Here is a 114501-nt window from a genome sequence, read left to right as displayed (position 1 = left end):
ACGAGCGCGGTATTCACGTGCCCGATTTCGAGCTGGTCTGCAGGCTGGCAAAGATACTCGGCGTGCCGTCGTGCTTTTTCTACACGCTGGAAGATGAGCTGGCCGTGCTGGTGGTGGCGTGGTATCAGCAGAAGCCTGATTAATATGGCCGGGTGGCTGTTCAGGATGGGAGCCGACTCCATCCGATTGGGCCACAGGTTTTACTCTTTTTTGATCGGGCAACTGGCTTACTCTGAGAACCCGGCTTTCTTCAGGTAAGTGACCTGCGCGACAGGTCATGCAGCCTGATTATATCTTGTTCCTTTTTATCATAAGCCTGCACGATTGACTCCGCCTGCCTTTCGCGGATAGTGATGCGTTTTCTGCTTCTGAATGAAAGGATTAACCCGTGAAATACTCCACTCTCCCCCTCGTTGCCGGTGCGCTGGCGCTGGGCCTGCTGCTGGCAGGCTGCGATAACAAAAAACAGGATACTCACCACATCAAGGTCGGTGTAATTAACGGTGCCGAACAGGACGTTGCCGGGGTGGCGAAGCAGGTGGCCAAAGAGAAGTACGGCCTGGAGGTCGAGCTGGTCGGCTTTAGCGGATCGCTGCTGCCTAACGACCCGACCGCCAGCGGCGATCTCGATGCCAACGTATTCCAGCACCGCCCGTTCCTCGAGCAGGATAACAAAGCCAAAGGCACCACGCTGGTGGCGGTGGGCAACACCTTCGTCTTCCCGATGGCCGGCTACTCGAAGAAAATTAAGCAGGTCAGCGAGCTGAAGGACGGCGACACCATCGCCATGCCCAACGATCCGACCAACCTTGGCCGCGCGCTGCTGCTGCTGCAGAAAGAGAAGCTGATTACCCTGAAGGCCGACACCGGGCTGCTGCCGACCGCGGTGGATATCACCAGCAACCCGCTGCACCTGAAGATTATGGAGATCGAAGGGGCCCAGCTGCCGCGCGTGCTGGATGACAAACAGGTGACCGTGGCGATTATCAGCACCACCTACCTGCAGCAGACCGGCCTTAACCCGGTGCGCGACAACGTGTTTATCGAAGATAAAGAGTCGCCTTACGTCAATATCATCGTCACCCGTGAAGACAATAAGGACGCCGCCAACGTGCGCGACTTTATAAAATCCTACCAGTCGCCGGAAGTGGCGGCGGCGGCAGAGAAGATCTTTAACGGCGGTGCGGTGCCGGGCTGGTAAGCCCCGCTAAAAACGCCACCGCCCCCGGCAGACGGGCTGGCGGGGGCGGTGGACGATAGCTGACGGACGGTGGCCGGTAGCCTGACGGCTTAGTGAAGCTGCCACTTCTCCGCCAATTTCAGCGCCGCGGCGCGAATAACGGCGACGCTCTCTTCATAATCTTCCGCCGTCAGCGTCTCCAGCTGCGCGGCGTTCTGCTCCGGCTGGCCGTGCAGCGCGATGGTCGCCAGCGCCGGCTTCATGGCTTCCGGCAGCGTCGACCAGTCGCCGAGCGCCACGCCCTTCATGTAGCCGACGCACCAGTCTTCCACCACGGTGAACTCCTGGCCTTCCATCTCATTGGTGCCGAACAGCGGATCGAACTGATCCGGGTAGTCGCGCAGGCGATCGACGATATCGTTGGTCTGCTGCGCCACCAGGTTCATAAAGGTCTGGAACTGCTCTTCCGACTCCCAGTCCGGGAAGTCGCCGCCCCAGATCGTCGGCAGCCACAGCTCTACTGCGACCGGCTGCGGCGGGGTCACCACCGCGGTCAGCAGGCCGTCCAGCTCTGAGGCGTCCAGCACCGAGTCATCGTTGCCATATTCTGCCAGCACATCGTCCAGCCATTCCAGTTGTTCAGCGCTCAGTGGGCCCTGGGTCATTGTTCTCTCCTCAGCGTTCGGTTGCCCGCGGCGGTGCCGGCGGGATAACAGTGCAATGGCGGGTATTCTCCCGGTCGCGGCGGCAAAAAGCTACCTTTGCCGCATGTTGTGCGGTTACAGCCGGATTATCACCCCCCGGCCGGACTGCTACAGCGAAGGCAGCGATATCAGCCTGACCGGCACCCTGCTGCGCATCACCTGGCCCGGCCCGCCAAACTACGAGAGCGTGGAACAGGGCGACGAACCGGAGACCTACTGGGCGCTAAAGAGCGATAAGCCGGTCTGTGCTAACGATGCACCGGACTGGGGGGATGAGAAGCTGCTGCAACTGACGGTAGATCCGGCGATGTATAAGACGCACCGTAACCTGATTGACCAGCACGTGCGCGTCAGCGGCACGCTGCTGTATGCCGAGACCGGGCACCACCATACGCCGATGATGATTGGGGTGGGGACGCTGGCGGCCGAGCCTGAGTAAAGCAGTGCCGGGCGCGGCATGTGCCCGGTTCTTATGCCCCTTAAAAAAGGCATAACAGCGTTAATGCATTATTTCAGGTGCATTCACCCGGATGCGCTGCGCAGCCAAAAAAACGCCCGGCCATCCCGGCCAGGCGTTTTCCTTATCGGCTGACGAACGTGCAACTTACCCTCGCGCCACCCGCGGCGCACGAAACACCAGCATAATACCGCCGATAATCGCCGCCATCCCGGCGATACCGGACCACGGCAGCGCGTTGCCGAGCAGCAGATAGTCGAGCAGCGCGGTGATCACCGGCACCAGGTAGAACAGGCTGGTGACGTTAACGATACTGCCGGCGTTGAGCAGCCGGTACAGCAGCAGCTGCGCCACCACCGAGATCAGCACGCCGAGGAACAGCACCGCGACGATAAACTGCCCGCTCAGGTCGGTGTGAAAGCCGCCGACGGGCGCCAGCAGCACGCAGAGCAGCAGGCTGACGGCGTACTGCAGCGGCAGCACGTCGGCGGGCGGCTGGCGGATCTGCTTCTGCATAATCGAACCGAAGGTCATCAGCAGCAGCGCCGCCAGCGCAAACAAAATGCCGGAGAGCGCGAGGTGCGAAGCGGCCAGGCTACGCCACACCAGCAGCACCAGCCCGGACAGCGCCACCAGCAGCCCGAGCAGCCGCAGCCCCTGCATCCGCCGCTCGACCAGCGCCAGCGTCAGGATCGGCTGGATGCCCATAATGGTGGCGATCAGCCCCGGCGTCACCCCGCGATCCATCGCCTCAAAGTAGCAGACCGCGTAGCCGCCAATGATCATCAGCCCGGTCAGAGCCACCTGGCGGGCGCTACCGCGCTGCGGCAGCAGGCGACGGCGCAGCAGGCCAATCGCCAGCAACGCCAGTAGCGCAATGGCAAAACGGCAGATCAGCAGCGCCATCGGCGAGGCGTGATCGAGCCCGAGGCGGGTAAAAATCGCGGCGCTGCCCCACAGCAGCACAAAGCCTGCGGTCGCACCCTGAGATGCGAGGTGGGAAGTATTAAAACGCATGAAAAACTCCGGTTACCTGGTTTTGTAGTCGTTGGCGCAGTCAGCCGGCGGCAGACAGGTGCAGGGCGTGAACTGGCCGTTAGCGTTCTGGGCGCTTACACCCCGGCAACAACAGCAACAACGCGAGGTGGCGGACAGGTAACGGAGTACAGGTGATGACGCCATGCCACAGCGACAGCCGCCGCAGGCGCGGTGCGGGCAGAAACGGGCTGTGGTCGTGGGGTTGAGAGGGTCATCACTGTTTTGTCGGTTTGATTTGATTGGGAATTAACTTAGCATGTGAATTGAGCGTAAACAACCGCTGGGGAATGCCCTGTGCGGTCATTGCACGATTCGGCATTAAGCGGTGGGGTATGCAAATTGATCAGCCCGAGCCGGGAACAGCATAATTTGCAAGCAGGAACCGTGGTGTTGATTTCAGTTCCTGCCGATGAGCCTGCTGGTTTAGTATTGAACCCTGAGATACAAGAAAAGCCCGTAATCAAGGTGTTTCTGTGGGTACAGTTAACGGGTAATAGCTTTTAAAATAATCCTTATTACCCCACTTGTACGGTTTTTTCTCATTCTCGCGTTTCATCTCAGCAATAAGTTCTCCCATAATCTCCAGGCACGATCGACCCGCCTCACCAGCCCGAGGTAACACCGCCTTTGCCCTTGAGTAATACTCTTTGACTGACTGTTTGCTGTAAATGTGCGGGTCCGGTACATACACACAAATGGAATCGGACCCAAATTTATCACGCTGCGCTGAATGCCCTTCTCTGGCGATAACATTATCCACGCCTGCCAGCGTATTAAGCGTATCAGGTGCAGAGCGGATCAGTGACGCAGCCATCGCATTCATCAGTGCATGATTCTGCGACTGGGGAAGGCTGTCGATAATGTCGGGAACCACCGCCAACCATATCGGTTGCGATGACTTTACGCCACGGATTAACTGCTTACTGTTAGCTGGGTTTTGCAAAAGCAGATATTTTTGATGTTCATCCGCTGAGGTCAAATCCTTGGGCTGTATCGCACTGGCAAACAGTGGAACTATCAGTATAAAGATTGCTAATCCTTTCATGGTACTACCACCAGCGTGGTATCAGAGGAGTTAGCGATCAATCTGCGTGTGTCAGCACCCACAACAATGCATCCTTCAGAAGCCCATCCAGGGGGGCCTTTGATGCGCTCACCATGTATTCTGAATGCCGTACGTCCAAAACTCTCTCCTGAAATTTGCGTTAAAATAATTGTAAAAGGCCCTTTAGAACTAGTTCGTCCTCCTATCCTGTAAGTCCCCTGCGGAATTGGCCCTAACCCCTTTACCTGCTGACGAGAAGGATTGTTTTTATTCGTCATCCTTCCAGAATATCCTGTCTCAACATGCCGTCCGTTATAGGAAAGCTCACCGGTGCTTTGGCTGTAAACCCACACGAGAAGGATTGTTTTTATTCGTCATCCTTCCAGAATATCCTGTCTCAACATGCCGTCCGTTATAGGAAAGCTCACCGGTGCTTTGGCTGTAAACCCACATAAATCTGTCTCCTGGTGTCAGATAGCAACGGTGTTACGCTCATTCCAGCTATCCGAATGAACGATATTGCCTTTCAGGTAATGCCACTTGATTTTTTCATACTTCAATTCAATACACTCAAGATGATTACATTTCTCACCGTAGTCACTCTTGATGTCATACATCAGTGAGGAGATGGCCTCTACTTTTACATTCTCCATAACAATGGAAAAGTAATGCTCTTCCATACCAGCATCATTTATATTGTAGAACCTTAGCTCAGCAAGCCTGAGGGTTTTCCCCGTCGTTAACGCCTGATATAAATACCGTTATAGGAAAGCTCACCGGTGCTTTGGCTGTAAACCCACATAAATCTGTCTCCTGGTGTCAGATAGCAACGGTGTTACGCTCATTCCAGCTATCCGCATGAATGATATTACCTTTCAGGTAATGCCACTTGATTTTTTCATATTTCAATTCAATACACTCAAGATGGTTACATCTTTCACCATAGTCACTCTTAATGTCATACATCAGTGAGGAGATGGCTTCTACTTTTACACTCTCCATAACTACGGAAAAGTAATGCTCTTCCATACCAGCATCATTTATATTGTAGAACCTTAGCTCAGCAAGCCTGAGGGTTTTCCCCGTCGTTAACGCCTGATATAAATATGGAAAAGTAATGCTCTTCCATACCAGCATCATTTATATTGTAGAACCTTAGCTCAGCAAGCCTGAGGGTTTTCCCCGTCGTTAACGCCTGATATAAATACGGGCTTGACGAGTCAACCTCCTTATCAACACAAAATGCTGAATGAATACGCGTTCCTGTAACTTTTCCGTTGGCATTGTCTGTCGGAATTTCAAYGCAGTGATTTAAGCATATGATTTCGATGCTRCTTTCACGATCCYGAACATCGACACTTCCTTTAATGAGGTTCCCGGCATCGTCATAGAGCCAWAGATAAACGGGTATTGCCATGATCAAATCCTGTGATGAGTTCAAAGAAGATTCTAATCTACTCAGAATGTGCGCTACGGATTTTGTCTTTACGTGGCATTGAAGAAGAGTAAATCGAAAATCAATTTTCATATGATATGAAGCAAGCAAGACAGAAAAAANCTCAGAATGTGCGCTACGGATTTTGTCTTTACGTGGCATTGAAGAAGAGTAAATCGAAAATCAATTTTCATATGATATGAAGCAAGCAAGACAGAAAAAAAGCAAAAACAGACTTGAGTCATGAGAGAAAGCAGAATCTTACTGAGCGGCTTAAATGCAGTGGTTGTAAATTAAATCGCCATGCTCATTACCGATTATACACGGCCAGACATTGCCGATTATCTGATACTCCGCTGAACGTCTTCAAGCCTGGTATACCAGCCCTGCCGTGCAGGTTGGTTGATAAGCTGGCACCCTAAAAACCGCCCTTGCACCCCGGAATGTAACTATTGCATTTTTATTCGAGCCACACTGCACATATTGAATTTAAATTAAATTAATCAGGATTTAGCAAGGCATGAAGAATATAATTACCGGGTACTCAGACGCGGGGCGAATGTGTGTCACCACATTCGCCCCGCTAACCACAAAAACTATACGAGGTAGTGATCATGGCTAAGCAGGAGTGTAATGCAGCAGAAGACAGATCAGAAGTTGCCGTTTCATCGATTCGGCATTTAACGGTGGGATATGCGAGCACGCTTCCGGATTATCAGCACGTTGCGGCGCTGAACATGAAGGGCAAGTGGCTGGAGGCGGCAGGTTTTACCACCGGTACCGAAGTGGATGTGCGGGTGATGGCCGGTTGCCTGGTGATCACCGCGCGGGAACCGGAGCCCCAGCTGATGAAATCGCTGCGTAAGGTATGCAAATTTTCCGGGCGTAAACAGCAGCAGGTAGAGGCGTTTATAGGTGCGATGGCAGGTAAGTAACTGGCAGCCACCGTTCAACCGCACTACCCCCGAAAACAGCCGTGTAAACCGGCATATCTGCCGATTAATTGTTCAGCTATTGAATGCTAAGCAGGCAGCCCACATACTATCAGCCACACTAAACTGAACGGGATGACACGGCGTGAGCAAGGCAAATATCAATCCGGCAATGCTGACCTGGGCGCGCGAGCGTTCAGGTATTGCCGTGGAACGATTTGCCCGGCTGTGCGGCGTTGATGAGCAGCGGCTGAGAGAGTGGGAAGCCGGAAACCACAGTATCACCTTCAACCAGGCGATGACCTTTGCGCACAAGGCCCATATCCCGTTTGGTTATCTGTTCCTGGCCCTGCCGCCGGTTGAACAACTGCCGGTGCCGGACCTGCGCACGGTGCAGGGCAAAGCCGTTAGCCGCCCCAGCGCCGAGCTGTTGGATCTGCTGAAAATTATGCTGCAGCGGCAGGAGTGGTACAGAGAGTATCTGCAGCAGCAGATGATACCACCGGGCCGGCTTTCCGGCCGCTTTTCACGCTACGATGCGGCAGACGCTATCGTCCGGGATATGCGTCAGACGCTGAACGTTGACCCCCATCCCTCCCGCGGAAGCTGGGAAGAGTATTATCGCGAGCTGGTGAATAAAATTGAGCAGGCGGGCGTGCTGGTAATGCGCTCCGCCAGCCTCGGCCACCACAGCCGCCCCTTCAACGTGGAAGAGTTCCGGGGTTTTGCCATCGCCGATGACTATGCGCCGATTATTTTCGTGAATTATGCCGACGCCCCCGGCGCGCGGTTATTTACCTTAATCCATGAGCTTTGCCATATCTGGATTGGACTGTCTGGCGTCTCCGATGGTGGTGTTACAGCTCACCTGCAACAGGAAGCCCTGTGTAACCACGTAGCGGCAGAGTTCCTGGTGCCCGCAGCCGAGTTTATGACCCACTGGCGAACGGACTATCCCGACTGGCAGAGCAACCTCGCTCCGCTGGAGAGCCATTTCCATGTCAGCCGCTGGGTACTGGCCCGGCGGGCGTTAACGCTCGGCCTGATCGACAAAACGGCTCACGATGACTATATCCGCTCATTACAGGCGGCTTATGCCGCCCGGGAAAAAGAGCCCGGTGGCCCGAACTATTACCGGACCAAAAAAGCGCAGATTAGCCCTTCTTTCTCCCGGGCGGTGGTGAGCCAGGCGTTGAGCGGGCAGCTGCTGTTACGTGAAGCGAGCGATCTGCTCGATGGGATTAAACCTGGAAAGATTGCCCGATTTGCCGGAGAACTGGGACTATGAAATATCTTCTGGATGCCAATACTTACATTGAGGCCAAAAACTTCTATTACGGCATGGATATTTGCCCGGCCTACTGGCAGTGGCTCGACTGGCAATTTGAGCTGGGCACGGTGGCAAGCGTAGATATGATTGGCAGAGAGTTGAGAGACGGTGACGACGAGCTGGCGCAGTGGGCCAGACAGCGCCCGGCGCACTTTGTTGCTAATGATGACGAAGCAACACAGCAGATATTTCAGCAGATCCTGTCTGATGTTATGGCTGGCGATTACAACGTACGTGAGCGTGATAATTTTCTGGCAAAAGCCGATCCGTGGATCATTGCGAAAAGTAAAGCCATTGGCGCGACACTCATCACCCATGAGTCGCTGCTGCCTGTCACATCCCGCAAAATCCGCATCCCCAATATCTGCCAAAATATCGAGGTTCCGTGGATGAACACTTTCCAGTTTTTACGGCAGTTAAATGCACGCTTTGTGCTGGAAGCCCGCTAATCAAGAAGTGGAATTGGACAATCTTCAGTGGTTCTGGCCGGGTATAAACCTCGCTCGAAAAAATGAAACTATCAACGTTAGCAGGTTGAAGATAACGGGTTACTCCAGAATTAGTCTCATCCCTGACACCCTCAGTTGCTCTGCATACTCCTCCCCCAGCCCCGTATCACTGACAATATGCGTAAACGCTGCCAGCGGCACCACGCCGAACAGCGCGTGCTGGCCGTACTTGCTGCTGTCGGCGATCAGCACCTTCTTTCCGGCGTTAGCCATCGCCGCCTGCTTTATCGCCGCTTTCTCCTCCGTTGGCGCGGTCACGCCCTGCGCCAGGCTCCACGCGTTGCAGCTTATAAAGGCCACGTCCGGGTGGATGCCGCGCAGCAGGCTGCGGCCGGGATCGCCGATGCAGGACTGGCTGCTGTTATCAATACGCCCGCCGATCACCGTCACGTCGATCTGGCGGAACGCCGATAAGAACAGCGCGACGGGCAGATCGCCGGTAAACACCCGCAGCGGCAGATGCACCAGGCAGCGCGCCAGCTCCAGCGCGGTGGTGCCGGCGTCCAGCACTACCGCATCGCCCGGCTGCACCAGCGCGGCGGCGGCGCGGGCGATGGCCTGCTTCTGCTTAAGATTGCGCTGCTGCTTCTCCGGCGTGGTCGGCTGCAGCGGCACAAACTGCTTCAGCGCCACGCCGCCGTGGCTGCGAACGATCGCGCCGCGATCGTCCAGCTTGATCAGATCGCGACGGATCGTCGCCGGGGAGGCGCGGGTGGCCGCTACCAGCTGATCAACGGTGACCAGGTTGTGGCTTTTCAGCACCGCCATAATCTGCTCAATACGCTGCTGCGTGCTCATGCCGGCCTGCCTGCCATGCTTTCCTGATCCGTACCCGCGCCCGGCTGATTCTCCCCCACCAGCCGCAGCGCCAGCTTAATCGCCGCCACCATGCTGGCCGGATTCGCCTTGCCCTGCCAGGCAATATCAAACGCCGTACCGTGATCGACGGAGGTGCGGATAAACGGCAGCCCGGCGGTAATATTCACTCCGTCGTAGAAGCCCAGCAGCTTCAGCGGGATATGCCCCTGATCGTGATACATCGCCACCACCATATCGTACTGGCCCTCACTCGCCTGCAGGAACACCGTATCCGGCGGGCACGGGCCGGTCACCTGCCAGCCCTGCGCCCGCGCGGCGGCGATGGCCGGCGCAACGATGGCGATCTCCTCATCGCCAAACAGCCCGTTCTCCCCGGCGTGGGGGTTGACCCCGGCCACGGCGATACGGGGTGCCGCATAGCCCACCAGCTGCAAAAACCGCCCGGCGAGTGCAATTACCGAGGTAATCCGCGCTGCGCTGAGCGTATCTAAAAACTGCCGCAGCGCGATATGGGTGGAGACATGGATAACCTTCAGCCGGTCGGTATACAACAGCATCGCGACATCGCGGCTGCCGGTCAGCTCTGCCAGCAGCTCGGTGTGGCCGGGATAAGGGTGCCCGGCCAGATGCAGCGCTGCTTTGTTCAGCGGGGCGGTGGCGATGGCCTGCACCTGTCCCGCCATCGCCAGTTCGGCCGCCCGCTTCACGCAGCGGTAAGCCAGATCCCCAGCCTGCGACTGTACCCGGCCCGGCCGCAGTGCGCCGGGATCGGCCAGCGGCTCGTCCAGCACGTGGACAACACCTGGCATAAAGCGTGCCTGGGCAACCTGTGAGATGGCCCGCAGTTCGACCGCCGGAGCCAGCCCCGCCGCATATACCCGTTGCAGGGTTGCCAGGCACCCGACCACCAGCACCGGTGCGCCGCTCAGCTCACCGCCCAGCGCGTTGAGAATGATTTCCGGGCCGATGCCGGCCGCATCGCCCATCGTTACCGCAATTGTGTTCATCAGTACCTCTCCTCAATAAAGGTCAGCGCGTCGCACAGCGCACTCTCTGCGCCAAAACCGCCCGCTTTGGTGATCACCGGGATATCGTCGATTTCACTGCCCGTCAGCGTGCCGAAGGGAATACAGGCGGCAACCTCACCGGCAATCCGGTAGCCCTGCGCCCCCAGCGCGACGGCCACCGCGGCGGCGGTATCGCCCCCGGTGAGGATCAGCCCGCCGATGCGGGTCAGCCCGGTCACCCTATGCGCCAGCCTGCCGAGCTGCTGGCTAATCTGCCCGGCCACCTGGCGACGGGTCAGCAGATGCTGCTGGCAGTAGCGGCTGACCGTCGTGCGCTCCCGCGCCTGCTGGCGGGTGCAGAGAATGCAGTGCCGCCCGTGGGCCAGGTGACGCGCCACCTGCTCCGCCAGCTGTTGCAGTTCGCTACCGGAGGCGCTGCCGAGCAGCACGGCCATCGCCACTTCAACCACCTCAGCGTGACCGCGTTGCCTGGCCGCCTCCACCTGACGGCGGGTGACCTCATTCATCGATCCGGCCACCACCAGCACCGGCAGGGCGTGATGACGATAGGCCGCCACCGGCAGCGCGTGCGCCAGCCCGGCCGCCCCGACCAGCAGCGGCACCTGCGGCATCGCCAGCGCCGCGCGGGCAATCTGCTGCAGATCGTCGTCCGTTACCGCATCCACCACCACCATCGCGCGGCCACCCGTGCAGAGCCGGGCTAACGCACTCCCCAGCTGGTGATACCTGACCTGATGCAGGCCAATCTCATACACCGGCAGACGGCTCTGCGCGGCGATCAGCGTGCGGATGCGGGAAGAGGCCAGCGGCGTAACCGCATCGCGGGCAAACGCCGTCTCCAGCAGCGGCACCTGATGCACCCGGCACTCGCCCTGCTCGGTGGTGCGCCCGGCGGCGGGGATGGCCGCCGCGATCACCGCCAGCCGCTTGCCCGCCGCAAGCATCGCAGCTTCCACCTCGGCCCCGACGTTGCCACGAAAGGTCGAATCAATTTTTTTAAACACCAGCGGCGGATCCTGACCGGGCGTGCACCACGGATGCAGCACCTGAGCTACGGTGCGTGCCGCCGCCGCCGCCGCGCTGGCACGACTTTCGGTATTGACCACCAGCACATCGCTGCACGGTGACGGTTTCTGCTGCGGGGTGAGCAGCACCTCGGTACGTACGCCGTTTTTTGCCAGCTGCGCGCCGGTATCGCAGGCACCGGTAAAATCATCGGCTATCACAATCAGCTTCATGTGGCCTCCTTCAGCGGATGGCGTGCGCTGCCTGTTTCTCTCCACGGGGCCAGTAACGGTGTAAGGTTCGCATTGGTGATTTCCCTTAGCTCCATATTGCCTCCTTTAATTGGCTGTGCGCGCTGCCTGTTTCTCTCCACGAGGTTAGTAAAGGCATCAGGTTCGCAGTGGTGATTTCCCTCAGCTTCATACTGCCTCCTTCAACGCCCTGCGTGCGTTGCGCTTTGCCACCCACGAAGTCAGCAGCGGCGTCAGAATGGCGGTGGTAATCACCGAGGCGGCAATCAGCGGTGCGGCCGCCGCTGCCACCTGCGCCAGCGACGGGTCGGCCTGCGCGATCGCCAACGGCGTGGCAACAGCATTACCGGCGGTGCTGGACGCCGCCGCTCCGGCCACCCCGGAGCCACCCACCAGACGATCGGCTGCCATATTAAACAGGCCACCAACCAGCGTGGTCAGCACGCCGAGTACAATACCGGCCAGCCCGCCCTGCAGCAGCATCTCCAGGTTGATGCCCGCCCCCAGCGCAAAGGCAAACAGCGGGATCAGCACCGGCCCACCACGGGTTAAAAACTCGCGCATCTGCGGGTCAAGATTGCCGAGCAGCATCCCCAGCGCTAACGGCACCAGCACCGCCACCAGCGACATCAGCGGAATGCTCGCCATCCCGGCCGCGCCCAGCGCGATCATGGTAAAAAACGGCCCGTCGTTCAGCGACAGAATCGAAATCGCCCCCACGTCCCGCTGGTTGCCGAACTCGCCGACCAGCGCGGCATACAGCCCGCCGTTGGAGTTGCTCATCGCCGCGATAATCGCCAGCCCGCTAAGGCCAAACAGCCCTTCTGTTCCGAACGCGCGGTCAACGGCCAGCCCGAGCACAACGGCGACCAGCAGCTTGGTCAGGGTGATGGTGCTGCCTGCCAGCAAGGCTTTGGGGGCGGTTCTGAGGGTGATGCCGGCACCCATGCACAGCAGGAAAGCGGCGATCAGGGGGGCGGCACCGTTTTTGAAGAGAGCGGTGGTGAAGCCGCCGATCTCGAGTGCCTGGGGGTGGAAAGTATTAAGGAGTGCGCCGAGGGCTAAGGGGACAACCATCATGCCGCCGGGGATGGATTCTATTCGTTGCTTAAGGTTCATAGGGGGTGGAGTCCTTTCTGGGTGATTGGGATTGATCAGGGTGACTGTAAATAATCAGGTCGCGGGGAGATTTGAAGGGGGTCACAGGGTGGGGAGTTTGGATGAAGTGCTATCGTGAGAGCAGAAGACAATAAATTCCATTTTTATCATTGAATTACTATATATATTCGATAGTGAAATGAGATAGCGTCCTGGTTTAGCTTTGCAACACTACAAGGAGTTCTGCAATGGCAATCCCCTCTTATCTGTGGTTAAAAGACGATGGCGGCGCTGATATAAAAGGTTCCGTCGATGTCAGAGACCGCGAAGGCAGTATCGAAATACTCTCATTCACTCACGGGCTTCACCTTCCCACGGACGGTAATACGGGCAAGATTACCGGCACAAGGATTCATGCTCCGCTTTGCTTCGAAAAAGAGTTCGACAGTTCATCGCCCTACTTCTATAAAGCCGTTGCTCAGGGGCAAACGCTAAAGTCAGGAGAGTTCCGATGGTATCAGATTAATCATGCCGGACAAGAAGCTGAATACTTTAATATATTACTTGAAAACATCAGGGTCGTAGCCGTAACGCCAGTGATGTACAACATCAAGACCTGTGAAAAATGCAATCATATGGAGCGTATCGAAATGCGTTATGAAAGAATCACATGGAAGTACTGCGATGGCAACATCCTGTTCTCTGATGCATGGAATGAACGGGTAACAGCTTAGCGTTACAGGGCTGTTTCGGCAGCCCTGTCAGTCATAGAGCCAGTAACCTGCTTCGGCAGACAACATCAGCATCTCTACGGTTAATAGTTTTGGTTCGATATACTTTTTCCTGCCTAAAAAAGGCAATGGACGGAACACTTCGTCATTTGGCCAATATTTTATAAAGGCGAAGTCTTTTTGCTCTACACTGAATTTCTCAAAGTATTCAACTAACAGGTCTTCCGCATCCTCCCAGGCTAGCTGGTACTTTCCCGAGGAAAGGCTGGTGTCTTTAGATATTTTAACTTTTTTAAAAAAAGGAAATACAGGAACATCCCAGTAATCCTGATACCAGCTTAAAACTTTCTGTGCTATAGACTCATCTTTTCCTTTATCCATTTCAAACCTACCAAATACGATCTGCTGGATTTGCTATCATATTGTATTTATTGACGGATTTATAGCTGATCATCGCTACGTCACTGGCCAGGATCACCCAACCGATAACGGGTATAGTTCTTCCTACAAACGTACCTAATTTTCTGGTCATAATGAGTTTAGCTTTCGGTGGTAACCCTACCCAGGTAGGTAGCTTGAAAGGTAACATCCTTCCCCTCAGCAATCGTCTTGAGTAGGTTGATGCTACAGATGTCCCGGGCGTCGCCCCGGCTAATTTACCTGCAACGGTGAGGTTGTTGCTGCCAAGGTACATCGCCAGGACTCCGGCGATCTCTTTAACCCCAAAGTGATCGGCCGTTTCATCAACCATGATCCAAAAAAATAGCTCACCTGCAGTTAGATTAGAGGTTCCGTCGTAAAAGTAGGTGCCGTTTAGCTGCTCGACTGTATCCATAGTCTGGAGTCCTGTCCATTGGTTGAACCAAGGATGATAAGGTTTAATTATCAAGAAATTTATACATAAAAAGGCACTTACCTCAAAAAGACTAGTTGTGCGAGCATTGAAGTAAAAACTGCAGATTCGTTCGCCATAAATTTTGTGTGGATGTAACAAATCTCATTACTGCGACAGCAAATACATCGTTTGAAATTAAGGACTCTAAGCGAGAACTCACGTTGCTATGATAAGTAAAAAGATAGTTGCACAAGCATAAATGCAATAGGGAAGTTAATTTTGAAAAGAATTAACTGATGCTATATCATGCATAAGACAAGTAAGACTTATCTTAATTAGGGAAAGTTATAATGAGCTTTATGTACGTGATCGGATTTGATGGCAATCAACTTAATTCAAAGTGCATAATCGCAGAACTTGATGGACTCAATGGCTTGATTCTTGAGTCATGGGGGCAAAAAAACAACCCACATTACAATGAAGCCTTGAAAGTCATCATTCACAGAATCAAGTCAATCGGAATACAAAAAATCAATGTTTTCCTTGCATCAAAACCTGTTATGAAAAATTTCCCTGACAGTAATTCTCGAAAGTTATATAACTCGAAAGATGGCTTCTTTCATTTAGAAGGCCAACAAGCAGAAAATCTCCGACTTGATCTTTGCAGAAAACAAAAATTTTTTAGTAGCACTGAAATAAAAACTCAAGCACGAGGAAATGGCAGTAAAAGAATTTTTCTTCATACAGATGAAATAAAATCATCTAATGAATGGAGAAAAATAGCCCTTGGAGATTTAAGTCTTAATTTTGGCTCTACCACTGATGTTGATGAACTTTCCAAGCGAGTCGGAAATATTTTCGAAATGGAATTACTAAAACCTGAAGGAGTATCTAACCCACATAAACTTACAACTCAAGCGATAGTCTACTCCAGGTCACCTGATGTAGTAGCATATATCATTAAACTCAGCGATGGAAATTGTGAAGCATGTGAGAAACCGGCACCATTTAAAAATAAGTATGGTGTGCCATACCTTGAGGTGCATCATGTTATACCACTATCAAAAGGAGGTGCGGATACTCCTGAAAATTGTGTAGCCTTGTGCCCTAACTGCCACAGAGCGATACATTTTTCAGAAAACAATAAAAAAATAACAGCAAGCCTTTATCAAAAAACTTCAAGATTATCTCGTTAGAATAAAAAATCGAGCGTTTTTCTAGAAACCATCTGATATTAAAGGTTTTTTATCCATGAACTGACACTTTAGCTCTTCCCTGATTGAGCTCTTCCCTTTGTTCAATCGCATTTTTCTTCACGGAAATTTAGCTCCATAAGAGATTTAAAAGGAGCGCATAAAAGCGCTCTAATCTCTTCATGACTTCACAGATTGATTACAATATGGATGAGTAAGTTGAACATTTTCAGCACTACCATTTCCACCTTCTCTAACTCTTACAATATGATCATATGATACTGATTTTTCGGTATCAAGGTACCCATTGCATATAGGACACTTAATAGCATATTGTAAAGCAGCATCAATAAAAACTTTACTTTTTTGCTCGTCATTTATTTTAAAAGATGTTCTTTTGAAGTCTCCTAAAATTATTCTCCCCTCCAATTCAGCAAGCTCAACCAACTTACCTTCATTGATGTCAACCCCATTTTTTAGAGCAACAATCAGACAATTTAGAAAATCTGCGTATTTTGGAACTCGATAATTGCTCCCAGCTTTCTGAATTATGATTGCAATTAGATCTTTATATTCGATCATTGTCTTTTCAAGCTTTTCTCTAACAACTGTTATATCTTTGAAAAATTGCGAGTTATTATTTGAAAGATGCTTAGCTACAAGCTGTGCTGTACCCAAAAACATTGGTGTTGAATGTATCCCCGTTGGTCCATAAAAATAAATTGCGGGATGCAATCCCAAACTGCCATCACCATTCCCTGTCACTCTGTTGATGAGATATGTTGCCTTCGTTAATAAACGTAAAGAATCTTGACCATGAACATCATCTGGATAATCTTCAATACGTTTGAGAACGCCATTCTGCGTACAGTCAGTAATAATAAGGAAGTCTTTCAAAACTTGGATTGCGGTCCTTACACCGCGAGATCCTCCTAATGGAAGATCTAATGTTTTGATCGGTTTTTCCACTTCAGGTTCAAATAACATTCTATGGAGCTTTGCAGAATTCTCTTCAAGCTTTTGAGTGATTTCTTCATCAAAGTCTGACCAATAGCGATGCCCTCTACCAGCTCTGATAATAGCCCTTGTTGTGATAGGAACACTTTTTTTTCGGTTCTTCAAAAGCATTTCTTCTATAGGATCTAAAGGCGTCCCTTTCATATTTATATTAAAAAATGAAGTTTCGGCCTTATCTACATCACCCACTACCCACTGAACAGAAATGCCACGAGAAGTTAGTACAGCAATTCTCCGCTCTTGCTCGTCAGTCAAAGACGAGTTATCAACAAGCAATTTTTGATAGTAATCCCAACTTCCGACTCGATCTTTAACTAATTTCCGAGTTCTCTCGGCAGCCTTTCGCTGTTCGCGAGGAATATCATGGCCAAATAATTGATGAGAGATATGACCATCTCCATAATCGTCTTCAACCCATGCTCTAAGAGCACTTAATCTGTGGCCGCCATCTATAACAAATAAACTCGTAGCCGAACGCCAGAGAATAACTGAAGGTATTAGGTCTCCATTAATATAGCATTCAAGTAAAGAGACAACTTGTTCAGGACTCCAGTGATTGGTTTCTCTTTGAAAGTCAGGTTTTTTCAATAACGCCGCTATTCCGTTACCACTTTTTAATTCTCTTGCAGGTATACTGGCAAAGGTTTCATATGAGCTTTTATTAACATCTTTCAAAGCCAGATCAGCACGTTTTATTAATGCATCTAAATTTACAAGGTTAGAGCGGGCACCCATGATTTTTTCCTTATTGCATGGTTTTGCTCATTATAACGCCATTTTAGGTGATCTCAATACAGCTTCGACAAGCTACGCTTATGTTTTGTATGAATATGCTTAATATTTGCCAATAGAAGCCATAAAGCTCCGTTGGTGGTCCGAACAACAAGCGGTGCGTAGTGAGTTCATCGAATTTCCAGAGTGATTCCAACTTATTAGGATAACCGTGTACCCTTGCGGTAGCGTGGCTGAATCGCTGGCAGAACCTGCATATCATGTGTGGGTACGTTACCACCATAAACCTGTTTTGGGGCTGTACTACGCCATACATCGGGCTTAAATGCGTGCGATTAAGCTGTTTTGGAATGGTTCAGAGACGTGGGCTGCGTCATAGCTTTCAAGTTAAAACTATACGTATTTGAAGCTTGGAACTACACGCCGCTATGAGATAGTATTCCCTGATCTGCCACTACTAACTACAGCGGCAATTTCTGGTGAGAATTTAGATCATTTCTTACATGCGAAAGAAATTGAATTTTTTTCTCTAACTCATTGAAAAATAAGAAAATTAGGTAATGAATGCCGAAGGCCGGAATCGAACCGGCACGTATCTCTACGGTTGATTTTGAATCAACTGCGTCTACCGATTTCGCCACTTCGGCACTGAAGGGTATGCGGAAAACGTTGTGGATTATACCGTTACCCCCTGCATACGCAACCGGATTCCGCATCCTTTGCGCTGAGTGTCCAAAAAACGTGCATTACTGAACCAGGCTCCGCTGATAGCTCCTATCGTGCCTTGGCTCCAATCCTCCTCTTGATGCATCCCCGACGTTGCTCCAGCCCTGCCCAGCCTTAGCGGCAGCTACATCCCAGCTCGATCTTTGTCACAGCCCTCCCTTGCGGACCGCGCAGGCCTTACACACCTTAACGGCTTATCGCCTTCATGCCTCATGGGTTTACATCCCCATCATTTTGTTATCAGATCCGCTTACCCGATTCACTTAAGAATCTTCGTAGCTTACGGATACCGCATGCACTTCTATCAGGTCGATTCCACGCTTGAGAACTACTGGCGCGGCATCATTCTGTTTGGCCGTAACGTGGCCTCTTACAAGTTTGCGCTGGCGAAGGCGCTGTATGAGCTGCGCGATGCGCAGAGTGAAGTGATTACGCTGGATGACCTGGCGCTGCCGTTTGCCCGGCATATCTGCGAACACCTGCAGCAGGCACCAAAGCAGAACACCTCGAAGCAGAGCCAGTTCCTGAGCGCCTGTAACGCCTTTAATCGCGGCGAGCTGGATCAGGCTGCGCTGCAGGCGGCAACGGTAAGGCTGGGCTTTGGTGCGGTGATCGAGGCTTTCCATAACGTGAATAACGGTGAGATCGACAAGCGTTTCTTTCTCGACGAACGCCGCAGCCATAAGGGCATCCGTCTGACCGATAACTTCTTCCGGCTGACCGAGAGCGAGCAGTTTGCAAACCTGCTGCCGGAAACCGAAGCGCGCTGGCGGCTGGTCGAGCAGGCGTGGGCGCTGGGCGTGTCGCGCAATATGATTGCGGTGGAGTACGACGCCGCGGACCAGATGCTGTTCAGCAGGCAGGGGCTGCGGCGCACAACCATAACCAGCTGCCGCGACAGCCTGAACGGCTACCAGAAGGGTAAATGCTTTTACTGCTATCGCAGCATCAGCATCGTGTCGGGGGATGATGCGCTGGCGCAGGTCGATCACTTTCTGCCGTGGAGCCTGATGCCGCAGGGCATTCTGCGCAACCTCGACGGGGTGTGGAACCTGGTGCTGGCCTGCCGGGCGTGCAACGGCAGCAAGTCGGCGCGGATTCCCTCCGTGCCGCTGCTGAGCCGCTTGCATACGCGTAACGAATACTTTATCAACAGTCATCTGCCGCTGCGTGAAACGCTGCTGGAGCAGACCGGCAAAAGTGAGAAGGTACGCAGACAGTACCTCAACGACCGCTGGAACACCGCCCGGCAAAGCTTACTGCATACCTGGGAACCCGAAGCACAGGGAGAGGCCACCTTCTGATGAGCATTGATTACTACCAGCGCCACGCACAGCGCTTTTTTGACGATACGGTAAACGTTGATATGTCTGCGCTGTATCAGCCGTTCCTGGCGCTGTTGCCGGCGGGCGGGCGCATCCTCGATGCCGGCTGCGGTTCGGGACGCGATGCGCAGGCGTTCCACCAGCTCGGCTATCAGGTCGATGCCTTTGACGCCTCCAGCGAGATGGTGGCGCGGGCCACGGCGATGAGCGGGCTGCCGGTACAGTGCCTGCGCTTCGAGCAGCTGACGGCGGTGGAGCAGTATGACGGTATCTGGTGCTGCGCCTCGCTGTTGCACGTACCTGCCAGTGAACTGCCGGGGGTGATGGCGATTCTGGCGCGGGCGCTGAAGCCCGGCGGCATATGGTATCTGTCGTTTAAGCTGGGCAGCGAAGAGCGGGAAGTCGATGGGCGGACCTTTACCGATTTAGATAAAACGCGGATTGAAATGCTGCTGGCTGAACTGCCACAGTTGTCGCTGGACTCGTGCTGGCAGACGACGGATAACCGGCCGGTTAATGCAACGCAGTGGCTTAACGCCATCGTTACCCGGCAACGTTAAGGAGAACATGTTATGAGCCTTCCCGGTTCGGGAATCGTTGCTGAAGTTACGCAATCGCTGGAGCAACATCCCTTGTGGACCCTGCTGGCAGTCTTGCTGCTTGTGGTTATTCCGTTGCTGATGAAATGGTTCTGTAGCGAACTGAAGCTGGAGCACCTGCTGCAGTACACGCTGAATAACCGCATCAAGTTTATCAAGGGCGAGCTGAAGGATAACCTGATGAGCGAAGAGCAGCGGGCCGACTATCAGGCGCACTATCACCGGCTGCTTAATCAGAAAACCTACGGCATCAAAAACCCGCAGTTGCAGGCTGAGCTAGCCGGGGTGATCCGCAGCTCCTCCGATATCCTCGACGTGAAGTACTTCCGCCCACATCAGTATATTCTTAGCCTGAACGAGAATAAGCGGGTGTTTGTCGACGGCAAAAAGGTCTCGCAGCGCAGGATTGAAGCCTGCGTGCTGATTGCGATGGGGATTACACTTATCGTATTAGGGTTGGCTGTCATTCAACTTTATGCGCCAATGGGTATTTTCATTATGGCACTGGGGTTACTGCTCTATTTCGCCACGCTGGGGCATTTTCCGGCTAACTTCCGCGTTCGTAAACATTTGCAGGCTCAGTTTGACACGCATTACTCCCAACAAACATGAGTATTAAAACACCTTCTCACGTAATATTATAAAAGACAACCAACCCATGGGGATATATTAGCATGAGCATTACTGAAGCAGTCATTAAATGTTTTTTAATTTCAGTTGCTGCACCTATTGTAAGATGGATAATCGGTGGAATAAATCCATTTGAAATTTCAGACATCAGATTGAACTTCAAGTTAAAATTCATTAAACATAGACTGGAAGATGTTTTTTTAACTGATAATTTGAAACAAACCTTACTTGAAGAACGGAAAAGACTCGTCATGCAAAAAATTACAAAATTTGAGAATCCAGTTTTACAAGAAGCGGCATTAATGATTGCAAGTAAATCACCAGATGTACCGAGCCCAACTTATCTTTCAAAGTTCAAAAATTTACTAACCGTAAATGAATATGGCGCTCTTTGTTTCAGCAAGGACAGAATAAAAGATTACTTCAGTAATTTTCTGGTTATTTATATTACTGGGTGCGCGATATTAATCTTAGGTTTTTATTATGGAAGGGAAGATGACATCTTCTTAAAAACTTGTATAATATCAACCGTTGCGCTTCATTTTTTCAGCATTCGCTATGCAACTCCTGGAAAAAAGATGATGGCGGATTTAGAGAAAAGAATTAATAGAGCATACAATAGCTAACACGCCAATATAAACTTAATAGAGCCGGTATTTTTTCATATAAAATCCAGCTCTTTTTTTTAAGAAACCACACCATGACGTTAACTTAAAAATCATGATTGATTTATATAAAGCACAAGTAGCATCCGATAATTCAACAGCTTTAATCTGATTTATTTTTTCTAAACAATTTCCCTCAAACTCCCCCCTACTTCCCCCCTCACCCAATCCCGAAACACCCCCGCGTCAGACCCAGCCGTAATCTCCTCCTTCGCCAGCAGCCAGTACCCACTCCCGTCCTGCATAAATCCCCACGGGGCCACCAGCTGGCCGCTGTTGAGTTCGTCCTGCACCATCAGAAACGACATCATCGCCACGCCCAGCCCGGCCAGCGCCGCCTGGGCGCAGAGGTAGAAGTGTTCATACTCCGCCCGGCTGCTGCCCGCCGTGGAGATGCCGCTGACCTGCTGCCATTGCTGCCACGCGCCTGGGCGGGTAGCGCTGTGCAGTAACCGCTGCCCGTGCAGGCTCAAATCCCCCTTCAGCCCCCCTACATCCCGACAAACCGGCCCCATCCACTCGTCGCAGATCTTCTCCGCGTGCTGGCCGTGAAAGCTGAAGTCGTCGCGGCGCAGCGCGAGGTCGATGCCGCTGCGGGCGAAGTCCACCGGGCCGCCGGCGGCCACCAGCTGCAGGGTGATGTCAGGGTGCTGCTGCTGGAATGAAGGTAAGCGCGGGATCAGCCAGCGCATGGCAATGGTTGGCTCGCAGGAGACGGTCAGCGCCTGCGGGCGCGTGCCCTGCTGTAGCTGCTGCACGGTGTGTTCCAGCTGTTCAAACAGCGGGGCGGTGGTGTTAAGCAGGGTGCGCCCGGCGGCGGTGAGAAATACCGCGCGGTTGCGGCGTTCAAACAGGGTAACGCCCAGCGCCTCTTCCAGCTGGCGCACCTGGCGGCTGACCGCGCCGTGGGTGACGTGCAGTTCGGCGGCGGCCTGCACAAAGCTGCCGCAGCGGGCGGCGGCGTTGAAGAAGCGAAATGAGGCGAGCGGCGGCAGTGGCATAATAGTCGATGAATTCTCACAGGTTGGCATCACGATAAATCGTTTTTGCCGGGCGGGCAAGCGGCTGATAATCCGGACACTTCCCCAATCTTTGATGAGAGTTTAATTATGTTGAGCGAGCTGTTAGCCGTCGCCTTTATCACCGTTCTGGCGGTGATCAGCCCCGGCCCGGATTTTGCCATGATTACCCGCAACAGCTACGCGTACGGCGCGCGCAGCGGGCTGATGTCGGCGTTTGGTATCGCCTGCGGCGTGCAGGTGCATGTGATTTATACGCTGTTCGGTATTGCGCTGCTGATCGTGCAGTCGCCGCTGCTGTTTACGCTGATGAAGCTGGCCGGTGCGGGCTATCTGGTGTATCTCGGCTGGCGCTCGCTGCGCAGCCACGGCGCGCTGCCGGTGAGTGAGGCACGGGGTGCGGCCCCCTCGCCGTTCGCCGCCTGGCGCAGCGGATTTTTAACCAACGCGCTGAACCCGAAAACCATGCTGTTTGTGGTCGCCACCTATACCCAACTAGTGCAGCCGGGCAGCCCGCTAAGCCACGGCATCGGCTACGGGCTGTTTATTTCGGCGGCGCACTGGCTGTGGTTCAGCCTGGTGGCGCTGTTCTTCAGCGCGCCGCCGGTGCGCCACAGGCTGCTGGCGTATCAGCGCCACGTGGATCGGCTGCTGGGCGTGGCGCTGATCGGGCTGGGGGCCGCGCTGGCGATGACCGGTATTACGACGTAACTCCGCGATATGTCCCGGCACGGGGCGACCGCGCAGAGAGCAACGCTGGTGATGGCGCTGGCGATGGCGATGGCGATGGCAGGTATCACGGCCTGAATCTGCGATATGCCCCGCTGTTGAAGGTGGCGATACCTGGACTGGGATTCACATTGGCACCGCCCGCCATGCTCCGCGCCGGCAATATCGCGCATCGCGGCCCCACTTCCCTTAATCCCCTTAACCCCCCTTTACAGAACACTCTGAATTCCATTACCTTGCGTGCCGCTTGCAGGATGGCTGCGGAACCTCCGCGTTTCGCGGCAGTCTGAGGAACAGGTCGCCGCGTGCCCCTTCGGGTGGCAGCGGCAAAGCACAGCAGGTTGATATAAGGCATAACAATGAAAGCAGCAGGTAAACTCTTAATCGCCGCGATGGCCGCTTCCGCCCTGTTCTCAGGGGTGGCGAACGCTGCCAGCTGGCAGGATCAGCTGAGCTCCGCGGCCAGCGCGCTGGGCCAGAACAACGGCGGCAGCTCCACCACCGCTGAAAACGGCGCGACCAGCGCCCAGAGCGGCACCTCGCTGACCGCGCTGGCCGGGCTGCTGAACGGCGGCAGCCAGTCGCTGAGCGCCGGCACCATGAGCAACGCGGCGGGTATTTTGTCGTACTGCGTGAAGAACAATCTGGTGGATAACAACGTCGACGCGCTGAAAAATCAGGTGCTCGGCAAGCTCGGGCTGGAAGATACGCAGAAGCAGCAGGAAACCACCGACTATCAGCAGGGGCTGCTCGGCCTGCTGAATACCGGCAGCAACCAGCAGGTGAACCTGAAGTCGCTGGGCGAAACCCCGCTCGGCAAGCAGGTGAAAACCAAAGCCTGCGATCTGGTGCTGAAACAGGGTATGCACTTTATCTCTTAATTGACTACGCTTAACCAGCGGCGGGGCTGTCCCCCTGCCGCCCCGACTTTACCCGGCCACCCTGCGTGGCCTTTTTTATGTCGGGATAAATCAGGTTAATCCCGGCAGCAGGGCGATGACTGCCCCTGCCACCGCAGGATAGCGCGGCAAAGCGCCCGCTCCTTACTTCACGATCAGCCGGATGCCCAGCGCCGCCATCACCGTGCCGCCCAGCCGATCCAGCGGGGCCTTAAAGCGCAGGTAGGTGTTGCGCGGCCCGCGCGATGAGAGAGCGTAAGCCACAAACAGATACCACAGGCCGTCAATCATCATCGCCACCAGCGGGATGGCGATAAACATGCCGGTGCTGACCTGCTGCGGCAGCAGCGCGGCAAATACGCCGCTGAATACCAGCGCGGTTTTTGGGTTGCTGATCTGGGTGGTGAAGGCGGTGAGAAACGCCCGCTGCATGGTTTTGCCGTTGCTGCCCGGCAGTTCAAGAGCCAGCGGTTCGCGGGCGCCACGAAACATCTTATATGCCATCCACAGCAGGTAGAGGCCACCGAGGGTCTTCATTACCAGCCACAGCACCGGCACGGCGGTAAGCAGCGTATGCAGGCCGAGCAGCGCGATGGTGGCAAACACCAGGCTGCCCGCGCCCATCCCCAGTGCGGCACCGATGCCCGCCCGCCGCGATGAGGCCACCGCCGTGCGCGCGACCAGAATAAAGCTCGGCCCCGGGCTGATCGCCCCTAAGCCAAGCGCCGCCCCAATTGAAACCACCGACAGTACCGCTGCGTCCATTTCATACCCCGCTCAGTTGATGAATGATTAACATAACGGCTAAGCGTTAATGTGGGCAAGCACCGTCACGCACAGTCTGCTGCGGGTACGGTCAGTAAAGCCGGCTTTCCGCACAGTTCCCCGCTACCACAGGCTGCGCCGGGCATACCGGCAACGCATCTTCCCCGCCCGCACAGCACAATGCGCGGAGCATTCGCGGGATCGGTAAACTCGCCTTCAGCCGATGCTGCCGCCAGGGATATGATCCGCATCGCCTTTTTCCCGCCCGCCCTGCAGCCAACGTGCTCAGAGCCGCGCAGCGCCTGCTATGCTTACAGGCATCTTCCCCTGCCACGCCACCGACGGATGCCGCCATGACCGAGCCGCTGCTGATTGCCCAGACCCCTGAACTCCAGCTCCACCTGCTGCCCGCGATGGCCAACCGCCACGGGCTGATTACCGGTGCCACCGGCACCGGCAAAACCGTCACCCTGCAGAAGCTGGCGGAGAGCCTTTCCGCCGCCGGGGTGCCGGTGTTTATGGCCGACGTGAAGGGCGACCTCACCGGCGTGGCGAAGCCGGGCGTTGCCAGCGATAAGCTGAACGAGCGGCTGGCGAAGATCGGCGTCAGCGACTGGTCACCGCAGCAGAGCCCGGTGGTGCTGTGGGACGTGTTCGGCCAGCGCGGCCATCCGCTGCGCGCCACGGTGAGCGATCTGGGTCCGCTGCTGCTGGCGCGGCTGCTGGATCTGAACGAGGTGCAGAGCGGCGTGCTGCAGATCGTGTTCCGCATCGCCGACGATCAGGGGCTGCTGCTGCTCGATTTTAAGGATCTGCGGGCGATCGTGCGTTACGTCGGTGATAACGCCAAAGCCTTCCAGAACCAGTACGGCAATATCAGCAGCGCCTCGGTGGGGGCGATCCAGCGCGGGCTGCTGACGCTGGAGCAGCAGGGGGCGGAGCACTTCTTCGGCGAGCCGATGCTGGAGATCCGCGACTGGATGCGCACCGACGATGCCGGGCGCGGCACCATCAATATCCTCGCCGCCGAGCAGCTTTACCAGCAGCCGAAACTGTACGCCACCACCCTGCTGTGGCTGCTCTCTGAGTTGTACGAGCAGCTGCCGGAGGCGGGCGACCTCGACAAGCCGAAGCTGGTGTTCTTCTTCGACGAGGCGCACCTGCTGTTCAGCGAGGCGCCGGCGGTGCTGCTGCAGAAGATCGAGCAGGTGATGCGGCTGATCCGCTCCAAAGGGGTCGGCGTGTGGTTCGTATCGCAGAACCCGGCGGATATCCCCGATGCGGTGCTCGGCCAGCTGGGCAACCGCGTGCAGCACGCGCTGCGCGCCTTTACGCCGCGGGACCAGAAGGCGGTGAAGGTGGCGGCGCAGACCCTGCGTGCCAACCCGGCCTTTGATACGGAGCAGGCGCTGCAGCAGCTGGCGACCGGCGAGGCGCTGGTGTCGTTCCTTGATGCCAAAGGCAGCCCGTCGGTGGTCGAGCGCAGCTGGGTGATCGCCCCCGGCTCACGCATGGGCCCGGTGACGGACGACGAGCGTAACGGCCTGCTTAACCACTCGCCGCTGGCCGGCAAGTATGACGAGGAGATCGACCGCGAGTCCACTTACGAACGGCTGCAGCAGGGCGTGCAGGCGGCGGGCGACAGGAGCGGTGCCCCGCCGGTGGCCGGAGAACAGGCGGCAGCGGATGGCGGCCTGCTCGGCGGGCTGAAGGATATTTTGTTCGGCAGCACCGGGCCGCGCGGCGGCAAGCGCGACGGCGTGGTGCAGAGCGTGGCGAAAAGCGCCGCACGCCAGGTAACGAATCAGATTATTCGCGGCGTGCTGGGCAGTATTATGGGTGGCCGCAAAAAATAACCCGCATCTTTCACGCCGCAGGTGCGTTGGCTGCCCGCGACAACCCCGGTCACTGACTAATGTCAGCTCCCGGGGATTGCCACGGTTGCCGCCTTCCTGCGACACGAAATCTGCCGGTTATTTATAGATTAAACTGGGAAAATATGGATAAAGAACTCGAACTCAAACGCGCCAAACGCCTGCCGCTTTTACTGCTGCTGGCGGCAATGCTGGTGTTTACCGGCACCGTGCTGTGGCCGGTGTGGTATGCGCCGAACCCGTGGATCGCCGGGCTGAAGGCGGTGTCGGAGGCGGCGATGGTCGGCGCGCTGGCCGACTGGTTCGCGGTCAGCGCGCTGTTTCGCCGGGTGCCGATCCCGCTGGTTGGCCGCCATACGGCGATTATCCCGCGCAATAAAGACCGTATCGCCGTCAACCTGGCGGCCTTTGTGCAGGACAAGTTTCTCAGCACGGCGTCGCTGCTGGAGCTGATCCGCCGCCACAATCCGGCACAGATGCTGGCCGGCTGGCTGGCGGCACCGGATAATGCCGCACGAGCAAGCGGCTGGCTGCTGAAGATGGTGCGCGGTTTCCTCGACCTCGCCGACGACCAGCGTATTCAGGCGTTTATGCGCCGCGCCGTTCACCAGGCGATCGATAAGGTCGATCTCAGCCGGTCGGCGGCGCTGGTGCTGGAGAGCCTGACCAGGAACAACCGCCACCAGCAGCTGCTGGACGACGCGCTGGCGCAGGTGCTGCAGCTGGTCAACCGCCCCGCCACCCACGAGTTTATCGCCCTGCAGGTGGTGCACTGGCTGAAGCGCGAGCATCCGCTGAAGGAGAAGATGCTGCCGAGCGAGTGGCTGGGCGAGAAGAGCGCCGGACTGGCGGCCAGCGCGGTGCAGTCGATTCTGAACGAGATTGAGAACGATCCTGACCACCAGCTGCGCCAGGGCTTTAACCGCGCGGTGCAGCGGCTGATCGTCCGCCTGCGCAGCGATCCGGAGATGGCGCAGAAGGCGGAAGAGATTAAGCAGTACCTGAAGGAAGACGAAACGCTGAACCGCTATATCGGCCAGCTGTGGGGCGATCTGCGCGGCTGGCTGAAAGAGGATATCGCGCGTGAGGACTCAAAACTGCACGCGAAAATCAGCGCCGCCGGGCAGTGGTTTGGCGAAGCGCTGCTGAATGACGCCACCCTGCGCGCCTCGCTGAACCAGCATCTGGAAGAGGCGGCCAGCAGCGCCGCGCCGGAGTTCGCCGAGTTCCTCAGCGTGCATATCCGCGACACGGTGAAAAACTGGGACGCCGCCGATATGTCGCACCAGGTCGAACTGAACATCGGCGCCGATCTGCAGCGCATCCGCATCAACGGTACGCTGGTCGGCGGCGTCATCGGGCTGATCCTCTATCTGCTGTCGCTGCTGCCGCAGGTGATATAAAAAAACAGGGGCCGGTATCAATCCGGCCCCTGCTCTTATCGTCCCTGCCCGGCTTCGCGCCGGCGGGTGCCCTTAAAATGGCCCCGCGCCAGCGGATAACCCCCGCCTCTATCGACGCTTCAGCAACATATACAAACTCAGCGCAAAGAACGCCGCGCTCGGCAGCAGCGCACCGAGCACCGGCGGGATGCTGTACACCAGGCTCAGCGGGCCGAAGATCTGATCCAGCACGTAGAACAGGAAGCCGAAGCTGATGCCGGTGATCATCCGCATGCCCATCGACACGCTGCGCAGCGGGCCGAAGATAAACGACAGCGCCATCAGCATCATCACCGCCACCGACAGCGGCTGGAAGATTTTGCTCCACATATTCAGCTGGTAGCGGCCGGAAACCTGGCCACTCTGCTTGAGGTATTTGGTGTAGGCATACAGCCCGCTGATCGACAGCGCTTCCGGATCCAGCGCCACCACGCCAAGCTTGTCCGGCGTCAGGGTGGTTTTCCACTCGCCGGTCAGCGTCTGGCTGCCGCGCACCTGTTTCGGGTCGGTGAGGTCGGACTGATCCACCTGCGACAGCTGCCAGATCGCCCGTCCTGCATCGTATTTCGCGCTTGCCGCGTAGCGCACCGACTGCAGGCGGCGCTCGTGGTTAAAGCTGTAGATGCTGATGCCGGCCAGTTCGCTGTTGTCGCGGATACGTTCGATAAAGATAAAGTTATCGCCGTCCTTCGCCCACAGCCCGTTCTGGGTGGAGAGCAGCGAGCCGCCCACCAGCTGCTGCGCACGGTAGTTACGCGCCATCTGCTCGCCTTTTGGCGCAACAAACTCGCCGATGGCCATGGTGAGGATCACCAGCGGAATGGCGGTTTTCATCACCGAGGCGGCAATCTGCAGGCGGGTATAGCCCGAGGCCTGCATCACCACCAGTTCGCTGCGCTGCGCCAGCATGCCGAGGCCCAGCAGCGCGCCAAGCAGCGCGGCCATCGGGAAGAAGATCTCCACGTCCTTCGGCACGCTGAGCAGGGTGTAGATGCCGGCACCGAGCGCGGTGTACTCGCCCTGCCCGGTTTTGCGCAGCTGGTCAACAAACTTGATGATGCCGGAGAGCGACACCAGCATAAACAGCGTCGCCATGATGGTGTTAAAGATGGTTTTACCGATATAACGGTCAAGTACGCCAAACATCAGACCGACCCTCCGCGGGTAAAGCGCGCACGCAGGCGGCGCATCGGCACCGTATCCCACAGGTTAAGCAGCACCGCCAGCGCCAGGTAGCTGAGGTTAACCAGCCACATCCAGACCGCCGGATCGAGCCGGCCCTTGTTGCCGCTGGAGCGCAGCGAGCTCTGCAGCAGGAAGAACACCAGGTAGAGCAGCATCGCCGGCAGCATCGACAGCACGCGGCCCTGGCGTGGGTTGACCACGCTGAGCGGCACCACCATCAGCGCCATCACCAGCACCGAGAACACCAGCGTCAGCCGCCAGTGCAGCTCGCTTCTGAACTCGGTTTTGTCTGACCGCCACAGCGCCAGCAGCGACATCTGTTCGGCGTCATTCGGGTCGAGCGTCACCGTCTGGTGGCCGACAATCGCCTGGTAGTTCTCAAAATCGGTGATGCGGAAGTCACGCAGCAGCGCGGTGCCCTCAAAGCGGGTACCGTGATCGAGGGTCACCACCTGCGAGCCGTCGGCGCGCTGGTTCATATGCCCCTGATCGGCCACCACCACCGACGGGCGGGCGTTGCCGTTCGGCCGCAGCTGGGCTAAGAACACCTTGCCAAAGTTGTTGCCTTTAACGTTCTCGATAAACAGCACCGACTGGCCGTCACCGGACTGCTGGAACTGGCCGGCGGCCAGCGCCGCCGCGCCCGGGTTGGCTTTGGCGTTCTGCGTCACTTCGCTCTGATAACGCGACGACCACGGGCCAAGCCAGCCGACGTTGACCGCCGCCAGCAGCGCGGTGAACAGCATCAGCAGCATCGCCGCTTTGACCAGCACGCTCTTACCGAGGCCGCAGGCGTGCATCACGGTGATTTCACTCTCGGTGTATAACCGGCCGAGCGTCATCAGAATGGCTAAAAAGAGGCTTAACGGCAGGATCAGCTGCGCCATTTCGGGCACGCCGAGGCCGAGTAAGGTGAGGACTAAGTTTGTTGGAATCTCGCCATCCACCGCGGCTCCCAGTATCCTGACTAACTTCTGACAAAAGAAGATCAGCAGCAGGATGAACAGGATAGCCAGCTGGCTTTTGAGCGTTTCCTTAACCAGATATCTAATGATGATCACGCTGAATACGCCTGTGAAAACTTGTCTTTTTGCAGGAAAATCGCTAGTTTCATCGCTTATACGCCATTTTTTCTCATCAATGGCCCATGTCATAGCTAAAATAGTATGACAATAATCGCGTTCCGGTGGGGTTAAAACTTAAAAACTTCCCCGGAACTGACTCTGACGTTCGTGACTAAACGACGTTTACGCAACGGCACTTTTCGTTACGGAAGCGCTACATTCTAGCCGCAGCAGCCGCCGTTGTCTTTAAGATTCAGGAGAATGCATGGAGTTCAGTGTAAAGAGCGGTAGCCCGGAAAAACAGCGCAGTGCCTGTATTGTAGTGGGTGTTTTCGAACCGCGCCGGTTATCACCGATTGCTGAACAGCTGGATAAAATCAGCGATGGCTATATCAGCGCCCTGCTGCGCCGCGGCGAGCTGGAAGGCAAAGTGGGGCAAACCCTGCTGCTGCATCATGTGCCGAACATTCTCTCTGAGCGCATCCTGTTGATCGGTTGCGGCAAGGAACGCGAACTGGACGAGCGCCAGTACAAGCAGGTGATCCAGAAAACCATCAACACCCTGAACGACACCGGGTCGATGGAAGCGGTCTGCTTCCTGACCGAGCTGCACGTGAAAGGGCGTAACACCTACTGGAAAGTGCGCCAGGCGGTGGAGACCTCGAAAGAGACGCTCTACAGCTTCGATCAGCTGAAGAGCAACAAGGTCGAGCCGCGCCGCCCGCTGCGCAAGCTGGTGTTTAACGTGCCGACCCGCCGCGAGCTGACCAGCGGCGAGCGCGCTATCCAGCACGGCCTGGCCGTGGCCTCCGGCGTTAAGGCGGCGAAAGACCTCGGCAATATGCCGCCAAATATTTGTAACGCGGCGTATCTGGCCTCGCAGGCGCGCCAGCTGGCGGACGCCTACAGCAGGAACATCACCACCCGGGTGATCGGCGAGCAGCAGATGAAAGAGCTGGGCATGAACGCCTACCTCGCCGTCGGCCAAGGCTCGCAGAATGAGTCGCTGATGTCGGTGATCGACTACAAGGGCAACCCGGACGCGGATGCGCGGCCGATCGTGCTGGTCGGTAAAGGCGTCACCTTCGATACCGGCGGCATCTCGCTCAAGCCGGGCGAAGCGATGGACGAGATGAAGTATGATATGTGCGGCGCGGCGGCGGTGTACGGCGTGATGCGTATGGTCGCCGAGCTGAACCTGCCGCTGAACGTGGTTGGCGTGCTGGCGGGCTGTGAAAACATGCCCGGCGGCCGCGCCTACCGTCCGGGCGACGTGCTGACCACCATGTCCGGTCAGACCGTCGAGGTGCTGAACACCGACGCCGAAGGCCGCCTGGTGCTGTGCGACGCGCTGACCTACGTTGAGCGCTTCGATCCGGAAGTGGTGATTGACGTGGCGACGCTGACCGGGGCCTGCGTCATCGCGCTTGGCCACCATATCAGCGGCCTGCTGTCGAACCACAATCCGCTGGCGCACGAGCTGATCGGTGCCTCCGAGCAGGCCGGCGACCGCGCCTGGCGTCTGCCGATGGCCGACGAGTATCAGGAGCAGCTGGACTCGAACTTTGCCGATATGGCCAATATCGGCGGCCGCCCCGGCGGTGCCATTACCGCCGCCTGCTTCCTGGCGCGCTTTGCCCGTAAGTATAACTGGGCGCACCTCGACGTGGCCGGTACCGCCTGGCGCTCCGGCAAGGCCAAAGGCGCCACCGGCCGCCCGGTCGCCCTGCTGTCGCAGTTCCTGCTGAACCGCGCGGGCCTGAACGGCGACGATTAACGCCGCCACCGCCGTACAGGGCCGGTTCACCGGCCCTGTACGCTTACCCGATTAAACGAGCACCCTGATGAAAAACGCCACCTTCTATCTGCTGGAAACCGACACCCCGGTTGACGGGCTGAGCGCGCAGGAAGCGCTGGTCTGCGATCTGGCCGGTGCCCGCTGGCGTGAAGGCAAGCGGGTGCTGATCGCCTGCGCCGATGAAGCCCAGGCGATCCGGCTGGATGAGGCGCTGTGGCAGCGCCCGGCCGACGCCTTTGTGCCGCATAATCTGGCGGGGGAAGGCCCGAAATACGGTGCGCCGGTCGAGCTGGCCTGGCCGCAGCGCCGCGGCAACGCCCCGCGCGACCTGCTGATCAGCCTGCTGCCGCAGTTTGCAGATTTTGCCACCGCTTTCTATGAAGTGATAGACTTCGTTCCCTACGAAGAATCTTTGAAACAGCTGGCGCGCGACCGCTATAAAGCGTACCGCAGCGTTGGATTCCACTTGAATACGGCAACGCCGCCCATTGCCTAAGACATAGCAGATATGGAAAAGACATATAACCCGCAAGATATCGAGCAGCCGCTTTACGAGCACTGGGAACAGCAGGGCTACTTTAAACCGCATGGCGATACCAGCCAGGAAAGCTTCTGCATCATGATCCCGCCGCCGAACGTCACCGGCAGCTTGCATATGGGTCACGCCTTCCAGCAGACCATCATGGACACCATGATCCGCTACCAGCGCATGCAGGGGAAAAACACCCTGTGGCAGGCGGGCACCGACCACGCGGGCATCGCCACGCAGATGGTGGTGGAGCGTAAGATCGCCGCTGAAGAGGGGAAAACCCGTCAGGACTACGGCCGCGACGCCTTTATCGAAAAAATCTGGCAGTGGAAAGCGGAGTCCGGCGGCACCATCACCCGCCAGATGCGCCGCCTCGGCAACTCCGTGGACTGGGAGCGCGAGCGCTTCACCATGGACGACGGCCTGTCTAACGCGGTGAAAGAGGTGTTCGTTCGCCTGCATAAAGAGAACCTGATCTACCGCGGCAAGCGCCTGGTGAACTGGGATCCGAAGCTGCGCACCGCCATCTCCGACCTGGAAGTGGAGAACCGCGAGTCAAAAGGCTCAATGTGGCACCTGCGCTACCCGCTGGCCGACGGCGTGAAGACCGCCGACGGTAAAGATTACCTGGTGGTCGCCACCACCCGCCCGGAAACCATCCTTGGTGATACCGGCGTGGCGGTCAATCCGGAAGATCCGCGCTATAAAGACCTGATCGGCAAGTTCCTCGTGCTGCCGCTGGTTAACCGCAGCATCCCGATCGTCGGCGACGAACACGCCGATATGGAGAAAGGCACCGGCTGCGTGAAGATCACCCCGGCGCACGACTTTAACGACTACGAAGTGGGTCGTCGTCATAAGCTGCCGATGATCAACATCCTGACCTTCGACGGCGATATCCGCGATGCGGCACAGGTTTACGACACCAACGGCGAAGAGTGCGATGCGCACGACGATTCTATCCCGGCGGAGTTCCGTGGCCTGGAGCGCTTTGCAGCGCGTAAAGCCATCGTTGCCGCCATCGACGCGCTCGGCCTGCTCGACGAGATCAAACCGCACGATCTGACCGTTCCTTACGGCGATCGCGGCGGCGTGGTGATCGAGCCGATGCTGACCGATCAGTGGTACGTGCGCACCGCCCCGCTGGCGAAAGTGGCGGTGGAAGCGGTAGAGAACGGTGATATTCAGTTCGTGCCGAAGCAGTATGAGAACATGTACTTCTCGTGGATGCGCGATATCCAGGACTGGTGCATCTCCCGTCAGCTGTGGTGGGGCCACCGTATCCCGGCCTGGTACGACGACGCCGGTAACGTCTACGTTGCCCGCAGCGAAGAAGAAGTGCGCGCCGAGAACAACCTCGGCCCGGACGTGGCGCTGCGCCAGGACGAAGACGTGCTGGATACCTGGTTCTCCTCCGGGCTGTGGACCTTCTCCACCCTCGGCTGGCCGGAAAACACCGAAGCGCTACGTACCTTCCACCCGACCAGCGTGCTGGTCAGCGGCTTTGACATCATCTTCTTCTGGATTGCGCGCATGATCATGCTGACCATGCACTTTATCAAGGATGAAGACGGCAAGCCGCAGGTGCCGTTTAACACCGTCTATATGACCGGGCTGATCCGCGACGACGAAGGGCAGAAGATGTCCAAGTCGAAGGGTAACGTGATCGATCCGCTGGATATGGTCGACGGCATCTCGCTGGAAGACCTGCTGGAGAAACGCACCGGCAACATGATGCAGCCGCAGCTGGCGGAGAAGATCCGCAAGCGCACCGAGAAGCAGTTCCCGAACGGCATCGAGCCGCACGGCACCGACGCCCTGCGCTTTACCCTGGCGGCGCTGGCCTCTACCGGCCGCGACATCAACTGGGATATGAAGCGCCTGGAAGGCTACCGCAACTTCTGTAACAAGCTGTGGAACGCCAGCCGCTTTGTGCTGATGAACACCGAAGGCCACGACTGCGGCTTTAACGGCGGCGAACTGGAGCTGTCGCTGGCCGACCGCTGGATCCTCGCCGAGTTTAATCAGACGGTGAAAGCCTACCGCGAAGCGCTGGACAGCTACCGCTTCGATCTGGCGGCCGGTATTCTCTACGAGTTTACCTGGAACCAGTTCTGCGACTGGTACCTGGAGCTGGCCAAGCCGGTGATGAACGGCGGCAGCGAGAACCAGCTGCGCGGCACCCGCAACACGCTGGTGACGGTGCTGGAAGCGCTGCTGCGCCTGGCACACCCGATTATCCCGTTCATTACCGAAACCATCTGGCAGCAGGTGAAAGTGCTGAAGAACATCAGCGACGACACCATTATGCTGCAGCCGATGCCGGAGTTTGACGCCGCGCGCGTTGACGAGGCGGCGATGGCCGATACCGAGTGGCTGAAGCAGGCGATCGTTGCGGTGCGTAACATCCGTAACGAGATGAACATCTCCCCTGCCAAGCCGCTGGACGTGCTGCTGCGCGGCGCCAGCGACGACGCGGCCCGCCGCGTGCAGCAGAACCACACCTTCCTGCGCACCCTGGCGCGCCTGGAGAAGCTGGAGCTGCTGCCGGCCGGTGACAAAGGCCCGGTTTCCGTCACCAAGCTGGTCGACGGTGCCGAGCTGCTGATCCCGATGGCCGAGCTGATCGACAAAACCGTCGAGCTGGAGCGTCTGGCGAAGGAAGTGGGCAAAGTGGAAGCGGAGATGGAAAAAATCACCGCCAAGCTGGGCAACGAAGGCTTTGTGGCACGCGCCCCGGAAGCGGTAGTCGCCAAAGAGCGCGAGCGTCTGGCCGACTTCGAACAGGCGAAAATCAAGCTGATCGAGCAGCAGGGCGTGATTGCTGCGCTGTAAGGCTTAGGTAATGCCAGCCGGTTAAAGGGCGATGCGGGTGAGTACCTGCATCGCCTTTTTTATTGGTGGCCGATGATGGCGCGATTAAAAGAGGTCTTAGCTTCGGGCTGGTTAAAAACCCTGTACAGGATCCCTTTTATCGCTGAATTTATCGCTGCCTTAGGCGACTACACGATGGTTCCATGCATCGCGGTACAAAATATTACCTCCCGTGTGCTTCCAGGTGATGGCTTCGTAGCGTAATTCGATGGTTTCCATATGTGTACTTGTCATTCCTCCCGGGAGTAAACAAGGGGCAATATTTGTCACCTTCACATTTTCGAGGAGGATATTAAAGTATTCCTCCTCAATTCCAGCATCAATAATCTGATATAATTTTATCGTGGCAGACTTTAGTGTTCTCCCTTCGCACAGGGCACGAAAAAGGACCGGTGTTGTTCTGTCGAACTCTTTCTGTATAACGATCGGCGCATGTACTCTCGTGCTGGTCAGCTTACCCCAACTGGGATCGACAGGTATGGAGACATTATGCGTAAGCGATTTTATTTCTATTGAACCAAGTCTTGCAGGCATTAAACACCCACCGACAATGGGTGAACCATTTTCATCAGTTAACCAGATATGAGCTGGATTTGACATTATAAGTATCCTTTTAAAGTTTCCGGGTAAGAAAGCACATAACAACTAAAACTGTAATAAAAAAAACCGCAATCGACTGCATCGCAATATCAGGAAAATAATGAGCCATGAAAACACCAAAAATAACGGTTAGAACTATAGGGATGTACATCAAAAAAAAATGAAAAAGCTGATATTTCAAAAATCCGAGTAAGCATTTAAACATGATTTTCACCTCACCATGCTCGCTATTGCATTAGCAATATCTTCTAATGATTTAAGGTTAACTATGAAGGAGTGTGCCTTCATAAACTGTGACTCAACAAGAAAATACATCATTTCCAACCCCCTCATATATAGCGCATAATAATAAGCAGGGCACATAACCTTTAATCGTTGAGCGCTATCAGCTGCTTTCTGTATATAACCATAAGTACTTATCCCAGCCATGCCCCAACCCGAAAATTTACCCAGCGTTTTTGCCATCCCGATGCTTACATTTGACCCAAGACAAATGGCCATTGTGATCCCCATCGTTAATGACTGGGATTGGGCATAACTCGTTGATATGTTGACTCCCATTTTAATTAGCAGGCGTTTTATTCTATTCAGTTCTTGATCTGTTTTGTTTTTTAAAATTAATTCAACATAAACTCTTATGAGTTCATATATTATCTTTCGATCTTTGTACAACTGATGGAGTCCTTCAAAAAAACGCACATCTTCGGTTTTTAGCCTGGAACATACGTCCTGATAATTATCAGTAAAGCATGACAGGTGCCAGGCTATCCGGGTAGCCCCACCCTGAAGTCGACCAAGTTGATCTGTGGCCTGATCTTTGACTCCTGAAATTGCATCTTCCAGCTTTCTGGCGAGAATTTTATCACTCGCCATTTTAGTAAGAATTGCATTGCTATAGTACATAGCAAAACTCCTTAGTTAATTATCCATTTATCCTTTAACCACTTGCGTAAAAAACTGCATCATAAGGCCCTTCCCGTCTCAGGACGACACAGAAAAAACAACGATCAACACGACAGCAACAGCCAATACCAGCATGGCAACATTCGCCAGCATATAAGCCATACTGATACCAAAGATGATCAACAATATGAGTGGCAGATAAATCAAACAGGATAAAACAATCCTGTTCTTCAACCACTTCCTCAGAAATGTCATCATACCTTCGCCCTCTCCCTGTGCCGTTGCGTTTGTAATCCCACGATCTGAAGAGGTTAACAATGAAGCATTGATATTTCATCAACATGGGGTCAACGGAAGGGAACACGCTATTAGTAAACAATCCATTTTTATTATTATTTGTAGTACATCGCGCGACAAATTTAAAACCCGTTATTCGCCAGTACCCGAACGAATCTGCCTGACACTATTCCAGCCGCGACGCGATAAACTGCCTGTTGTTTTCGTGAGGCAAAAAAACGCCCGACGAATTTCGTCAGGCGTGGATGATTATGCAGAGGTGTAAAGCGTTACGGTTTCGGCTGCGCGTCCTGAATGGCCTTAATACGCTCCGGCATATCCGGGTGGCTGCTGATCCACTCCGGCAGCTGCAGGCCGTGGCTCTGCCTGTCGCCTTCCTGCTGCAGGCGGGTGTAGATCGCCTGCATCTCGGCCAGCGAGCGGCCCTGCGCCTGCATCTGCGCAATGGCGTACTCGTCCGCCTCGCGCTCCATGCCGCGTGAGAACTGCATCTGGTCGACAAACGCCGCCGACTGCAGAATCGTGTCGCCGATGCCGCTGACGTCGCCGGTCAGCCACATATAGCCCAGCGTTACCAGCGACGAGCGCACCAGCATCTGCAGCGGATGGCGGTGATGATGGTGGCCCATCTCGTGCAGCATCACCGCCACCAGCGCATCGTCACTTTTTGCCAGCTTCAGCAGATCGTCGCTGACGATTAGCGTGCCGTCGGCCAGCATAAAGGCGTTAGCGCCGCCGTCGAAGTGCATCACCTTCAGCTGCAGCGGCAGCGTGCCGTCGCGCAGCTCGGGGGGGATCGCCCTGCTGAACAGCTGCTGCAGCCGCTGCCGTTCGGCGGGCGGCAGCGTCACCTCGCTGAATCCACCGTGCCGCAGCAGGGTCTGCGTCTGCTGCCCTACCTGGCGGGCGACCACGTCCGGCAGGTTACGCGCCAGCAGGTCGCTGGCGGCGGGCAGGATCACCCACAGCCATAAAGCAATGCTGGCCAGCGTCGCCAGCAGGGTCAGCGCCACGCCGCGGCGGTAGCGTTCCAGCCGGTGCACCAGCCCCGGCCGGTGGCGCTGCTGCCACCACTGGCGGAACTGTGCGTCACTCTGCGGTACAAAGCGGCCGCCGTCCGGGAAGGTCAGAGTCAGCGGAATGGTGCCCAGTGCGTCAGAGACCTGCACCTCTTTCAGCAGCAGCACCTGCTGATGACCGTCCTGCATCAGGGTCAGATGGCGATCGTTAAGCGTCAGGCGGGCCAACTCACGGGCGGCCCGTCCGGGATACTGGTAGAAGCCATCCAGCTGCAGCATCAGATCCCCACGTTGAGATCGAACGCCGCCGCCACCTCTTCGGCTACCGCCGTTCCGGCGCTGTCATGGTGCGCCTGTACGGTCACCAGCGAGATATCACCAGTCAGCGCGGTGCTGCTGGCCATATAGCGCGCCAGGCGCACTTCGGCGATCGGCGTACCGAGCCCCAGCGTGAACAGAACGATCAGGCTGTTGGTCAGCACCAGGCCGAGGAAGGCACCGGTAGAGAGGGTCGATTTAAGCTGTAACGCCTCGCCGAGTTTAGTCTGGCCGAAGGCGTAGTTGCGCTGCGCCACCACCAGGTAAGCGGAGGAGAACAGGCCGCCGACGATCAGCACAACTATGGCAAGGAACAGGCTGAACAGGTGTTCGGCCATCAGCGCGCCCATCATCTGCGGATCGGTGACGCCCATTGCGGCAGCGTACACCAGGCCAACCATCAGCGAACCGATCAGCAGCCCGGTGACCACCAGGAACGGCAGGAAGATCAGGAAGCTGACCAGCACGATTTTAATAAACGCTTTTTTGCTCAGCTGCGCCTTAAACGGCAGCGTGCCGAACGACATATTATTGATATACAGGTCGTGGTTCAGCGCGCTGACCACCCCCTGAACTACCGCACCGCCGACCAGCAGCAGCACCAGCGCGATGACGCCAATGGCTAATGAGGCGCTGACGCTGCCGAGGTTGATCGCCGACAGCGCCACCATGCTGACCAGCAGATACAGGCCAATCACCATCAGCAGCGGGCAGAGGTACATCACCCAGTAGGCGCGGCCGATGCGGCACAGGTAGTTAAAACGCACGCCGCGGAAGCTGCTCATCAGCGCGTTATAGCGCCAGCTGCGGATCACAATCCACGGGATCAGCGCGAAGAACGCCAGCACAAACAAGAGCGACAGCGTCGGCAGCAGTGAAGAGAGGATAAAGAACAGCACCAGGCCCACAAAGACGATAATCCGCCCTTTAAGGATGTCCATCGGCCGCGCATGGTAGTCAAAACGGTCGCCGGCGATTTCGGTGTTGCCGTAGAAATAGCGGCGGCGGCGCACGGTGGCCCACGCGGAGTAGATGCCCAGCGTGATCATGGTGAGTAAGGCATTCACCAGCCAGATCGAGAAGTACTCGCCGGCCCGGCCGTGGAACAGCACCGGGTGCTGCTGATTGGGAGAAGTTTGGTTTTCCATTAAATTTTCTTCCTGAAAATAGAGGGGGAGAGATGATGATGAGAATAAGAAGTATCTAACTTAACCGCGTATTTTTACCACAAGGTTAAAGATGCGACAATAAATGTTTCCGGTTGTGTCATTTAAGGTTAAATAGCAGACAGGCTGGGCGTAATGTCACGGATTCAGGTCATTAAAGAGAGAAGAGCCCTTAATGTCCCCTTTGCGGGACACTATGCTGACCCTGACGATTGCCTGAGGGCGGTAAACCCGGTTCGGTGAACGGTTGAGAAGCGGCTGTGAGCTGACCTCAACCGGCCTGCTGAACAAAGCCAGGGCCGCTAACGTTGCATCTTTACGTCAGCAATGTTATTACACGTTTCTTCCTGACCCTGACCCAGAGCGAGACGTATGACCACCGCTTTACACGCCACCCTGCGGGTACGCCCGATTACCGCTGCTGATAATCCGCTGATTGCACAGGTGATCCGCACCGTCTCTGCCGAATTCGGGCTGACCGCAGATAAAGGCTATACCGTTTCCGACCCTAATCTTGACCGGCTGTTTGAGCTCTACAGCGAGCCGGACAGCGCCTACTGGGTGGTCGAGGTGAATGGTCAGGTGGTCGGCGGCGGCGGCGTGGCACCGCTGCAGGGCGGTGAGGCGGACGTCTGCGAGCTGCAGAAGATGTATTTCCTCAGCGAGGCGCGCGGCCTCGGCGTGGCGCGCGATCTGGCTATCCAGGCGTTGGAGTACGCCCGCACGCTGGGCTTTAAGCGCTGCTATCTGGAAACCACCGCCTCGCTGACCCGCGCGATCCGCCTGTATGAGCACCTCGGCTTTGCGCATATCGACGGGCCGCTGGGCTACACCGGCCACGTTGACTGTGAAGTGACGATGCTGAAGACGCTGTAACACCGCTGACCGCCCTGCCACTGCGGCAGGGCGGGGTCACGATCCCCGCAGCAGCAGCATCATCCGCCCGGCCAGGAAACCGCCGCGCTAAGATCGCGCGGGCCACCCGCAGCTTTCCCGCCAGTGGCTGACGGCTATGCCGGATTAGCAGGCAAACGCCGACACACCGACAGTGGCTGACGACTATCCCCGGCTAGCAGGCAAACGCCGGTACGCCGCTGTGAAAACGCAGCCTGTCGTCCGGTTCGCTAATCAGTTTCGCCTCGGTCTCGCCGATCTTCTGTACCCGCGCGCTGATATCCTTCGGTGAGATCAGCTGCGCCAGCTCAAGATAATCCTGATAGTGGCGCGCTTCCGAGCGCAGCAGCGAGACGTAAAACGCCGACAGGCGATCGTCCAGATGCGGGGCCAGGCTGGCGAAGCGTTCGCAGGATCGCGCTTCGATATAGGCACCGCAGATCAGCTTATCCACCAGCGCCTGCGGCTCATGGGTGGTGATTTCACGTATCAGGCCTTTGGCATAGCGGCTGGCGGTGATCTTCATATAGGGGATATCGCGCGCCTGCATGATCTCCAGCACCTGATAGAAGTGGTGCAGCTCCTCTTTGATCAGCAGCACCATCTTATCCACCAGCGCGTCGCCGTAGGGCAGCTCTTCACGGCTGATGATGGTTTTGGACAGCGCCTTATGCTGTTCCAGAAACCCGAGGTCGGCCTGGTCGTTATGGACAAAATCTTCCCAGGGCCTCAGCCACGCCAGCAGCGCGTCGCCGCTGGCTTTATCCGCCACGTATTTGCGGATCAGCCACATCGCGGTCTGGGCGGCTTTCAGCTCGCATACCAGGTGGTCGGTGAGTAACAGCGGCAGGTTTTCCGGCTTGCGCGCTTCGTCGATCCACGCCTGCGGAGTACGGCAGTGCAGAAAGCCGTGGATCGGGGCTAACAGAGTGTCAAACTGGGTCATAGTCATCAGAAAGGTCAGTGAAAGCGGTTAGTGGCACAGATTTGGGTTCAGAGGGCGCTGAACGCAAAGCACGGTTGCTGACGAACCCGGCAGCCGGTCTTTGCGTTAACGCGGGTCAGCGTTTCTGACACGGGCAGCAACACTGGCGTCAGTAAACAGGCCGTGATAACCCGCAACGCGCGGGCCACTGTGACCTGTTCAGAACAGCGGCCAGGGGATTACGGCGACAGCAGCCATCAGGCAGGCCGCCGCTTTTCTCCCGGCCGGCCAGATCAGTGACGGACGCCGTTGTCGTCGCCGTCTTCCTGCTCGTCGTCCTCTTCGCCTTCGTCGTCTTCGTCCTGCGCATCCGGATCTTCGAAGTAGGTGCCCCAGCCGTCGTAGTCAACGTTGAACTGCGCCACCAGATTCACCAGCTGCTCGACCTGCTTGTCGATCAGCTCGGCGTTCAGCGCGCCTTCGCTGAGGATGTCACAGCACATCACCGTGGTACCGTCGTCCAGCTCCAGCTCTTCCGGCTCGGTCACTTCGTAGCCCAGCTTGAAGGCCTCAACCGCCGCTTTCTCCAGCGCATCAAAGCTGCTGCAGGAGAAGTGGTGCTCGATGGTATAGAGCGCATCCGGATCGCTGCCGTCTTCCAGCAGTTCTTCAATAATCAGCCGTGTCTCTTCGCGCTGCTCTTCCAGTAATGCTTCGTTAGCCATAATCCATTCCTCAAGTCAAAGGTACCCTGCGTCTGTAGTGACGGCACCGGCAATTTTTAGTATTTTCCCACAGCGCCCGTCGCGCCACTACCTTTATAAAAAAGTTTCTGCATGCCGGGGTTGAAAATGAATATTCATACGGTTAAATTGAATTTTAATTCATTAATAAGTTACCGGAGTGCGTTATGAGTCAACTGTACAAACGGCATTTTCTCAGGCTGCTGGATTTTACCCCCGCCGAAATCAACGGCTTGCTGGCGCTGGCCTCGACACTGAAGACCGACAAGAAAAATGGTGAAGAAATTCAGCACCTGAAGGGCAAGAATATTGCGCTCATCTTCGAAAAAGACTCGACCCGTACCCGATGCTCTTTCGAAGTTGCCGCTTACGACCAGGGGGCTAACGTCACCTATCTCGGCCCAAGCGGCAGCCAGATCGGCCATAAGGAGTCGATGAAGGACACCGCACGCGTGCTCGGCCGCATGTATGACGGTATTCAGTATCGCGGCCATGGCCAGGCGCTGGTCGAGTCGCTGGCCGAACACGCCGGCGTGCCGGTGTGGAACGGGCTGACCAACGAGTTCCATCCGACCCAGCTGCTGGCCGACCTGCTGACCATGCAGGAGCACCTGCCGGAGAAGGCCTTCAGCCAGATGACCTTCGTCTATGTCGGCGACGCACGCAACAATATGGGTAATACCATGCTGGAAGCGGCAGCGCTGACCGGGCTGGATCTGCGGCTGGTAGCACCGAAGGCGTGCTGGCCGGATGCGCAGCTGGTGGAAGAGTGCCGGGCAGCGGCGGCGAAAACCGGTGGCAAAATCACCCTGACCGAGGATATCGCCGCCGGGGTGGCCGGTGCCGACTTTATCTATACCGACGTCTGGGTGTCGATGGGCGAGCCGAAAGAGGTGTGGGCAGAGCGGATTGCCTTACTGCGCGCCTATCAGGTCAATAAAGCGATGCTGGATCTGACCGGCAATCCGCAGGTGAAGTTCCTGCACTGCCTGCCCGCCTTCCACGACGATCAGACCACGCTGGGCCAGCAGATGGCGCAGCAGTACGATCTGCACGGCGGTATGGAAGTGACCGACGAGGTGTTTGAGTCGGCGCACAGCGTGGTGTTCGACCAGGCAGAAAACCGCCTGCACACCATTAAGGCGGTGATGGTCGCCACCCTGGCGCAGCTGGGGTAAACCGGGGCCGGGCAACCGATTACGTGGCAGGTGATTTCCGCTTGCCGTGCCATGCCGAATGCGTATAATGCCCCCCGTTTGCCGGGAGGAACCATGCCACAGAACGTTACTTATCGCTTCGTTCAACCACGTCTGCACGCAGGCGGGCAGCCGCGTTTTTCCGTTAATGGCATCACCGATCGCGTAAGAAAAGCCCCTCGCTGAGGGGCTTTTTTTTGCCCAAATTTTCACCCCCGCGACAGCGGCCCGGGTACAGCCGGGGCAACCAGGAGAGTGAGCATGGCGAATCCGTTGTATCACAAACATATTATTTCCATTAACGATCTCAACCGTGACGAGCTGGAGCTGGTGCTGAAAACCGCGGCAAGCCTGAAGGCCACGCCGCAGCCGGAGCTGCTGAAACATAAAGTCGTCGCCAGCTGCTTTTTTGAAGCCTCCACCCGCACCCGCCTGTCGTTCGAAACCGCCATTCACCGGCTGGGTGCCTCGGTGGTCGGCTTTGCCGACGGCGGCAGTACCTCGCTGGGCAAGAAAGGTGAAACGCTGGCCGATACCATTTCGGTGATTGGCACCTACGTCGACGCCATCGTGATGCGTCACCCGCAGGAGGGCGCGGCGCGCCTGGCCACCGAGTTTTCCGGCGGTATCCCGGTGCTGAACGCCGGTGACGGAGCCAATCAGCACCCGACTCAGACGCTGCTGGACCTGTTTACCCTGCAGGAGACCCAGGGCCGGCTGAACAACCTTAACGTGGCGATGGTCGGCGACCTGAAGTATGGCCGTACCGTGCATTCACTGACCCAGGCGCTGGCCAAGTTTGACGGCAACCGCTTCTACTTTATCGCGCCGGACGCGCTGGCGATGCCGTCCTACATTACCGATATGCTCGACGAGAAGGGCATCGCCTGGAGCCGCCACGACAGCATTGAAGAGGTAGTGCCCGAGCTGGATATTCTGTATATGACCCGCGTGCAGAAAGAGCGGCTGGATCCGTCCGAGTACGCCAACGTCAAGGCGCAGTTTATTCTGCGCGCCGCCGACCTGGCCGGCGCCCGCGACAATATGAAGGTGCTGCACCCGCTGCCGCGCATTGACGAAATCGACACCGATGTCGACAGCACGCCGCACGCCTGGTACTTCCAGCAGGCCGGCAACGGCATCTACGCACGCCAGGCCTTGCTGGCGCTGGTACTGAACAGTGAACTGGATCTGTAAGGGGAACCACGATGACACAGGATAATAAGTTACAGGTTGAAGCGATCAAACGCGGTACGGTGATTGACCATATCCCGGCGCAGGTCGGGTTTAAGCTGCTGTCGCTGTTCCGCCTGACCGAAACCGATCAGCGCATCACCATCGGCCTGAACCTGCCGTCCGGCGAGCTGGGGCGTAAAGATCTGATCAAGATCGAGAACACCTTCCTCACCGACGATCAGATCAACCAGCTGGCGTTCTACGCGCCGCACGCCACCGTTAACCGCATTGACGAGTACGACGTGGTGGCCAAGCTGTCGCCGGTGCTGCCGGAGCGCATCGAGCGCGTGCTGACCTGCCCGAACGGTAACTGCATCAGCCGCAGCGAACCGGTGTTCTCCAGCTTTACCGTTAAGCAGCGCGCCGACGATCTGCACCTGAAGTGCAAATACTGTGAGAAAGAGTTCGCCCACCACGTGGTGATGGCGGCGGATTAAGTCGCCGCCCGCACGCTGGCGTGAAGGCCGTCGGTCAGGCGGCAGCAGCCCGATCGCCTGAACGCTGGCGTAAAGGTCTACGGTTAAGCGGCAGCGGCCTTACGCCCGCGTAACAGCCGCCGCTGCAAGATGGCTGGCGCTAAGCGCGATTGCATTCCGCCGTTAAGGCGGGCAAGCTGTCAGCGACGCCGGGCGGGCACCATCCCGCCCGCATCCTATACACCTTAAGGAGAGAGTATGTCCCGCGAAATCAGTACTGAACACGCCCCTGCTGCCATCGGCCCTTACGTGCAGGGCGTCGATCTCGGCAGCCTGATCTTCACCTCCGGCCAGATCCCGGTGGACCCGAAAACCGGCAACGTGCCGGAAGATATCACCGCGCAGACGCAGCAGTCGCTGGCCAACGTGCAGGCGATCGTTGAAGCCGCCGGCCTGAAGGTAGGCGACATCGTGAAGATGACGGTATTTGTGAAGGATCTGAATGACTTCACCACGGTAAACGCCGCCTATGAAGCCTTCTTTACCGCGCACCAGGCGAGCTTCCCGGCGCGCTCCTGCGTGGAAGTGGCGCGTCTGCCAAAAGACGTGAAGATTGAGATTGAAGCGATCGCAGTACGCCGCTAAGCGCCTGCTTTATCCGGCAGGGGCCCCAGGCCCCCTGCCTTTACTGTGAGAACAGCAGCGTCAGATCGTCCGCGCTAAAGCTGGACGGCTCGCTCAGTTCGTCGGCCAGGATATCCCCCGCCAGCTCCGCCTTCTGCTGCTGCAGCGCCACCACCTTCTCTTCGATGGTATCCGCCGCGATCAGCTTGTAGACAAACACCGGTTTATCCTGGCCCAGTCGGTAGGCGCGGTCGGTGGCCTGGTTCTCTGCCGCCGGGTTCCACCAGGGATCGTAGTGGATCACCGTGTCCGCCGCCGTCAGGTTGAGACCGACACCGCCGGCCTTCAGGCTGATCAGAAACACCGGCACCTCGCCGCGCTGGAAGCGCGCGACCGGCGTTTCGCGATCGCGGGTGCTGCCGGTCAGGGTGACAAAAGCGATACGCGCCTTCTGCAGCTCTTCGGCGATGATCGCCAGCATGCTGGTGAACTGCGAGAAGATCAGGATGCGCCTGTCTTCCGCCAGCAGATCGCTCAGCATCTCGCGCAGCAGCGCCAGCTTGGCGGAGTGTCTGACCTTCTCCGCGCGGGCGTCGGCCACCAGCCGCGGATCGCAGCAGATCTGCCGCAGCTTGAGCAGCGCGTCCAGCACCAGCAGATGGCTGCGCCCCGCCCCCTGCTGCTGCACCGCCAGCTGTACGCGATCCTGCATCGCACTGCGCAGCTGGTCGTACAGCTCGCGCTGGCCCCCCTCCAGCGCCACGCTGCGCACGATGGTGTTCTTTGGCGGCAGCTCTTTCGCCACCTCCTGCTTACGGCGGCGCAGCATAAACGGCCGCACCCGCTTTGCCAGCAGTTCGCGCCGCACCCGATCGCCGTCGCGCTCCACCGGTATGCGCCACTGCTGGGTGAAGTCGCGTTCGCTGCCGAGGAAGCCCGGCAGCAGAAAGTCAAACTGCGACCACAGCTCGCCGAGGTGGTTCTCCAGCGGCGTGCCGGTCAGGCACAGGCGGTGGCGGGTTTTCAGCGCGCGGATCACCGCCGCCGCCCGCGAGGCGCTGTTTTTCACGTACTGCGCTTCGTCGAGGATCAGCAGATGGTAATGGTGCGCCACCAGCTGCGGCTGATCGCGCCACAGCAGCGAATAGGTGGTGATCACCACGTCGTACTGCGTCAGCCGGTCATAGAAGGCTTTGCGCTGCGGTCCGGTCAGCGCCAGCACCTTCAGGCCGGGCGCGAAGCGTGCCGCCTCGCAGCACCAGTTGTGCACCAGCGTCGTTGGCACCACGATCAGCGCCGGGCGATCGAGGCGGCCGGCCTCTTTCTCCAGCAGCAGGTGGGCAAGAGTCTGGATGGTTTTGCCCAGCCCCATATCGTCGGCCAGCACCCCGGCCAGCTGATGCTGGCGCAGGAACTGCATCCAGTTCACACCCTGCAGCTGGTAGTCGCGCAGCTGCGCCTTCAGACCGCGCGGCGGGCTGACCGGCTGCACGCCCGCGTTGCCGCTCAGGCGCTGCGCCAGCTGGTGTACCGGGTTTTCACCATCGAAGATCCAGCGGCTGCGTTCGTCGCTGCTGCTCAGGCGGCCGACGTCCCAGGCCGCCAGCCGCAGCGGCCGATCCGGGGTAGCAAACAGGTCGATCAGGTTGGCCACCAGCGGTTTCAGCTGCGCGGCGCGAAACAGCAGCCGCTGCTGGCGATCGTCACGCAGCTCGATCGCTTCGTCGTCGGCGATCAGGCTGAGGTTGCCGGCGGTCCAGCGGCGATCTTCGCTGAACAGCTTTGCCAGCAGCGGCTCCAGCCGCAGGCGGCGGCGGCCAACCTTCATCGCCAGTTCAAGGTCAAACCAGCCGTCGGCCGCCTGGATCGCCCGCCCCTCAATGGCGCTCACTTCGGTGAAGTTGCCGCTGAACTCCCGATCAATGCTCACCCGCCAGCCGCGCCTGCGCAGCGCCGGGACGCTTTTTTTGATAAAGGCGTGCCACCGCTCGGGGGCCTCCGGCGCGAAGATCGCCGCCGGCAACGGCGTCGGGGTGTAGATATGTCCGGCGGGGATCGGGCTCAGGCCGAGCGCGTGGATCTCCGCCAGCCAGGCGTTCTCGGCGGCGGGCTGGCGCTGTACCTGATAGCGGCGACCGTCGGCGGCGGCGAAGCTCTCCGCCTGGCTGGCGGCCTCAACCGCCACGCCGTCGTAGTCAAAGCTGACCGTGGCGAAGTCCAGCCGCTTCTGGCGATGGCCGTAGTGGCCGTAGCCGCTGACAAAATTGGCCCGCGACTCCAGCTGCAGCAGCGGCTGCGGGTCGCCACCCACCGTTGTCAGCGCTATGGTCGCCTGCTCCTCGCGCGGCTGCAGGTTGGCCAGCATCACCGCCGCCACGTGCTTGCAGTTGTTTTTCACCGCGCAGCTGCACTCGCCGCTGGCGGAGAGCCGCCCCTGCGGCCGGCTGAAGTGGACAATCACGCTGAACGGCTCGGCTTTGCGCCCCGGCACTTCGCCGGTCAACAGGGTGTTCTGCCACCGGATGTTCTGCACGCTGGCCACCAGTTCGCGCGCGCGGGCGACGGTACGCGTCCCCAGCCAGCGCATGACCTGATTTTGGTTATAGGTGACAGATGACATCGGGCACAATTCCTGATCAAACGAAGCGGTAAGGTTTCGCTTCACGGCAACCGGCAATAGTAGTGACTCCGGCGGGTTGAATGCAACCGCCGCCGCACGGGATGATGGCAAAATGTGCCTAAGCGTTCAGCTAACGCGCAGCCGGAGGATAAAACCACGGCGGCGGCGGGGCACTTCTCAGCAACTGTCCGCCCCTCCCGCTTCTTTGCGATAAATCAACAAAGCGCCGATTTCTTCGGCAAAAACGCTACATATAGCGCTTACTATAGCCACCATCAACAATATGTAGTGTTTCCACAGGAGGATCCCGGTGGCAATTCAGGTCATTAAACGCGACGGCTGTCTGGCAGCCTTTGACAGCAACCGTATTCTGACGGCGATCCGCGCCGCCGCCCGCGCCGCGCAGGTCGAGGATGAGGCGTACTGCCGCCGCGTTGCCGCCGCGGTCACCCGGCAGCTGGCCGGGTCGGGTAAAAAGGCACCGACGGGCAACCCGGCACAACGGAGTGAAAAGCTGCCACCAGGGGAACCCGCACAGACCGGCGAACCGCTGCAGCAGAGTGAGCAACGGCAGGCGGATGAACAGCTGCCGCTCGCTGAGCCACGACGGCTGGATATTGCGCTGATCCAGCGGGCGGTGGAGGACCGGCTGATGGCCGGGCGCTACCCGCAGCTGGCGCGGGCCTATATCGAGTACCGCCACGATCGTGACGTGGCGCGCGAGCAGCGCGGGCGGCTCGGCAGCGAGATCCGCGGGCTGGTGGAGCAGACCAATTCGGCGCTGCTGCATGAAAACGCCAATAAGGACAGCAAGGTGATCCCCACCCAGCGCGATCTGCTGGCCGGGATCGTGGCGAAACACTACGCCATGCAGCAGCAGCTGCCGCGCGAGGTGGTCAACGCCCACCGGCGCGGTGAGATCCACTATCACGACCTCGACTACGCGCCCTTCTTCCCGATGTTTAACTGCATGCTGGTGGACCTGCGCGGCATGCTGACCCACGGCTTTAAAATGGGCAACGCCGATATCGAGCCGCCGAAGTCGATCGCCACCGCCACCGCCGTCACCGCGCAGATTGTTGCCCAGGTGGCCAGCCATATCTACGGCGGCACCACCATCAACCGCATTGACGAAGTGCTGGCTCCTTACGTGGAAGCCAGCCTGGCAAAGCACCGGGCGGTGGCCCGCGAGTGGCAGGTCAGCGACGTCGAGGCGTATGCCCAGGCGCGCACCGAGAAAGAGTGTTACGACGCCTTCCAGTCGCTGGAGTATGAGGTCAACACCCTGCACACCGCCAACGGCCAGACGCCGTTCGTCACCTTTGGCTTTGGACTCGGCACCAGCGCGGCGGCGCGGATGATCCAGCGCGCCATTCTGCAGAACCGCATCGCGGGACTGGGGAAAAACCATAAAACGGCGGTGTTCCCCAAGCTGGTGTTTGCCATTAAAGCCGGGCTGAACCGCCGCCCCGGTGAGCCAAACTATGATATCAAGCAGCTGGCGCTGGCCTGCGCCAGTAAACGTATGTACCCCGATATCCTCAACTACGACCAGGTGGTGCAGGTCACCGGCTCGTTTAAAACGCCGATGGGCTGTCGCAGCTTCCTCGGGGTGTACGAGGAGCAGGGCCAGGCGGTGCACGAGGGACGCAATAATCTCGGGGTGGTCAGCCTCAATCTGCCGCGAATTGCGCTGGAGTCGGCTGGCGATCGCGACCGTTTCTGGGCGCTGCTCGACGCGCGGCTGCAGCTGGCCAGAACTGCGCTGATGACCCGTATCACCCGGCTGGAGAACGTCAGGGCGCGGGTGGCGCCGATCCTCTATATGGAAGGCGCCTGCGGTGTGCGCCTGGCGGCTGACGACCCGATCGCGCCGATCTTCCGCAACGGTCGTGCCTCGATCTCGCTGGGCTATATCGGCCTGCATGAGACGCTGAACGCCCTCAGCGGCGGAGAGGTGCATCCGTATGACGATCCGAAGCTGCAGGCGCTGGGCGTGGCGATTATCAGCCGGCTGCGCGCTGCGGTGGAGGCGTGGAAAAGCGAGACCGGCTACGGTTTCAGCCTCTACAGCACGCCGAGTGAGAACCTGTGTGACCGCTTCTGCCGTCTGGATGCAGCTGAATTTGGCCTTATCCCCGGCGTGACCGACAAAGGCTACTACACCAACAGCTTCCACCTCGACGTCGAGAAGAAGGTCAATCCCTATGACAAGATCGACTTCGAAGCCGCTTACCCGCCGTTAGCCAGCGGCGGCTTTATCTGTTACGGCGAGTACCCCAGCCTGCAGCATAACCTGCAGGCGCTGGAGGACGTCTGGGATTACAGCTACGACCGGGTGCCCTACTACGGTACCAATACGCCGATTGACCAGTGCTACGACTGCGGCTTCAGCGGCGAGTTTGACTGCACCAGCAAGGGCTTTACCTGTCCGGCCTGCGGCAACCACGACAGCCGCCGCGTGTCGGTGACGCGCCGGGTGTGCGGCTATCTCGGCAGCCCTGACGCGCGGCCGTTTAACGCCGGCAAGCAGGAGGAGGTGAAGCGGCGGGTGAAACATCTGGGCAACGGGGAGCTGGGGTGAATATTCATCAGTACTATCCGGTGGACGTGGTCAACGGCCCCGGCACGCGCTGTACGCTGTTTGTGGCGGGCTGCGAGCATCAGTGCCCGGGCTGCTATAACCGCAGCACCTGGCGGCTGAACTCCGGCGTGCCGCTGACCATCGCGCTGGAGGAGCGGCTGATTGCCGATCTGAACGATACGCGTATTCCGCGCCAGGGGCTGTCGCTCACCGGCGGCGATCCGCTGCACCCGGCCAACGTGGCGGAGGTCGGGCGGCTGGTGCGCCGGGTTAAGCGCGAGTGTGCGGGCAAGGATATCTGGCTGTGGACCGGTTACCGCCTGGCGGAGCTGAGCGCCGCGCAGCGGCGGGTGGTCGCCGGGGTGAACGTGCTGATCGACGGCCGCTTTGAGCAGGCGCTGAAGGACCCGACGCTGCTGTGGCGGGGCAGCAGCAACCAGGTGATCCACAGGCTGCGCTGAGACTTAACAGACCTGGGGATCCACCGGCTGCGCTAAGAGTTAACAGATCTGAGGATCCAGCGGCTGCGTGAAGGCTTAACAGACCCGGGGATTCACCGGCTTCGCAAGGGTTCAACGCACTCTGCATGCATCGAGTGTGCCGCCGTCGCGCGGTGGCGCACTTTGCGTTACAGTAGCGCCATGTTAACTGAAGCGAAAGAACCGCTGCCGGCTGCCCCGTCCGCCGACTGGCGTCTGTACATTCTGCGCACCGCCAGCGGCGTGCTGTATACCGGCATCACTAACGATGTGCTGCGGCGTCTGGCACAGCATCAGAGCGGCAGGGGGGCGAAAGCGCTGCGCGGCAAAGGTCCGCTGACGCTGGTTTTTCACTGCGCGGCGGGCGACCGATCGCAGGCATCAAAGCTGGAGTATCAGGTAAAGCAGCTGACCCGCCAGCAAAAGCTCGGACTGGTCAGCCACCCGCCGGCCTCACTGGCCGACTGGCTGGGGGCGCTTAAAAGCGGCTGAACGGCGCGGCAAACTCGACTTCACCGGCCACGCCGTCAAACACGCCGTCGCTCAGCGGATGGATCTGGAAGCTGCTGGCGCTGTCCGGCCAGCGGCAGGTCAGCTGCTGGCTGGCCGCGACGGTAAAGCCGACGCGCCCGTACCAGGCGGGATCGCCCAGCACCACCACCGCCGCGTAACCAAACTCGTTCAGCGTATCCAGCCCTTCACGGACCAGCTGCTGACCCAGCCCCTGGCCGCGTACGCTGGCATCCACCGCCACCGGGGCCAGCGCCACCCAGTGCAGGTCTTCACCGCTCAGAGTGACCGGGCTGAAGGCCGCATAGCCCAGCACCTGGCCCTCATCGTCGGTGGCCACCACGCCCAGCGTCAGCAGGCCATCTTCCCGCAGCTGCTGCACCAGTTCGGCTTCCGCCACGGTGGCGAAGCTGCGGCGCAGCAGGCCGTCTATGCTGGCGGCATCAACGCCAATTTCAGTACGAATTAACATGCTATACCTGCGCGTGCCTCCGGGGGAGCCGCGTCCTGTTTCATTCCGGCCTCAACAAAATCAGCCAGTTGCATAAGACCGATGCGCAATGGCGTCGGCATAGATTCGGGGTCGAGCGCGTCCATCAGGTTTTTCACCTGCAGGCCCAGCTCGGTATCCCCTTCAATGGTCAGACGACGCTGGAAAAACAGCGTGTCCGGATCCCGCCGGCGTGCCGCAATCAACAGCAGATCGCCAGCCGTGGCACGAAACCAGACGTCACACGCGTCGCGATCGGCCACCCGCAGCTGTCCGTCGGCCAGGGTGACCGACCAGCGCAGATCCAGATCGCTAATCTCAATGCCTAACCAGCGTTCAGCCAGGAAGTCCACCTCCCCTTCCACCAGCGCCTGCTGCAGATGCCCGCGCAGCAGCGCTTCGATCAGCGGCTTTTTCAGCGCGAAAGGCGTAACGCCGAGCGGAAGACGCAGCAGCTGCGGGGCCTGTTGCACAACGTAATGACGTAGCCGATCCAGTCTCATTATGACTCCTTACCGATAAATTTCGGCTATTTTGCCACAATCGCCAACGGCGGCAGGCGGCTGGATCAACAAACGGGCAGAACCTCGTCGGTTTTATCAGGGAATCCGTGCCTCATCAATACGCCATTAGCTGCCTTAAATCAAAATTTGTCGCCGCCATCCTCACTACACTCATCGACTTTGCTAACCCGTGAGACTCAGTTATGGAACTGCTCTGCCCGGCCGGCAATCTGCCGGCGCTAAAAGCCGCCATCGCCAGCGGCGCGGACGCCGTCTATATCGGCCTGAAGGATGACACCAACGCCCGCCATTTTGCCGGGCTGAACTTCAACGATAAACGCCTGCAGGAGGCGGCAAACTACGTGCACCAGCGCGGGCGCAAGCTGCACGTGGCGATTAACACCTTTGCCCACCCGGACGGCTTCAGCCGCTGGCAGCGGGCGGTGGATATGGCCGCCGGTGCCGGTGCCGATGCGCTGATCCTCGCCGATCCGGCGATCCTCGACTACGCCGCCCGGCGCTATCCGCAGATTGAACGCCACGTCTCGGTACAGGCCTCGGCCACCAACGCCGCCGCGATCCGTTTTTATCAGCGTAACTTTGATGTGGCCCGGGTGGTATTGCCGCGCGTGCTCTCGATCCATCAGGTGCGGCAACTGGCCCGTGATACCACGGTGCCGCTGGAGGTGTTTGCCTTCGGCAGCCTGTGCATTATGGCCGAGGGGCGCTGCTACCTCTCCTCTTACCTGACCGGCGAATCACCAAATACCGCCGGGGCCTGCTCCCCGGCCCGTTTTGTGCGCTGGCAGCAGACCGCCGCCGGGCTCGAGTCACGGCTTAACGAGGTGCTGATTGACCGTTACGACGACGGTGAGAACGCCGGTTACCCGACGCTGTGCAAAGGCCGTTATCAGGTCGACGGGCCGCGCTACCACGCGCTGGAGGAGCCCACCAGCCTGAATACCCTGGCGCTGCTGCCGGAGCTGATGGCGGCGAAGATCGTTTCGGTCAAAATCGAAGGCCGCCAGCGCAGCCCGGCTTACGTTGCCGAGGTGGCGCGCATCTGGCGCCAGGCGATCGATCGCTGCCAGCAGGACCCGCAGCAGTTTATTCCGCGAGCCGAGTGGATGGCGGCGCTGGGCGCGCTGAGTGAAGGCACGCAAACCACCCTTGGCGCGTATCATCGCGACTGGCAGTAGGACATTATCATGAACTATTCACTCGGACCGGTGCTGTGGTACTGGCCCAAAGAGACGCTGGCCGACTTTTATCAGGCGGCCGCAGAGAGCGAGGCGCAGATCGTTTACCTCGGCGAGACGGTGTGCAGCAGGCGGCGGGCGATTAAAGTCGCCGACTGGCTGGAGATGGCCCGTCAGCTCGCCGCGGCGGGGAAACAGGTGGCGATCGGCACGCTGGCGCTGCTGCAGTCGCCGTCCGAACTCAGCGAGCTGAAACGCTACGTCGATAACGGCGAGTTTATGATCGAGGCCAGCGATCTCGGCACGGTGATGCTGGCCAGCGAGGCACGACTGCCGTTTGTCGCCGGCCCGGCGCTGAACGTCTATAACGCGCAGACCCTGCAGCAGTTGCTCAACCTCGGCATGACCCGCTGGTGTATGCCGGTGGAGCTGTCGCGTGACTGGCTGGTGGCGCTGCTGCAGCAGTGCGAGACGCTGGGCATCCGTCACCAGTTTGAGGTGGAGGTGCTGAGCTACGGCCACCTGCCGCTGGCGTATTCGGCGCGCTGCTTTACCGCCCGCTCGGAGAACCGCAGCAAAGACGCCTGCCAGACCTGCTGTATTAACTACCCGCTCGGGCGGCCGCTGCGCAGCCAGGAGGATCGTCAGGTGTTTGTGCTCAACGGCATCCAGACGCTGAGCGGCTACTGCTATAACCTCGGTAACGATCTGATCTCCATGCAGGGGCTGGTGGACGTGGTGCGCCTGTCGCCGCAGGGGAAAGAGACGCTGGACATGCTTGCCCGCTTCCGCGCTAACGAAACCGGCAAACAGCCGCTGATGCTGGCGCGGCAGGCGGACTGCAACGGCTACTGGCGGCGGGTGGCCGGGCTGGAGCTGGTCAGCTAACGGCGGTTTTACGCCGCCTGCGCGGATCGCGCAGGCGGGCGATAAGCAGCCCGAGCAGTGCATACCCCGCACCGAGCAGCAGCAGCATCATGACATCGCCGCTCACTTCCCGGAGCGGCAGCCCCATCTGGTTGACCCCGGCAATCATCCGCGTGCCCCAGGTCGACGGCAGCATCATCGCGAAACCACGTACCCAGTCCGGCATCGACTGCACCGGCCACAGCGTGCCGGAGAGGTAGTAGACCGGCGTGGTAATAAACGACAGCGACAGATAGATGTGCTCAATGCGGTGCAGGCATTCGGTGACCAGCTTGCCGAGACCGAGCACCGCCAGCTGAAACGGCAGCGTCAGCAGCAGCAGTTCCGGCAGGGTGGCGGTCTGGCGGTAGCCAAGCAGCCACGGCCACAGGCCGAACAGCACCAGCGACAGAAACAGCCATACCGGGATCAGCGCCGACAGCGCCCCGAGCGTCACCGCCAGCGGGGGCTGCCCCTGGCTGCGCAGGGTGATATTCACCCGCACGCTGGCAATCAGCAGCGTATGCTGCATCATCATCACCAGCAGGCCGGGGAATACGATGGCGGCAAAGCTGATCCCCGGATTGAACAGATCCTGCGTCTGGCCGATAAACGGCGTCAGCACCACCGCCGCCTGGCGGGCGCTGAACCCCTGCTGCTGCATCAGCGCGCGGTTGTAGTGGCCGAGCACCTGCTGCCAGGCCGCCAGCACGTCGACCTGAATCTGCCCGTTGGCCATGCGGTTGGTGGCATCGCCGAACACCGGCAGCGATACCGCATTGCCCGCCAGCATCTTTTTCTCCAGGTCCTGCGGCAGTACCAGCACCGCAAACACCTTACGCAGCCCGAGGTCGCGCTGCGCCTCGGGAAGGCCAGGGTAGATCACCGCGGTCATTTTCGGCGTGGCGTTCAGCTGACGGATCAGCATGCGGCTGGCCGGGCTGTGATCCTGGTCAACCACCGCCACCGGCAGGTCCCAGACCGTACCGTGCATATAGACCACGCTCATCAGGCACAGCGAGCCGATCAGCATCATCCACATCGGCTTCTGCAGCATGCCGCTCAGCGTATTAGTCAGGGTCTGCCACCACAGCTTCAATGCGCCTCCTCCGGCTGGCACAGCCGCCGGAACAGGCGGCGGCGCACCAGCAGCGCCACCGCCAGCGGATAGAGCAGCAGCACGCCGCAGACGCTGGCCACCGGCGTGCCCGGTACGTCACGCAGGAACAGGTCAAACATCGCGTTCAGCGCGTGGGTCAGCGGCTCCAGGTTGGCCACCAGCTGCGCCGGCCACGGCATCGACAGCACCGGAATGGCGGTGCCGGAGAAGGTCAGCGCGATGCTGACCAGGATCCCCATCAGGGTGTAGGCGGTGATGGCGCTGGCGGTGAAGGTAAACAGCAGCACGCCGAGGCTCTGCGCCGCCATCACGTAGAAAAACGCCACGCAGACCATATACAGCGGATTGCCGACCACCCGCGCGCTGAACACGCCGATCAGCAGCGCCAGCTCGACCATCAGCAGCACGGTGTAACAGAGCGTATACGGGGCCAGCTTGCCCAGCAGGGCCATGGCAAAGTGGCGCTGATGGATCAGCGGCCGGGCGCGCGCCAGCATATAGATAGTGCAGGTGACGGTGAACAGCTGCAGCAGGTGGATGCAGGCGGCAAACTGCTGAAAGTAGATGTAGCTGCCGCTGGCGTTAAACAGGCTGTCATACTCCAGCGTGGCCCTGGGCAGCGGGGCCATCGCCCGGCCGCTGGCGGCCGCCAGCACCGTCTGGTACGGGGCACTGAGCGTGCTGACCAGGCCGCTGAAGTCCTGGGTGGAGTAGAACCCGGCACCGTAGAACAGCGCGTTGTAGTAGAGGGTCAGCTGCGGCTGGCGGCCGGCCAGCGTGTCGGCTTCAAAAAACGGTGGGATCAGCAGCACCGCGTAGGCGCGGGCGCTCTGCAACGCCTCCAGCGCCTGGCTGCTGTTGCCGGCCAGCGTCACCTGCGCGTGCGAACCGGCATTCAGATCGCGGATCAGCGTGCGCGACAGCGTGCTGTGATCCTGGTCGACCGCCACCACCGGCAGGTTCAGCAGGGTGCCTTCAGAGAAGTCGCTGGCGATCAGCGCAAACAGCAGCAGCGGAAAGCACCAGCCGAGCCAGTGCACCACCGGCTTGCGCCAGCCGTTGAACACCTCATGGCGGAAGGCGTGCAGAAAACTCAGCAACGCCGGAACTACTTTTGCCACAGCCATAAGGCACTCATCCCCTGACGCAGGTCGGCGACCGGCCGGTCGGGATAGAGGCGCACCTCGAAGGTTTTCAGATCGAAGTCGCCGGTGGCGCGGGTGGCGCGTTTGGTGGCGTAGTCGCCCAGCGGGGCGATGTAACGCACTTCGGCGGCAATCATGCGGTTATTCAGGGCTGGCACCCGCAGCTGCACCTTATCGCCTTTGTGCACGTTCGCCAGGATATCCTCACGCAGGTCGAAGACAAACCACGCCGACGGCAGTTCCACCAGCGTCACCAGCGGGCTGCCGGCGTTCATCAGTTCACCCTGCTCCGCCGGGATTGGGCCGACCTCCCCCGCCACCGGTGCCCGCACCAGCAGCTCGTCAGTCTGTGCCTTGATCTGCAGCAGGTCCTGCTCCGCCTGGCGCAGCTGGGCGGAAAAGGCCTGCCGCTGCTCAGTACGATCGCCATGCAGCCCCTGGTCGAGGTTCGCCAGAGCCGCCTGCACCTGCTGCTGCGCGCTGTCGCGCGCCTGGCGGGCGTTATCCAGCTCCTGCGCTGAGATAAAGCCCTTCGCCGCCACCGCCACGTCACGCCGCCAGGCGGCCTGCGCATTGACCAGCCCGGTCCGCGCCTGGTCCAGCAGCGCCTGCAGGTTGCGGATGGTCTCTTCACGGGTGCCGTTCAGCGACTGGTCGAGAACCGCCTGCGCCCGATCGCGGGCGGCCTCACTGGATTTTAGCTGGGCAATCAGCTCCGGCGCGTCCAGCCGGAGCAGCGGCTGCCCGGCGCGCACGTCATCGCCTCTGCGCACCAGTTTCGCCACCACCCGCCCCCGCGCCTTAGAGGAGACAATCACCTCGCGGGCATCGACCTCCCCCTGCAGCAGCAGGTCGCGGCTGTGGGCGCGGAACAGCACGGTCAGCGCCACCGCCAGCACCATAACCAGCAGGGTAATAAAGACGTTTTTTTTCACTAACGGGCCCCTGAGACAACGGGCAGGCGGGAACGGGAGAGGCAGAACATTGCAGTATCCTTCGCAATCGACAAATCCGGAGGCGCTTACTATAAATGCAGCAGTGATGCGTTTATTGACGTTAAACCACTTTGCCGCGCCGGTGTTTGTCTTTTAACAGTGCTCGAAACGGACAATCGCCGCGCAACAGGATCGCGTAGCCTTGAGGTTTTCGTGTTTTGCCTACAGGACATTAACTGAGTGAGCCACTATGTCTGAGATCAACCCCGTTCCGCTGTCCCTGCTCGACCTGGCCCCGATCCCGCAGGGCGCCACCGCGCGTGACGCCTTTCATACCTCGCTGGCGCTGGCTCAGCAGGCGGAGAAGCTCGGCTTCCACCGCTACTGGCTGGCGGAGCACCACAATATGACCGGCATCGCCAGCGCCGCCACTTCGGTACTGATCGGCTATCTGGCGGCCAATACCCGCACGCTGCGCCTCGGGTCTGGCGGCATCATGCTGCCGAACCACGCGCCGCTGGTAATTGCCGAACAGTTTGGCACGCTGGAGTCGCTCTATCCGGGGCGGATCGATCTGGGCCTTGGCCGCGCGCCGGGCTCCGACCAGCGCACCATGATGGCATTACGCCGCCATATTAACGGCCAGGGCGATACCTTTGCGGAGGACGTCTCGCGGATGGTGAGCTGGTTTGACGCCCCACAGGGCGAGGCCCCGGCGGTGCAGCCGGTGCCGGGCCTTGGACTGAAGATCCCGATGTGGCTGCTCGGCTCCAGCCTGTACAGCGCCCAACTGGCCGCAAAACTCGGCCTGCCGTTTGCCTTTGCCTCGCACTTTGCGCCGGAGCTGCTGCTGCAGGCGCTGCACCAGTACCGCGAGAACTTTACGCCGTCCGCGCGGCTGCAGAAGCCTTACGCCATGGTGTGCATCAACGTGGTGGCCGCCGACAGCGATAACGACGCGAACTTCCTGTTCACTTCGATGCAGCAGCAGTTTATCAACCTGCGCCGCGGGCAGCCGGGGCCGCTGCCGGCACCGGTAACCAACCTGCATCAGCTGTGGAGCGCCGGTGAGCAGTACGGCGTGCAGCAGGCGCTGAGCATGTCGGTGGTCGGCGGTAAAGAGAAGGTGCGCCACGGACTGGCCGCGCTGCTGCGCGAAACCCAGGCAGATGAGATTATGATTAACGGCCAGATCTTCGATCCCCAGGCGCGGCTGCACTCGTTCGCGCTGGCGATGGAGGCGTACCGGTCGCTGTGAGACGGCCCTTAATACAATACAGAACATTAAGCGATGGGAGCCGGTACACGGCATCACTGATGGCCCGTGCTGAGCTGTTACGGATGACGCTTCTGGCGTCTTTACGGAGTGTAGATGCTTCGTAAGCCGGGCACGATGCCAGCAGGCGAGGCGACCTGAAACGGGCGCAGTGTTCGCAGACAACCGGTGCCCGGCACGGTATCAGCCGCAAAAAAAAACCAGCCCGCAGGCTGGTTTTTTCTGTGCATCAGCGGCTATGCCGCCTGCGACAGGTGATTATGCATCACGACGACGGGCAGGTGCTGCACCGGCTTCTTCGCGACGCGGGCCACGGGAAGCGCCACCGTCACGGCTGAAACCGCCGCTGCGACGCTCACCGCTGCGCTCGTTGCTGAAGCGACGACCGCCTTCAGAAGGACCACGTGCGCCATCAGCAGGACCACGACGCTCACCGCCGCCGAAACCACGGCCCGGGCCGCCTGGACGACGTTCGCCGCCACGGTCAGCGCTGCGTTCAGGACGCGGCTGCGCGTCACCGATCAGCTGCATGTTCATCGGCTTGTTCAGGATGCGCGTGCGGGTGAAGTGCTGCAGAACTTCGCCCGGCATGCCTTTCGGCAGCTCGATGGTGGAGTGGGTACCGAACAGCTTGATGTTACCGATGTAACGGCTGCTGATGTCGCCTTCGTTAGCGATAGCGCCAACGATGTGACGCACTTCAACGCCGTCATCACGGCCCACTTCAATGCGGTAAACTTCCATATCGCCAACTTCGCGACGCTCGCGACGTGGACGGTCGCCTTCTGCACGGGCTTCACGCGGGCCACGGTCCGGACGATCGCCACGACGGTCATCACGACGATCGTCACGCTCACGGAATTCACGGCGCGGACGCTGTGGTGCATCAGCAGCCACGATCAGTGGACGTTCGCCCTGGGCCATTTTCAGCAGTGCTGCGGCCAGCGTTTCGATGTCCAGCTCGTCTTCCGGCTGCATTTTAGCCAGCAGCGCACGGTACTGGTCCAGATCGCTGCTTTCCAGCTGCTGCTGAACTTTAGCCGCGAACTTCTCGAGGCGACGCTGGCCCAGCAGTTCTGCGTTTGGCAGATCCACTTCAGGAATGGTCAGCTTCATGGTGCGTTCAATGTTGCGCAGCAGACGACGCTCGCGGTTCTCAACGAACAGCAGCGCACGGCCAGCACGGCCCGCACGACCGGTACGGCCGATACGGTGAACGTAAGACTCGGCATCCATAGGGATGTCGTAGTTTACTACCAGGCTGATACGCTCAACGTCCAGGCCACGGGCCGCAACGTCGGTGGCGATCAGGATGTCCAGACGACCGTCTTTCAGACGCTCCAGCGTCTGCTCACGCAGTGCCTGGTTCATGTCACCGTTCAGCGCGGCGCTGTTGTAACCGCTGCGCTCCAGCGCTTCGGCCACTTCCAGCGTGGCGTTTTTGGTACGCACGAAGATGATCGCAGCATCAAAGTCTTCAGCTTCCAGGAAGCGGGTCAGCGCGTCAGTTTTACGGCCGAATGCAGTCCAGTAGCTCTGGCTGATGTCCGGACGGGTAGTCATGCTTGACTGGATGCGCACTTCCTGCGGATCTTTCATGAAACGCTTGGTGATGCGACGGATCGCTTCCGGCATGGTGGCAGAGAACAGCGCGGTCTGGTGACCGTCCGGGATCTGCGCCATGATGGTTTCAACGTCTTCGATGAAGCCCATACGCAGCATTTCATCGGCTTCGTCCAGCACCAGGCCACGCAGGTTAGACAGGTCAAGGGTACCGCGCTTCAGGTGATCCAGCAGACGACCCGGGGTGCCCACAACAACCTGTGGACCCTGGCGCAGAGCGCGCAGCTGAACGTCATAACGCTGGCCGCCGTACAGGGCCACCACGTTCAGGCCTTTCATGTGTTTAGCGAATTCGGTCATTGCCTCAGCAACCTGCACCGCCAGTTCGCGGGTCGGTGCCAGCACCAGAATCTGTGGTGCTTTAACGGTTGGATCAATGTTGTGTAACAGCGGCAGAGAGAAGGCCGCGGTTTTACCGCTCCCGGTCTGCGCCATGCCTAACACGTCACGGCCCGCCAGCAGGTGAGGAATACACTCAGCCTGGATTGGGGATGGCTTCACGTAGCCCATGCCGTTCAGTGATTCAAGGATGTCGGCGTTCAGGCCAAGGTCGGAAAAAGTGGTTTGGATATCAGTCATGTAGTACACGTGCCTCTTAGATTGCGGCGGCCAGTCTACATAACTCGTCGTGAAAATTTTCAGTCATTTTCATCAAAAAGTGTGAACCGGCTCAAATTAGTGGTTTCGACGAACAAAAAGGCCCTCATCCGTTAAGATGATGACTTTTCGAAAATTGGGCAAAAAAAGTTCGTCAGCTATTGCTGGTCAGATTCTGATAGATCGTCTTGTGTCTGGCCAAGTAGCGCCAGCTCCAACAATGCATATCGGTGCTCAACGAAGTTGTGTACGTTGTTAGCGACCGTCAGCTTGAACAACGCTTCTGCGTTGTCCTTCTCCCCCAGACTTAGGTAGTACTTACCTAAATAGAAGTTGGTTTCACTGAGATGTTCAGCGAGCGAGGTGTTATCCGTTGCGTCCGCCTGGAGTCGTTCTGTCAGCGTTTTATTGCTGATGTCGCCCAGGTAGAACTCGACAATATTCCATCCCCATTGCTCCTTAACCGCTTTGTCGTAGCGCTGCTTTAGCGCGACTTTGGCCTGGTCTGCGTCGATCTCGCGTTCTGCGAGATACAGCCACAGGCTGCGGAAGGGATCGTTGGGATCGTCTTGATAAAACGCCAGCAGATCATCTTGCGCCAGCTTAAATCTACCGCCGTAATACAGGGCGATGCCTCGATTTAAATGCGCATAATTGTAAGTTGGATCAAGCTCAAGTACAGAATCGAACGCTTCATAGGCAGCATCATAGTTGCCTGCCTGCGTTAAATATATGCCTAAGTAATTGAATACTTCCGGCATATCTGGTCGGATGGATAGCGCTTGCGAAAAGTCATTCCGCGCCAGTGCCCTCAGACCAAGACTATCATACAACACTCCGCGCTCATATAACAGCTGTGCGCGTTCATCATCGGTCAATGACCGACTGGCAAGTATTTGTTCCATGCGAGCAAGAATGACTTCCTGTTGCAGCGTAGGCTGCAGAGGAACGGCCAGTACTTCGTTCTCACGCCATGCGGTGTTGCTGCATCCTGCCAGCGTTAAAGCTGTCGCAACAAAACACCAGCGCAAAAATGGCTTCATTACCTACTCCCGAAAACAAACATAAGGGATAATCCTGTCACCCGCCTGCCGTCCACAAGGTATCCAGCCCTCGCGATGAAACGACGTGACCTGAAAGACGGCGGGCTTTGCCCGCCGTCATCCGGGTCACGCGTAAAGGTCGTGGTACTTATTCTGCTGCAGGTGCTTCAGAAGCTGCGGCTTCAGGCTGTGCCTGCTCGCTGGCTTCTTTGATGCTCAGGCGCACGCGGCCCTGACGGTCAACTTCCAGTACCTTAACCGGTACTTCCTGACCCATCTGCAGGTAGTCGGTCACTTTCTCAACGCGCTTGTCAGCGATCTGAGAGATGTGGACCAGACCTTCTTTACCGCCACCGATTGCCACGAAGGCACCGAAGTCAACGATGCGGGTAACCTTACCGCTGTAGATACGGCCCACTTCGATTTCTGCGGTGATCTCTTCGATACGGCGGATAGCGAATTTCGCCTTCTCACCGTCGGTTGCGGCAATTTTCACCGTACCGTCATCTTCGATTTCGATGGTGGTGCCGGTCTCTTCGGTCAGCGCACGGATCACCGAGCCACCTTTACCGATCACGTCTTTGATCTTATCAACGCTGATCTTGATGGTGTGGATACGTGGTGCAAACTGAGAGATATCGCCACGCGGTCCGCTGATCGCCTGTTCCATCACGCCGAGGATATGCAGACGCGCACCCTTAGCCTGGTTCAGAGCCACCTGCATGATTTCGCGGGTGATACCTTCGATTTTGATGTCCATCTGCAGCGCGGTGATACCTTCACGGCTACCGGCCACTTTAAAGTCCATATCGCCCAGGTGGTCTTCGTCACCGAGGATATCAGACAGGACTACGAAGTTGTCTTCGTCTTTCACCAGGCCCATCGCGATACCGGCTACGGCGGCCTTGATTGGCACGCCCGCATCCATCAGCGCCAGGGAAGCACCGCATACGGACGCCATTGACGAGGAACCGTTAGATTCGGTGATTTCAGACACCACGCGCACGGTGTACGGGAACGCGTCGCCTTTCGGCATAACGGCCAGCACGCCACGTTTCGCCAGACGACCGTGACCAATTTCACGACGCTTCGGCGAGCCGACCATGCCGGTTTCACCGACAGAGTACGGAGGGAAGTTATAGTGGAACAGGAAGTTGTCGGTACGCTCGCCCATCAACTCGTCCAGGTTCTGCGCATCACGTGCGGTACCCAGAGTGGCGGTGACCAGCGCCTGCGTTTCACCACGGGTGAACAGCGCAGAGCCGTGGGTACGTGGCAGTACGCCGGTACGCACGTCCAGACCACGGATCATGTCTTTTTCACGGCCATCGATACGCGGTTCGCCACGCAGAATGCGGCTACGCACCACGTTCTTCTCCAGCGTGTGCAGGATGTCGCTGATTTCACCGGCGTCCAGTGATTCGTCTTCCGCCTGCAGTGCTGCAGTGGTTTCAGACTTGATCACGCCAACCTGAGCGTAACGCTCCTGTTTTTCAGTGATGCGGTAAGCGTCGCTCAGGCGGGTTTCAGCCAGCGCGGCGATACGTGCAGTTAACGCTTCGTTGACGGCTTCTGGCGTCCAGTCCCAACGCGGCTTGCCGGCTTCGGCGACCAGCGCGTTGATGTTGTCGATGACGATCTGCTGCTGGTCGTGGCCGAACACCACGGCGCCCAGCATCTGCTCTTCGCTGAGGATTTCCGCTTCAGATTCAACCATCAGTACCGCACCCTGGGTACCGGCAACCACCAGATCCAGCTTGCTCACTTTCAGCTCGTCGCTGGTTGGGTTCAGCACGTACTGGTCGTTGATGTAGCCAACGCGGGCCGCACCGATTGGACCGTTGAACGGCAGGCCAGACAGCGCCAGCGCCGCTGAAGCACCGATCATCGCCACGATATCCGGGTTAACCTGTGGATTAACGGAAACCACGGTGGCAATCACCTGCACTTCGTTGACGAAGCCTTCCGGGAACAGTGGGCGGATTGGGCGGTCAATCAGGCGTGAAGTCAGGGTTTCGCCTTCGCTAGGACGGCCTTCGCGACGGAAGAAGCTGCCCGGGATACGACCGGCAGCGTAGGTACGCTCCTGGTAGTTAACGGTTAACGGGAAGAAATCCTGGCCTGGCTTAGATTTTTTCTGACCGACGACGGTCACGAACACGGCGGTGTCGTCCATGCTGACCATAACGGCAGCCGTTGCCTGGCGAGCCATCATGCCGGTTTCAAGCGTGACGGTGTGCTGGCCATACTGGAATTTTTTAACGATCGGGTTCAGCAAAATGCGTTCCTTAACATCAGGGCAGGACGTTTTACCTGCCATGGATTTTTAATCTTCGCTTGCATCTCGCGACTAATGACAACCCTCATCCCCGGCAGGATGAAGCCTCTCATTAGCCGCGCGAAACTCTGCAACTGAAGATCACACTCAGCAACAATACAATAGTTTGTGTTTAATTGCTGCCGCTCGCGTGAAAAAAGGGGCCATAAAGGCCCCTTTCCAGCGATACGCGTACCAGGCTGCCCGTTTCATCACGTGACGTTCAGATTGCTCTGAAAACGGGAGAGGGCAGCAAGGCAGACTTAGCGACGCAGACCCAGACGCTCGATCAGGCTGGTGTAACGTGCAACGTCTTTGCGCTTCAGGTAGTCCAGCAGCTTACGACGCTGGGATACCATACGCAGCAGGCCACGACGGCTGTGGTGGTCTTTTTTGTGCTCAGAGAAGTGACCCTGCAGATGGTTAATCTGTGCGGTCAGCAGAGCAACCTGAACTTCGGTAGAACCACTGTCGTTTGCGCCGCGACCGAAATCAGCAACGATCTGCGCTTTAGTTTCAACACTTAGAGACATGTTACAACTCCAAATTATAAGATAAATGTACAGGTGCCGATCTCTAATTCAGCTACCCAGTGTAAAGCCGCGCCATTCTACTCTGCGCATTGCTTAAGCGCAAATACCGCCGTCAACTTTCACGCAGCAGAAGCGCTGGTGCCGCACAGACCCGCGCTCACCCCGTTATCACAAAGACCTGCGCCTGGCGGATTGCCCGGCGCAGTCAGCTCAGGTTAGTCGGCGTATTCCACGACCAGCCGGCGCGGAGCCACGCGGCCGTCGTCGGCGATTTCCGCCATGCCGATAAACGCATGCTCATCACCGGCGGTGACCCGTACCAGCCCGCTGGCCGGCGCCCCGGCGGCCTGTACCGGCATCCCCTGCTTAAAGTAAGCGGCAACGCTGGCGGCCAGATGCACGATCGGGTACTCCGACGCCGGGCTGTCCATCGGCATCAGCAGCGCGTCGAGCAGCTCTGCCGGCGCACGCTCGCTGCGGTGCGCTTCTTCAGTCAGCGCCTGCAGCTGCTCCAGCGTCACCATTTTCTCAATGGGATAGGTCGCCACCTGCAGACGACGCAGGTAGGTCACGTGCGCGCCACAGCCGAGCTGCTCACCGAGATCGTCGATGATGGTGCGGATGTAGGTGCCTTTGGAAACGTGGATTTCCAGCTCCAGTTCATCGCCCTCATGGCGGATAAACAGCAGCTCAAACACCTCAATCGCCCGCGATTCGCGCGGCACTTCAATGCCTTCACGGGCATATTCATACAGCTTACGCCCCTGATACTTGAGCGCCGAATACATCGACGGGATCTGCTGCGTTTTACCACGGAAGCTTTCCAGCGCCAGCTGCAGCTGCTCCGCGCTGAAGGTGACCGGCCGCTCGCTGACCACCGAACCATCAGCGTCCGAGGTGTCGGTACGCTGGCCCAGCCGGGCGATCACCCGATAACGCTTGTCGGACTCCAGCAGATACTGCGAGAACTTGGTCGCCTCACCCAGGCAGATCGGCAGCATGCCGGTCGCCAGCGGATCCAGCGCGCCGGTATGACCGGCACGGTTGGCGTTATACAGGCGTTTTACTTTTTGCAGCGCATCGTTGGAGGAGAGCCCGGTGGGCTTATCCAGCAACAGCACGCCGTGAATATCGCGACCGCGACGGCGAGGACGGCTCATTACTCTGCTTTGCCTTCTTCCGGTTCATCATCCACCGGGCCACGGCGATCGGCGTCGTTCTTGATCACGTTGGAGACCAGGTTTGACATACGCATCCCCTCGACCAGCGAGTTGTCGTAGAACCAGGTCAGCTCCGGCACGATGCGCAGACGCATCGCTTTACCCAGCAGGGAGCGGATATAACCGGAGGCGTCGCCAAGAGCGCGCAGGCCGGCTTTGATCGCATCTTCGTCTTTGTCATTCAGGAAAGTAACAAACACCTTGGCGTAGGCCAGGTCGCGTGACACTTCCACCGCGGATACGGTAACCATCAGACCCAGACGCGGATCTTTAATCTCGCGTTGCAGAATGATGGCAATCTCTTTTTGCAGCTCTTGTGAAACGCGCTGCGGGCGGCCAAATTCTTTCGCCATAATTTTTCTCTCCAAATAATTCGGGAGGCCAGAAGCCTCCCAAATACAGTCACGCTGACCTTTCTCATCTTTCTGGCCGCCCTGAAGGGCGGCCCGATGAGGGGTTCCGGGACGCTTAGTCGATGGTACGCTGGATTTCGATAATTTCGAATACTTCGATCATATCGCCAACGCGGACGTCGTTGTAGTTCTTCACGCCGATACCACATTCCATACCGTTACGGACTTCGTTAACGTCATCTTTGAAGCGGCGCAGGGATTCCAGCTCGCCTTCGTAGATCACCACGTTGTCACGCAGTACGCGGATTGGGTTGTGACGTTTGATGTTACCTTCGGTCACCATACAACCGGCGATGGCACCAAACTTCGGTGATTTGAACACGTCACGTACCGCAGCCAGACCGATAATCTGCTGTTTGTACTCTGGTGCCAGCATACCGCTCATCGCCGCTTTCACTTCGTCGATCAGATTATAGATAACGGAGTAGTAACGCAGATCCAGGCTTTCTGAATCGATGACGCGACGCGCAGAGGCATCAGCACGGACGTTGAAGCCCACCAGGATCGCGTTAGACGCGGCAGCCAGCGTGGCATCCGTTTCGGTGATCCCACCGACGCCGGAACCGATGATTTTCACTTTCACTTCATCAGTAGACAGCTTCAGCAGTGAGTCGGAGATCGCTTCGACAGAACCCTGAACGTCCGCTTTCAGCACGATGTTCAGTTCAGATACTTCGCCTTCGGTCATGTTCGCAAACATGTTTTCCAGCTTGGATTTCTGCTGACGCGCCAGCTTAACTTCACGGAATTTGCCCTGACGATACAGCGCCACTTCACGCGCTTTCTTCTCGTCACGCACCACGGTTGCTTCATCACCCGCTGCCGGCACACCGGACAGGCCAAGGATCTCAACCGGGATGGATGGACCAGCGGTCATAACTTCACGACCCAGTTCATCACGCATCGCACGCACGCGGCCGTATTCGAAGCCACACAGCACGATATCGCCTTTATTCAGCGTACCTTCACGTACCAGCACGGTAGCCACCGGGCCACGACCTTTATCCAGGAAGGACTCGATCACCACGCCGCTTGCCATACCCTGACGTACCGCGCTCAGCTCCAGAACTTCCGCCTGCAGCAGGATTACGTTCAACAGGTCGTCAATACCGGTACCGACTTTCGCCGAGACGTTGACGAACATGTTCTCGCCGCCCCACTCTTCCGGGATGATACCGTACTGAGTCAGTTCGTTTTTAACACGATCGGGATCGGAATCAGGCTTATCGACTTTGTTCACCGCAACCACAACCGGCACTTTGGCCGCTTTGGCGTGCTGGATCGCTTCGATAGTCTGTGGCATCACGCCATCGTCGGCCGCCACCACCAGGATAACGATATCCGTCGCCTGAGCACCACGAGCACGCATAGAGGTGAACGCGGCGTGGCCTGGGGTGTCGAGGAAGGTGATCATACCGTTGTCGGTTTCGACGTGGTATGCACCGATGTGCTGGGTAATGCCGCCCGCTTCGCCAGAGGCGACTTTAGTGGAACGGATGTAGTCCAGCAGTGAGGTTTTACCGTGGTCAACGTGGCCCATGATGGTCACGACTGGCGCACGGGATTCGTGGTCAGCATCGACATCACGATCGCTCATTACCGCTTCTTCCAGCTCGTTCTCGCGGCGCAGCGTCACTTTGTGACCCATCTCTTCCGCGACCAGCTGAGCAGTTTCCTGATCGATAACCTGGTTGATGGTCGCCATGGCGCCCATCTTCATCATCGCTTTGATAACCTGGGAGCCTTTTACCGCCATTTTATTGGCCAGTTCAGCTACGGTTACGGTTTCGCCGATGATGACGTCACGGTTAACAGCCTGCGCTGGCTTGTTGAAGCCCTGCTGCAGGGTGCTTGGCTTACGCTTGCCACCTTTACCGCCGCGAACCTGCGCACGCGCTTCTTCACGGTCAGTTTTCGCTTCAGAATGCTTGTTGCCTTTCTTACGCACCGGAGCTTTTGCCGGACGTGCAACGGTGCGGCTGCGGCGATCGCCTTCAACCTGCGCATCGTTTTCATCTTCGGCGGCACGGGCGTGAGTTGAAGTGGTCACGTGGTAGTCAGAGGTGTCTTCAACCTCTTTCGCCTGGGTCCACTCTTCGCCTTTCTCTTCTGCCATTTTACGTGCTTCTTCTGCGACGCGCTTCGCGTCTTCTTCAATCTTGCGGCGCGCTTCTTCTTCAGCTTTACGCTTCAGTTCTGCGGCTTCCGCTTCACGGCGGGCTTTGTCGGACTGCGAAGCCCGGGTCATATCGTCGGTATGTTGATTGCTCACTTTATCTCTTTCCGCTGCTTCACGTTTGGCTTTATCAGCTGCCTCACGCTTGGCCTGCTCCTCGGCTTCACGCTTCGCTTTCTCTTGAGCTTCGCGCTGGGCTTTTTCTTCAGCCTCGCGACGAGCCAGTTCTTCCGCTTCACGCTGCGCCTGAGCCTCAGCTTCTGCCTGTTCAGCTTCAGCCTGCGAGCCTGTTACATAGGTGCGCTTTTTGCGGACTTCGATTTGCACCGACTTGCTTTTGCCACCGGTGACGGGGATGTTCAGGGTGCTGCGTGTTTTACGCTGCAGAGTCAGTTTATCAGATCCGCCACCGTGTTCGCGATGCAGATGATTAAGTAATGTCTCTTTTTCCTGCTGGGTAACAGAGTCAGTTTCAGACTTGTTAATCCCTGCATCAGCAAACTGCTGTACCAGGCGATCAACGGAGGTCTGAATCTCTGCGGCCAGTGATTTTACGGTTACATCTGTCGTCATGCTGTTCCTTCCTGCTCGTTTATTACGCGTTGTCGCCGAACCAGCAGATATTACGTGCAGCCATAATCAGCGCACCCGCCCGTTCATCGTTCAGGCCATCAATATCTGTCAGGTCGTCAACACCCTGCTCGGCAAGATCTTCCAGCGTGCAAACGCCTTTAGCGGCCAGTCTGAAGGCCAGCTCACGATCCAAACCTTCCAGCGCCAGTAAATCTTCTGCCGGCTGGTTATCGCCGAGGCTCTCTTCTTTAGCCAGAGCCAAAGTGGTCAACGCGTTTTTAGCCCGGTCGCGCAGCGCTTCAACGGTGTCTTCATCCAGACCGTCGATCTCCAGCAGCTCGTTGATTGGCACGTAGGCCAGCTCTTCCAGCGAGGAGAAGCCTTCTTCTACCAGTACGGTAGCAAAGTCTTCATCGATATCGAGGTGTTTGGTAAAGACGTCGATGGCAGCATGAGCCTCGGCCTGGTGTTTGGCCTGCAGGTCGTCGACCGTCATCACGTTCAGCTCCCAGCCACTCAGCTGTGAAGCCAGACGCACGTTTTGGCCATTACGGCCAATCGCCTGAGCCAGGTTTCCGGCTTCAACGGCGATATCCATGGTGTGATTATCTTCATCCACCACGATAGAGGCGACATCCGCCGGGGCCATGGCGTTGATCACGAACTGCGCCGGATTATCATCCCACAGTACGATGTCAATGCGCTCGCCACCCAGCTCGCTGGATACCGCCTGAACACGCGCACCACGCATACCCACGCAGGCGCCGACCGGATCGATACGCTTGTCGTTGGTTTTTACGGCGATCTTGGCACGGGAGCCAGGGTCGCGCGCGGCGGCTTTAATTTCAATCACTTCTTCGCCGATTTCCGGCACTTCAATGCGGAACAGCTCAATCAGCATTTCCGGCTTGGAACGGCTGACGAACAGCTGCGCACCGCGTGCTTCAGGACGCACGTCATACAGCACGCCGCGGATACGGTCACCCGGACGGAAGTTTTCGCGCGGCAGCATGTCTTCACGAATGATCACCGCTTCCGCACTGGTGTTAGAGCCGTCTAACGGGCGCACTTCCAGTGAAATGTTGTCGCGGTTAACTTTCTTCACCACGCCGGTGATGATCTCACCCTGCTGATCGTGGAACTGATCGATCACCATCGCACGTTCCGCTTCGCGGACTTTCTGCACGATAACCTGTTTTGCAGTCTGGGTGGTGATACGGTCGAAGGTGACAGATTCAATCTGGTCTTCAACGAAGTCGCCCGGGTTGAACGCTTCGTCTTCGTAACGTGCCGCTTCCAGCGTGATCTCACGGGTCGGCTGAGTAACTTCTTCTACGACTAACCAACGGCGGAAGGTATCGAAGTCGCCACTTTTGCGATCGATGGTGACGCGAACGTCAATTTCCTGCTCGTATTTTTTCTTGGTGGCTGTAGACAGCGCGCTCTCCAGCGCTTCGAAAATCTTCTCGCGTGGGAGGGACTTCTCATTGGAGACCGCTTCTACAACAGCTAAGATTTCTTTGTTCATCCTGGTATGCCTCAATCCGGACTTTTAAAAGTGGGGAACCAGGTTCGCCTTCTGGATATTACTCAGCGCGAACACTTCGTCACGACCCTCAACGGTCACCGTGATCATCTCCCCATCGACAGATTTAATGATTCCCTGCCATTTGCGACGGTTCTGTACCGCCATACGCAGCACCAGGCTCACTTCTTCGCCCGTAAAACGGTCATAATGTTCAGCGGTAAACATCGGGCGGTCAAGGCCAGGTGAAGAGACTTCAAGGTTATATGGCACGGTAATCGGGTCTTCGACGTCGAATACCGCACTCACCTGATGGCTCACATCAGCGCAATCATCAACATTGATGCCGTCTTCACTATCAATATAGATGCGCAGGGTGGATGTGCGGGCGCGGACAAACTCAATACCGACCAGTTCGTAGCCAAGCGCTTCTACCGGTGCTGAAATTAGCTCTGTTAATTTTTGCTCTAATGTGGACAAGGCCACCCCCAAGACATAAAAAAAGGGCTTAATAGCCCAGTGATGCTGATTCGTAATAACAAAAAACCCCGAAAATTCGGGGCTTTAAGTGACTGGACCCTGTGTATCACCAGCGGTGATACGGCACGATCCAAAAGAATTTTTTTCAAAATCGCTGTAAACAACGTTGTTTGCCTGCATACAGAATATTTGAAAAAGAACTCTAAGGGAAAGTGGTTGCGGGGGCCGGATTTGAACCGACGACCTTCGGGTTATGAGCCCGACGAGCTACCAGGCTGCTCCACCCCGCGTCCGAATACTACGCAAAACTTGCATATATAGCAAGCAAAACTGAGATTTGGTACCGAGGACGGGACTTGAACCCGTAAGCCCATGCGGGCACTACCACCTCAAGGTAGCGTGTCTACCAATTCCACCACCACGGCACTAAAGTTGCGATTTTTTTGTTTCTATCGCGTCGAAATTTTACTGAGAACTGCGTACTGCTTACTGCGGGATGTCACTGCCCGTTGCCGGTTTAGCAGGCTGAGTCTGTTGAGACTGAGCTGGTGCTGTCAGATTTTCCCACTCGCTTCCTTTCTGCGTTTTGTTGCTGTTCAGGTTACCCAGGATGAGGCTGATAATGAAGAACAGGGTCGCCAGAACTGCGGTCATACGGGTCATAAAGTTGCCTGAACCGTTAGAACCAAACAGTGTGCCGGAAGCGCCTGCACCGAATGATGCTCCCATATCAGCGCCTTTACCTTGCTGCAACATGATCAGACCCACCAGGCCGATTGCCACAATAAGGAAAACTACTAAAAGAGCTTCGTACATAATCAACCTTGTTCCTTGCGCGTTAAACGCACATCAAAAGCTTCAAACCAGTCAGAGTGATAGCCTGTTCGCTACCCATCAGAAGCGGGTGTGAATACTAACCAAAGGTGCCCTTGCGCGCAAGGGCAATTTTACACACGTGAACTGATTGCAGAAAAAAACGGCAAAACAGGCATTTCCGCCGAAAAAACGCGCGGTTATACCGCCTTCACCGCATCCGCAATGCGATGCGCCAGCGCGTTAACCTGCGCTTCGTCTTCGCCTTCCACCATCACCCGAATCAGCGGCTCGGTACCAGACTTGCGCAGCAGCACGCGGCCCCGCCCTTTCAGCTCGGCTTCCACCTCAGCGGTCACCGCTTTCACCTGCGCATCTTCCAGCGGGTCATGCTCGCCGCTGAAGCGCACGTTGACCAGGATCTGTGGCAGCAGCTTCATGCCGCTGCACAGGTCGTGCAGGCTCATATGGTTACGCACCATCGCCGTCAGCACCTGCAGGCCGGCCACAATGCCGTCACCGGTGGTGGTTTTATCCAGCAGGATCACGTGGCCGGAGTTCTCGGCACCCAGCCGCCAGCCTTTTTCCTGCAGCTTCTCCAGCACGTAGCGGTCGCCAACCTTAGCGCGGGCAAACGGAATACCCAGCTGCTTCAGCGCCAGCTCAAGGCCCATATTACTCATCAGCGTGCCGACCACGCCGCCGCGCAGCTGGCCCTGGCGCAGCGCCTCACGGGCGATCAGGTAGAGGATCTGGTCGCCGTCAACCTTGTGGCCGAGATGGTCGACCATCATGATGCGGTCACCGTCGCCGTCATAGGCCAGCCCGACGTCGGCTTTCTCAGCCAGGACGCGCTCCTGCAACAGGCGCAGGTCGGTGGCTCCACACTCTTTGTTGATGTTCATACCGTCCGGCTGGACGCCGATGGCGATCACCGTGGCACCCAACTCGCGCAGCACGTTCGGCGCGATGTGATAGGTGGCGCCGTTGGCGCAGTCGACGACGATTTTCATGCCGTTCAGGCTCAGCTCACTTGGGAAGGTGCCTTTGCAAAACTCAATGTAGCGCCCGGCAGCGTCAACGATACGGCTGGCGCGGCCCAGCTGAGCCGACTCCACGCAGGTGATCGGTTTTTCCATCTCCGCCTCAATCGCCGCTTCGACGTCGTCCGGCAGCTTGGTGCCTTCGGTGGAGAAAAACTTAATGCCGTTGTCGTCAAACGGGTTGTGCGACGCGGAGATGACGATGCCCGCCTCGGCGCGGAAGGTGCGGGTCAGGTAGGCGACCGCCGGGGTCGGCATCGGGCCGGTGAAGGCTGCTGACAGGCCGGCTGCGGCCAGCCCCGCTTCCAGCGCCGACTCCAGCATATAGCCGGAGATGCGCGTGTCTTTACCGATGATCACTTTCTTCGAGCCGTGGCTGGCCAGCACCTTACCGGCCGCCCAGCCCAGCTTCAGCACGAAATCAGGCGTAATCGGGGTTTCGCCCACTTTGCCGCGAATGCCATCGGTACCAAAATATTTACGGTTGCTCATAGTCCCTTCATCTTTTCGTTAGCGTGCTGACTGGGTGGCCTCGACGACGCGCATCGCCTCGACGGTTTCTTTAACATCGTGAACGCGCAGGATCTGTGCCCCCTGCATGGCGGCGATTACCGCACAGGCCAGGCTGCCGGTCAGGCGTTGCGACGGGCCAACGTTAAGCAGCTGGCCAATCATGCTTTTGCGCGACATCCCGACCAGCAGCGGCAGGCCAAAGTGGTGATAGTCGGCCAGATGGGCCAGCAGCTGATAATTGTGCTGGAGATTTTTACCGAAACCGAAACCCGGGTCGAGCAGCAACTGCGTTTTTTTGATCCCGGCTGCTTCACAGCGGGCAATGTGCCGGACAAAAAAGTCGTCGACGTCGCGCAATACGTCCTGATAGTGCGGAGACTGCTGCATGGTGGTCGGCTCGCCCTGCATATGCATCAGGCATACCGGCAGGCCGCTTTCCGCCGCCGCCTGCAGCGCGCCAGGCTCCTGCAACGAGCGGATGTCGTTTATCAGGTGCGCGCCGGCGCGCGCCGCTTCGCGGATCACCTCGGCTTTGGAGGTATCCACCGAGACCCACACCTCAAAGCGCTGGGCAATCGCCTCGACCACCGGGATCACCCGATCCAGCTCTTCCTGCACGCTGACCTCCGCCGCCCCCGGCCGGGTGGATTCGCCGCCGACATCAATCAGCGTCGCGCCGGCGTTGATCATCTCATTAGCGTGGGTCAGGGCCTGAATCAGTTCGTTATGTTTGCCGCCGTCGGAGAAGGAATCAGGGGTGACGTTCAGGATCCCCATCACATGCGGATGTGAAAGGTCGAGCACAGCATCTCTGGCGTACAGCTTCATAACAAAGGGTCTCCGAAAAGGGCATAAAAAAACCCCGGACGTGGCCGGGGTTGTGGATTATAGCAGGTCACAGACGGCAATCCTGACGGAATATGTCATTTCCGCCAGGCTGCTGTTACATGATTTTGTCTGAACCTGGGGTCTGCGGATCGTCAGCCGGGCGCGGGGCCTGGTTGCTGTCTGCAGCCGCTTTGGTCGCTTCATCCCAGCCGGCCGGCGGGCGCACTTCGCGGCGCGCCATCAGGTCGCTGATTTGCGGTGCGTCGATGGTTTCATACTTCATCAGCGCATCTTTCATCGAGTGCAGGATATCCATGTTCTCATGCAGAATGCGGCGGGCACGCTCATAGTTGGTATCAATCAGTTTTTTCACTTCCTGATCGATGATGCGCGCCGTTTCATCGGACATATGCTTGGCTTTCGCCACGGAACGGCCGAGGAACACTTCACCCTCTTCTTCTGCATACAGCAACGGACCCAGCTTCTCAGAGAAGCCCCACTGCGTCACCATGTTACGCGCTACGCTGGTGGCCATCTTGATATCAGAAGACGCACCGGTAGAGACATAGTCAACGCCGTAGATAATCTCTTCGGCCAGACGCCCACCGTAGGCCACGGAGATGCGGCTTTCCAGCTTCTGACGGTTAGCGCTGATCTCATCACCAACCGGTAAGAAGAACGCCACACCCAGCGCACGGCCGCGCGGGATAATCGTCACTTTGTGCACCGGATCGTAGCCCGGCACCAGCGTACCGACGATAGCGTGACCCGCTTCGTGATAAGCCGTGGACTCTTTCTGCGCTTCGGTCATCACCATGGAGCGACGTTCAGCACCCATCATGATTTTGTCTTTGGCTTTTTCAAACTCGACCATCGACACCACGCGCTTGTTGCCGCGGGCAGCGAACAGCGCCGCTTCGTTGACCAGGTTAGCCAGATCGGCACCGGAGAAACCAGGGGTACCACGGGCAATCACTGACGGGTTCATATCGGTCGCCAGCGGTACGCGGCGCATATGCACTTTCAGGATCTGCTCACGGCCACGCACGTCTGGCAGGCCAACCACCACCTGACGGTCAAAACGGCCCGGACGCAGCAGCGCAGGATCGAGTACGTCAGGACGGTTAGTTGCCGCAATCACGATGATGCCTTCATTGCCTTCGAAGCCATCCATCTCAACCAGCATCTGGTTCAGGGTCTGCTCACGTTCGTCGTGACCACCGCCTAAACCGGCACCACGCTGACGGCCCACCGCATCGATTTCATCGATGAAGATGATGCACGGCGCGGCTTTCTTCGCCTGTTCAAACATGTCGCGGACGCGGGAAGCACCCACACCGACAAACATTTCAACAAAGTCAGAACCGGAGATGGTAAAGAACGGCACTTTGGCTTCACCGGCAATCGCTTTTGCCAGCAAGGTTTTACCGGTACCCGGAGGACCGACCATCAGCACGCCTTTTGGAATCTTACCGCCCAGCTTCTGGAAGCGGCTTGGCTCACGCAGGTATTCCACCAGCTCGCCCACTTCCTCTTTTGCTTCGTCACAACCGGCCACGTCAGCAAAAGTGGTTTTAATCTGGTCTTCCGTCAGCATACGGGCCTTGCTCTTGCCGAAGGACATCGCGCCCTTACCGCCGCCGCCCTGCATCTGACGCATAAAGAAGATCCATACGCCGATTAACAACAGCATCGGGAACCAGGAGATGAAGATAGTGGCCAGCAGGCTCGGCTCTTCCGGTGGTTCACCCACAACTTTCACATTTTTGGTCAACAGGTTATCGAGTAACTTGGGATCGTTGACCGGAATGTAAGTGGTGTATCGGTTACTGTCTTTTTTGGTTACGTTAATCTCACGCCCGTTAATACGTGCCTCGCGGACCTGATCCTGGTTCACTTCCGACAGGAAGGTTGAGTAATCAACCTTTCGGCCACTCGACTCGCTGGGCCCAAAGCTCTGGAATACAGACATCAGCACGACTGCGATGACTAACCAGAGAATCAGGTTTTTCGCCATGTCACTCAAGGGATTAACCTCTTATTACAACTGTGTTAACAGACAGCGTAGGGGACTAAAGTTCCTGCACAGCTGGCATCGATATGACCCCAGTTATGGTAGTTACAGTTTGCGCCCTGTCGCTACAATGTACACTTCACGCGAACGAGAACGCGAAGCGTCCGGTTTACGAATTTTTACTTTCGTAAACAGGGAGCGAATTTGCTTAAGGTATTCTTCAAAACCATCTCCCTGAAACACCTTCACTAAAAAACTACCGCCGGGTGCCAGAACATCACGGCACATCTCCAGAGCCAGCTCACATAAATACATCGATCGAGGGATATCCACAGCCGGCGTACCGGTCATGTTCGGGGCCATGTCGGACATGACTACCTGAACCTGGGTTTCACCCACCCGATCCAACAGCGTTTTCAGCACCTGCTCATCGCGAAAATCGCCCTGCAGGAAGTCAACACCAACGATAGGGTCCATCGGCAGAATATCGCAGGCGATGACCCGACCTTTGGCGCCGATCTGGGTCACCACGTACTGTGACCAGCCGCCAGGGGCAGCACCAAGGTCAACCACGGTCATCCCAGGTCTGAACAGCTTATCGCCCTGCTGTATTTCATCGAGTTTAAACCAGGCGCGCGAACGCAGCCCTTTTTTCTGTGCCTGAAGCACGTATTTATCGCTAAAGTGTTCCTGCAGCCAGCGGCTGGAACTGGCCGAACGCTTTTTACCAGTCATACAATTTCCAACTATGATTCATTGTTCGCGATAAATAAACCGCGCAAATCGACGCTACCGATTTGGTGATACACCGGATATGGCGGTAGAATGACCCGTTTTCAATCCCAATGTAAGTAAAAAATACGATGAATCTGAGTACCAAACAAAAACAGCACCTGAAAGGTCTGGCCCATCCCCTGAAGCCCGTTGTCATGCTGGGCAACAATGGTTTGACCGAAGGCGTGTTGGCCGAAATCGAACATGCACTTGAACACCATGAACTGATCAAGGTGAAGATCGCCACGGAAGACCGTGAGACCAAAGCCCTGGTCGTTGATGCGATCGTGCGTGAAACCCGTGCAGTTAACGTGCAGGTGATCGGCAAGACGCTGGTGCTGTACCGTCCAACGAAGGAACGCAAAATCACCATTCCTCGCTGAGGACCAGAGGCAGCTCATCGCTGCCTCACGCAACTCAGCGTTCAGGTCTGGAGAAAGTGCCACGCTCCTGAGTCTGATTAAAGGCCGCGGTGCGGCCTTTTTCTTATCTTTACAAAACCCACACCTTCAATGAAGGTAGCAGAAAATCAGAGGTACTCGACCTTGAGGATCTCGAATTCTTTGTCGCCGCCGGGGGTTTTGATCACCGCCACGTCATCAACCACCTTGCCGATCAGTCCGCGCGCCATTGGCGAGTTTACCGAGATCAGATTCTGCTTAAAGTCCGCTTCATCATCACCCACGATGCGGTAGGTAGACTCTTCATCCGTATCCACGTTGAAGACGGTAACGGTAGCACCGAAGATTACCCGACCGTTGGCGTTGCTGGCCATTTTGGTGACGTCGATCACCTGTGAGTTGGAGAGCTTGGCTTCAATCTCCTGGATACGGCCTTCACAAAAGCCCTGCTCTTCGCGGGCAGCGTGGTATTCCGCGTTCTCTTTCAGGTCGCCGTGCTCGCGTGCTTCCGCAATCGAGGCAATAATGCGCGGTCGCTTAACCGTTTTCAGCTCGTCCAGCTCTTCGCGCAGTTTTTCCGCGCCCTTTAACGTCATCGGAATCTGATTCATCTCAATACCTCGTAAAATCTGTCCTGTGCAAATGTCGTCGTCCTGACGGATGGTATGCAGAAATGGCGTTCTGCGGCGCTTGCTACTGTTTTAAAAACGAAAAGAAACCCGGCCCGGGGTCGCCCCAGGGCAGGATTGATTTTGCAATTTGATACGTATTTTACCCCAGAGTTCCCTGGGGGTCATCGTTTACTTTCCACCACGATGCACCGTAGTATGACACCATCATCCGTCTGTTACCGCGAGATTATGCGATTTCCACGAATTGTTACCAGCCTGGCCTGCGCAATGGCGCTGCAGGCGCAGGCGGCCCCCGTCGAAGATTACACCCAGTATTTACCTGACGGCGCGAATCTGGCGCTGATGGTACAGAAGATCGGTGCCTCTGCCCCCTCCGTTGAGTATCACAGCCAGCAGATGGCGCTGCCGGCCAGTACCATGAAGGTGATTACCGCCCTGGCCGCGATGCTACAGCTGGGGCCGGATTACCGTTTCCATACCCAGCTGGAGAGCAAAGGCAGCGTCAGCGGCAACACGCTGAACGGCGACCTGGTGGCGCGATTTGGCGGCGATCCGACGCTAACGCGCCAGGATCTGCGCAATATGGTGGCCAGCCTGAGAAAACAGGGCGTGGAACATATTGCCGGCAACCTGGTCATCGATACCTCGGTGTTTGCCAGCCATGATAAGGCCCCCGGCTGGCCATGGAATGACATGACCCAGTGCTTCAGCGCCCCGCCGGGTGCGGCGATCGTTGACCGTAACTGTTTCTCCGTCTCGCTCTACAGCGCGCCTAAAGCCGGTGACAAAGCCTTTATCCGCGTAGCGTCCTGGTACCCGGTGACCATGTTCAGCGAAGTGCGCACGCTGGCGAAGGGGTCACCGGACGCCCAGTACTGCGAGCTGGACGTGGTGCCGGGCGAGCTGAGCCGCTTTACGCTGACCGGCTGCCTGACCCAGCGTGCGGAACCGCTACCGCTGGCCTTTGCCATCCAGGACGGGGCCAGCTACGCCGGGGCAATCCTGAAAGCCGAGCTGAAAAGCGCGGGAATAGACTACAGCGGCAGCCTGCTGCGCCAGACGCAGGCGACACCACCGGCCACGGTGCTGGCGGAGACTCAGTCCGCGCCGCTCAGCGCGCTGCTGAAGATCATGCTGAAAAAGTCAGACAACATGATCGCCGATACCGTATTCCGCACCATCGGCCATGAACGTTTCGGCGTGCCGGGCACCTGGCGGGCGGGATCGGACGCGGTGCGCCAGATCCTGCGGCAGAAGGCCGGGATCGATATGGGCAACAGTATCCAGGTGGATGGCTCGGGGCTGTCGCGCCACGATCTGATCTCACCGGCGACCATGATGCAGGTGCTGCAGTACATCGCGCAGAACGATCAGCAGCTGAATATCATCGCCATGCTGCCGCTGGCCGGCTATGACGGCACCCTGCGCTACCGCGGTGGCCTGCATGAGGCGGGCGTCGATGGCAAGGTGTCGGCCAAAACCGGCTCGCTGCAGGGCGTCTACAACCTGGCCGGCTTTATGACCACCGCCAACGGCCAGCGGGTAGCCTTTGTGCAGTTCCTGTCCGGCTATGCGGTGCCACCGGAGGATCAGCGCCAGCGTCGTATCCCGCTGGTGCGTTTCGAAAGCCGTCTGTACAAGGACGTTTACCGTAACAACTAATCCTGCATCCACGCCGGTTACTGCCCTCTCATGAGGCGGTAACCGGCGGTCCGATTCCCCCAACAAGCTTAAGCCAATACATCAACTCCCCTTACGCATCAACTTTCGGATTATTTTACCTTCCCTGCAATAAGCCCCTATAAATCATAATAAAGTTGCTTAAACCCCTTTCAACCAAAATGATTTGGAGCAGATTAAATTAATTTAGCTTCATTGACATGCTCTGATGTTCAACGTAATTTACTCGACCTGAAAGCAAATGATAATAGTTCTTACTTCGTTTATCATTTATTAAGGATGCAGAATGGAATCGTTAACCTCAGAAAGTACGCTTCGTTTCGCCACAGAAGCGGCCGCCAGCGGCTTCTTCTTTACCTCCCCCTGGAAGAGTCTGGCAACCCAGGGCTGTTTCACCACCCTCGACGCCCCGGCTGCCGGGGGAGACGCGCTCGACGGTGAGTTCCAGCAGACCGTGTCACACCAGTTCCTGCAGGCAAAACGCCAGGGAATCGCCAGGCCGGTGCTGGTCGGCGCCATTCCCTTCGATACCCGCCAGCCCTCTGCGCTGTTTATTCCTGAATCCGTACAGTTCTTCGACCGCCAGGCGTTCCAGCAACGGCTGCCAGCGGCGCAGGCGGCGTTGCCGGAAGTCACCCGTCGTACCGCGCTACCTGAGCAGGCCGTGTTTATGCAGATGGTCAGCGAGGCCGTTGCGGCGACCAGCTCGCCGCGGCTGGACAAAGTGGTGCTGTCACGGTTGATGGAGATCGCCACCCGTGAGCCGATTAACGTTGGCCAGCTGATGTCCAGGGTGCTGCGCCAGAACCCGGCCAGCTACAACTTCCACGTGCCGCTGGCAGAAGGCGGCTCGCTGCTGGGGGCCAGCCCGGAGCTGCTGCTGCGAAAAGAGGGCAACCGCTACTTTACCCATCCGCTGGCCGGTTCGGCGCGGCGTGAGAGCTGCCCCGAGAAGGATCGCCAGGCCGGGCAGTCGCTGATGAACTCCCGTAAAGATCGCTATGAGCATCAGCTGGTCACAGACGCCATGCGTAACGTGCTGCACCCGCGCAGCGCCTACCTTGGGCTACCGGCGACGCCGCAGCTGCTGACCACGCCCACGCTGTGGCACCTCGGCACGCCGATTGAGGGGGAACCGAGCGATGCGGCCGATACCGCGCTGTCGCTGGCCTGCCTGCTGCACCCGACCCCGGCGCTGAGCGGCTTCCCGCACGATAAAGCGCGGGATCTGATCGCCGAGCTGGAGCCGTTCAACCGCGGCCTGTTCGGCGGCATCGTCGGCTGGTGTGATGACCAGGGCAACGGCGAGTGGGTGGTGACCATCCGCTGCGGCAAGGTCAACGGCAACCGCGTGCGGTTGTTCGCCGGCGCAGGCATCGTGCCGGCCTCCAGCCCGGAATCCGAATGGCGCGAAACCGGCGTCAAACTTAATACCATGCTGCAGGCGTTTGGCCTCAATTAAGGATAACGATGACCATTGCATACTCACGCTGGCCGGACGCGCTGGCGGCGCGCTACCGCGCGAAGGGCTACTGGCTGGATCTGCCGTTGAGCGAGATCCTGAACCGCCGCGCCGACAGCACGGCCGTTGCGGTGATCGACGGCGAACGCCAGCTCAGCTACCGCGATCTGGCGCAGCGATCGGACCGGCTGGCGGCGGCGCTGCAGCGGCGAGGCCTGAAAACCGGCGATACCGCGCTGGTGCAGCTGGGCAATATTGCCGAATTCTACGTGGTGCTGTTCGCGCTGTATAAGCTGGGCGTCGCCCCGGTTAACGCGCTGTTCAGCCATCAGCGTACCGAGCTGACCTCCTACGCCACGCTGCTGCAGCCTGCCCTGCTGATTGCCGATCGTCAGCACGCGCTGTTCCGTGATGATGTTTTTATGCAGCAGCTGCGGCAGTCGCTGCCGTCGCTGCGGGTGGTGGCGCTGCATAATGAGAACCACGCCGCGCTGTCGCTGGCCGGCATGCTGGATGAAGATGCCGCTGACTTTGTGGCCACGCCGTCGGCGGGGGATGAAGTTGCGTTCTTCCAGCTCTCCGGCGGCAGTACCGGCACGCCAAAGCTGATCCCGCGTACCCACAATGATTATGACTACAGCGTGCGCGGCAGCGTGCAGATTTGCCGCTTTACCGATAATACCCGCTACCTGTGTGCCCTGCCCTCCGCCCACAACTACGCGATGAGCTCACCCGGCTCGCTCGGCGTATTCCACGCCGGTGGCTGCGTGGTGCTGGCCAGCGATCCCAGCCCGGGCGCCTGTTTTGGCCTGATCGAGAAACATCAGGTCAACGTCGCCGCGCTGGTGCCGCCCGCGGTCAGCCTGTGGCTGCAGGCGATTGCCGAGTCTGGCAGCAACCGCGCGCTGGCCTCACTGACGCTGTTGCAGGTCGGCGGTGCCAGACTCAGTGAGTCGCTGGCCTCGCGTATTCAGAGCGAGATCGGCTGTCAGCTGCAGCAGGTGTTTGGCATGGCGGAAGGGCTGGTTAACTACACCCGGCTGGATGACAGTGAGCAGCATATTCTGACCACCCAAGGCCGGCCGATTTCACCGGACGATGAGGTGTGGGTGGCCGATGAGCAGGGTAACCCGCTGCCGGCCGGCACCACCGGCCGCCTGATGACCCGCGGCCCCTACACCTTCCGCGGCTACTACAACAGCCCGGAGCACAATGCCGCCAGCTTTGATGCCGATGGCTTTTACTGCTCCGGCGACCTGATTTCGATTGCCGAAGATGGCTATATCACCGTGCAGGGGCGTGAAAAGGATCAGATCAACCGCGGCGGTGAGAAGATCGCCGCCGAGGAGATCGAAAACCTGCTGCTGCGCCATCCGGAGGTGATCCATGCCGCGCTGGTGTCGGTAGAGGACGCGCTGATGGGCGAGAAGAGCTGCGCGATTATTGTGGCGAAAAGCGCGCTGAAGCCGGTGGTACTGCGCCGCTATCTGCGTGAGTTGGGCATCGCCGAATTCAAGCTGCCGGACCGCTTCGAGTTTACCGACTCGCTGCCGCTGACCCCCGTCGGCAAAGTGGATAAGAAACTGCTGCGCCAGCAGCTGGCTGCTCAGCAGGGCAATTAATTTTTCAGGAGAAAGCATGGCTATTCCAAAACTCGAGTCCTATGCGCTGCCAACCGCAGCTGAACTGCCGACCAACAAGGTCAGCTGGCCGTTTGAACCCGCGCGCGCCGCGCTGTTGATCCACGACATGCAGGAGTACTTCCTCAACTTCTGGGGTGACAACAGCCCGCTGGTTGAGCAGGTGGTGGCGAATATCGCCGCGCTGCGCCAGTACTGCAAGGCGCAGGGCATTCCGGTGTTTTATACCGCCCAGCCGAACCAGCAGAGCGCAGAAGATCGCGCCCTGCTGAACGACATGTGGGGGCCGGGCCTCAATAAGCACCCCGATCAGCAGCGGGTGGTCAGCGCGCTGGCGCCGGACGAGCAGGACCAGGTGCTGGTGAAGTGGCGTTACAGCGCTTTCCACCGTTCGCCGCTGGAGTCGATCCTTAACGAAACCGGCCGCGATCAGCTGATTATCTGTGGCGTCTACGCCCATATCGGCTGTCTGACCACCGCCACCGACGCCTTTATGCGTAACATCAAGCCGTTTATGGTCGCCGATGCGCTGGCCGACTTCAGCCGCGACGAGCATCTGATGGCGCTGACCTACACCGCCGGCCGCAGCGGCAAAGTAGTGATGACCGATGAGCTGCTGCCGGTACCGCGCTCGAAAGCGCAGCTGCGCGCCGTGGTGCTGCCGCTGCTGGATGACGATGCAGGGGATCTGGAAGATGATGAGAACCTGGTGGATTACGGCCTCGATTCGGTACGCATTATGTCGCTGGCCGCCCGCTGGCGTCAGGTGCACAGCGATATCGATTTCGTTGCGCTGGCGAAAGACCCGAGCATTGACGGCTGGTGGCAGCTGCTGTCGAGGGAGCCGGCATAATGTCCTGCCAGTTTGATTTTAGCGATAAACAGGTGTGGGTCACCGGAGCAGGCCAGGGGATTGGCTACCATACGGCGCTGGCGTTTGTGGCGGCGGGCGCCTCGGTGGTCGGTTTTGACCGTCAGTTTTCACAGAGCGACTATCCGTTCCAGCGGGTCATCGTCGACATAGCCGATGCCGGGCAGGTGAAAAACGTCTGTGAGAGGCTGCTGGCCGATATCCCCCGTCTTGACGTGCTGGTCAACGCGGCAGGCATCCTGCGCACCGGCAGCACCGAGACGCTGGCGGTGGAAGACTGGCAGGCCTGTATGGCGGTTAACGCCGGCGGCGCGTTTAACCTGTTCCAGCAGACGCTGCCGCTGTTTCGCCAGCAGCGCGGCGGAGCGATTGTCACCGTGGCCTCCAACGCTGCGCATGCGCCACGTATCGGCATGTCGGCCTATGGTGCCTCCAAAGCCGCGCTGCGCAGCCTGTGCATGACGGTGGCGCTGGAGATGGCACCGTTCGGCGTGCGCTGCAATATCGTTTCGCCGGGCTCGACGGATACCGCCATGCAGCGCAGCCTGTGGCACCGCCCGGAAGATGAACAGCAGATGATCGCCGGCTACCCGGACCAGTACAAGCTGGGGATCCCGCTGGGTAAAATCGCGCAGCCTGAGGAGATCGCCAGCGCGATCCTGTTCCTCGCCTCGGATAACGCCAGCCATATCGTGATGCAGGATATCGTGGTGGACGGCGGCGCGACGCTGGGGGCCTGATACAGGCTGCATCACCATCGCGCCATCCGTTCAGCACCGGGCCGGTGCGCTGGATCTGTAATGCGCAACAGGCCGGAAGGCTTCGGCCCTGAAGCGGAGTGCAGGATGCTGAATCTGAGCCTGCGGCAAAAAAAACGGGACGCTTATCGCGTCCCGTTTTTGATTTCAGCCTGAATTAACGCTGATAGATGATCTCGACGCCTTCGTCGTCTTCTTCATCCCAGTCGTCATCCCAGTCATCATCTTCTTCCACCACCGGCTGCGCGGCTTCCAGCTGCTCACGGTGATAGTCGTCCCACATGAATTCGACTTTCTCCGGCTGCGCGGTTTTCAGCTCTTCTTCTTTCGGGTTGGCGTTGATAAACGACATCACGTCCCAGCACAGCGCGGTGACGCCTTCGCGGTTCGCCGCCGAAATCAGATAGTATTTCTCGGTCCAGCCCAGCGCGTCGGCAATCGCTTTGGCACGGGATTCCGCCTCTTCCTTATCAAGCAGGTCAACCTTGTTGAACACCAGCCAGCGTGGCTTCTGGAACAGCTTGCCGCTGTATTTTTCCAGTTCGCCGAGGATGATTTTCGCATTCTCCACCGGATCGCTCTCGTCGATCGGCGCGAGGTCGATGGTGTGCAGCAGCACGCGGCAGCGTTCCAGGTGCTTAAGGAAACGGATCCCCAGGCCAGCACCTTCGGAAGCGCCCTCGATCAGGCCAGGAATATCCGCCACCACAAAGCTCTGCTCGTGGTCCATACGCACCACGCCAAGGCTTGGCACCAGAGTGGTGAACGGGTAATCGGCCACTTTTGGCTTGGCGGCGGAGACCGCGCGGATAAAGGTCGACTTACCGGCGTTCGGCAGGCCGAGCATGCCGACGTCGGCCAGCAGCATCAGCTCCAGCTGCAGATCACGCGCTTCACCCGGCGTGCCCATGGTCTTCTGACGCGGCGCACGGTTTACGGAGGACTTGAAGCGGCTGTTACCGAGGCCGTGCCAGCCGCCTTTAGCGACCATCAGCTTCTGGGTGTGGTGGGTCATATCGCCCAGCGTTTCACCGGTGCCCTGATCGATAATACGCGTACCGACCGGCACCTTAATGATGATGTCCTGGCCACGCTTGCCGGTACAGTCACGGCTCTGGCCGTTCTGGCCGCGTTCTGCGCGGAAAGACTTCTCAAAACGGTAGTCGATCAGGGTGTTAAGGTTCTCATCGGCCAGCATATACACGTCGCCGCCGTCGCCGCCGTCGCCGCCGTCAGGGCCGCCGCGCGGGATATATTTCTCACGACGGAAGCTGACGCAGCCATTGCCGCCGTCGCCCGCCACTGCCAGGATCGTCGCTTCATCTACAAACTTCATTTTACTTCTCCGTCACTCATTCGCCCGGCCGCGATGCAGGTGGCACCGGAACGGGATTGCTCCGCCGTGGCCATAAGCGATGACCAATTGCGGAAAACATGGCGCCTGACACCACGACGATTGCCCCGATAAACCCGAGGGTATTCAGCACCGGTACAGCAAAAAAGTCGGGCCAGCCAAGCGATAACAATTCTGAAAACAGCAGGGTAAACAGCGGCGTCAGCGTAACGATCGCGCTGACCTGCGACGCCTGCGTGCGGGAAAAAGCTTCCGCCAGCGCACCGTAACCTACCAGGGTATTCAGCGCACAAAATAGCAGGCAACAGAGCTGCCAGCCGTTCAGCTGCCAGAGCAGCGTGACGCGTGCCATAGGCAACAGCGCCACCGCACATAAAGTGTACAGCAAAAACAGGATCTGCTGCGAGGCCAGCCGACGCAAAAGTATTTTTTGCGTGACGCCGTAAACGACCCACACCAGCGCGGCGCTTACCCCGAGGATCACGCCCCAGGTGTAAGTCGTCAGGCGGGTGAAAATCTCAACCAGGCTGGTGTTAAAAAACATCAGCATGCCGCACAACAACAGGGCAGCACCGATCAGCTGACTGCCGCGCATTTTCTCTTTGAGGATCAGCACGCTGGCGGCCATCATGCACGGCGGTGCCAGCTGGGCAATCACCTGCGACGCCGTCGGGCTGAGATACTGCAGCGACGAGCCAAACAACACAAAGTTGCCCAGCAGCCCGCCGGTGGCGATCAGTACGTAAACCAGCCAGCGCGGGTGACGAAAGAAATCTGCCGGGGGCAGCTGCCGTTTCAGCGCCAGGATGATGCCCAGCCCTGCCGCTGCCAGAGAAAAGCGGAAGAAGACGATGGTGAACGGATCCATCACCGTCAGCACCTGCTTCATTGCGATGGGTAACGATCCCCAGCACATGGCCGTCACCAGCGCTAAGGCAATGCCCATGCCGGCCTGCTGTTTAATGCCTGACATCTGCCGGGTCCCTCGCAGAATGTAAAAAGCCCCGCAGTCTAATGCGGGGCTTCTCTTTTCGTCGCTAAGGGGGTTATGCACCACCCTGCGGCACGAAAACCTTACTCAGCAACGATGCTGATGTACTTACGGTTGTTCGGGCCTTTCACTTCGAATTTGACCTTGCCGTCTGCAGTTGCAAACAGGGTGTGGTCACGACCGCAGCCAACGTTGGTGCCGGCATGGAACTTAGTTCCACGCTGACGAACGATGATGCTACCAGCCAGTACTGATTCGCCGCCGAAACGTTTTACGCCCAGACGTTTTGCATTGGAGTCACGACCGTTACGGGTCGAACCACCAGCTTTCTTGTGTGCCATTTGTCAGATCTCCTCTTAAGCGCTGATGCCAGTGATCTTCACGTCAGTAAACCACTGACGGTGACCCTGCTGCTTACGGTAATGCTTACGACGACGGAACTTAACAATCTTGATCTTGTCGCCACGACCGTGAGCTACGATTTCTGCCTTGATCACGCCACCTGAAACTAAAGGTGCGCCGATCTTAACGTCTTCGCCATTGGCAATCATCAGAACCTGGTCGAACTCAACAGTTTCACCGGTTGCGATGTCCAGCTTTTCCAGGCGAACGGTCTGACCTTCGCTTACTCGGTGTTGTTTACCACCACTTTGGAAAACCGCGTACATATAAACTCCGCTCTCGCACTGACCTTTTTTTGATTATCAGGTAGCGCTATAAATATTCACAATAGGGCGCGAATTCTACGCAACTTCCCGGCTAAAGACAAGTGTCTGTTACGCTGTATTGCAGAAAAAAAAGGCAATACGAATGGGGGCGTTTCACCGCCGCGTTTTTCAAGTACAATCTGTCCACCATTTCACGCCACGGGCACGAGTTAAAGCGCCTTTCATGAGCGATCTGAGCGAGCGATAGCTGAAAGACTGATGAACTTAGAACAGATAAACGAACTCACCGCGCCGGATATGGCGGACGTCAATGCGACAATACTCGACCAGCTGAACTCGGACGTATCCCTCATTAATCAGCTGGGCTATTACATTATCAGCGGCGGTGGGAAACGTATCCGCCCAATGATCGCCGTTCTGGCCGCGCGCGCCATCAACGACTATGACGGTAAACAGCACATTACCGTGGCCGCGCTGATCGAATTTATTCATACCGCCACTCTGTTACACGACGACGTGGTCGACGAGTCGGATATGCGCCGGGGTAAAGCCACCGCCAACGCCGCCTTTGGCAATGCGGCCAGCGTGCTGGTAGGCGACTTTATCTATACGCGCGCCTTCCAGATGATGACCAGCCTCGGCTCGCTGCGGGTGCTGGCGCTGATGTCAGAAGCGGTGAACGTGATCGCCGAAGGGGAAGTGCTGCAGTTAATGAACTGCAACGACCCGGACATTACCGAAGAGAGCTATATGCGGGTGATTTACAGCAAAACCGCACGCCTGTTTGAAGCCGCCGCACAGTCTTCTGCCATCCTCGCCGGTGCGACGCCGGAACAGGAGCAGGCGCTGCAGGATTACGGCCGCTATATCGGTACCGCCTTCCAGCTGATCGACGATCTGCTGGATTACAGCGCCGATGGCAAAACCCTCGGTAAGAACGTCGGTGACGACCTGAGCGAAGGCAAACCAACCCTGCCGCTGCTGCATGCCATGCGCAACGGCACGCCTGAACAGGCCAGTATGATCCGCTCTGCTATTGAAGAAGGTAACGGACGTCACTTACTGGAACCCGTTCTGGAAGCGATGCGTCAGCACGGTTCACTGGAGTGGACCCGCCAGGCCGCCGAACAGGAAGCCGATAAGGCGATTACCGCCCTGCAGGTGCTGCCAGCAACGCCATGGCGCAGCGCGCTGGAAGCGCTGGCGCATATGTCAGTACAGCGTGATTTCTGATTGACCGATGGCGTGGCAAGCCGCGCCATTACTGACTTTAATAAGAATTCCCCTACCCTTTCCCCTGACTTCAGCCACGCATTACTGCAACATCCTCAATGGTTACCGGAGCTTTTGCGTTGCAATGCTCAAAACGTATTATTTTATCGAATAACGCTGGAACTTACTGGAATTAGTTTGCTATAAATCACCCGAAGCAGACGGTTATCCCCTGGTTCGGGGCGCATAGGATCGCGCATTTCCAGCGAAGCTGATGCCCTAAGCCGTGTGCTTCACACCTTAATTTCTGCTGTGCGCAAGGAGGACATGCACGTGAAACATTCGCAACAGGACTGGCATCCTGCCGATATTATTGCCGGATTACGTAAAAAGGGGACTACGCTGGCCGCCCAGTCACGTCAGGCCGGTCTGAGTTCGTCGACCCTGGCGAACGCGCTGTGCCGCCCGTGGCCGAAAGGCGAGTGGCTAATCGCCGATGCGTTAGCCGTTCACCCGGCGCAAATCTGGCCCAGCCGCTACTATGACCCGGAGACGCATCAGCTGATTGACCGTAAAAAGCTGATCCGCCGGTAAAAAAAAGGGCCGGTAATGCTTACCGACCCTGATTTTTATTACGCGTGAGCGCTTACTCTTCGCCTTTCACACGCTGGATGTTGGCACCCAACGCAATCAGCTTGTCTTCAATATGTTCGTAGCCACGATCGATATGATAGATACGATCGACGATGGTGGTCCCTTCGGCAATACAGCCGGCCAGCACCAGGCTCGCGGATGCACGCAGGTCGGTCGCCATCACCTGAGCACCGGACAGCGTTTCCACACCGTGACAAATCAGCGTATTGCTCTCGATTTCACCGTGTGCGCCCATGCGCACCAGTTCAGGCACGTGCATAAAGCGGTTTTCAAAGATGGTTTCGGTGATCACACCGGTGCCTTCAGCCACCAGGTTCAGCAGGCTGAACTGCGCCTGCATATCGGTCGGGAAGCCCGGGTGCGGCGCGGTACGCAGGTTAACGGCCTTTGGACGCTTGCCGTGCATGTCCAGACTGATCCAGTCTTCGCCCTGTTCGATCTGAGCACCGGCTTCACGCAGTTTCGCCAGCACCGCATCCAGCGTGTCGGGCTGAGCCGCACGACAAACCACTTTTCCGCCGGAGATCGCCGCCGCGACCAGGAAGGTGCCGGTTTCGATACGGTCAGGCAGTACGCGATAGACGCCGCCGCCCAGGCGCTCAACGCCCTCAATGGTGATGCGATCGCTGCCCGCGCCGCTGATTTTTGCGCCCAGCGTATTGAGGAAGTTGGCGGTATCGACGATTTCCGGCTCGCGTGCCGCATTCTCGATGATGGTGGTGCCGGTGGCCAGCGTCGCCGCGCTCATGATGGTCACGGTTGCGCCAACGCTGACCTTATCCATCACGATGTGCGCGCCTTTCAGGCGGCCATCAACCGATGCCTTAACGTAGCCTTCTTCCAGCCTGATCTCGGCACCCAGCTGTTCCAGGCCGGTAATGTGCAGGTCAACCGGACGCGCGCCGATGGCACAGCCGCCGGGCAGGGAAACCTGCCCCTGGCCGAAACGTGCCACCAGCGGGCCCAGCGCCCAGATCGAGGCACGCATGGTTTTGACCAGATCGTAAGGCGCGCAGTAAACGCTGACCTGACTGGCGTCCAGATGCACCGAGCCATTGCGCTCGGCCTTCACGCCCAGCTGGCCAAGCAGCTTGAGGGTGGTATCGATGTCCTTCAGTTTCGGGACATTCTGGATCTCTACCGGCTCTTCGGCCAGTAAAGCAGCGAACAGGATCGGCAGCGCGGCATTTTTAGCCCCGGAAATGGTGACTTCACCGCTCAGGCGGGTCGGACCCTGTACACGAAATTTATCCATTGCAACTGCTCTCTGTTGTCATACGAAAAAGACGAGAGCCTTGCCACATCGGGCAAGGCCGGTGCCGTTCAGCTTAGAAACCGTTCAGCTTACGGTCACGTGCCCACTCTTCAGGGGTGTAGGTCTTGATGGACACCGCATGCATGCGGTTATCCGCAATATAGGCCATCAGGGGAGCGTAGACCGTCTGTTGCTTTTTAACGCGGCTTAACTCAGCAAACAGCTCGCCCACGGCAATCACCTGAAAATGGCTACCATCACCGGTAACGTGGACTTCCTGCAGCGGCAGCGCGCTCATCAGGACGGACTGAATTTCACTATTTTCCATGATGCCTTCAAACTCACCAGATAATAAACAGGCACACATATTAGTGGAATCCGCCCGACTCTTAAACAAGCAATAAATGCCGCGCGCGGCGGAAAAACAGCAATACCGGTAGATTACGCCGTCGTCAGCGGGCGGAGAGGTAAAGTCGCGGGCAGTGAGAGGAGGAAAAAGGGCAACGAACTCAGCAGGTTCCGATGTGGCACGGCGGACGCAGCCGCCGTGCCGGGGATCAGACGTTCTCCACAATAATTTTCTGGAGATTGTAGAGCGTAATCAGTGAAGCCAGTTTATCGGTGATGCCGGTAAAGCGCGGCGCACGCCCCTGCTGGCGCGCGGTTTCGTGCAGGTGCACCAGCAGCGCAAGGCCGGGTGAATCCACACGATCCAGCCCGGAAACGTCGATTGACTCAGCCTGCTGCATCAGCGTGGCACGCTGCTGCCACAGCGGCAGCAGCGTATCGCGATCTAACTCACCGGCAAGGCGTAACACCCCCGCCTCGACCTGCCAGCGTAATGAAGCAGCCATTACTTTTTCTGTTCCAGAGTGATCGGCTCGCTGGCGTAGGATTTCAGGCGCTGGGTCAGGCCGTCAACGCCCTGGGTACGCAGAATATCGCTCCACTCATTCTGCTTGGTGGTGATCATGCTCACCCCTTCAGCAATCATGTCAAACGCCTGCCAGTCGCCCGTGCGGCTGTTCTTACGCCACTGGAAATCAAGGCGCACCGGTGGGCGACCGTTCGGATCGATAATGGTCACGCGGATGGCGATAATGGTGGAATCACCCAGCGGCTGCTCCGGAGCAATCTGATAGGTCTGGCCGTTGTACATCGCCAGCGCCTGTCCATAGGCCTGGGTCAGGTAGTCACTAAAGGCGGCGAAGTAGGCTTCACGCTGCGCCGGGGTAGCTTCTTTGTAGTAGCGGCCCAGCACTAAAGCACCGGCATATTTGACCTGCACGTAAGGCAGCAGCTCCTGGCGGACCACCTGGCGCAGGTAGTTGGGATCCTTCCTGATCTTCGGCTGCTCGTTCTTCAGCCGGGTGAAGGTTTTTTCCGCCGCTTCGTTCATCAGCTTGTACGGGTTGGTCTGGTCGACGGCGGCATTCGCGGCCACCGGTGCAACGATCAGCATCGCGACCATCAGTAAACGTTTAAACATCACTTGCCCTCTTCTGGTGTAGTTGCCGCCGCCGGAGCAGCCGGTGCTGCCGCACCTGGCTCATCTGACGACGTTGTCTTCTTGTCTTCGCCGTTGCCGCTCTTGTAGAGGAACTGGCCAATCAGGTCTTCCAGTACCATCGCAGACTTGGTGTCCTGCAGGGTACTGCCGTCTTTGAGTATAGACGTCCCCATTTCCGGATCGTCAAAACCGACGTTCAGCGCAAGATACTGCTCGCCCAGCAGGCCGGAGGTGCGCACCGCAAGCGAGCTGGTATCCGGAATATTATTATATTTTTCATTAATATCCATCGTGACCCGCGGCGAATAGGTTTTTGGATCGAGGGTGATATCGCTCACCCGGCCGACCGCCACCCCGCCGATGCGCACCGGCGATCCGTTTTTCAGGCCGCCGATGTTGTCGAAGGTCGCGTACAGCCTCCAGGTCGGCTCGTTGCCGAGCGATCGCAGATCGGCCACCCGCAGACAGAGGAAGATCGCCGCCACCAGCGCCAGCAGTAAGAAGGCGCCTACCCAAATTTCGCTTTTTTTCGTTTGCATTGAATCAGTTCCCAAACATCAGTGCCGTAAGCACAAAATCCAGACCGAGCACTGCCAGCGAGGCATGTACCACGGTACGCGTGGTCGCCCGACTAATCCCTTCGGAGGTCGGAATGGCGTCATAACCGTTGAACAGCGCAATCCAGGTGACGGTAATGGCAAACACGGCACTTTTAATTACGCAGTTGAGAATATCCTGCCGCAGATCGACCGCGCTCTGCATCGCCGACCAGAAGAAGCCCGCATCGATACCTTTCCAGCTCACCCCCACCAGCGCACCGCCGAGAATGCCCACCGCCACGAAGATCAGCGACAGCAGCGGCATACTGATAAACCCGGCCCAGAAGCGCGGTGAGATAATGCGCCGCAGCGGGTCAACCGCCATCATTTCCATACTGGAAAGCTGTTCAGTGGCCTTCATCAGGCCGATCTCGGCGGTCAGCGCCGAGCCTGCCCGGCCGGCAAACAGCAGTGCGGTGACCACCGGCCCCAGCTCGCGCAGCAGCGACAGCGCCACCATCATGCCAAGGCTGGTCTCTGCACTGTAGGTTTTCAGGATCAGGTAGCCCTGCAGCCCCAGCACCATGCCGATAAACAGCCCGGACACCACGATGATCAACAGCGACAGAACACCGACGCTGTACAGCTGTTTGATCAGCAGCGGAGCATGTCGGCGAAAACGAGGAATACCCACCAGGGCATGAAACAACATCAATCCGGCGCGCCCGAAGGAGGAACAGGTTGCAATCCCCCGTCGCCCCAGTGACGCCAGCGCTCGTAACAACATCAGTTAGTTAACTCCCTGAGCCGACTAAATCGTGAAGGTAATCCCCGGCGGGGAAGCGGAACGGCACCGGGCCGTCAGCGTTACCGTCGATAAACTGCCGTACCCGCGCATCCTGATTCGCCTGCAGCTCGGCCGCCGCCCCGTGGGCGATCACCTGCTGGTCAGCAATGATATACGCATAGTCCGCAATACTCAGCACCTCAGGCACGTCGTGTGAAACCACGATACAGGTGACGCCCAGCGAGTGATTGAGTTCATCGATCAGCTTCACCAGCACCCCCATGGTGATCGGGTCCTGGCCGACGAAAGGCTCATCAAACATGATCAGCTCCGGCTCCAGCGCAATCGCGCGCGCCAGCGCGGCCCGCCGGGCCATGCCGCCGGAGAGCTCAGATGGCATCAGCTTTGCCGCACCGCGCAGCCCCACCGCTTCCAGCTTCATCATCACCGTGCTGTGCAGCAGAGCCGGCGGCAGCGAAGTGTGCTCACGCAGCGGCCACGCCACGTTGTCGAACACGTTCAGGTCGGTGAACAGCGCACCGGACTGAAACAGCATGCTCATCTTTTTGCGGGCGGCGTACAGACGGGAACGGGATAGCGTGGGAATATTATCGCCGTTGAACCAGATTTCACCGTTGTCCGGTGCAATCTGGCCGCCGATCAGGCGCAGCAGCGTGGTTTTACCAATCCCGGAGGGGCCCATGATCGCGGTGACTTTGCCTTTCGGCACCGTAAGCGAGATGTTATCGAAAATCGGCCGGCTGCCGCGGGTAAAACTGACGCCCCGCACCTCCACCAGATTTGTCGCCGTCTGGCCCATAGTTACCTCAATCCTTGTTATTCAGACGATAAATTTATTCCCGATAGTAACGTATTACCTCCGGGACGGGACACTTTTACAGAAACTTACCGCAATCACTTAGCGAAAGCAGGCATACGTTTTACTTTTCGGCCTGAGACCGTCAAAATCACTGCCACAAAAATTTCATACCATCCAGCGTCACTGCAGACGGCAACCGACGATTATACCCGATTTAAAGGACTCTTCATGCTCGTAGCTACAGCACTATTGATTATCGGTTTAGTCTTACTGGTTTATGGAGCCGATCGTCTGGTGTTTAGTGCAGCGATCCTGTGCCGCGCGCTGGGAATGCCGCCGCTGATCATCGGCATGACGGTGGTCGGCATGGGCACCTCACTGCCCGAGCTGATCGTCGCGTTTTCCGCCGCCAGCCACGGTCAGATGGATATCGCCATCGGCACTGCGCTGGGATCGAACATCACCAATATTCTGTTGATCCTCGGCGGCGCGGCGCTGCTGCATCCGCTGACCCTGCAATCCAACCTGCTCCGCCGCGAGCTGCCGCTGATGCTGCTGGTTACCCTGGTGTGCGGCGTGATGCTGTTTGACCATCAGCTTAGCCGCAATGACGGCCTGGCGCTGGTGGCCATCGCCGCACTGTGGCTGACCTTTACCATTAAAATTGCCCGCCGCGCCGAACGGGATAACAGTGACTCCCTGACGCGTGAACAGGTGGCGGAGCTGCCACGGGACGACGTTGGCAACACCGTGGCCTTTCTGTGGCTGGCGGTGGCGCTGATTCTGTTGCCGGTCTCCACCCGCATGGTGATTGATAATGCCACGGTGATTGCGGACTATTTTGGCGTTAGCGAGCTGGTGATTGGTCTGACCCTGATTTCCGTCGGCACCAGCCTGCCGGAACTGGCCACGCTGGTAGCCGGCGCGCTGAAAGGTGAAGATGACATTGCCATAGGCAACCTGATCGGGTCTAACATTTATAATCTGGTGATTGTGCTGGGCATTCCGGCACTGCTGTACCCGGGTGGGTTCGACGCCAACGCTTTTGCCCGTGACTACTGGGTTATGCTGGCGGTCAGCGCCCTGTTTGCACTGCTGTGCCTGCTGCGCGGCCGGCGCATTGGCCGGCTGGCCGGCGGCCTGCTGCTGTGTGGCTTTATCCTCTGGGTCGGGGTGCTCTACACCTCACCTTCAGTGACACTCTGGTAAAAGGACTGAGAACGATGGCGCATATCACCCTGAATCCCGACTTTGATTTTCAGCAGGCCGGTAAGGACGTTTTGCGGATCGAACGTGAAGGGCTGGAACAGCTTGATCAGTATATTAATGAAGACTTTACCCGTGCCTGCGAGCTGATCGCCGCCTGCCTCGGTAAAGTGGTGGTGATGGGGATGGGCAAATCCGGCCACATCGGCAAGAAGATGGCAGCCACCTTCGCCAGCACCGGTACGCCGGCCTTTTTCGTCCATCCCGGCGAGGCCAGCCACGGCGATCTCGGCATGGTCAGCCCGAATGATGTGGTGATTGCGATCTCAAATTCCGGTGAATCGTCTGAAATTCTGGCGCTGATCCCGGTACTGAAACGCCTGCGGGTGCGGCTGATCTGCATGACCAGCCGCCCCGAGAGCGCAATGGGCCGCGCTGCAGAGATTCATCTGTGTGTTAAAGTGCCTCAGGAAGCCTGCCCGCTGGGCCTGGCCCCGACAACCAGCACCACCGCGACGCTGGTGATGGGCGATGCGCTGGCCGTGGCGCTGCTGAAAGCCCGCGGCTTTACCGCAGAGGATTTCGCGCTGTCGCACCCCGGCGGCGCGCTGGGGCGCAAGCTGCTGTTACGCGTTGATGATATTATGCACAGCGGCAGCGAGATGCCGCACGTCAGTCGCGATGCCTCGCTGCGCGATGCGTTGCTGGAGATCACGCGTAAAAACATGGGTATGACGGTCATCTGCAACGACCTGATGAAAATCGAAGGCATCTTTACCGACGGTGACCTGCGCCGGGTGTTCGATATGGGCATTGATATTCAGCAGGCCAGCATCGCCAGCGTGATGACGCCGGGCGGCATCCGCGTGCGGGCGAACACCCTGGCGGTGGACGCGCTTAACCTGATGCAAAACAGAAACATTACCTCGGTGCTGGTCGCGGATGGCGATCTGCTGCTGGGCGTGGTCCATATGCATGACATGCTGCGCGCCGGCGTGGTCTAACAAGGAATTTTTGAACATGAGCAATCCGGCAGCAACCGTTGAGACCTGTTACGGCCCGGTCAGCCAGTCAGTGATGGCACGGGCCGCGGAAATTAAGTTATTGATTTGCGACGTAGATGGCGTAATGTCCGACGGCATCATTTACCAGGGCAACCAGGGTGAAGAGCTGAAGGCGTTTAACGTGCGTGACGGTTACGGTATCCGCTGCCTGCTGACCTCTGAGGTCGAGGTAGCGATCATCACCGGCCGCAAGGCAAAACTGCTGGAAGATCGCTGTGCGACTCTGGGGATTACTCATCTTTACCAGGGGCAATCTGATAAGCTGGTGGCCTTCCACGAACTTCTGGATACACTAGCCCTAACGGCAGACCAGGTGGCTTACATTGGTGATGACCTGATTGACTGGCCGGTCATGGCCCGGGTGGGCCTGAGCGTCACCGTCGCCGATGCGCATCCGGTGCTGCTGCCGCGTGCCGACTATGTCACCCGGATTGCGGGTGGGCGCGGTGCCGTGAGGGAAATCTGCGATCTGATCTTAATCGCGCAGGGTAAGTTTGATGAGGCCAAAGGGCAGTCGGTATGAGTAAAACAAGACGCTGGATTACGCTATTTCTGGCCCTGGTGGCAATCGTGCTGATCGGCTGGAATCTGACCGATTCTGACGATGCCGATCGCAACGCCACGGCGGATAACGGTGAACCGACCTATCTGAGCGATAATTCCCATACGGTGGTGTATAACCCCGAGGGCAGCCTGAGTTACCGGCTCGACTCAGAAAAAGTCACCTATTTTGCGGCAGAATCCGTCAGCTGGTTCGATAAGCCGGTGATGACTACCTATGACGAAAACAAAGTGGCGACCTGGTCGGTACGGGCTGACAAAGCCAAACTGACCAAAGATCGCCTGCTGTATCTGTATGGTAACGTCGAAGTGAACAGCCTGACGCCGGAGGCGCAGCTTAAGCGCATCACCACCGATAATGCGCTGGTGAATCTGGTCACCCAGGATATCACCTCGGACGATCGGGTAACGCTTTATGGCAGCAACTTTAACTCTACCGGTATGAAGATGCGTGGAAACTTACGGAAGAAAACCGCCGAGCTGATTGAAAAGGTCAAAACCTCTTATGAAATTCAAAATGCAAAACAACCTTAAGTTACTGACAGCCGCGCTGCTGCTGGCGGCCAGCGTGCCGGCCCTGGCGCTGACGGGCGACTCCGACAAGCCGGTTAACGTCGATTCTGAAAACCAGGCCCTTGATATGCAGGGGAACGTCGCCACCTTTACCGGTAAGGTGATCGTCACCCAGGGTTCGATCAAAATCACCGCCGATAAAGTGGTGGTGACCCGTCCCGGCGGCGACAGCAATAAGACCATCGTGGATGCTTACGGCAGCCCGGCGACCTTCTACCAGATGCAGGACAACGGCAAGCCGGTCAAAGGCCACGCGCAGAAGATGCACTATGAGCTGGCGAAGGACTTCGTTGAGCTGACGGGTAACGCTTACCTTGAGCAGCTGGACAGCAACGTGAAAGGCGATCGCATCACCTATCTGGTGAAAGAGCAGAAAATGCAGGCCTATGGCAACACCGGCAAACGGGTCACCACCGTGCTGGTACCGTCGCAGCTGCAGGACAAAGGCACGCCGTCTAACGGTCAGAAAAAGAGTAACTAATAACTATGGCAACCTTAATAGCGGAAAACCTGGCGAAGGCCTATAAAGGCCGTCGCGTGGTTGAGGATGTGAGCCTGCGGGTGAAATCCGGTGAAATTGTTGGCCTGCTGGGTCCCAACGGCGCGGGCAAGACCACCACCTTTTACATGGTTGTCGGCATCGTACCGCGCGATGCCGGGCGCATCGTCATTGATGATGAAGACATCAGTATTCTGCCGCTGCACGCCCGCGCCCGTCGCGGCATCGGCTACCTGCCACAGGAAGCGTCGATCTTCCGCCGCCTGAGCGTGTATGACAATCTGATGGCGGTACTGCAGATCCGTGACGATCTGAGCAGCGAGCAGCGCTCGGATCGCGCCAACGAGCTGATGGCGGAATTCCATATTGAACACCTGCGCGACAGCCTTGGCCAGGCGCTCTCCGGTGGCGAACGCCGCCGCGTGGAGATTGCCCGCGCGCTGGCCGCCAATCCGAAGTTTATTCTGCTGGATGAGCCCTTTGCCGGCGTCGATCCGATTTCGGTGATCGACATTAAAAAGATCATCGAACATCTGCGCGACAGCGGTCTTGGCGTGCTGATTACCGATCACAACGTGCGTGAAACGCTGTCGGTGTGTGAACGGGCCTATATCGTCAGCCAGGGGCATCTGATCGCCCACGGAACCCCCGCCGAAATCCTCGCTGATGAACAAGTTAAGCGTGTCTACTTAGGCGAAGAGTTCAGACTCTGATAAGGTGTTCATCCGGGGTAAGTTTTTAATGGAATTGTGGTCCTGATTATGAAGCAAGGTTTACAACTCAGGCTGAGCCAACAGCTTGCCATGACGCCACAACTGCAGCAGGCTATCCGCCTGTTGCAGCTCTCTACGCTTGAACTTCAGCAGGAAATTCAGCTGGCGCTGGAAAGTAATCCTTTGCTTGAACAGACCGATATCCATGAAGAGGTGGACTCCCGCGAATATCAGGAAACCGATTCGCTGGATACCCGTGAAGCGCTCGAACAGAAAGATATGCCGGAAGAGCTGCCGCTGGACGCCACCTGGGATGAGATTTACACCGCCGGCACCCCGTCCGGCACCGGCACCGATTATCACGACGATGAGCTGCCGGTTTATCAGGGCGAAACCACCCAGTCTCTGCAGGATTATCTGATGTGGCAGGTGGGGCTGACCCCGTTTACCGACACAGATCGGGCGATCGCCACCTCGATTGTCGATGCGGTGGATGACACCGGCTATCTGACCGTGGCGCTGGAAGATATTCTGGAGAGCATCGGCAACGACGAGCTGAGTCTGGACGAAGTGGAAGCGGTGCTGAAACGTGTGCAGCGCTTCGATCCGATCGGCGTCTGCGCGCGGGATTTACGTGACTGTCTGCTGGTGCAGCTGTCGCAGTTTGCCGCCGATCTGCCGCTGCTGAAAGAGGCGCGGCTGATCGTCAGTGAACACCTGGATCTGCTGGCTAACCACGATTTCCGCTCGCTGATGCGCGTCACCCGCCTGAAGGAAGAGGTGCTGAAAGAGGCGATGCAGCTGATTCAGTCGCTCGATCCGCGCCCCGGACAGTCGATCAATACCCAGGAGCCGGAGTACGTAATCCCTGACGTGCTGGTGCGCCAGGTGAGCAACCGCTGGACGGTCGAGCTGAATGGAGACAGCATCCCGCGCCTGAAGATCAACCAGCAGTATGCCGCGCTGGGAACCGCCTCGCGCAACGACAGCGATTCCCAGTATATCCGCAGCAACCTGCAGGAAGCGAAGTGGCTGATTAAAAGTCTGGAGAGCCGCAATGACACCCTGCTGAAGGTGACCCGCTGCATCGTCGATCAACAGCAGGCGTTCTTTGAACAGGGCGAAGAGTTTATGCGTCCGATGGTGCTGGCCGATATCGCCAGCGCCGTTGAGATGCACGAATCAACGATCTCACGCGTCACCACGCAGAAATATCTGCACAGCCCGCGTGGCATCTTTGAGCTGAAGTACTTCTTCTCCAGCCATGTGAATACCGAAGGCGGTGGAGAAGCCTCATCCACCGCCATCCGTGCGCTGGTTAAGAAGTTGATTGCGGCGGAAAACCCCGCCAAACCGCTCAGCGACAGCAAGCTGACCACCCTGCTCTCCGATCAGGGAATTATGGTCGCGCGCCGTACTGTGGCAAAATACCGAGAGTCTTTATCCATCCCACCCTCAAATCAGCGCAAACAGCTGGTGTGAATGAACTGAGAAGGAAGACCACATGCAACTGAATATCACTGGACAGAACGTTGAGATAACCGAACCACTGCGCGAATTTGTGACCACAAAATTCGCCAAGTTAGAGCAGTATTTTGATCGCATTAACCAGGTCTATATTGTTTTGAAAGTGGAAAAGGTGACGCAGATTGCGGATGCGACGTTGCATGTAAATGGTGGGGAGATCCACGCGACCTCGGAAGAAAAAGATATGTACGCGGCGATTGACGGTTTGATTGACAAGCTGACACGCCAGATCAATAAACATAAAGACAAACTGAAACAACACTAAATTTCACCATGCATTGATGTTTTCAGCCGCCATCGGGCGCCTGAAACCGTTTTCGGCTCGTTTTCCCGTCAGGGGACGAGCCGTTAATCAATCCGGCAGCTTAACGCCTGGCCAGAGCAGCGGCCCGCGCTAACCGCCCTGCGGCAGTGAATACGTAAGTGAAACTATGACAAATAACGATCTGAAACTGGAACTGGGCGCCGTGCTGACCCTCTCCTGCACCCGTAACAACGTACACTGCCAGAGTAAAAAGCGGGCGCTGGAAATCATCAGTGAGCTGGCAGCAAAGCAGCTGAACCTTCCGCACCAGACGATCTTTGAATCGATTCTGACGCGCGAAAAAATGGGCAGTACCGGTATCGGCAACGGCATCGCCATCCCGCACGGTAAGCTGGAAGAAGATACGCTGCGCGCGGTGGGCGTCTTTATCCGCCTGGAGCAGCCGATCGCCTTTGATGCGATCGATAACCAGCCGGTCGATCTGTTATTCGCCCTGCTGGTGCCTGCCGATCAGTGTAAAACGCATCTTCACACGCTGTCGCTGGTAGCGAAGCGGCTGGCCGATAAGAGCGTTTGTCGCCGGCTGCGTGCGGCGCAGAGTGATGAAGAGCTGTATGAGATTATGACGGAAGACCACGATCGTCCATCATCGTGAGTGATGGCAGCGCGGTAACTGACGCCGCGTCGGTCCGTGGAATGAGATTAATTTGGGGGAAGAGTTAATGGTGCTGATGATCGTCAGCGGTCGTTCAGGTTCCGGGAAGTCCGTCGCGCTGCGGGCGCTGGAGGATATGGGCTTTTACTGCGTGGATAACCTGCCCGTGGTGTTGCTTCCCGATCTGGCCAATTCGCTGTCGTCGCGCAATATCTCAGCGGCGGTGAGTATCGACGTGCGTAATATGCCGGAGTCACCGGAGATTTTTGAAACCGCACTCAACAGCCTGCCCGACTGTTTCTCCCCACAGCTGCTGTTCCTGGATGCGGACCGCAACACGTTGATCCGGCGCTACAGCGATACCCGCCGCCTGCATCCGCTTTCCAGTAAGAACCTGTCGCTGGAAAGCGCTATCGACGAAGAGAGCGACCTGCTGGAGCCGCTGCGCTCCCGCGCTGACCTGATCATCGACACCTCCGAAATGTCGGTGCACGAGCTGGCAGAGATGTTGCGCACGCGGCTGCTGGGCAAGCGCGAACGTGAACTGACCATGGTGTTTGAATCCTTTGGCTTTAAGCACGGTATTCCGATCGATGCGGACTACGTGTTTGACGTGCGTTTTCTGCCCAACCCGCACTGGGATCCGAAACTGCGCCCGATGACCGGGCTCGATCGTCCGGTGGCGGCATTCCTTGACCGTCATACGGAAGTGCATAACTTCATCTATCAGACCCGCAGCTATCTGGAACTGTGGCTGCCAATGCTGGAAACCAACAACCGCAGCTATCTGACGGTGGCGATTGGCTGTACCGGCGGCAAGCACCGTTCAGTCTACGTTGCCGAGCAGCTGGCCGATTACTTCCGTTCGCGCGGTAAAAACGTGCAGTCCCGCCACCGTACGCTGGAAAAACGTAAATCATGACCGTAAAGCAGACCGTTGAAATTAAGAACAAGCTGGGGATGCACGCCCGTCCGGCAATGAAGCTGTTTGAGCTGGTACAGAGTTTCGACGCCGAGGTGCTGCTGCGTAATGAGAGTGGTACGGAAGCGGAAGCCAGCAGCGTGATCGCGTTGCTGATGCTCGACTCGGCCAAAGGCGGCCATATCGAGGTGGAGGCCAGCGGCCCGCAGGAGCAGGCGGCGCTGGCGGCGGTGATCGAACTGTTTAACGCCGGCTTCGACGAAGAGTAACCGGCCGGGCAGCACGCTGCCCGCTGCGATGACGCCGCCGTTCAGTAGCGTCATCGGGAGATCAGCTGCGTTCAGTGTAGCCTGTGCTGGCGCAGGAACCCCTCGCCGCCCAGCTGACGCATCTGGCGCTGGATCCACTGCTGGCGCTGGCGTACGTAGCCTGAGGGCGCCGCGGCACTGAAGCGCAGCGGGCTCGGCAACACGGCCGCCAGCAGCGCCGCTTCCGCCGGCGTCAGGCGGCTGGCGGGCTTACGGAAGTAGCGCTGGGCCGCCTCCTCTACGCCAAACACCCCCGGGCCAAACTCGGCCACGTTGAGATAGACGGTTAAAATACGCCGCTTACTCCAGACGGTCTCAATGCCCACGGTCAGTCCGGCTTCCAGCCCTTTACGCAGCCAGCTGCGCCCGTCCCACAAAAAAACGTTTTTCGCCGTCTGCTGTGACAGCGTTGAGGCACCGCGCATGCGTTTTCCTTCGCTGTCGAGCACCGACTGAATCGCATCGACATCGAAGCCCCAGTGTTCGGGAAACTTCTGATCCTCCGACGCCACTACCGCCAGCGCCATCCACGGCGAAATCTGATCCATACTGACCCAGTCAGAGTGCGCTACGTAGCCCCAGTTACCGCCGAACCAGGCCCCGAGCTGCCGCTCGACCATCACCGCAGAGAACGGCACCGGCAGAAAAGCAAAGGCGACAATGCCTGTCAGCCATACGCCGGGAATAATCAGCAACAGGCGCAACAGGTACGCCTTACAACGCGCCATCAGGCGGCCATTACCACGCTTCATTTACCAGACTCCACCCAGGTCTCTCCCTGTTATTTCAATTCGGCCAGCCACCATTATGACACAGGCAGCCGTTGAGGGATTTCTCACCCTGGCCGCCGTCCGACAGACACGGTTTAACGCCGGCCCTCACCGCACGCCGCCGGCAAGTTGACATGCGCACAAATGATTTATGCTGCTTATAAATTTCGTAAGAACTCTTACGGCATATTGCTGTTTGCCAGCGAAAAACAGCGCCGGACGACCAAAAAACAGTGGCTTTCCTCCGGGGTGGCTGGTTAATTATTCTGCTGAATTGGGTCAGCATGCTTCGATAACATCATTACGCGCTGCACATTTTTGCTAGCAGAAACCAAAACGTTTCGGAAATCAGGGCGCCGTAATTAAAAAAAGACTAAAAACAGAGCCTTAATACCCGGTGTGCCGGATTAATCACCAGACAACACTTTCCATCCGGTGCAGGCAAAATTGTCGACTATTTACGTCAGAGTGCTGGCAATTTGAAAGATGACAATCGTTCAAAATACAAACAAAAAAACCGCTAATTGCATTACGAACTTGACTGAACGGATGAATTAATGTTTCCTGTTCAATATCGCTGCTCAACATCACACATTTTAATGAATCTGGTAACATGTGATGATAGATTTGCTAAGGTAGTAGCGTTGATTTACCCAATACCTGAACCTGTGCTGAACACTCTTATTACACTAGCGCAGATGACCCTTTTCCCTGGTGTTGGCGCAGTATTCGCGCACCCCGGCCTCGGCCGGGGTCATTTTTTTCTAGCCCCGTTCATTCACCCATTCACGCAGTACCGCGACATCATTGCGCCATTCGTGTCTGAGTTCGTCGATCCACTCCTGCACGTTGTCCCACCAGGCGGGAAGTTCCGGGCTCTGGATCTGCTTCGCCACCTGTTGTAAGTGCACCAGACCGACAGAGCCGGCGGCACCCTTAATTTTGTGCCCCTCTTCCGCAATGCCTTTCTGGTCACGCGCCATCATGTTCGACTCCAGCACCTCCAGATAACCCGGCATCATCTGTTCGAACATCTCCATGCTCTGATGAATCAGCTTTGGCCCGACCAGCTCGATATACTGCTCGAGCATGGTGATATCGAGTAAGGCCAGTTTTTTCTCATCCATAATCCTCTCCTCTGCCGGCAGTTCACCCTCCGGCTGATAATCCCAGTATTTTTTGATAGTGGCGGTCAGCGCAGGCACCGCCAGCGGCTTGCTCAGCACGTCATCCATGCCGGCATCCAGATACTCACGTTTGTCCTTCAGCACGTTCGCCGTCAGGGCCACCAGCGGCGGCAGCGGCTGCCCTGCATAGCGTTGATGGATCGCCCGCGCCACGTCCAGCCCGGTCATGTCCGGCAGCTGGATATCCAGCAGCACCAGATCGAACTCATCCGGGTCGAACATATCCAGCGCCGCCTGGCCGGTCATCGCCACCTCAACGCTGTTGCCCAGCTTCTCCAGCACCGAGCGGGCCACCACCACGTTCAGTTCAATATCCTCTACCAGCAGCACGTGCAGCGCGGGTAACGGCAGATCGTCTGCCGGCTGCTCGTCCTCGACCTCTTCCACCACCCTGGGGGCGTTGAGCATCAGGGTGAAGCAGGAGCCTTTACCCGGCGCGCTGCGCACCGTAATGTCGCCACCCATGTTCTGCGCCAGCCGCCGGGAAACGGCCAGCCCGATACCGGTACCGGTCGCCGGTTTACCGCCGCGCTGGTCTTTCACCTGATAATACATGGCAAAAATTTTGTCCTGCTCGTCCTGTGGGATGCCCATCCCGGAGTCTTCCACCTCAAAGCACAGAATGTCGCCCTCGCGGTAGCCCACCCGCACCACGATCTCGCCCTCGCGGGTAAACTTCACCGCGTTGCCGATCAGGTTCCACAGGATCTGCCGCAACCGCGTGCCGTCGGCGATGATTTTGTGCGGCAGCGGCTGCCGCGGCGACAGGATGAACCTGAGCCCTTTTGGCTCCGCCAGCAGTCCTGAGAGGTTTTCCAGGTCGGCAAGAAAACCGGTGAAATCGATCGGCTGGTTATCCAGCTGCACCTTGCGCCGTTCAATTTTGTCCATCTCAATCACGTCGTTAAAGATATTGCCGAGGGTGATTGCCGAGACATGAATGGTTTTCAGGTACTTCAGCTGCTCCTGATTCAGTTCGGTGTCCAGCAGAATGCGGCTTAAACCGACGATGCCGTTCAGCGGCGTACGCAGCTCGTGGCTGATGGTTGAGATAAAGGTGGTCTTCTCACGGCTGGCGTTCTCTAACGCGTCCTGGTAGCGCTTACGCTCGGTAATATCGCGCCCGAAGCCCATCAGGCCGCTGCGCTTGCCAACCCGATCGTAATAAGGGACTTTGCGGATCTCAAAACAGGTCTTGCGGCCGTCCGGATACTGTAGCCACTGCTCATAGGTCAGCGACACATTATGGCGGAACACCTTCTCATCGGTTTCCAGCACCTTGGTTGCGGCATCATTGTCATACACGTCGTTCGGGGTCAGGCCGATCAGCTGCTTTTCACTTTTGCCGGTCAGCAGCTCCATGGCACGGTTACAGCCGGAAAACTGCTGGTCGCTGTTGCGGTAAAATACCAGATCCGGTGAGGCATCGAGGAACGAGCGTAAGAAGGAGGACTGCTGTTCCAGCTCGATCTGCGCCTGCTCGCGCCGCGCCATCTCCTCTTTTAAGCGGGTCATCACCTGCAGACGCGCCTCTTCCGCCTTAATACGGTCGGCGATCTCCTGGTTGAGCTGGGTGATGTTCTCCTTCATCTGCTGGTTCAGCTCCAGATCGCGGTGGCGCATCTCTTCCAGCTTATCCACCAGCCGGGCCAGCCGCTGGCGGGACTCTTCCAGTTGCTCCACCACCACCGACAGGAAATAGACCGCCCACGGGGTGATCAGCAGGCCGAAAAACACCGAACGCACCATGTCGATGCTTTCCACATGGCCGCGCAATACCATGGTCACCGCCATCTGCACGATCATCGCCAGCACCACCAGCGCCGATGCCAGCAGCAGCGAGAAGCGCACCAGCCCCAGTTTGACCATCAAATCCACGTAGTACTGCGCTAATAACCGTATCTGTTTCATAGAGATTCTCTTATGCTCCGATACGGTAATCATACCGGAAATGGCTAAAACACCAACGCGGGATCCGATCCGTCGTTGCACAATAACGGTGCAGCACCACTGACGCCTGAACCGGGAGATAGCGGTATTTTCGACGCCGCGCCGCTTTCACCCCGCCGCAGGCGGCAAACCAGCGCGGTGCCGCGCTGTCCGTAGGTTATCAGGCCAGAGCCGCGTGCGGCCGTGCGGCAGGGAAAATCAAGCCGGTTGCATATTGACTGAATTTAATGACTGCATAACTTTCTGGGCGACACGCAGACCCGCACCAGCCGCTACAGCCCGTATTCATCAGTATGTTGCGTCCTTTCCTACGTTCTCCTCCATTTAACTAAAACGAATAACAAATCACACCATGTGAGAATTTATGCACCATTATGGTGATTAATTTTGCTTATAACCCCCCCTGTTTAATTCAAATCTGCCGCCGGGTTAAAAACAGTGCGTTTATGTGTTTACAGACCCCACGACGGCATATTCTGCTGCAAAAAAACCCAACGCCAGCATGGTGCAGAGATTTGCTCGCTGCCCTATAGTGAGTCAGCTCACACTTCCGCCCCTGCTAAATATACGCCTATAGCAGCAAAAAGTGACAATTTAACTATAAATATCATACATGTAGCATTTTATTAGCACCAAAAACCATAACTAAGAACCCTATTTGACCTCGGTTCGCTTTCCCGATAAGTTGGAAATCCGCTGGAAGCAATCCTGAAGGGCCCTTGTGCTGGCATATCTCTGCCACAAGACCACCCCCTCGTGATATCAGTTTCTCCGTAAATGAGACCAGGAATTCAGAGCAGGCTCCATTCAGGGACGTTATCCCACGTCTTTTAATGGCTTGCCCGGCGTAGTGGTGTCCGCCTTATAGCGGCAAAAAAAGAAAATGTTACATCGCCCTGAGCGCTGCTCATCCTGGCTATGTGCTTGAAATAATATAGGTAATGTCAAAAAGAAGTTAAGGAGGCCCTCGATGTCCAGTTCAAAACCTTATCCCTATGGCTTATATGATCCCGCTCAAGAGAGCGACAGTTGTGGCGTAGGTTTTATTACCCGTAAGGACGGCGAGCAAACCCACGAGGTCCTCCGGATGGCGCACAGCGCGCTGTGCACCGTGCCGCATCGTGGCGGCATGTCAGCAGAGGGCGTGGGCGATGGTGCCGGCGTTAACGTCGATATCTCCCTGCAGTTCTTCCGCAAGGTAACCGGCCTGCCGCTGGAGTTCGGCCAGTTTGGCGTTGGCAACTTCTTTTTGCCCAAAGATGGTGCACTGCGCACCAATGCGGAGCAGCTGGTCGAAGAGACGCTGGCAAAACATGGCCTGCCGGTGATCCTCAGGCGCGATATGCCGCTGGACACCAGCGTGCTGCGCCCGGCCGCCATCCCTTCCCAGTTGCCGATCGTGCAGTGGGTGTTTGCCGCGCCACAAGACCTCGCGGATCAAACCGATTTCGAAAAGCGCATCTATCGCGCCCTGCTGGATATCGAAGCCCGTGCCTTTACCGAAAGCGAATTTGGCGGCCTCTACCCGCTGTCGCTCTCATCACGCACCCAGGTATTTAAAGCTCGCCTCAACTCTAATGAAGTGATCCCTTACTTTAAGGATCTGACCGATCCCGATCACGGCGTACGCGGCCTGTTTTTCCATACCCGTTTCTCCACCAACACCGATCCGCACACCACCATGGCACAGCCGTTCCGCCTGATGGCGCACAACGGTGAACTGAATACCGATCGTAAAAACCGCATTGCGGAGTCGGCGCTGGCCTCCGCGCGCGGTAAGACTATCGTTCGCCCTAAAGGGCAGTCCGACAGCTCGCGCCTTGACCAGAGCATTCACAGCCGCCTGATGGAAGATAACCTCGACCTGATCCTCGCCGTGGTATCGATGATGCCGCCGGCCTGGGAAAACGATGACGCGCTGTCCGCCAACGTGCGCGCGATGCTTGAGTACTTCTCGCTGTATGAAGAGAAGAATGACGGCCCGGCGGCGCTGATCTTCGGTAACGGTGAAATCATCGGCGCGCGTCTTGACCGCCTTGGCCTGCGCCCGCTGCGTTCGGTGGAAACCGCTGACTATATCGGCGCGATGTCTGAAGCCGGCCAGATTGCCTTCCCACCGGAGAGCGTACTGCGCCGCGGCCGTATTGAAGCCGGCGGTATGCTCTACTGGGACCATAACGATCGGCGCAGCTACACCACCGTGGAAGCGCTGGAGAAGCTGGCCGCAGAACAGGACTACCCGGCGCTGCTGGCACAGTCGCGCGTGACCCTGCAGGACCTGCCGGTGATCCCGGCCGAGAAACAGGGTTCCCCGCTGCGCTACAGCGGCGATCTGAAGACCTACCAGCGGTTTGTGGCCTACTACTACAACCAGGAAAGCTTCAAGTTCATGATGGACCCGATGCTGACCACCGGCGCTGAGAAGATCTCGGCGATGGGTTACGGCAACGCCATCAACGCCCTGTCCGACCACGAAGGCGGCATGGCGCACTACTTCTCCCAGCGTTTTGCCCAGGTCACCAACCCACCGCTGGACTCGATCCGCGAGGCAGACGGCATGACCCTGCGCGTGGCGCTCGGTGCCAAGCCGCATCTGGGCCGCAGCAAAGGCCGTCAGATCGTGGTGAAAAGCCCGATCCTGACCCACCTTGATATGCTGCAGCTGCGCGAGCAGGACGTGGCGCCGTATGCGCGCTTCGAGATGCTCTACCTGCCGGTCACCGGCAGCGATGCACAGAGCCGTCAGGCCAACGCCGACGCGCTGGAACAGGCCATCGACGATCTGGCCCAGCAGGTGGTGGACTTCGCCCGCGAACAGGGCGGCATCGCCGTCCTGACCGACCGTCATATCTCCTCCACCCGCGCGGCGATGCCGATGCTGCTGGTGGTGTCAGCGATCAACCAGCGCCTGGTGCAGGAAGGCCTGCGTCTTGACGTTTCGCTGGTGGTGGAGAGCGGCCAGAGCATCTCTTCACACCATATCGCCGCTACGCTGGGCTTCGGTGCCTCAGCCGTCTATCCGCTCGGCGTGCAGATGCGTGCCGAAGAGAAGTACGGCGAAGGCGAAGAGGGTAACAAGGCCTTTAAGCGCTATGCCAAAGCGGCTGAAAAAGCGCTGATGAAAACCATGGGTAAAGTCGGCCTCTGTACCGTAGAGAGCTACAGCTGTGGTGAATTCTTCGAGCCGAACTTCCTGAATACCGAAGACCGCGTGCTGAAAAAATACTTCCCGAACATTAAGACTCCGGTCGGTGGCGCGGGCTTTGCCTCCATCGCCCAGATGGCGGTGGACTGGCATCAGAGCGCACTGAGAATTCAGGGCGAAGCGGAAGTGCCGTTGCTCGGCCTGTTTAAAGAGCGTGCGGAAGGCGCGGGCCACTCTTACGGCACCATCGCCGTGCGCACCTTTATTGATATGACGGAGCAGCCGATCCGCTTCTCCGACAAAGCACGCGAAGAAGATCAGTTTATTCGCCTGCTGACCCTGGCACGGCTGGATAACGCCTTCAACATCAAAGCGAAAGCCTTTGAGGACAGCAGCTTTGAGCGCATCCCTAACGCGGTGATCGACGCCTTTACCATCACGCCGGACTACCGTCAGTTCTCCAGCCTGATGCATGAAGAGCGTAAACGCCGTCCGGCCGCGTTGCGCGATATTCTGGCCTTCCCGTGCGACCTGACCCACGTCGACAGCCTGACCGAGTTCAGCCGCAAGCTGGGCCGCTATTCGCTGGTCAACAACGGCTTTGCCGTGCGTGGTCTGGTGTGCGAAGCCGTTGCCGGCGAAGCGGGACGCTTTACGCTGCGCCTCACTGACGCCATCGAGGGGCTGAAGCCGCTCGCGGAGCGTCTGCAGACCCTGGCCACCGCGCTGAAAAACCGTTTTGCCGGGCAGATTGAGCACGCTGAAGTCACCGCCGACGGCCTGCAGATCGCCGCTACCGGCGACGCGGCCGATTATCTGTCGCGCATCTTCACCACCCTGCCGTCGCTGCCGTTAAGCGAGGTGCAGCCGGCCCATGAGATCACCCGCACCTTTGCGTCCGGTGCAATGAGCCACGGTGCGCTGGTCGCCCCGGCGCACGAGGCGGTGGCGCACGGTACCAATATGGTCGGCGGCATGAGCAACTGCGGTGAAGGCGGTGAGCACTACTCCCGTCACGGCACCATCCGCGCGTCACGGATTAAACAGCTGGCGTCCGGCCGCTTCGGCGTCTGGGCGGCGTACCTGGCCGATCCGATGCTGGAAGAGCTGGAGATCAAAATCGGCCAGGGGGCAAAACCCGGCGAAGGCGGCCAGCTGCCGTCACCAAAAGTAACGGTAGAGATCGCGGCCGCGCGTGGCGGTACGCCAGGCGTGGAGCTGGTTTCCCCGCCGCCGCACCATGATACATACTCGATTGAGGATCTCGCCCAGCTGATCCACGACTGTAAGGCCGCCCGCGTGAAGGTGATCGTTAAGCTGGTCTCCTCAGAAGGGATCGGCACCATCGCCGTCGGCGTGGCGAAAGCCGGCGCGGACGTGATCAACGTCGCCGGCAACACCGGCGGTACCGGCGCAGCCTCGGTCACCAGCCTGAAGTACACCGGCCGCGTGGCCGAGATCGGCATCGCCGAAGTGCACCAGGCGCTGTGCGCCAACGGCCTGCGTGAGAAGGTGCTGCTGCGCTGCTCCGGCGCACAGCAGACCGGCAGCGACGTGGTGAAATCCGCGCTGCTCGGCGGCGACAGCTTCGAATTTGGTACCACCGCGCTGATGATGCTGAAGTGCGTGATGGCGAAGAACTGTAACGTGAAGTGCCCGGCCGGCCTGACCACCAACGCGGAGGCCTTTGACGGCGATCCGCGGCAGCTGGCGCAGTACTTCATCAACGTGGCGCAGGAAGTGCGTGAAATGCTGGCCCGCCTTGGCCTGCGCTCGCTGCGCGAAGCCCGCGGACGTTCCGACCTGCTGCACCTGATGGACCACCCGCTGGAAGTGGGCCGCCTTGATCTGCGCGCCATGCTGACCGTCGTACCGGAAGTGAAAATTGCCCGTCCGGTCTATCTGGAGAAAGATTTTGAGCTGGACGACGGCTGGGTAGCGCTGCTCGACGGTCAGCTGGTCGCCACCCGCACCAGCGATATTCAGCTGGGTGACGGCGTGACGCTGAACAACCGTAACAAGAGCGTCGGCGGTCAACTGGCGATCGATATCGAACGCAGGCTGAACCATCAGCTGAGCGCAGAACAGTTGAATGCCCTGCCTGGCGTGCTGCAAGACGATCGCGGCCGTCGCTACCTGGCGCCACGCACCGTGACCATCGCCACCAGCGGCTCTGCTGGCCAGTCTTACGGCGTGTTCTGTAACGACGGCATGATGATGACCCACTCCGGCACCTGTAACGATGGCGTGGGCAAAGGCCAGTGCGGTGGCGAAATTATCGTGCTGTCGCCGGGCGGCGGTTCGCAGGATGCCGAAGGCAACGTGCTGGTGGGCAACTTTGCGCTGTTTGGCGCCACCGGCGGACGTCTGTTCGTGCAGGGCCAGGCAGGTGACCGCTTCGCGGTACGTAACTCCGGCGCCACCGCGGTGGTGGAAGGCGTGGGCGACTTCTGCTGCGAATACATGACCAACGGCGCGGTGCTGAACCTCGGTACCTACGGTACCGGCTTCGGTAACGGCATGAGCGGCGGCTTCGCCTACCAGTACGACCCGTACGGCACGCTGGCCGGCTCCGTTGCGGCGGATTCGGTGCTGCTGGGCAGCATTACCGACGATAATGAGATGGCCCGCGTGCACCTGCAGGCGGTGGTGACCCTGCTGCAGTGGCACCTGGCTGCCACCGGCTCCGCGCGCGCGCAGTGGTTGCTTGACCACTGGGAGAGCGAGAGCCAGCACTTTGTCTACGTGATGCCGCGTTCGCTGCTGCTGTATCAGGACAGCGGGGAAATCCTTAAGGCGAAAGCCCGTAAGGATCTGCTGGAAGAGCTCTCTACCGCGCTGGCAGCGCACCAGGTCAGCAAGTTTAAAGCGGCCTGGCGTGAAGGTAAGCCGATCGCCAACGGTGCCGTTCCGGCCTACGGCGCGACCGATACCCCGGAAATGCTGGTGCTGCTGAACAACTACACCGTGCTGAGCTCGGCGCAGCAGGTGGCGCTCTCCCGTCTGCCGAAAGGCACCGCGGTGGACGATGCGGCGGTCGAGAAAGCGGTGCGTAACCTGCTGATGACTGAAGACTTCGCGCTGATCGCCAAACTGCAGCGTCATGCCCGCGCGGCGATTGAGAACTACAGCGATGAGCAGCTCTCCTGCCTGATCGCCGCCAAGCGTATGGCGGACTATAAGGCTGCCCTGACCCAGCGTAATATTCGCTCGATGGACAGCCTGGCCACCTACGGCTGGATCATTTACCAGGACGCGCGTAACCGCGAGGTGCTGGGCGGGCTGCCGGACTTTGAAGAACTGTTTGCCCGTGCCGCACTGCCGGAACTGGCTGCCGCAGTGGGCAAATTAGCCTGATAATAAGACCAGAACCCTGACGGCCGGCGCGCCCGGCGGTCAGGGGTAACTGAACACGACGAAACGGGATTGAGTTACACGACATTATGAAAATTCCTTATATTCCTGAAGACGCGCCATTCAATGGCGAGCAGAAATTCTGGCTGGCTGGTTTCCTCGCCGGTTTACATTCGCGCCTGCTGGTGCTGGAAGACAAGCCGCAGGCCGGTGCTGCCGCTGCGGCAACCACGCAACTGCATATCCTGTTCGGTTCGCAAACCGGCAACGCCGAAGCGCTGGCCCAGACTGCGGCAAAAGCCGCACGTGCCAAAGGCCTGGTACCGGTCGTTCAGGGGTTGGGTGAAGTAGACATCGAGGTGTTCGCCAGCATGCGTCACGTGCTGATCGTCACCTCCACCTACGGTGAAGGCGAGATGCCGGACAACGCCGAAATGTTCTGGCAGGCACTTTCCGCCAGCACCGCGCCGCGTCTGGAGCAAATGCACTTCGCGGTACTGGCGATTGGTGATACCAG

At 58.1% G+C, this 114501-nt stretch carries 107 protein-coding genes, 3 tRNA genes and 2 pseudogenes (2 of these 112 running past the window's edge); 51 read left to right on the top strand and 61 right to left on the bottom strand.

Annotation, left to right across the window (positions count from 1 at the left end; genetic code table 11):
• Positions 1–143 carry the 3' portion of a helix-turn-helix transcriptional regulator gene (locus tag ASF13_RS00780; RefSeq protein ID WP_056231357.1) on the top strand. It extends 112 nt beyond the left edge of the window, so the window shows 143 of its 255 coding nt (coding positions 113–255); the start codon falls outside the window, past its left edge; the stop codon is at positions 141–143.
• A 245-nt stretch (positions 144–388) separates the two neighbouring features.
• Entirely contained in the window at positions 389–1201 is an 813-nt protein-coding gene (gene nlpA / locus ASF13_RS00775) for a lipoprotein NlpA (protein ID WP_056231354.1), read from the top strand.
• 89 nt (positions 1202–1290) lie between these two features.
• Here nlpA and ASF13_RS00770 read toward each other — a convergent pair whose 3' ends face one another.
• Positions 1291–1845, bottom strand: coding sequence for a UPF0149 family protein (locus tag ASF13_RS00770; protein WP_056231351.1), 555 nt, complete (start codon positions 1843–1845; stop codon positions 1291–1293).
• A 55-nt stretch (positions 1846–1900) separates the two neighbouring features.
• On the opposite strand from ASF13_RS00770, the gene ASF13_RS00765 reads away from it, so the two are divergent.
• Positions 1901–2323 (top strand): DUF4431 domain-containing protein, encoded by a 423-nt coding sequence (locus ASF13_RS00765; RefSeq protein ID WP_056231350.1) that lies wholly within the window; start codon positions 1901–1903, stop codon positions 2321–2323.
• Positions 2324–2488: 165 nt separating this feature from the next.
• On the opposite strand, the gene ASF13_RS00760 is transcribed toward ASF13_RS00765, so the two are convergent.
• The 5 genes and pseudogenes from ASF13_RS00760 to ASF13_RS24725 form a co-directional block, all read right to left on the bottom strand.
• On the bottom strand, positions 2489–3358 hold the full coding sequence (locus ASF13_RS00760) for a DMT family transporter (RefSeq protein ID WP_056231347.1): 870 nt from the start codon (positions 3356–3358) through the stop codon (positions 2489–2491).
• Between the two features lie 481 nt (positions 3359–3839).
• Positions 3840–4424 (bottom strand): hypothetical protein, encoded by a 585-nt coding sequence (locus ASF13_RS00755; RefSeq protein WP_056231345.1) that lies wholly within the window; start codon positions 4422–4424, stop codon positions 3840–3842.
• Complete coding sequence (locus tag ASF13_RS23075) at positions 4421–4786, bottom strand: tlde1 domain-containing protein (RefSeq protein WP_072166249.1); 366 nt, start codon at positions 4784–4786, stop codon at positions 4421–4423. Before ASF13_RS23075 ends, ASF13_RS00755 begins: the two co-directional genes overlap by 4 nt.
• 108 nt (positions 4787–4894) lie before the next feature.
• Positions 4895–5182, bottom strand: a pseudogene (gene tssD / locus ASF13_RS00750) (type VI secretion system tube protein TssD); the annotation flags it as partial.
• A 61-nt stretch (positions 5183–5243) separates the two neighbouring features.
• A pseudogene (locus ASF13_RS24725) lies at positions 5244–5841 on the bottom strand (Hcp family type VI secretion system effector).
• Between the two features lie 632 nt (positions 5842–6473).
• Here ASF13_RS24725 and symE point away from each other — a divergent pair.
• From symE to ASF13_RS00730, 3 genes are all read left to right on the top strand, one after another.
• Positions 6474–6794 carry an endoribonuclease SymE gene (gene symE / locus ASF13_RS00740; protein WP_056231340.1) on the top strand — a complete coding sequence of 107 codons (321 nt, stop codon included), beginning with the start codon at positions 6474–6476 and terminating at the stop codon, positions 6792–6794.
• 142 nt (positions 6795–6936) lie between these two features.
• Complete coding sequence (locus tag ASF13_RS00735) at positions 6937–8079, top strand: XRE family transcriptional regulator (RefSeq protein WP_056231337.1); 1143 nt, start codon at positions 6937–6939, stop codon at positions 8077–8079.
• Entirely contained in the window at positions 8076–8570 is a 495-nt protein-coding gene (locus tag ASF13_RS00730) for a DUF4411 family protein (protein WP_056231335.1), read from the top strand. The genes ASF13_RS00735 and ASF13_RS00730 overlap by 4 nt, the downstream gene beginning before the upstream one ends.
• Before the next feature lie 99 nt (positions 8571–8669).
• On the opposite strand, the gene ASF13_RS00725 is transcribed toward ASF13_RS00730, so the two are convergent.
• The 4 genes from ASF13_RS00725 to ASF13_RS00710 all read right to left on the bottom strand — a co-directional run bounded on the left by ASF13_RS00725 (position 8670) and on the right by ASF13_RS00710 (position 12852).
• A complete protein-coding gene (locus ASF13_RS00725; protein WP_056231333.1) occupies positions 8670–9428 on the bottom strand; it encodes a DeoR/GlpR family DNA-binding transcription regulator in 759 nt (252 codons plus the stop codon).
• Positions 9425–10456, bottom strand: coding sequence for a D-threonate 4-phosphate dehydrogenase (locus ASF13_RS00720; RefSeq protein ID WP_082502253.1), 1032 nt, complete (start codon positions 10454–10456; stop codon positions 9425–9427). The genes ASF13_RS00725 and ASF13_RS00720 overlap by 4 nt, the downstream gene beginning before the upstream one ends.
• Positions 10456–11715, bottom strand: a complete 1260-nt coding sequence (locus ASF13_RS00715; protein ID WP_056231330.1) for a four-carbon acid sugar kinase family protein — start codon at positions 11713–11715, stop codon at positions 10456–10458. The genes ASF13_RS00720 and ASF13_RS00715 overlap by 1 nt, the downstream gene beginning before the upstream one ends.
• 186 nt (positions 11716–11901) lie before the next feature.
• Positions 11902–12852, bottom strand: a complete 951-nt coding sequence (locus ASF13_RS00710; RefSeq protein ID WP_056231327.1) for a 2-keto-3-deoxygluconate permease 1 — start codon at positions 12850–12852, stop codon at positions 11902–11904.
• A gap of 227 nt (positions 12853–13079) precedes the next feature.
• On the opposite strand from ASF13_RS00710, the gene ASF13_RS00705 reads away from it, so the two are divergent.
• Entirely contained in the window at positions 13080–13565 is a 486-nt protein-coding gene (locus tag ASF13_RS00705) for a type VI secretion system tube protein TssD (RefSeq protein WP_056231324.1), read from the top strand.
• A 27-nt stretch (positions 13566–13592) separates the two neighbouring features.
• Here the strand turns inward: ASF13_RS00705 and ASF13_RS00700 are convergent, their stop codons facing one another.
• Complete coding sequence (locus tag ASF13_RS00700; protein ID WP_056231322.1) at positions 13593–13943, bottom strand: DUF1493 family protein; 351 nt, start codon at positions 13941–13943, stop codon at positions 13593–13595.
• Positions 13944–13950: 7 nt separating this feature from the next.
• Positions 13951–14397 carry an STM2901 family protein gene (locus tag ASF13_RS00695; RefSeq protein WP_056231318.1) on the bottom strand — a complete coding sequence of 149 codons (447 nt, stop codon included), beginning with the start codon at positions 14395–14397 and terminating at the stop codon, positions 13951–13953.
• A gap of 350 nt (positions 14398–14747) precedes the next feature.
• Here ASF13_RS00695 and ASF13_RS23070 point away from each other — a divergent pair, with 350 nt between their 5' ends.
• Positions 14748–15593 (top strand): HNH endonuclease signature motif containing protein, encoded by an 846-nt coding sequence (locus ASF13_RS23070; protein ID WP_082502252.1) that lies wholly within the window; start codon positions 14748–14750, stop codon positions 15591–15593.
• 177 nt (positions 15594–15770) lie between these two features.
• Here the strand turns inward: ASF13_RS23070 and ASF13_RS23065 are convergent, their stop codons facing one another.
• Together ASF13_RS23065 and ASF13_RS00690 are read right to left on the bottom strand one after the other, a co-directional pair.
• Positions 15771–17342, bottom strand: coding sequence for a DUF262 domain-containing protein (locus ASF13_RS23065; RefSeq protein WP_072166247.1), 1572 nt, complete (start codon positions 17340–17342; stop codon positions 15771–15773).
• A 562-nt stretch (positions 17343–17904) separates the two neighbouring features.
• Positions 17905–17986, bottom strand: a tRNA-Leu gene (locus ASF13_RS00690).
• A gap of 372 nt (positions 17987–18358) precedes the next feature.
• On the opposite strand from ASF13_RS00690, the gene ASF13_RS00685 reads away from it, so the two are divergent.
• The 4 genes from ASF13_RS00685 (at position 18359) to ASF13_RS24135 (ending at position 21245) form a co-directional block, all read left to right on the top strand.
• A complete protein-coding gene (locus ASF13_RS00685; RefSeq protein WP_056231316.1) occupies positions 18359–19369 on the top strand; it encodes an HNH endonuclease domain-containing protein in 1011 nt (336 codons plus the stop codon).
• Positions 19369–19950, top strand: a complete 582-nt coding sequence (locus ASF13_RS00680) for a bifunctional 2-polyprenyl-6-hydroxyphenol methylase/3-demethylubiquinol 3-O-methyltransferase UbiG (protein WP_056231313.1) — start codon at positions 19369–19371, stop codon at positions 19948–19950. The genes ASF13_RS00685 and ASF13_RS00680 overlap by 1 nt, the downstream gene beginning before the upstream one ends.
• A 12-nt stretch (positions 19951–19962) precedes the next feature.
• Positions 19963–20601, top strand: a complete 639-nt coding sequence (locus tag ASF13_RS00675; RefSeq protein ID WP_056231311.1) for a hypothetical protein — start codon at positions 19963–19965, stop codon at positions 20599–20601.
• Positions 20602–20663: 62 nt separating this feature from the next.
• Positions 20664–21245, top strand: coding sequence for a hypothetical protein (locus tag ASF13_RS24135; RefSeq protein ID WP_146005536.1), 582 nt, complete (start codon positions 20664–20666; stop codon positions 21243–21245).
• A gap of 161 nt (positions 21246–21406) precedes the next feature.
• Here ASF13_RS24135 and ASF13_RS00670 read toward each other — a convergent pair whose 3' ends face one another.
• Complete coding sequence (locus ASF13_RS00670; protein ID WP_056231308.1) at positions 21407–22285, bottom strand: LysR substrate-binding domain-containing protein; 879 nt, start codon at positions 22283–22285, stop codon at positions 21407–21409.
• Between the two features lie 111 nt (positions 22286–22396).
• Between ASF13_RS00670 and ASF13_RS00665 the strand changes: the two genes are divergently transcribed.
• Positions 22397–23014, top strand: coding sequence for a LysE family translocator (locus ASF13_RS00665; protein ID WP_056232304.1), 618 nt, complete (start codon positions 22397–22399; stop codon positions 23012–23014).
• Between the two features lie 377 nt (positions 23015–23391).
• Positions 23392–23913 (top strand): DUF2501 domain-containing protein, encoded by a 522-nt coding sequence (locus ASF13_RS00660; RefSeq protein ID WP_056231305.1) that lies wholly within the window; start codon positions 23392–23394, stop codon positions 23911–23913.
• Between the two features lie 162 nt (positions 23914–24075).
• Here ASF13_RS00660 and ASF13_RS00655 read toward each other — a convergent pair whose 3' ends face one another.
• Positions 24076–24696 carry a LysE family translocator gene (locus ASF13_RS00655; RefSeq protein ID WP_056231302.1) on the bottom strand — a complete coding sequence of 207 codons (621 nt, stop codon included), beginning with the start codon at positions 24694–24696 and terminating at the stop codon, positions 24076–24078.
• Between the two features lie 353 nt (positions 24697–25049).
• On the opposite strand from ASF13_RS00655, the gene ASF13_RS00650 reads away from it, so the two are divergent.
• Together ASF13_RS00650 and ASF13_RS00645 are read left to right on the top strand one after the other, a co-directional pair.
• Positions 25050–26552, top strand: coding sequence for a helicase HerA-like C-terminal domain-containing protein (locus ASF13_RS00650; protein ID WP_056231301.1), 1503 nt, complete (start codon positions 25050–25052; stop codon positions 26550–26552).
• Positions 26553–26695: 143 nt separating this feature from the next.
• Positions 26696–27973: a DUF445 domain-containing protein gene (locus ASF13_RS00645; RefSeq protein WP_056231298.1), complete on the top strand. Its 1278-nt coding sequence runs from the start codon at positions 26696–26698 to the stop codon at positions 27971–27973.
• Positions 27974–28081: 108 nt separating this feature from the next.
• Here the strand turns inward: ASF13_RS00645 and lptG are convergent, their stop codons facing one another.
• Together lptG and lptF are read right to left on the bottom strand one after the other, a co-directional pair.
• Entirely contained in the window at positions 28082–29158 is a 1077-nt protein-coding gene (gene lptG, locus ASF13_RS00640; RefSeq protein WP_056231296.1) for an LPS export ABC transporter permease LptG, read from the bottom strand.
• Positions 29158–30258 carry an LPS export ABC transporter permease LptF gene (lptF, locus tag ASF13_RS00635; protein WP_056231294.1) on the bottom strand — a complete coding sequence of 367 codons (1101 nt, stop codon included), beginning with the start codon at positions 30256–30258 and terminating at the stop codon, positions 29158–29160. The genes lptG and lptF overlap by 1 nt, the downstream gene beginning before the upstream one ends.
• Positions 30259–30526: 268 nt before the next feature.
• Between lptF and pepA the strand changes: the two genes are divergently transcribed.
• The 3 genes from pepA (at position 30527) to ASF13_RS00620 (ending at position 35423) form a co-directional block, all read left to right on the top strand.
• Positions 30527–32038 carry a leucyl aminopeptidase gene (gene pepA, locus ASF13_RS00630; RefSeq protein WP_056231292.1) on the top strand — a complete coding sequence of 504 codons (1512 nt, stop codon included), beginning with the start codon at positions 30527–30529 and terminating at the stop codon, positions 32036–32038.
• A 67-nt stretch (positions 32039–32105) separates the two neighbouring features.
• Positions 32106–32555, top strand: a complete 450-nt coding sequence (locus ASF13_RS00625; RefSeq protein ID WP_056231289.1) for a DNA polymerase III subunit chi — start codon at positions 32106–32108, stop codon at positions 32553–32555.
• A gap of 12 nt (positions 32556–32567) precedes the next feature.
• Positions 32568–35423 (top strand): valine--tRNA ligase, encoded by a 2856-nt coding sequence (locus tag ASF13_RS00620; protein ID WP_056231287.1) that lies wholly within the window; start codon positions 32568–32570, stop codon positions 35421–35423.
• Positions 35424–35582: 159 nt separating this feature from the next.
• Here ASF13_RS00620 and ASF13_RS23060 read toward each other — a convergent pair whose 3' ends face one another.
• The 4 genes from ASF13_RS23060 to ASF13_RS00595 all read right to left on the bottom strand — a co-directional run bounded on the left by ASF13_RS23060 (position 35583) and on the right by ASF13_RS00595 (position 39747).
• A complete protein-coding gene (locus ASF13_RS23060) occupies positions 35583–36062 on the bottom strand; it encodes a type VI secretion system tube protein TssD (protein WP_072166246.1) in 480 nt (159 codons plus the stop codon).
• Positions 36063–36272: 210 nt separating this feature from the next.
• Positions 36273–36965 (bottom strand): hypothetical protein, encoded by a 693-nt coding sequence (locus ASF13_RS00610; protein ID WP_056231284.1) that lies wholly within the window; start codon positions 36963–36965, stop codon positions 36273–36275.
• A 566-nt stretch (positions 36966–37531) separates the two neighbouring features.
• A complete protein-coding gene (locus ASF13_RS00600; RefSeq protein ID WP_056232299.1) occupies positions 37532–38557 on the bottom strand; it encodes a M48 family metallopeptidase in 1026 nt (341 codons plus the stop codon).
• Between the two features lie 2 nt (positions 38558–38559).
• Positions 38560–39747, bottom strand: coding sequence for a YjgN family protein (locus tag ASF13_RS00595; protein WP_056231276.1), 1188 nt, complete (start codon positions 39745–39747; stop codon positions 38560–38562).
• A 390-nt stretch (positions 39748–40137) separates the two neighbouring features.
• Between ASF13_RS00595 and ASF13_RS00590 the strand changes: the two genes are divergently transcribed.
• A complete protein-coding gene (locus ASF13_RS00590) occupies positions 40138–40641 on the top strand; it encodes a GNAT family N-acetyltransferase (RefSeq protein ID WP_056231273.1) in 504 nt (167 codons plus the stop codon).
• 193 nt (positions 40642–40834) lie between these two features.
• Here ASF13_RS00590 and ASF13_RS00585 read toward each other — a convergent pair whose 3' ends face one another.
• Positions 40835–41605 carry a tRNA-(ms[2]io[6]A)-hydroxylase gene (locus ASF13_RS00585; RefSeq protein WP_056232296.1) on the bottom strand — a complete coding sequence of 257 codons (771 nt, stop codon included), beginning with the start codon at positions 41603–41605 and terminating at the stop codon, positions 40835–40837.
• A gap of 272 nt (positions 41606–41877) precedes the next feature.
• The gene (gene rraB, locus ASF13_RS00580) at positions 41878–42309 is read right to left on the bottom strand and encodes a ribonuclease E inhibitor RraB (RefSeq protein WP_056231272.1); all 432 of its coding nucleotides are present in this window, start codon (positions 42307–42309) and stop codon (positions 41878–41880) included.
• A 185-nt stretch (positions 42310–42494) separates the two neighbouring features.
• On the opposite strand from rraB, the gene argF reads away from it, so the two are divergent.
• The 4 genes from argF to ridA all read left to right on the top strand — a co-directional run bounded on the left by argF (position 42495) and on the right by ridA (position 45820).
• The gene (gene argF / locus ASF13_RS00575; protein ID WP_056231269.1) at positions 42495–43505 is read left to right on the top strand and encodes an ornithine carbamoyltransferase; all 1011 of its coding nucleotides are present in this window, start codon (positions 42495–42497) and stop codon (positions 43503–43505) included.
• A 279-nt stretch (positions 43506–43784) separates the two neighbouring features.
• Positions 43785–44720 (top strand): aspartate carbamoyltransferase, encoded by a 936-nt coding sequence (pyrB, locus tag ASF13_RS00570; RefSeq protein ID WP_056231266.1) that lies wholly within the window; start codon positions 43785–43787, stop codon positions 44718–44720.
• Between the two features lie 11 nt (positions 44721–44731).
• Positions 44732–45196 (top strand): aspartate carbamoyltransferase regulatory subunit, encoded by a 465-nt coding sequence (pyrI, locus tag ASF13_RS00565; protein ID WP_056231263.1) that lies wholly within the window; start codon positions 44732–44734, stop codon positions 45194–45196.
• Between the two features lie 237 nt (positions 45197–45433).
• Positions 45434–45820 carry a 2-iminobutanoate/2-iminopropanoate deaminase gene (gene ridA, locus ASF13_RS00560; RefSeq protein ID WP_056231260.1) on the top strand — a complete coding sequence of 129 codons (387 nt, stop codon included), beginning with the start codon at positions 45434–45436 and terminating at the stop codon, positions 45818–45820.
• Positions 45821–45860: 40 nt separating this feature from the next.
• On the opposite strand, the gene ASF13_RS00555 is transcribed toward ridA, so the two are convergent.
• A complete protein-coding gene (locus tag ASF13_RS00555) occupies positions 45861–48419 on the bottom strand; it encodes a DEAD/DEAH box helicase (protein ID WP_056231257.1) in 2559 nt (852 codons plus the stop codon).
• 316 nt (positions 48420–48735) lie between these two features.
• Between ASF13_RS00555 and nrdD the strand changes: the two genes are divergently transcribed.
• The 3 genes from nrdD (at position 48736) to ASF13_RS00540 (ending at position 51974) form a co-directional block, all read left to right on the top strand.
• On the top strand, positions 48736–51003 hold the full coding sequence (gene nrdD / locus ASF13_RS00550) for an anaerobic ribonucleoside-triphosphate reductase (RefSeq protein ID WP_369814351.1): 2268 nt from the start codon (positions 48736–48738) through the stop codon (positions 51001–51003).
• A complete protein-coding gene (gene nrdG, locus ASF13_RS00545; RefSeq protein WP_056231253.1) occupies positions 51000–51464 on the top strand; it encodes an anaerobic ribonucleoside-triphosphate reductase-activating protein in 465 nt (154 codons plus the stop codon). Before nrdD ends, nrdG begins: the two co-directional genes overlap by 4 nt.
• Before the next feature lie 180 nt (positions 51465–51644).
• Positions 51645–51974, top strand: coding sequence for a GIY-YIG nuclease family protein (locus ASF13_RS00540; RefSeq protein WP_056231251.1), 330 nt, complete (start codon positions 51645–51647; stop codon positions 51972–51974).
• Here ASF13_RS00540 and ASF13_RS00535 read toward each other — a convergent pair.
• Together ASF13_RS00535 and ASF13_RS00530 are read right to left on the bottom strand one after the other, a co-directional pair.
• Entirely contained in the window at positions 51961–52464 is a 504-nt protein-coding gene (locus ASF13_RS00535; RefSeq protein WP_056231248.1) for a GNAT family N-acetyltransferase, read from the bottom strand. The genes ASF13_RS00540 and ASF13_RS00535 overlap by 14 nt on opposite strands.
• Positions 52458–52985, bottom strand: coding sequence for an SCP2 domain-containing protein (locus ASF13_RS00530; protein ID WP_056231245.1), 528 nt, complete (start codon positions 52983–52985; stop codon positions 52458–52460). The genes ASF13_RS00535 and ASF13_RS00530 overlap by 7 nt, the downstream gene beginning before the upstream one ends.
• Before the next feature lie 203 nt (positions 52986–53188).
• Here ASF13_RS00530 and ASF13_RS00525 point away from each other — a divergent pair, with 203 nt between their 5' ends.
• Both ASF13_RS00525 and ASF13_RS00520 read left to right on the top strand, forming a co-directional pair.
• Positions 53189–54184, top strand: a complete 996-nt coding sequence (locus ASF13_RS00525; RefSeq protein ID WP_056231243.1) for a peptidase U32 family protein — start codon at positions 53189–53191, stop codon at positions 54182–54184.
• Positions 54185–54193: 9 nt separating this feature from the next.
• On the top strand, positions 54194–55072 hold the full coding sequence (locus ASF13_RS00520) for a U32 family peptidase (RefSeq protein ID WP_056231241.1): 879 nt from the start codon (positions 54194–54196) through the stop codon (positions 55070–55072).
• Here ASF13_RS00520 and ASF13_RS00515 read toward each other — a convergent pair.
• The 3 genes from ASF13_RS00515 to ASF13_RS00505 are packed head-to-tail and all read right to left on the bottom strand — an operon-like array spanning position 55065 to position 58290.
• The gene (locus tag ASF13_RS00515; RefSeq protein ID WP_056231238.1) at positions 55065–56189 is read right to left on the bottom strand and encodes an ABC transporter permease; all 1125 of its coding nucleotides are present in this window, start codon (positions 56187–56189) and stop codon (positions 55065–55067) included. The two genes, ASF13_RS00520 and ASF13_RS00515, sit on opposite strands and share 8 nt — an antisense overlap.
• Positions 56186–57337, bottom strand: coding sequence for an ABC transporter permease (locus ASF13_RS00510; RefSeq protein WP_056231236.1), 1152 nt, complete (start codon positions 57335–57337; stop codon positions 56186–56188). Before ASF13_RS00510 ends, ASF13_RS00515 begins: the two co-directional genes overlap by 4 nt.
• Complete coding sequence (locus ASF13_RS00505; protein ID WP_056231233.1) at positions 57319–58290, bottom strand: HlyD family secretion protein; 972 nt, start codon at positions 58288–58290, stop codon at positions 57319–57321. The genes ASF13_RS00510 and ASF13_RS00505 overlap by 19 nt, the downstream gene beginning before the upstream one ends.
• A 250-nt stretch (positions 58291–58540) precedes the next feature.
• Between ASF13_RS00505 and ASF13_RS00500 the strand changes: the two genes are divergently transcribed.
• Positions 58541–59548, top strand: coding sequence for a luciferase-like monooxygenase (locus ASF13_RS00500; RefSeq protein ID WP_056231231.1), 1008 nt, complete (start codon positions 58541–58543; stop codon positions 59546–59548).
• A 276-nt stretch (positions 59549–59824) separates the two neighbouring features.
• On the opposite strand, the gene ASF13_RS00495 is transcribed toward ASF13_RS00500, so the two are convergent.
• The 17 genes from ASF13_RS00495 to rlmE form a co-directional block, all read right to left on the bottom strand.
• A complete protein-coding gene (locus tag ASF13_RS00495) occupies positions 59825–61768 on the bottom strand; it encodes a DEAD/DEAH family ATP-dependent RNA helicase (protein ID WP_056231229.1) in 1944 nt (647 codons plus the stop codon).
• Positions 61769–61784: 16 nt separating this feature from the next.
• Positions 61785–61841 carry a protein YrbN gene (yrbN, locus tag ASF13_RS25265; RefSeq protein ID WP_100229640.1) on the bottom strand — a complete coding sequence of 19 codons (57 nt, stop codon included), beginning with the start codon at positions 61839–61841 and terminating at the stop codon, positions 61785–61787.
• A 103-nt stretch (positions 61842–61944) separates the two neighbouring features.
• Complete coding sequence (nlpI, locus tag ASF13_RS00490; protein WP_056231226.1) at positions 61945–62829, bottom strand: lipoprotein NlpI; 885 nt, start codon at positions 62827–62829, stop codon at positions 61945–61947.
• A 148-nt stretch (positions 62830–62977) separates the two neighbouring features.
• A complete protein-coding gene (pnp, locus tag ASF13_RS00485; RefSeq protein WP_056231223.1) occupies positions 62978–65107 on the bottom strand; it encodes a polyribonucleotide nucleotidyltransferase in 2130 nt (709 codons plus the stop codon).
• Positions 65108–65409: 302 nt separating this feature from the next.
• Entirely contained in the window at positions 65410–65679 is a 270-nt protein-coding gene (rpsO, locus tag ASF13_RS00480; protein WP_052898306.1) for a 30S ribosomal protein S15, read from the bottom strand.
• Between the two features lie 215 nt (positions 65680–65894).
• A complete protein-coding gene (gene truB / locus ASF13_RS00475; protein WP_056231220.1) occupies positions 65895–66839 on the bottom strand; it encodes a tRNA pseudouridine(55) synthase TruB in 945 nt (314 codons plus the stop codon).
• Complete coding sequence (gene rbfA / locus ASF13_RS00470; RefSeq protein WP_056231217.1) at positions 66839–67252, bottom strand: 30S ribosome-binding factor RbfA; 414 nt, start codon at positions 67250–67252, stop codon at positions 66839–66841. The genes truB and rbfA overlap by 1 nt, the downstream gene beginning before the upstream one ends.
• A 115-nt stretch (positions 67253–67367) precedes the next feature.
• On the bottom strand, positions 67368–70061 hold the full coding sequence (infB, locus tag ASF13_RS00465) for a translation initiation factor IF-2 (RefSeq protein ID WP_056231214.1): 2694 nt from the start codon (positions 70059–70061) through the stop codon (positions 67368–67370).
• A gap of 22 nt (positions 70062–70083) precedes the next feature.
• A complete protein-coding gene (gene nusA / locus ASF13_RS00460; RefSeq protein ID WP_056231211.1) occupies positions 70084–71589 on the bottom strand; it encodes a transcription termination factor NusA in 1506 nt (501 codons plus the stop codon).
• Positions 71590–71613: 24 nt separating this feature from the next.
• Positions 71614–72066, bottom strand: a complete 453-nt coding sequence (gene rimP, locus ASF13_RS00455; RefSeq protein ID WP_056232293.1) for a ribosome maturation factor RimP — start codon at positions 72064–72066, stop codon at positions 71614–71616.
• A 213-nt stretch (positions 72067–72279) separates the two neighbouring features.
• Positions 72280–72356, bottom strand: a tRNA-Met gene (locus tag ASF13_RS00450).
• A 48-nt stretch (positions 72357–72404) separates the two neighbouring features.
• Positions 72405–72491 (bottom strand) — tRNA-Leu (locus ASF13_RS00445).
• A gap of 61 nt (positions 72492–72552) precedes the next feature.
• Positions 72553–72882 (bottom strand): preprotein translocase subunit SecG, encoded by a 330-nt coding sequence (secG, locus tag ASF13_RS00440; protein ID WP_056231208.1) that lies wholly within the window; start codon positions 72880–72882, stop codon positions 72553–72555.
• 197 nt (positions 72883–73079) lie between these two features.
• On the bottom strand, positions 73080–74414 hold the full coding sequence (glmM, locus tag ASF13_RS00435) for a phosphoglucosamine mutase (RefSeq protein WP_056231206.1): 1335 nt from the start codon (positions 74412–74414) through the stop codon (positions 73080–73082).
• Positions 74415–74432: 18 nt separating this feature from the next.
• The gene (gene folP, locus ASF13_RS00430) at positions 74433–75263 is read right to left on the bottom strand and encodes a dihydropteroate synthase (protein ID WP_056231203.1); all 831 of its coding nucleotides are present in this window, start codon (positions 75261–75263) and stop codon (positions 74433–74435) included.
• Between the two features lie 115 nt (positions 75264–75378).
• Complete coding sequence (gene ftsH, locus ASF13_RS00425) at positions 75379–77280, bottom strand: ATP-dependent zinc metalloprotease FtsH (RefSeq protein WP_056231201.1); 1902 nt, start codon at positions 77278–77280, stop codon at positions 75379–75381.
• Positions 77281–77382: 102 nt separating this feature from the next.
• Complete coding sequence (gene rlmE, locus ASF13_RS00420) at positions 77383–78012, bottom strand: 23S rRNA (uridine(2552)-2'-O)-methyltransferase RlmE (RefSeq protein WP_056231198.1); 630 nt, start codon at positions 78010–78012, stop codon at positions 77383–77385.
• A 128-nt stretch (positions 78013–78140) separates the two neighbouring features.
• Here rlmE and yhbY point away from each other — a divergent pair, with 128 nt between their 5' ends.
• A complete protein-coding gene (gene yhbY / locus ASF13_RS00415) occupies positions 78141–78434 on the top strand; it encodes a ribosome assembly RNA-binding protein YhbY (RefSeq protein ID WP_056231195.1) in 294 nt (97 codons plus the stop codon).
• Positions 78435–78580: 146 nt separating this feature from the next.
• On the opposite strand, the gene greA is transcribed toward yhbY, so the two are convergent.
• Positions 78581–79063 carry a transcription elongation factor GreA gene (greA, locus tag ASF13_RS00410; RefSeq protein WP_056231193.1) on the bottom strand — a complete coding sequence of 161 codons (483 nt, stop codon included), beginning with the start codon at positions 79061–79063 and terminating at the stop codon, positions 78581–78583.
• Positions 79064–79312: 249 nt separating this feature from the next.
• On the opposite strand from greA, the gene dacB reads away from it, so the two are divergent.
• The 5 genes from dacB to dhbA all read left to right on the top strand — a co-directional run bounded on the left by dacB (position 79313) and on the right by dhbA (position 85477).
• A complete protein-coding gene (dacB, locus tag ASF13_RS00405) occupies positions 79313–80746 on the top strand; it encodes a serine-type D-Ala-D-Ala carboxypeptidase (RefSeq protein WP_056231190.1) in 1434 nt (477 codons plus the stop codon).
• A 304-nt stretch (positions 80747–81050) separates the two neighbouring features.
• On the top strand, positions 81051–82226 hold the full coding sequence (locus ASF13_RS00400) for an isochorismate synthase (RefSeq protein WP_056231187.1): 1176 nt from the start codon (positions 81051–81053) through the stop codon (positions 82224–82226).
• Between the two features lie 8 nt (positions 82227–82234).
• Complete coding sequence (locus tag ASF13_RS00395) at positions 82235–83848, top strand: (2,3-dihydroxybenzoyl)adenylate synthase (RefSeq protein ID WP_056231183.1); 1614 nt, start codon at positions 82235–82237, stop codon at positions 83846–83848.
• A gap of 16 nt (positions 83849–83864) precedes the next feature.
• Positions 83865–84719 (top strand): isochorismatase family protein, encoded by an 855-nt coding sequence (locus tag ASF13_RS00390; RefSeq protein WP_056231180.1) that lies wholly within the window; start codon positions 83865–83867, stop codon positions 84717–84719.
• Positions 84719–85477, top strand: a complete 759-nt coding sequence (gene dhbA / locus ASF13_RS00385) for a 2,3-dihydro-2,3-dihydroxybenzoate dehydrogenase (RefSeq protein ID WP_056231176.1) — start codon at positions 84719–84721, stop codon at positions 85475–85477. Before ASF13_RS00390 ends, dhbA begins: the two co-directional genes overlap by 1 nt.
• A 175-nt stretch (positions 85478–85652) precedes the next feature.
• On the opposite strand, the gene cgtA is transcribed toward dhbA, so the two are convergent.
• The 4 genes from cgtA to rplU form a co-directional block, all read right to left on the bottom strand.
• Positions 85653–86831, bottom strand: a complete 1179-nt coding sequence (cgtA, locus tag ASF13_RS00380; protein WP_056231173.1) for an Obg family GTPase CgtA — start codon at positions 86829–86831, stop codon at positions 85653–85655.
• 16 nt (positions 86832–86847) lie between these two features.
• Entirely contained in the window at positions 86848–87813 is a 966-nt protein-coding gene (locus ASF13_RS00375) for a DMT family transporter (RefSeq protein ID WP_056232291.1), read from the bottom strand.
• A gap of 110 nt (positions 87814–87923) precedes the next feature.
• The gene (gene rpmA, locus ASF13_RS00370; protein WP_017349604.1) at positions 87924–88181 is read right to left on the bottom strand and encodes a 50S ribosomal protein L27; all 258 of its coding nucleotides are present in this window, start codon (positions 88179–88181) and stop codon (positions 87924–87926) included.
• Positions 88182–88196: 15 nt separating this feature from the next.
• Complete coding sequence (gene rplU, locus ASF13_RS00365; RefSeq protein ID WP_056231170.1) at positions 88197–88508, bottom strand: 50S ribosomal protein L21; 312 nt, start codon at positions 88506–88508, stop codon at positions 88197–88199.
• Positions 88509–88766: 258 nt separating this feature from the next.
• Here rplU and ispB point away from each other — a divergent pair, with 258 nt between their 5' ends.
• Entirely contained in the window at positions 88767–89741 is a 975-nt protein-coding gene (ispB, locus tag ASF13_RS00360; protein ID WP_056231167.1) for an octaprenyl diphosphate synthase, read from the top strand.
• A 306-nt stretch (positions 89742–90047) separates the two neighbouring features.
• Positions 90048–90314 (top strand): helix-turn-helix domain-containing protein, encoded by a 267-nt coding sequence (locus ASF13_RS00355; RefSeq protein WP_082502251.1) that lies wholly within the window; start codon positions 90048–90050, stop codon positions 90312–90314.
• 52 nt (positions 90315–90366) lie between these two features.
• Here ASF13_RS00355 and murA read toward each other — a convergent pair whose 3' ends face one another.
• From murA to mlaF, 7 genes are all read right to left on the bottom strand, one after another.
• A complete protein-coding gene (gene murA / locus ASF13_RS00350) occupies positions 90367–91629 on the bottom strand; it encodes a UDP-N-acetylglucosamine 1-carboxyvinyltransferase (RefSeq protein ID WP_056231164.1) in 1263 nt (420 codons plus the stop codon).
• A 73-nt stretch (positions 91630–91702) separates the two neighbouring features.
• Positions 91703–91957 carry a BolA family iron metabolism protein IbaG gene (ibaG, locus tag ASF13_RS00345; protein WP_056231162.1) on the bottom strand — a complete coding sequence of 85 codons (255 nt, stop codon included), beginning with the start codon at positions 91955–91957 and terminating at the stop codon, positions 91703–91705.
• A 229-nt stretch (positions 91958–92186) separates the two neighbouring features.
• Positions 92187–92483: a lipid asymmetry maintenance protein MlaB gene (gene mlaB, locus ASF13_RS00340; protein WP_056231159.1), complete on the bottom strand. Its 297-nt coding sequence runs from the start codon at positions 92481–92483 to the stop codon at positions 92187–92189.
• Entirely contained in the window at positions 92483–93118 is a 636-nt protein-coding gene (mlaC, locus tag ASF13_RS00335) for a phospholipid-binding protein MlaC (RefSeq protein WP_056231156.1), read from the bottom strand. The genes mlaB and mlaC overlap by 1 nt, the downstream gene beginning before the upstream one ends.
• Positions 93118–93678: an outer membrane lipid asymmetry maintenance protein MlaD gene (mlaD, locus tag ASF13_RS00330; RefSeq protein ID WP_056231154.1), complete on the bottom strand. Its 561-nt coding sequence runs from the start codon at positions 93676–93678 to the stop codon at positions 93118–93120. The genes mlaC and mlaD overlap by 1 nt, the downstream gene beginning before the upstream one ends.
• Before the next feature lie 4 nt (positions 93679–93682).
• Positions 93683–94465 carry a lipid asymmetry maintenance ABC transporter permease subunit MlaE gene (gene mlaE / locus ASF13_RS00325; RefSeq protein ID WP_056231152.1) on the bottom strand — a complete coding sequence of 261 codons (783 nt, stop codon included), beginning with the start codon at positions 94463–94465 and terminating at the stop codon, positions 93683–93685.
• Positions 94466–94472: 7 nt separating this feature from the next.
• Complete coding sequence (mlaF, locus tag ASF13_RS00320; protein ID WP_056231148.1) at positions 94473–95285, bottom strand: phospholipid ABC transporter ATP-binding protein MlaF; 813 nt, start codon at positions 95283–95285, stop codon at positions 94473–94475.
• Between the two features lie 228 nt (positions 95286–95513).
• Here mlaF and ASF13_RS00315 point away from each other — a divergent pair, with 228 nt between their 5' ends.
• The 11 genes from ASF13_RS00315 (at position 95514) to npr (ending at position 103539) form a co-directional block, all read left to right on the top strand.
• Positions 95514–96494: a calcium/sodium antiporter gene (locus tag ASF13_RS00315; protein WP_056231146.1), complete on the top strand. Its 981-nt coding sequence runs from the start codon at positions 95514–95516 to the stop codon at positions 96492–96494.
• A 14-nt stretch (positions 96495–96508) separates the two neighbouring features.
• Positions 96509–97495 (top strand): arabinose-5-phosphate isomerase KdsD, encoded by a 987-nt coding sequence (gene kdsD / locus ASF13_RS00310; RefSeq protein ID WP_056231143.1) that lies wholly within the window; start codon positions 96509–96511, stop codon positions 97493–97495.
• A 16-nt stretch (positions 97496–97511) separates the two neighbouring features.
• Positions 97512–98078 (top strand): 3-deoxy-manno-octulosonate-8-phosphatase KdsC, encoded by a 567-nt coding sequence (kdsC, locus tag ASF13_RS00305; RefSeq protein ID WP_056231140.1) that lies wholly within the window; start codon positions 97512–97514, stop codon positions 98076–98078.
• On the top strand, positions 98075–98650 hold the full coding sequence (gene lptC, locus ASF13_RS00300) for an LPS export ABC transporter periplasmic protein LptC (RefSeq protein WP_056231137.1): 576 nt from the start codon (positions 98075–98077) through the stop codon (positions 98648–98650). Before kdsC ends, lptC begins: the two co-directional genes overlap by 4 nt.
• A complete protein-coding gene (gene lptA / locus ASF13_RS00295) occupies positions 98622–99170 on the top strand; it encodes a lipopolysaccharide ABC transporter substrate-binding protein LptA (protein WP_056231134.1) in 549 nt (182 codons plus the stop codon). Before lptC ends, lptA begins: the two co-directional genes overlap by 29 nt.
• Positions 99171–99175: 5 nt before the next feature.
• The gene (gene lptB / locus ASF13_RS00290) at positions 99176–99901 is read left to right on the top strand and encodes an LPS export ABC transporter ATP-binding protein (RefSeq protein ID WP_056231132.1); all 726 of its coding nucleotides are present in this window, start codon (positions 99176–99178) and stop codon (positions 99899–99901) included.
• A gap of 48 nt (positions 99902–99949) precedes the next feature.
• A complete protein-coding gene (gene rpoN / locus ASF13_RS00285) occupies positions 99950–101383 on the top strand; it encodes an RNA polymerase factor sigma-54 (protein ID WP_056232285.1) in 1434 nt (477 codons plus the stop codon).
• Positions 101384–101405: 22 nt separating this feature from the next.
• Positions 101406–101693 carry a ribosome hibernation promoting factor gene (gene hpf, locus ASF13_RS00280; protein WP_056231129.1) on the top strand — a complete coding sequence of 96 codons (288 nt, stop codon included), beginning with the start codon at positions 101406–101408 and terminating at the stop codon, positions 101691–101693.
• A gap of 166 nt (positions 101694–101859) precedes the next feature.
• Entirely contained in the window at positions 101860–102348 is a 489-nt protein-coding gene (ptsN, locus tag ASF13_RS00275) for a PTS IIA-like nitrogen regulatory protein PtsN (RefSeq protein WP_056231126.1), read from the top strand.
• Between the two features lie 67 nt (positions 102349–102415).
• Positions 102416–103270 carry an RNase adapter RapZ gene (gene rapZ, locus ASF13_RS00270; protein ID WP_056231123.1) on the top strand — a complete coding sequence of 285 codons (855 nt, stop codon included), beginning with the start codon at positions 102416–102418 and terminating at the stop codon, positions 103268–103270.
• Entirely contained in the window at positions 103267–103539 is a 273-nt protein-coding gene (gene npr / locus ASF13_RS00265) for a PTS phosphocarrier protein NPr (protein WP_056231120.1), read from the top strand. Before rapZ ends, npr begins: the two co-directional genes overlap by 4 nt.
• 71 nt (positions 103540–103610) lie before the next feature.
• Here npr and mtgA read toward each other — a convergent pair whose 3' ends face one another.
• Positions 103611–104306 carry a monofunctional biosynthetic peptidoglycan transglycosylase gene (gene mtgA, locus ASF13_RS00260; RefSeq protein ID WP_369814350.1) on the bottom strand — a complete coding sequence of 232 codons (696 nt, stop codon included), beginning with the start codon at positions 104304–104306 and terminating at the stop codon, positions 103611–103613.
• 806 nt (positions 104307–105112) lie between these two features.
• Positions 105113–107446: an aerobic respiration two-component sensor histidine kinase ArcB gene (gene arcB, locus ASF13_RS00255; RefSeq protein ID WP_056231114.1), complete on the bottom strand. Its 2334-nt coding sequence runs from the start codon at positions 107444–107446 to the stop codon at positions 105113–105115.
• 1009 nt (positions 107447–108455) lie between these two features.
• On the opposite strand from arcB, the gene ASF13_RS00250 reads away from it, so the two are divergent.
• Both ASF13_RS00250 and ASF13_RS00245 read left to right on the top strand, forming a co-directional pair.
• Positions 108456–113987, top strand: coding sequence for a glutamate synthase-related protein (locus tag ASF13_RS00250; protein WP_056231111.1), 5532 nt, complete (start codon positions 108456–108458; stop codon positions 113985–113987).
• Positions 113988–114073: 86 nt separating this feature from the next.
• On the top strand, positions 114074–114501 hold the 5' end (the start) of the coding sequence (locus ASF13_RS00245) for a sulfite reductase subunit alpha (protein WP_056231107.1). 1324 nt of this gene lie beyond the right edge of the window; 428 of the gene's 1752 nt are visible here — the first part of the coding sequence; its start codon is at positions 114074–114076; its stop codon lies beyond the right edge, outside the window.

It is taken from the genome of Erwinia sp. Leaf53, from assembly GCF_001422605.1.
Lineage (GTDB): Bacteria > Pseudomonadota > Gammaproteobacteria > Enterobacterales > Enterobacteriaceae > Erwinia.
Note: the sequence above shows the minus strand (reverse complement) of the source record. Positions and strands in the feature narration are given on the sequence as shown.

Bases quoted from the DNA above. Each gene is read 5' to 3' on its own strand.
- ptsN (WP_056231126.1), top strand. From the start codon at position 101,860: ATGACAAATAACGATCTGAAACTGGAACTGGGCGCCGTGCTGACCCTC.
- infB (WP_056231214.1), bottom strand. From the start codon at position 70,061: ATGACGACAGATGTAACCGTAAAATCACTGGCCGCAGAGATTCAGACC.
- mtgA (WP_369814350.1), bottom strand. From the start codon at position 104,306: ATGGCGCGTTGTAAGGCGTACCTGTTGCGCCTGTTGCTGATTATTCCC.
- ibaG (WP_056231162.1), bottom strand. From the start codon at position 91,957: ATGGAAAATAGTGAAATTCAGTCCGTCCTGATGAGCGCGCTGCCGCTG.
- lptB (WP_056231132.1), top strand. From the start codon at position 99,176: ATGGCAACCTTAATAGCGGAAAACCTGGCGAAGGCCTATAAAGGCCGT.
- ispB (WP_056231167.1), top strand. From the start codon at position 88,767: ATGAACTTAGAACAGATAAACGAACTCACCGCGCCGGATATGGCGGAC.
- ASF13_RS00555 (WP_056231257.1), bottom strand. From the start codon at position 48,419: ATGTCATCTGTCACCTATAACCAAAATCAGGTCATGCGCTGGCTGGGG.
- ASF13_RS00510 (WP_056231236.1), bottom strand. From the start codon at position 57,337: ATGGCTGTGGCAAAAGTAGTTCCGGCGTTGCTGAGTTTTCTGCACGCC.
- ASF13_RS00355 (WP_082502251.1), top strand. From the start codon at position 90,048: ATGCACGTGAAACATTCGCAACAGGACTGGCATCCTGCCGATATTATT.
- pyrB (WP_056231266.1), top strand. From the start codon at position 43,785: ATGGCGAATCCGTTGTATCACAAACATATTATTTCCATTAACGATCTC.
- ASF13_RS00595 (WP_056231276.1), bottom strand. From the start codon at position 39,747: ATGGAAAACCAAACTTCTCCCAATCAGCAGCACCCGGTGCTGTTCCAC.
- mlaC (WP_056231156.1), bottom strand. From the start codon at position 93,118: ATGTTTAAACGTTTACTGATGGTCGCGATGCTGATCGTTGCACCGGTG.
- ASF13_RS00520 (WP_056231241.1), top strand. From the start codon at position 54,194: ATGAACTATTCACTCGGACCGGTGCTGTGGTACTGGCCCAAAGAGACG.
- ASF13_RS00250 (WP_056231111.1), top strand. From the start codon at position 108,456: ATGTCCAGTTCAAAACCTTATCCCTATGGCTTATATGATCCCGCTCAA.
- secG (WP_056231208.1), bottom strand. From the start codon at position 72,882: ATGTACGAAGCTCTTTTAGTAGTTTTCCTTATTGTGGCAATCGGCCTG.
- ASF13_RS00585 (WP_056232296.1), bottom strand. From the start codon at position 41,605: ATGACCCAGTTTGACACTCTGTTAGCCCCGATCCACGGCTTTCTGCAC.
- glmM (WP_056231206.1), bottom strand. From the start codon at position 74,414: ATGAGCAACCGTAAATATTTTGGTACCGATGGCATTCGCGGCAAAGTG.
- ftsH (WP_056231201.1), bottom strand. From the start codon at position 77,280: ATGGCGAAAAACCTGATTCTCTGGTTAGTCATCGCAGTCGTGCTGATG.
- npr (WP_056231120.1), top strand. From the start codon at position 103,267: ATGACCGTAAAGCAGACCGTTGAAATTAAGAACAAGCTGGGGATGCAC.
- kdsC (WP_056231140.1), top strand. From the start codon at position 97,512: ATGAGCAATCCGGCAGCAACCGTTGAGACCTGTTACGGCCCGGTCAGC.
- pepA (WP_056231292.1), top strand. From the start codon at position 30,527: ATGGAGTTCAGTGTAAAGAGCGGTAGCCCGGAAAAACAGCGCAGTGCC.
- ASF13_RS23070 (WP_082502252.1), top strand. From the start codon at position 14,748: ATGAGCTTTATGTACGTGATCGGATTTGATGGCAATCAACTTAATTCA.
- ASF13_RS00755 (WP_056231345.1), bottom strand. From the start codon at position 4,424: ATGAAAGGATTAGCAATCTTTATACTGATAGTTCCACTGTTTGCCAGT.
- ASF13_RS00700 (WP_056231322.1), bottom strand. From the start codon at position 13,943: ATGGATAAAGGAAAAGATGAGTCTATAGCACAGAAAGTTTTAAGCTGG.
- ASF13_RS23065 (WP_072166247.1), bottom strand. From the start codon at position 17,342: ATGGGTGCCCGCTCTAACCTTGTAAATTTAGATGCATTAATAAAACGT.
- ASF13_RS00500 (WP_056231231.1), top strand. From the start codon at position 58,541: ATGTCTGAGATCAACCCCGTTCCGCTGTCCCTGCTCGACCTGGCCCCG.
- ASF13_RS00650 (WP_056231301.1), top strand. From the start codon at position 25,050: ATGACCGAGCCGCTGCTGATTGCCCAGACCCCTGAACTCCAGCTCCAC.
- nusA (WP_056231211.1), bottom strand. From the start codon at position 71,589: ATGAACAAAGAAATCTTAGCTGTTGTAGAAGCGGTCTCCAATGAGAAG.
- ASF13_RS00400 (WP_056231187.1), top strand. From the start codon at position 81,051: ATGGAATCGTTAACCTCAGAAAGTACGCTTCGTTTCGCCACAGAAGCG.
- ASF13_RS23060 (WP_072166246.1), bottom strand. From the start codon at position 36,062: ATGTCAAATCCAGCTCATATCTGGTTAACTGATGAAAATGGTTCACCC.
- ASF13_RS00710 (WP_056231327.1), bottom strand. From the start codon at position 12,852: ATGAACCTTAAGCAACGAATAGAATCCATCCCCGGCGGCATGATGGTT.
- greA (WP_056231193.1), bottom strand. From the start codon at position 79,063: ATGAATCAGATTCCGATGACGTTAAAGGGCGCGGAAAAACTGCGCGAA.
- ASF13_RS00645 (WP_056231298.1), top strand. From the start codon at position 26,696: ATGGATAAAGAACTCGAACTCAAACGCGCCAAACGCCTGCCGCTTTTA.
- hpf (WP_056231129.1), top strand. From the start codon at position 101,406: ATGCAACTGAATATCACTGGACAGAACGTTGAGATAACCGAACCACTG.
- murA (WP_056231164.1), bottom strand. From the start codon at position 91,629: ATGGATAAATTTCGTGTACAGGGTCCGACCCGCCTGAGCGGTGAAGTC.
- rpoN (WP_056232285.1), top strand. From the start codon at position 99,950: ATGAAGCAAGGTTTACAACTCAGGCTGAGCCAACAGCTTGCCATGACG.
- yhbY (WP_056231195.1), top strand. From the start codon at position 78,141: ATGAATCTGAGTACCAAACAAAAACAGCACCTGAAAGGTCTGGCCCAT.
- ASF13_RS00620 (WP_056231287.1), top strand. From the start codon at position 32,568: ATGGAAAAGACATATAACCCGCAAGATATCGAGCAGCCGCTTTACGAG.
- ASF13_RS00770 (WP_056231351.1), bottom strand. From the start codon at position 1,845: ATGACCCAGGGCCCACTGAGCGCTGAACAACTGGAATGGCTGGACGAT.
- ASF13_RS00535 (WP_056231248.1), bottom strand. From the start codon at position 52,464: ATGTTAATTCGTACTGAAATTGGCGTTGATGCCGCCAGCATAGACGGC.
- ASF13_RS00695 (WP_056231318.1), bottom strand. From the start codon at position 14,397: ATGGATACAGTCGAGCAGCTAAACGGCACCTACTTTTACGACGGAACC.
- ASF13_RS00540 (WP_056231251.1), top strand. From the start codon at position 51,645: ATGTTAACTGAAGCGAAAGAACCGCTGCCGGCTGCCCCGTCCGCCGAC.
- ASF13_RS00675 (WP_056231311.1), top strand. From the start codon at position 19,963: ATGAGCCTTCCCGGTTCGGGAATCGTTGCTGAAGTTACGCAATCGCTG.
- dacB (WP_056231190.1), top strand. From the start codon at position 79,313: ATGCGATTTCCACGAATTGTTACCAGCCTGGCCTGCGCAATGGCGCTG.
- ASF13_RS00760 (WP_056231347.1), bottom strand. From the start codon at position 3,358: ATGCGTTTTAATACTTCCCACCTCGCATCTCAGGGTGCGACCGCAGGC.
- kdsD (WP_056231143.1), top strand. From the start codon at position 96,509: ATGGCGCATATCACCCTGAATCCCGACTTTGATTTTCAGCAGGCCGGT.
- ASF13_RS00705 (WP_056231324.1), top strand. From the start codon at position 13,080: ATGGCAATCCCCTCTTATCTGTGGTTAAAAGACGATGGCGGCGCTGAT.
- ASF13_RS00730 (WP_056231335.1), top strand. From the start codon at position 8,076: ATGAAATATCTTCTGGATGCCAATACTTACATTGAGGCCAAAAACTTC.
- rapZ (WP_056231123.1), top strand. From the start codon at position 102,416: ATGGTGCTGATGATCGTCAGCGGTCGTTCAGGTTCCGGGAAGTCCGTC.
- ASF13_RS00660 (WP_056231305.1), top strand. From the start codon at position 23,392: ATGAAAGCAGCAGGTAAACTCTTAATCGCCGCGATGGCCGCTTCCGCC.
- ASF13_RS00525 (WP_056231243.1), top strand. From the start codon at position 53,189: ATGGAACTGCTCTGCCCGGCCGGCAATCTGCCGGCGCTAAAAGCCGCC.
- ASF13_RS24135 (WP_146005536.1), top strand. From the start codon at position 20,664: ATGAGCATTACTGAAGCAGTCATTAAATGTTTTTTAATTTCAGTTGCT.
- ASF13_RS00390 (WP_056231180.1), top strand. From the start codon at position 83,865: ATGGCTATTCCAAAACTCGAGTCCTATGCGCTGCCAACCGCAGCTGAA.
- truB (WP_056231220.1), bottom strand. From the start codon at position 66,839: ATGAGCCGTCCTCGCCGTCGCGGTCGCGATATTCACGGCGTGCTGTTG.
- ASF13_RS00315 (WP_056231146.1), top strand. From the start codon at position 95,514: ATGCTCGTAGCTACAGCACTATTGATTATCGGTTTAGTCTTACTGGTT.
- rplU (WP_056231170.1), bottom strand. From the start codon at position 88,508: ATGTACGCGGTTTTCCAAAGTGGTGGTAAACAACACCGAGTAAGCGAA.
- ASF13_RS00395 (WP_056231183.1), top strand. From the start codon at position 82,235: ATGACCATTGCATACTCACGCTGGCCGGACGCGCTGGCGGCGCGCTAC.
- lptA (WP_056231134.1), top strand. From the start codon at position 98,622: ATGAAATTCAAAATGCAAAACAACCTTAAGTTACTGACAGCCGCGCTG.
- ASF13_RS00765 (WP_056231350.1), top strand. From the start codon at position 1,901: ATGGCGGGTATTCTCCCGGTCGCGGCGGCAAAAAGCTACCTTTGCCGC.
- ASF13_RS00625 (WP_056231289.1), top strand. From the start codon at position 32,106: ATGAAAAACGCCACCTTCTATCTGCTGGAAACCGACACCCCGGTTGAC.
- ASF13_RS00685 (WP_056231316.1), top strand. From the start codon at position 18,359: ATGCACTTCTATCAGGTCGATTCCACGCTTGAGAACTACTGGCGCGGC.
- rraB (WP_056231272.1), bottom strand. From the start codon at position 42,309: ATGGCTAACGAAGCATTACTGGAAGAGCAGCGCGAAGAGACACGGCTG.
- mlaE (WP_056231152.1), bottom strand. From the start codon at position 94,465: ATGTTGTTACGAGCGCTGGCGTCACTGGGGCGACGGGGGATTGCAACC.
- rpsO (WP_052898306.1), bottom strand. From the start codon at position 65,679: ATGTCTCTAAGTGTTGAAACTAAAGCGCAGATCGTTGCTGATTTCGGT.
- symE (WP_056231340.1), top strand. From the start codon at position 6,474: ATGGCTAAGCAGGAGTGTAATGCAGCAGAAGACAGATCAGAAGTTGCC.
- folP (WP_056231203.1), bottom strand. From the start codon at position 75,263: ATGAAGCTGTACGCCAGAGATGCTGTGCTCGACCTTTCACATCCGCAT.
- ASF13_RS00725 (WP_056231333.1), bottom strand. From the start codon at position 9,428: ATGAGCACGCAGCAGCGTATTGAGCAGATTATGGCGGTGCTGAAAAGC.
- ASF13_RS00530 (WP_056231245.1), bottom strand. From the start codon at position 52,985: ATGAGACTGGATCGGCTACGTCATTACGTTGTGCAACAGGCCCCGCAG.
- lptC (WP_056231137.1), top strand. From the start codon at position 98,075: ATGAGTAAAACAAGACGCTGGATTACGCTATTTCTGGCCCTGGTGGCA.
- ridA (WP_056231260.1), top strand. From the start codon at position 45,434: ATGTCCCGCGAAATCAGTACTGAACACGCCCCTGCTGCCATCGGCCCT.
- ASF13_RS00610 (WP_056231284.1), bottom strand. From the start codon at position 36,965: ATGTACTATAGCAATGCAATTCTTACTAAAATGGCGAGTGATAAAATT.
- ASF13_RS00655 (WP_056231302.1), bottom strand. From the start codon at position 24,696: ATGGACGCAGCGGTACTGTCGGTGGTTTCAATTGGGGCGGCGCTTGGC.
- arcB (WP_056231114.1), bottom strand. From the start codon at position 107,446: ATGAAACAGATACGGTTATTAGCGCAGTACTACGTGGATTTGATGGTC.
- nlpI (WP_056231226.1), bottom strand. From the start codon at position 62,829: ATGAAGCCATTTTTGCGCTGGTGTTTTGTTGCGACAGCTTTAACGCTG.
- ASF13_RS00680 (WP_056231313.1), top strand. From the start codon at position 19,369: ATGAGCATTGATTACTACCAGCGCCACGCACAGCGCTTTTTTGACGAT.
- ASF13_RS00495 (WP_056231229.1), bottom strand. From the start codon at position 61,768: ATGACTGATATCCAAACCACTTTTTCCGACCTTGGCCTGAACGCCGAC.
- mlaF (WP_056231148.1), bottom strand. From the start codon at position 95,285: ATGGGCCAGACGGCGACAAATCTGGTGGAGGTGCGGGGCGTCAGTTTT.
- pyrI (WP_056231263.1), top strand. From the start codon at position 44,732: ATGACACAGGATAATAAGTTACAGGTTGAAGCGATCAAACGCGGTACG.
- rpmA (WP_017349604.1), bottom strand. From the start codon at position 88,181: ATGGCACACAAGAAAGCTGGTGGTTCGACCCGTAACGGTCGTGACTCC.
- ASF13_RS00670 (WP_056231308.1), bottom strand. From the start codon at position 22,285: ATGCCACTGCCGCCGCTCGCCTCATTTCGCTTCTTCAACGCCGCCGCC.
- dhbA (WP_056231176.1), top strand. From the start codon at position 84,719: ATGTCCTGCCAGTTTGATTTTAGCGATAAACAGGTGTGGGTCACCGGA.
- rbfA (WP_056231217.1), bottom strand. From the start codon at position 67,252: ATGGCGAAAGAATTTGGCCGCCCGCAGCGCGTTTCACAAGAGCTGCAA.
- ASF13_RS00720 (WP_082502253.1), bottom strand. From the start codon at position 10,456: ATGAACACAATTGCGGTAACGATGGGCGATGCGGCCGGCATCGGCCCG.
- cgtA (WP_056231173.1), bottom strand. From the start codon at position 86,831: ATGAAGTTTGTAGATGAAGCGACGATCCTGGCAGTGGCGGGCGACGGC.
- lptG (WP_056231296.1), bottom strand. From the start codon at position 29,158: ATGTTTGGCGTACTTGACCGTTATATCGGTAAAACCATCTTTAACACC.
- ASF13_RS00715 (WP_056231330.1), bottom strand. From the start codon at position 11,715: ATGAAGCTGATTGTGATAGCCGATGATTTTACCGGTGCCTGCGATACC.
- mlaD (WP_056231154.1), bottom strand. From the start codon at position 93,678: ATGCAAACGAAAAAAAGCGAAATTTGGGTAGGCGCCTTCTTACTGCTG.
- mlaB (WP_056231159.1), bottom strand. From the start codon at position 92,483: ATGGCTGCTTCATTACGCTGGCAGGTCGAGGCGGGGGTGTTACGCCTT.
- ASF13_RS00590 (WP_056231273.1), top strand. From the start codon at position 40,138: ATGACCACCGCTTTACACGCCACCCTGCGGGTACGCCCGATTACCGCT.
- rlmE (WP_056231198.1), bottom strand. From the start codon at position 78,012: ATGACTGGTAAAAAGCGTTCGGCCAGTTCCAGCCGCTGGCTGCAGGAA.
- argF (WP_056231269.1), top strand. From the start codon at position 42,495: ATGAGTCAACTGTACAAACGGCATTTTCTCAGGCTGCTGGATTTTACC.